Source organism: Neobacillus canaveralius, from assembly GCF_047237705.1.
GTDB classification, from domain to species: Bacteria; Bacillota; Bacilli; order Bacillales; family Cytobacillaceae; genus Neobacillus; species Neobacillus niacini_K.
In genome coordinates this window covers 2,018,503-2,133,845 of the sequence record NZ_JBDFLL010000001.1, presented here as the reverse complement: position 1 = coordinate 2,133,845, position 115,343 = coordinate 2,018,503, and the positions used below count along the sequence as shown (strand labels likewise).

Annotated in this window: 124 protein-coding genes and 3 pseudogenes (2 of these 127 only partly in view); 19 read left to right on the top strand and 108 right to left on the bottom strand. The window is 37.9% G+C overall.

What is annotated here, in order from left to right:
• On the bottom strand, nt 1-250 hold the 5' portion of the coding sequence (locus ABC255_RS10930; protein ID WP_412993432.1) for a DUF4870 domain-containing protein. Its footprint begins 74 nt before the window's first position; the window shows 250 of its 324 coding nt (coding positions 1-250); the start codon lies at nt 248-250; its stop codon lies off the left edge, out of view.
• A 173-nt stretch (nt 251-423) separates the two neighbouring features.
• Here ABC255_RS10930 and ABC255_RS10925 point away from each other — a divergent pair, with 173 nt between their 5' ends.
• Both ABC255_RS10925 and ABC255_RS10920 read left to right on the top strand, forming a co-directional pair.
• A complete protein-coding gene (locus ABC255_RS10925; RefSeq protein ID WP_335532469.1) occupies nt 424-1,545 on the top strand; it encodes an amidohydrolase in 1,122 nt (373 codons plus the stop codon).
• Nucleotides 1,546-1,858: 313 nt separating this feature from the next.
• The gene (locus tag ABC255_RS10920; protein WP_412993430.1) at nt 1,859-2,422 is read left to right on the top strand and encodes a GNAT family N-acetyltransferase; all 564 of its coding nucleotides are present in this window, start codon (nt 1,859-1,861) and stop codon (nt 2,420-2,422) included.
• A gap of 49 nt (nt 2,423-2,471) precedes the next feature.
• On the opposite strand, the gene ABC255_RS10915 is transcribed toward ABC255_RS10920, so the two are convergent.
• Nucleotides 2,472-2,630 carry a hypothetical protein gene (locus ABC255_RS10915; RefSeq protein ID WP_412993428.1) on the bottom strand — a complete coding sequence of 53 codons (159 nt, stop codon included), beginning with the start codon at nt 2,628-2,630 and terminating at the stop codon, nt 2,472-2,474.
• A gap of 121 nt (nt 2,631-2,751) precedes the next feature.
• On the bottom strand, nt 2,752-3,534 hold the full coding sequence (locus ABC255_RS10910; protein ID WP_412993427.1) for an SDR family oxidoreductase: 783 nt from the start codon (nt 3,532-3,534) through the stop codon (nt 2,752-2,754).
• A gap of 153 nt (nt 3,535-3,687) precedes the next feature.
• Here ABC255_RS10910 and ABC255_RS10905 point away from each other — a divergent pair, with 153 nt between their 5' ends.
• Complete coding sequence (locus ABC255_RS10905; RefSeq protein WP_412993425.1) at nt 3,688-4,152, top strand: Hsp20/alpha crystallin family protein; 465 nt, start codon at nt 3,688-3,690, stop codon at nt 4,150-4,152.
• A gap of 97 nt (nt 4,153-4,249) precedes the next feature.
• On the opposite strand, the gene ABC255_RS10900 is transcribed toward ABC255_RS10905, so the two are convergent.
• Nucleotides 4,250-4,699: a FixH family protein gene (locus ABC255_RS10900; protein ID WP_412993423.1), complete on the bottom strand. Its 450-nt coding sequence runs from the start codon at nt 4,697-4,699 to the stop codon at nt 4,250-4,252.
• Between the two features lie 104 nt (nt 4,700-4,803).
• Here ABC255_RS10900 and ABC255_RS10895 point away from each other — a divergent pair, with 104 nt between their 5' ends.
• A complete protein-coding gene (locus ABC255_RS10895; protein ID WP_335532457.1) occupies nt 4,804-5,046 on the top strand; it encodes a DNA alkylation repair protein in 243 nt (80 codons plus the stop codon).
• Between the two features lie 47 nt (nt 5,047-5,093).
• Here ABC255_RS10895 and ABC255_RS10890 read toward each other — a convergent pair whose 3' ends face one another.
• Both ABC255_RS10890 and ABC255_RS10885 read right to left on the bottom strand, forming a co-directional pair.
• Entirely contained in the window at nt 5,094-5,915 is an 822-nt protein-coding gene (locus ABC255_RS10890) for a hypothetical protein (RefSeq protein WP_412993421.1), read from the bottom strand.
• Between the two features lie 64 nt (nt 5,916-5,979).
• Nucleotides 5,980-6,921, bottom strand: a complete 942-nt coding sequence (locus ABC255_RS10885) for a CobW family GTP-binding protein (protein WP_412993419.1) — start codon at nt 6,919-6,921, stop codon at nt 5,980-5,982.
• 116 nt (nt 6,922-7,037) lie between these two features.
• Here ABC255_RS10885 and ABC255_RS10880 point away from each other — a divergent pair, with 116 nt between their 5' ends.
• A complete protein-coding gene (locus tag ABC255_RS10880; protein ID WP_412993417.1) occupies nt 7,038-7,748 on the top strand; it encodes an AlbA family DNA-binding domain-containing protein in 711 nt (236 codons plus the stop codon).
• A gap of 58 nt (nt 7,749-7,806) precedes the next feature.
• Here ABC255_RS10880 and ABC255_RS10875 read toward each other — a convergent pair whose 3' ends face one another.
• From ABC255_RS10875 to deoD, 3 genes are all read right to left on the bottom strand, one after another.
• A complete protein-coding gene (locus ABC255_RS10875; RefSeq protein ID WP_412993416.1) occupies nt 7,807-9,318 on the bottom strand; it encodes a lmo1851 family serine protease in 1,512 nt (503 codons plus the stop codon).
• Between the two features lie 146 nt (nt 9,319-9,464).
• Complete coding sequence (locus ABC255_RS10870) at nt 9,465-10,262, bottom strand: M15 family metallopeptidase (RefSeq protein WP_412993414.1); 798 nt, start codon at nt 10,260-10,262, stop codon at nt 9,465-9,467.
• A 105-nt stretch (nt 10,263-10,367) separates the two neighbouring features.
• Nucleotides 10,368-11,072, bottom strand: a complete 705-nt coding sequence (deoD, locus tag ABC255_RS10865) for a purine-nucleoside phosphorylase (RefSeq protein ID WP_412993412.1) — start codon at nt 11,070-11,072, stop codon at nt 10,368-10,370.
• Between the two features lie 157 nt (nt 11,073-11,229).
• On the opposite strand from deoD, the gene ABC255_RS10860 reads away from it, so the two are divergent.
• Complete coding sequence (locus ABC255_RS10860) at nt 11,230-11,367, top strand: hypothetical protein (protein WP_412993410.1); 138 nt, start codon at nt 11,230-11,232, stop codon at nt 11,365-11,367.
• Nucleotides 11,368-11,408: 41 nt separating this feature from the next.
• Here ABC255_RS10860 and ABC255_RS10855 read toward each other — a convergent pair whose 3' ends face one another.
• From ABC255_RS10855 to ABC255_RS10840, 4 genes are all read right to left on the bottom strand, one after another.
• Entirely contained in the window at nt 11,409-11,717 is a 309-nt protein-coding gene (locus tag ABC255_RS10855; RefSeq protein WP_412998534.1) for a hypothetical protein, read from the bottom strand.
• 99 nt (nt 11,718-11,816) lie between these two features.
• On the bottom strand, nt 11,817-12,587 hold the full coding sequence (locus ABC255_RS10850) for a sporulation protein (RefSeq protein WP_412993408.1): 771 nt from the start codon (nt 12,585-12,587) through the stop codon (nt 11,817-11,819).
• A 13-nt stretch (nt 12,588-12,600) separates the two neighbouring features.
• A complete protein-coding gene (locus tag ABC255_RS10845) occupies nt 12,601-13,392 on the bottom strand; it encodes a serine/threonine protein kinase (RefSeq protein ID WP_412993406.1) in 792 nt (263 codons plus the stop codon).
• 353 nt (nt 13,393-13,745) lie between these two features.
• On the bottom strand, nt 13,746-13,919 hold the full coding sequence (locus ABC255_RS10840; protein WP_024029256.1) for a YozD family protein: 174 nt from the start codon (nt 13,917-13,919) through the stop codon (nt 13,746-13,748).
• A 180-nt stretch (nt 13,920-14,099) separates the two neighbouring features.
• Here ABC255_RS10840 and ABC255_RS10835 point away from each other — a divergent pair, with 180 nt between their 5' ends.
• The gene (locus tag ABC255_RS10835; RefSeq protein WP_335531784.1) at nt 14,100-14,267 is read left to right on the top strand and encodes a hypothetical protein; all 168 of its coding nucleotides are present in this window, start codon (nt 14,100-14,102) and stop codon (nt 14,265-14,267) included.
• Between the two features lie 3 nt (nt 14,268-14,270).
• Here ABC255_RS10835 and ABC255_RS10830 read toward each other — a convergent pair.
• From ABC255_RS10830 to ABC255_RS10795, 8 genes and pseudogenes are all read right to left on the bottom strand, one after another.
• Nucleotides 14,271-14,900, bottom strand: a pseudogene (locus ABC255_RS10830) (hypothetical protein); the annotation flags it as partial.
• Nucleotides 14,901-14,994: 94 nt separating this feature from the next.
• Nucleotides 14,995-15,204: a hypothetical protein gene (locus ABC255_RS10825; protein ID WP_412993403.1), complete on the bottom strand. Its 210-nt coding sequence runs from the start codon at nt 15,202-15,204 to the stop codon at nt 14,995-14,997.
• Between the two features lie 82 nt (nt 15,205-15,286).
• Nucleotides 15,287-15,463 carry a hypothetical protein gene (locus ABC255_RS10820; RefSeq protein ID WP_412993401.1) on the bottom strand — a complete coding sequence of 59 codons (177 nt, stop codon included), beginning with the start codon at nt 15,461-15,463 and terminating at the stop codon, nt 15,287-15,289.
• Nucleotides 15,464-15,526: 63 nt separating this feature from the next.
• On the bottom strand, nt 15,527-16,045 hold the full coding sequence (locus ABC255_RS10815) for a hypothetical protein (protein ID WP_412993400.1): 519 nt from the start codon (nt 16,043-16,045) through the stop codon (nt 15,527-15,529).
• Between the two features lie 68 nt (nt 16,046-16,113).
• Nucleotides 16,114-16,539 (bottom strand): helix-turn-helix domain-containing protein, encoded by a 426-nt coding sequence (locus ABC255_RS10810; RefSeq protein WP_412993398.1) that lies wholly within the window; start codon nt 16,537-16,539, stop codon nt 16,114-16,116.
• 281 nt (nt 16,540-16,820) lie between these two features.
• Complete coding sequence (locus ABC255_RS10805; RefSeq protein WP_412993396.1) at nt 16,821-18,299, bottom strand: DNA primase family protein; 1,479 nt, start codon at nt 18,297-18,299, stop codon at nt 16,821-16,823.
• Nucleotides 18,233-18,901 carry a CHC2 zinc finger domain-containing protein gene (locus tag ABC255_RS10800; protein ID WP_412993394.1) on the bottom strand — a complete coding sequence of 223 codons (669 nt, stop codon included), beginning with the start codon at nt 18,899-18,901 and terminating at the stop codon, nt 18,233-18,235. Before ABC255_RS10800 ends, ABC255_RS10805 begins: the two co-directional genes overlap by 67 nt.
• A 94-nt stretch (nt 18,902-18,995) precedes the next feature.
• Entirely contained in the window at nt 18,996-19,235 is a 240-nt protein-coding gene (locus ABC255_RS10795) for a helix-turn-helix domain-containing protein (protein ID WP_412993392.1), read from the bottom strand.
• 110 nt (nt 19,236-19,345) lie between these two features.
• Here ABC255_RS10795 and ABC255_RS10790 point away from each other — a divergent pair, with 110 nt between their 5' ends.
• Nucleotides 19,346-20,515, top strand: a complete 1,170-nt coding sequence (locus ABC255_RS10790; RefSeq protein WP_412993390.1) for a hypothetical protein — start codon at nt 19,346-19,348, stop codon at nt 20,513-20,515.
• Nucleotides 20,516-22,280: 1,765 nt separating this feature from the next.
• On the opposite strand, the gene ABC255_RS10785 is transcribed toward ABC255_RS10790, so the two are convergent.
• From ABC255_RS10785 to ABC255_RS10690, 20 genes are all read right to left on the bottom strand, one after another.
• Entirely contained in the window at nt 22,281-23,258 is a 978-nt protein-coding gene (locus tag ABC255_RS10785; protein ID WP_412993388.1) for an FAD-dependent monooxygenase, read from the bottom strand.
• 1,018 nt (nt 23,259-24,276) lie between these two features.
• Entirely contained in the window at nt 24,277-24,594 is a 318-nt protein-coding gene (locus ABC255_RS10780; RefSeq protein ID WP_412993386.1) for a putative quinol monooxygenase, read from the bottom strand.
• 86 nt (nt 24,595-24,680) lie between these two features.
• Nucleotides 24,681-25,469: an SDR family NAD(P)-dependent oxidoreductase gene (locus tag ABC255_RS10775; RefSeq protein WP_412993385.1), complete on the bottom strand. Its 789-nt coding sequence runs from the start codon at nt 25,467-25,469 to the stop codon at nt 24,681-24,683.
• A gap of 74 nt (nt 25,470-25,543) precedes the next feature.
• Complete coding sequence (locus tag ABC255_RS10770) at nt 25,544-26,527, bottom strand: aldo/keto reductase (protein WP_335555489.1); 984 nt, start codon at nt 26,525-26,527, stop codon at nt 25,544-25,546.
• A 143-nt stretch (nt 26,528-26,670) separates the two neighbouring features.
• On the bottom strand, nt 26,671-27,522 hold the full coding sequence (locus tag ABC255_RS10765; protein ID WP_335555487.1) for an aldo/keto reductase: 852 nt from the start codon (nt 27,520-27,522) through the stop codon (nt 26,671-26,673).
• 229 nt (nt 27,523-27,751) lie between these two features.
• Nucleotides 27,752-28,492 carry an SDR family oxidoreductase gene (locus ABC255_RS10760; RefSeq protein ID WP_335555484.1) on the bottom strand — a complete coding sequence of 247 codons (741 nt, stop codon included), beginning with the start codon at nt 28,490-28,492 and terminating at the stop codon, nt 27,752-27,754.
• A 38-nt stretch (nt 28,493-28,530) separates the two neighbouring features.
• Nucleotides 28,531-28,866: a carboxymuconolactone decarboxylase family protein gene (locus tag ABC255_RS10755; RefSeq protein ID WP_335555481.1), complete on the bottom strand. Its 336-nt coding sequence runs from the start codon at nt 28,864-28,866 to the stop codon at nt 28,531-28,533.
• 90 nt (nt 28,867-28,956) lie between these two features.
• Nucleotides 28,957-29,937: an aldo/keto reductase gene (locus tag ABC255_RS10750; protein ID WP_412993382.1), complete on the bottom strand. Its 981-nt coding sequence runs from the start codon at nt 29,935-29,937 to the stop codon at nt 28,957-28,959.
• 80 nt (nt 29,938-30,017) lie between these two features.
• Nucleotides 30,018-30,725, bottom strand: a complete 708-nt coding sequence (locus ABC255_RS10745; RefSeq protein WP_412993380.1) for an SDR family oxidoreductase — start codon at nt 30,723-30,725, stop codon at nt 30,018-30,020.
• A gap of 43 nt (nt 30,726-30,768) precedes the next feature.
• Complete coding sequence (locus ABC255_RS10740) at nt 30,769-31,938, bottom strand: MFS transporter (protein ID WP_335555475.1); 1,170 nt, start codon at nt 31,936-31,938, stop codon at nt 30,769-30,771.
• 20 nt (nt 31,939-31,958) lie between these two features.
• Complete coding sequence (locus ABC255_RS10735) at nt 31,959-32,123, bottom strand: hypothetical protein (RefSeq protein WP_335555473.1); 165 nt, start codon at nt 32,121-32,123, stop codon at nt 31,959-31,961.
• 244 nt (nt 32,124-32,367) lie between these two features.
• Complete coding sequence (locus tag ABC255_RS10730) at nt 32,368-32,532, bottom strand: hypothetical protein (protein ID WP_412993378.1); 165 nt, start codon at nt 32,530-32,532, stop codon at nt 32,368-32,370.
• A gap of 171 nt (nt 32,533-32,703) precedes the next feature.
• Nucleotides 32,704-32,868, bottom strand: coding sequence for a hypothetical protein (locus tag ABC255_RS10725; RefSeq protein WP_412993376.1), 165 nt, complete (start codon nt 32,866-32,868; stop codon nt 32,704-32,706).
• A gap of 170 nt (nt 32,869-33,038) precedes the next feature.
• The gene (locus tag ABC255_RS10720; RefSeq protein WP_412993374.1) at nt 33,039-33,683 is read right to left on the bottom strand and encodes a TetR/AcrR family transcriptional regulator; all 645 of its coding nucleotides are present in this window, start codon (nt 33,681-33,683) and stop codon (nt 33,039-33,041) included.
• Nucleotides 33,684-33,754: 71 nt separating this feature from the next.
• Nucleotides 33,755-33,910, bottom strand: coding sequence for a hypothetical protein (locus tag ABC255_RS10715; protein WP_412993372.1), 156 nt, complete (start codon nt 33,908-33,910; stop codon nt 33,755-33,757).
• A 141-nt stretch (nt 33,911-34,051) separates the two neighbouring features.
• Nucleotides 34,052-34,195, bottom strand: coding sequence for a hypothetical protein (locus tag ABC255_RS10710; RefSeq protein WP_335555467.1), 144 nt, complete (start codon nt 34,193-34,195; stop codon nt 34,052-34,054).
• Between the two features lie 314 nt (nt 34,196-34,509).
• A complete protein-coding gene (locus tag ABC255_RS10705; protein ID WP_412993369.1) occupies nt 34,510-35,967 on the bottom strand; it encodes a glycoside hydrolase family 1 protein in 1,458 nt (485 codons plus the stop codon).
• 122 nt (nt 35,968-36,089) lie between these two features.
• Complete coding sequence (locus tag ABC255_RS10700; RefSeq protein WP_412993367.1) at nt 36,090-37,931, bottom strand: beta-glucoside-specific PTS transporter subunit IIABC; 1,842 nt, start codon at nt 37,929-37,931, stop codon at nt 36,090-36,092.
• A 135-nt stretch (nt 37,932-38,066) separates the two neighbouring features.
• Complete coding sequence (gene licT, locus ABC255_RS10695) at nt 38,067-38,906, bottom strand: BglG family transcription antiterminator LicT (protein ID WP_412993365.1); 840 nt, start codon at nt 38,904-38,906, stop codon at nt 38,067-38,069.
• Nucleotides 38,907-39,290: 384 nt separating this feature from the next.
• Nucleotides 39,291-39,875, bottom strand: a complete 585-nt coding sequence (locus ABC255_RS10690; protein WP_412993364.1) for a TetR/AcrR family transcriptional regulator — start codon at nt 39,873-39,875, stop codon at nt 39,291-39,293.
• 81 nt (nt 39,876-39,956) lie between these two features.
• On the opposite strand from ABC255_RS10690, the gene ABC255_RS10685 reads away from it, so the two are divergent.
• Nucleotides 39,957-41,225, top strand: coding sequence for an MFS transporter (locus ABC255_RS10685; protein ID WP_412998533.1), 1,269 nt, complete (start codon nt 39,957-39,959; stop codon nt 41,223-41,225).
• Nucleotides 41,226-41,591: 366 nt separating this feature from the next.
• On the opposite strand, the pseudogene ABC255_RS10680 reads toward ABC255_RS10685, so the two are convergent.
• The 7 genes and pseudogenes from ABC255_RS10680 to ABC255_RS10645 all read right to left on the bottom strand — a co-directional run bounded on the left by ABC255_RS10680 (nt 41,592) and on the right by ABC255_RS10645 (nt 47,468).
• Nucleotides 41,592-42,466: pseudogene (locus ABC255_RS10680) on the bottom strand (aldo/keto reductase family protein).
• Between the two features lie 338 nt (nt 42,467-42,804).
• Nucleotides 42,805-43,767: an aldo/keto reductase gene (locus tag ABC255_RS10670; protein ID WP_412993360.1), complete on the bottom strand. Its 963-nt coding sequence runs from the start codon at nt 43,765-43,767 to the stop codon at nt 42,805-42,807.
• A gap of 167 nt (nt 43,768-43,934) precedes the next feature.
• Nucleotides 43,935-44,561 (bottom strand): NAD(P)-dependent oxidoreductase, encoded by a 627-nt coding sequence (locus ABC255_RS10665; RefSeq protein WP_412993358.1) that lies wholly within the window; start codon nt 44,559-44,561, stop codon nt 43,935-43,937.
• Nucleotides 44,562-44,627: 66 nt separating this feature from the next.
• The gene (locus tag ABC255_RS10660) at nt 44,628-44,951 is read right to left on the bottom strand and encodes a Dabb family protein (protein ID WP_412993356.1); all 324 of its coding nucleotides are present in this window, start codon (nt 44,949-44,951) and stop codon (nt 44,628-44,630) included.
• Between the two features lie 97 nt (nt 44,952-45,048).
• Entirely contained in the window at nt 45,049-45,336 is a 288-nt protein-coding gene (locus ABC255_RS10655) for an aldo/keto reductase (RefSeq protein WP_412993355.1), read from the bottom strand.
• 35 nt (nt 45,337-45,371) lie between these two features.
• Nucleotides 45,372-45,908, bottom strand: coding sequence for an aldo/keto reductase (locus ABC255_RS10650; protein WP_412993353.1), 537 nt, complete (start codon nt 45,906-45,908; stop codon nt 45,372-45,374).
• A 360-nt stretch (nt 45,909-46,268) separates the two neighbouring features.
• On the bottom strand, nt 46,269-47,468 hold the full coding sequence (locus ABC255_RS10645) for an MFS transporter (protein WP_412993351.1): 1,200 nt from the start codon (nt 47,466-47,468) through the stop codon (nt 46,269-46,271).
• A gap of 514 nt (nt 47,469-47,982) precedes the next feature.
• Here ABC255_RS10645 and ABC255_RS10640 point away from each other — a divergent pair.
• Together ABC255_RS10640 and ABC255_RS10635 are read left to right on the top strand one after the other, a co-directional pair.
• Nucleotides 47,983-48,438 (top strand): MerR family transcriptional regulator, encoded by a 456-nt coding sequence (locus tag ABC255_RS10640; RefSeq protein WP_412993349.1) that lies wholly within the window; start codon nt 47,983-47,985, stop codon nt 48,436-48,438.
• Between the two features lie 393 nt (nt 48,439-48,831).
• Nucleotides 48,832-49,374: pseudogene (locus ABC255_RS10635) on the top strand (IS110 family transposase); the annotation flags it as partial.
• A 480-nt stretch (nt 49,375-49,854) separates the two neighbouring features.
• Here the strand turns inward: ABC255_RS10635 and ABC255_RS10630 are convergent.
• From ABC255_RS10630 to ABC255_RS10580, 11 genes are all read right to left on the bottom strand, one after another.
• A complete protein-coding gene (locus ABC255_RS10630) occupies nt 49,855-51,729 on the bottom strand; it encodes a GmrSD restriction endonuclease domain-containing protein (protein WP_412993347.1) in 1,875 nt (624 codons plus the stop codon).
• Nucleotides 51,730-52,222: 493 nt separating this feature from the next.
• Complete coding sequence (locus tag ABC255_RS10625; protein WP_412993345.1) at nt 52,223-53,701, bottom strand: recombinase family protein; 1,479 nt, start codon at nt 53,699-53,701, stop codon at nt 52,223-52,225.
• A 23-nt stretch (nt 53,702-53,724) separates the two neighbouring features.
• Nucleotides 53,725-53,850, bottom strand: coding sequence for a hypothetical protein (locus tag ABC255_RS10620; RefSeq protein WP_412993344.1), 126 nt, complete (start codon nt 53,848-53,850; stop codon nt 53,725-53,727).
• Nucleotides 53,851-54,013: 163 nt separating this feature from the next.
• Nucleotides 54,014-55,297, bottom strand: a complete 1,284-nt coding sequence (locus ABC255_RS10615; RefSeq protein WP_335531781.1) for a TRAP transporter large permease — start codon at nt 55,295-55,297, stop codon at nt 54,014-54,016.
• 13 nt (nt 55,298-55,310) lie between these two features.
• The gene (locus tag ABC255_RS10610) at nt 55,311-55,880 is read right to left on the bottom strand and encodes a TRAP transporter small permease (RefSeq protein ID WP_412993342.1); all 570 of its coding nucleotides are present in this window, start codon (nt 55,878-55,880) and stop codon (nt 55,311-55,313) included.
• A gap of 33 nt (nt 55,881-55,913) precedes the next feature.
• Nucleotides 55,914-56,927 (bottom strand): TRAP transporter substrate-binding protein, encoded by a 1,014-nt coding sequence (locus ABC255_RS10605; protein WP_412993340.1) that lies wholly within the window; start codon nt 56,925-56,927, stop codon nt 55,914-55,916.
• A gap of 140 nt (nt 56,928-57,067) precedes the next feature.
• Complete coding sequence (locus tag ABC255_RS10600) at nt 57,068-57,904, bottom strand: SDR family oxidoreductase (RefSeq protein WP_412993338.1); 837 nt, start codon at nt 57,902-57,904, stop codon at nt 57,068-57,070.
• Nucleotides 57,904-58,980 (bottom strand): mannonate dehydratase, encoded by a 1,077-nt coding sequence (gene uxuA, locus ABC255_RS10595; RefSeq protein WP_412993336.1) that lies wholly within the window; start codon nt 58,978-58,980, stop codon nt 57,904-57,906. Before uxuA ends, ABC255_RS10600 begins: the two co-directional genes overlap by 1 nt.
• A 42-nt stretch (nt 58,981-59,022) precedes the next feature.
• Entirely contained in the window at nt 59,023-60,042 is a 1,020-nt protein-coding gene (locus tag ABC255_RS10590) for a zinc-binding alcohol dehydrogenase family protein (protein ID WP_412993334.1), read from the bottom strand.
• A 149-nt stretch (nt 60,043-60,191) separates the two neighbouring features.
• On the bottom strand, nt 60,192-60,851 hold the full coding sequence (locus ABC255_RS10585) for a GntR family transcriptional regulator (protein WP_412998531.1): 660 nt from the start codon (nt 60,849-60,851) through the stop codon (nt 60,192-60,194).
• A gap of 229 nt (nt 60,852-61,080) precedes the next feature.
• The gene (locus ABC255_RS10580; RefSeq protein ID WP_412998530.1) at nt 61,081-61,299 is read right to left on the bottom strand and encodes a YozE family protein; all 219 of its coding nucleotides are present in this window, start codon (nt 61,297-61,299) and stop codon (nt 61,081-61,083) included.
• 175 nt (nt 61,300-61,474) lie between these two features.
• Between ABC255_RS10580 and ABC255_RS10575 the strand changes: the two genes are divergently transcribed.
• Nucleotides 61,475-62,578 (top strand): AI-2E family transporter, encoded by a 1,104-nt coding sequence (locus ABC255_RS10575; RefSeq protein WP_412993333.1) that lies wholly within the window; start codon nt 61,475-61,477, stop codon nt 62,576-62,578.
• Between the two features lie 36 nt (nt 62,579-62,614).
• On the opposite strand, the gene ABC255_RS10570 is transcribed toward ABC255_RS10575, so the two are convergent.
• From ABC255_RS10570 to ABC255_RS10530, 9 genes are all read right to left on the bottom strand, one after another.
• On the bottom strand, nt 62,615-62,896 hold the full coding sequence (locus tag ABC255_RS10570) for a YokU family protein (RefSeq protein ID WP_412993331.1): 282 nt from the start codon (nt 62,894-62,896) through the stop codon (nt 62,615-62,617).
• Nucleotides 62,897-62,906: 10 nt separating this feature from the next.
• Nucleotides 62,907-64,340: a lysine 2,3-aminomutase gene (gene kamA / locus ABC255_RS10565; protein WP_412993329.1), complete on the bottom strand. Its 1,434-nt coding sequence runs from the start codon at nt 64,338-64,340 to the stop codon at nt 62,907-62,909.
• Between the two features lie 132 nt (nt 64,341-64,472).
• Nucleotides 64,473-65,858 (bottom strand): sigma-54 interaction domain-containing protein, encoded by a 1,386-nt coding sequence (locus ABC255_RS10560; RefSeq protein WP_412993327.1) that lies wholly within the window; start codon nt 65,856-65,858, stop codon nt 64,473-64,475.
• A gap of 50 nt (nt 65,859-65,908) precedes the next feature.
• Nucleotides 65,909-66,763, bottom strand: a complete 855-nt coding sequence (gene ablB / locus ABC255_RS10555; protein ID WP_412993325.1) for a putative beta-lysine N-acetyltransferase — start codon at nt 66,761-66,763, stop codon at nt 65,909-65,911.
• Nucleotides 66,764-66,825: 62 nt separating this feature from the next.
• A complete protein-coding gene (locus ABC255_RS10550; RefSeq protein ID WP_412993323.1) occupies nt 66,826-68,247 on the bottom strand; it encodes an aldehyde dehydrogenase family protein in 1,422 nt (473 codons plus the stop codon).
• 73 nt (nt 68,248-68,320) lie between these two features.
• The gene (locus ABC255_RS10545) at nt 68,321-69,589 is read right to left on the bottom strand and encodes a peptidase (protein WP_412993321.1); all 1,269 of its coding nucleotides are present in this window, start codon (nt 69,587-69,589) and stop codon (nt 68,321-68,323) included.
• A 34-nt stretch (nt 69,590-69,623) separates the two neighbouring features.
• Complete coding sequence (locus tag ABC255_RS10540; RefSeq protein ID WP_412993319.1) at nt 69,624-70,289, bottom strand: 3-oxoacid CoA-transferase subunit B; 666 nt, start codon at nt 70,287-70,289, stop codon at nt 69,624-69,626.
• On the bottom strand, nt 70,274-70,966 hold the full coding sequence (locus ABC255_RS10535) for a CoA transferase subunit A (protein WP_412993317.1): 693 nt from the start codon (nt 70,964-70,966) through the stop codon (nt 70,274-70,276). The genes ABC255_RS10540 and ABC255_RS10535 overlap by 16 nt, the downstream gene beginning before the upstream one ends.
• A complete protein-coding gene (locus ABC255_RS10530; RefSeq protein WP_412993315.1) occupies nt 70,967-72,313 on the bottom strand; it encodes an aspartate aminotransferase family protein in 1,347 nt (448 codons plus the stop codon). It lies immediately after the preceding gene.
• Nucleotides 72,314-72,495: 182 nt separating this feature from the next.
• Here ABC255_RS10530 and ABC255_RS10525 point away from each other — a divergent pair, with 182 nt between their 5' ends.
• On the top strand, nt 72,496-73,860 hold the full coding sequence (locus ABC255_RS10525; RefSeq protein WP_412993313.1) for a TrkH family potassium uptake protein: 1,365 nt from the start codon (nt 72,496-72,498) through the stop codon (nt 73,858-73,860).
• Between the two features lie 24 nt (nt 73,861-73,884).
• Here ABC255_RS10525 and ABC255_RS10520 read toward each other — a convergent pair whose 3' ends face one another.
• From ABC255_RS10520 to ABC255_RS10510, 3 genes are all read right to left on the bottom strand, one after another.
• On the bottom strand, nt 73,885-74,859 hold the full coding sequence (locus ABC255_RS10520) for a S66 family peptidase (protein WP_412993311.1): 975 nt from the start codon (nt 74,857-74,859) through the stop codon (nt 73,885-73,887).
• 69 nt (nt 74,860-74,928) lie between these two features.
• Nucleotides 74,929-76,395, bottom strand: coding sequence for an NAD(P)/FAD-dependent oxidoreductase (locus tag ABC255_RS10515; RefSeq protein ID WP_412993309.1), 1,467 nt, complete (start codon nt 76,393-76,395; stop codon nt 74,929-74,931).
• A gap of 179 nt (nt 76,396-76,574) precedes the next feature.
• A complete protein-coding gene (locus ABC255_RS10510; RefSeq protein ID WP_335462748.1) occupies nt 76,575-76,724 on the bottom strand; it encodes a YjcZ family sporulation protein in 150 nt (49 codons plus the stop codon).
• Nucleotides 76,725-76,843: 119 nt separating this feature from the next.
• Between ABC255_RS10510 and ABC255_RS10505 the strand changes: the two genes are divergently transcribed.
• Nucleotides 76,844-77,434, top strand: a complete 591-nt coding sequence (locus ABC255_RS10505) for a DUF502 domain-containing protein (RefSeq protein ID WP_412998529.1) — start codon at nt 76,844-76,846, stop codon at nt 77,432-77,434.
• A 24-nt stretch (nt 77,435-77,458) separates the two neighbouring features.
• Here the strand turns inward: ABC255_RS10505 and msrB are convergent, their stop codons facing one another.
• The 3 genes from msrB to rsgA all read right to left on the bottom strand — a co-directional run bounded on the left by msrB (nt 77,459) and on the right by rsgA (nt 79,623).
• Nucleotides 77,459-77,893 (bottom strand): peptide-methionine (R)-S-oxide reductase MsrB, encoded by a 435-nt coding sequence (msrB, locus tag ABC255_RS10500; protein WP_412993307.1) that lies wholly within the window; start codon nt 77,891-77,893, stop codon nt 77,459-77,461.
• The gene (gene msrA, locus ABC255_RS10495) at nt 77,883-78,374 is read right to left on the bottom strand and encodes a peptide-methionine (S)-S-oxide reductase MsrA (RefSeq protein WP_412998528.1); all 492 of its coding nucleotides are present in this window, start codon (nt 78,372-78,374) and stop codon (nt 77,883-77,885) included. The genes msrB and msrA overlap by 11 nt, the downstream gene beginning before the upstream one ends.
• Before the next feature lie 178 nt (nt 78,375-78,552).
• Nucleotides 78,553-79,623 (bottom strand): ribosome small subunit-dependent GTPase A, encoded by a 1,071-nt coding sequence (gene rsgA / locus ABC255_RS10490; RefSeq protein ID WP_412993305.1) that lies wholly within the window; start codon nt 79,621-79,623, stop codon nt 78,553-78,555.
• A gap of 307 nt (nt 79,624-79,930) precedes the next feature.
• Between rsgA and ABC255_RS10485 the strand changes: the two genes are divergently transcribed.
• Nucleotides 79,931-80,677: a DUF4397 domain-containing protein gene (locus ABC255_RS10485; RefSeq protein ID WP_412993303.1), complete on the top strand. Its 747-nt coding sequence runs from the start codon at nt 79,931-79,933 to the stop codon at nt 80,675-80,677.
• Between the two features lie 38 nt (nt 80,678-80,715).
• Here ABC255_RS10485 and ABC255_RS10480 read toward each other — a convergent pair whose 3' ends face one another.
• The 6 genes from ABC255_RS10480 to ABC255_RS10455 form a co-directional block, all read right to left on the bottom strand.
• Nucleotides 80,716-81,294: a YpmS family protein gene (locus tag ABC255_RS10480; RefSeq protein ID WP_412993301.1), complete on the bottom strand. Its 579-nt coding sequence runs from the start codon at nt 81,292-81,294 to the stop codon at nt 80,716-80,718.
• Between the two features lie 6 nt (nt 81,295-81,300).
• Complete coding sequence (locus ABC255_RS10475) at nt 81,301-82,125, bottom strand: SGNH/GDSL hydrolase family protein (RefSeq protein ID WP_412993299.1); 825 nt, start codon at nt 82,123-82,125, stop codon at nt 81,301-81,303.
• A gap of 107 nt (nt 82,126-82,232) precedes the next feature.
• Nucleotides 82,233-82,808, bottom strand: a complete 576-nt coding sequence (locus tag ABC255_RS10470) for an SCO family protein (RefSeq protein WP_412993297.1) — start codon at nt 82,806-82,808, stop codon at nt 82,233-82,235.
• Between the two features lie 75 nt (nt 82,809-82,883).
• On the bottom strand, nt 82,884-84,044 hold the full coding sequence (locus tag ABC255_RS10465; RefSeq protein WP_412993296.1) for a Ger(x)C family spore germination protein: 1,161 nt from the start codon (nt 84,042-84,044) through the stop codon (nt 82,884-82,886).
• The gene (locus ABC255_RS10460; RefSeq protein WP_412993295.1) at nt 84,028-85,149 is read right to left on the bottom strand and encodes a GerAB/ArcD/ProY family transporter; all 1,122 of its coding nucleotides are present in this window, start codon (nt 85,147-85,149) and stop codon (nt 84,028-84,030) included. Before ABC255_RS10460 ends, ABC255_RS10465 begins: the two co-directional genes overlap by 17 nt.
• 12 nt (nt 85,150-85,161) lie before the next feature.
• Complete coding sequence (locus ABC255_RS10455) at nt 85,162-86,679, bottom strand: spore germination protein (RefSeq protein WP_412993293.1); 1,518 nt, start codon at nt 86,677-86,679, stop codon at nt 85,162-85,164.
• A gap of 218 nt (nt 86,680-86,897) precedes the next feature.
• Between ABC255_RS10455 and ABC255_RS10450 the strand changes: the two genes are divergently transcribed.
• Nucleotides 86,898-87,782, top strand: coding sequence for an MBL fold metallo-hydrolase (locus tag ABC255_RS10450; protein WP_412993292.1), 885 nt, complete (start codon nt 86,898-86,900; stop codon nt 87,780-87,782).
• A gap of 27 nt (nt 87,783-87,809) precedes the next feature.
• Here ABC255_RS10450 and ABC255_RS10445 read toward each other — a convergent pair whose 3' ends face one another.
• The 3 genes from ABC255_RS10445 to ABC255_RS10435 form a co-directional block, all read right to left on the bottom strand.
• A complete protein-coding gene (locus ABC255_RS10445) occupies nt 87,810-88,652 on the bottom strand; it encodes a DegV family protein (RefSeq protein WP_412993290.1) in 843 nt (280 codons plus the stop codon).
• 91 nt (nt 88,653-88,743) lie between these two features.
• A complete protein-coding gene (tatC, locus tag ABC255_RS10440) occupies nt 88,744-89,487 on the bottom strand; it encodes a twin-arginine translocase subunit TatC (RefSeq protein ID WP_412993289.1) in 744 nt (247 codons plus the stop codon).
• A gap of 123 nt (nt 89,488-89,610) precedes the next feature.
• Nucleotides 89,611-89,805, bottom strand: a complete 195-nt coding sequence (locus ABC255_RS10435) for a twin-arginine translocase TatA/TatE family subunit (protein WP_045524138.1) — start codon at nt 89,803-89,805, stop codon at nt 89,611-89,613.
• 307 nt (nt 89,806-90,112) lie between these two features.
• Here ABC255_RS10435 and ABC255_RS10430 point away from each other — a divergent pair, with 307 nt between their 5' ends.
• Nucleotides 90,113-90,352, top strand: coding sequence for a hypothetical protein (locus ABC255_RS10430; RefSeq protein ID WP_335531710.1), 240 nt, complete (start codon nt 90,113-90,115; stop codon nt 90,350-90,352).
• A 34-nt stretch (nt 90,353-90,386) separates the two neighbouring features.
• On the opposite strand, the gene ABC255_RS10425 is transcribed toward ABC255_RS10430, so the two are convergent.
• From ABC255_RS10425 to ABC255_RS10315, 23 genes are all read right to left on the bottom strand, one after another.
• Nucleotides 90,387-91,115: a lysophospholipid acyltransferase family protein gene (locus tag ABC255_RS10425; protein ID WP_412993287.1), complete on the bottom strand. Its 729-nt coding sequence runs from the start codon at nt 91,113-91,115 to the stop codon at nt 90,387-90,389.
• Nucleotides 91,116-91,402: 287 nt separating this feature from the next.
• The gene (locus ABC255_RS10420) at nt 91,403-91,903 is read right to left on the bottom strand and encodes a dihydrofolate reductase (protein WP_412993286.1); all 501 of its coding nucleotides are present in this window, start codon (nt 91,901-91,903) and stop codon (nt 91,403-91,405) included.
• A complete protein-coding gene (locus ABC255_RS10415) occupies nt 91,900-92,694 on the bottom strand; it encodes a thymidylate synthase (RefSeq protein ID WP_412993284.1) in 795 nt (264 codons plus the stop codon). The genes ABC255_RS10420 and ABC255_RS10415 overlap by 4 nt, the downstream gene beginning before the upstream one ends.
• A 75-nt stretch (nt 92,695-92,769) precedes the next feature.
• Nucleotides 92,770-93,474: an anthrax toxin lethal factor-related metalloendopeptidase gene (locus ABC255_RS10410; protein ID WP_412993282.1), complete on the bottom strand. Its 705-nt coding sequence runs from the start codon at nt 93,472-93,474 to the stop codon at nt 92,770-92,772.
• A 174-nt stretch (nt 93,475-93,648) separates the two neighbouring features.
• Nucleotides 93,649-94,227 carry a TerD family protein gene (locus tag ABC255_RS10405; protein ID WP_412993281.1) on the bottom strand — a complete coding sequence of 193 codons (579 nt, stop codon included), beginning with the start codon at nt 94,225-94,227 and terminating at the stop codon, nt 93,649-93,651.
• A 60-nt stretch (nt 94,228-94,287) separates the two neighbouring features.
• A complete protein-coding gene (locus ABC255_RS10400) occupies nt 94,288-94,914 on the bottom strand; it encodes a TerD family protein (protein ID WP_412993279.1) in 627 nt (208 codons plus the stop codon).
• A 37-nt stretch (nt 94,915-94,951) separates the two neighbouring features.
• Nucleotides 94,952-96,049: a toxic anion resistance protein gene (locus tag ABC255_RS10395; protein ID WP_412993277.1), complete on the bottom strand. Its 1,098-nt coding sequence runs from the start codon at nt 96,047-96,049 to the stop codon at nt 94,952-94,954.
• Nucleotides 96,050-96,052: 3 nt separating this feature from the next.
• Nucleotides 96,053-97,690: a YceG family protein gene (locus ABC255_RS10390; RefSeq protein ID WP_412993275.1), complete on the bottom strand. Its 1,638-nt coding sequence runs from the start codon at nt 97,688-97,690 to the stop codon at nt 96,053-96,055.
• A gap of 474 nt (nt 97,691-98,164) precedes the next feature.
• Nucleotides 98,165-98,965 (bottom strand): HAD family hydrolase, encoded by an 801-nt coding sequence (locus tag ABC255_RS10385; protein ID WP_412993274.1) that lies wholly within the window; start codon nt 98,963-98,965, stop codon nt 98,165-98,167.
• The gene (locus tag ABC255_RS10380) at nt 98,962-100,083 is read right to left on the bottom strand and encodes a cysteine protease StiP family protein (protein WP_412993272.1); all 1,122 of its coding nucleotides are present in this window, start codon (nt 100,081-100,083) and stop codon (nt 98,962-98,964) included. Before ABC255_RS10380 ends, ABC255_RS10385 begins: the two co-directional genes overlap by 4 nt.
• Nucleotides 100,084-100,096: 13 nt before the next feature.
• Nucleotides 100,097-101,434 carry a phosphoribosyltransferase family protein gene (locus ABC255_RS10375; protein WP_412993270.1) on the bottom strand — a complete coding sequence of 446 codons (1,338 nt, stop codon included), beginning with the start codon at nt 101,432-101,434 and terminating at the stop codon, nt 100,097-100,099.
• Nucleotides 101,376-102,572: an HpcH/HpaI aldolase/citrate lyase family protein gene (locus ABC255_RS10370; RefSeq protein ID WP_412993269.1), complete on the bottom strand. Its 1,197-nt coding sequence runs from the start codon at nt 102,570-102,572 to the stop codon at nt 101,376-101,378. Before ABC255_RS10370 ends, ABC255_RS10375 begins: the two co-directional genes overlap by 59 nt.
• Nucleotides 102,573-102,649: 77 nt before the next feature.
• Nucleotides 102,650-103,417 (bottom strand): TerC family protein, encoded by a 768-nt coding sequence (locus ABC255_RS10365; RefSeq protein ID WP_335531685.1) that lies wholly within the window; start codon nt 103,415-103,417, stop codon nt 102,650-102,652.
• A gap of 72 nt (nt 103,418-103,489) precedes the next feature.
• A complete protein-coding gene (locus ABC255_RS10360; RefSeq protein ID WP_412993267.1) occupies nt 103,490-104,071 on the bottom strand; it encodes a TerD family protein in 582 nt (193 codons plus the stop codon).
• A gap of 99 nt (nt 104,072-104,170) precedes the next feature.
• The gene (locus tag ABC255_RS10355; protein ID WP_412993265.1) at nt 104,171-104,764 is read right to left on the bottom strand and encodes a YpjP family protein; all 594 of its coding nucleotides are present in this window, start codon (nt 104,762-104,764) and stop codon (nt 104,171-104,173) included.
• 207 nt (nt 104,765-104,971) lie between these two features.
• Nucleotides 104,972-105,406, bottom strand: coding sequence for a BrxA/BrxB family bacilliredoxin (locus ABC255_RS10350; RefSeq protein WP_412993263.1), 435 nt, complete (start codon nt 105,404-105,406; stop codon nt 104,972-104,974).
• Nucleotides 105,407-105,469: 63 nt separating this feature from the next.
• Nucleotides 105,470-106,606 carry a conserved virulence factor C family protein gene (locus ABC255_RS10345; RefSeq protein ID WP_412993261.1) on the bottom strand — a complete coding sequence of 379 codons (1,137 nt, stop codon included), beginning with the start codon at nt 106,604-106,606 and terminating at the stop codon, nt 105,470-105,472.
• A 174-nt stretch (nt 106,607-106,780) separates the two neighbouring features.
• Nucleotides 106,781-108,664, bottom strand: a complete 1,884-nt coding sequence (locus ABC255_RS10340; RefSeq protein ID WP_412998527.1) for an ABC-F family ATP-binding cassette domain-containing protein — start codon at nt 108,662-108,664, stop codon at nt 106,781-106,783.
• Nucleotides 108,664-109,311 carry an HD domain-containing protein gene (locus ABC255_RS10335; protein WP_412993259.1) on the bottom strand — a complete coding sequence of 216 codons (648 nt, stop codon included), beginning with the start codon at nt 109,309-109,311 and terminating at the stop codon, nt 108,664-108,666. Before ABC255_RS10335 ends, ABC255_RS10340 begins: the two co-directional genes overlap by 1 nt.
• 71 nt (nt 109,312-109,382) lie before the next feature.
• Complete coding sequence (locus tag ABC255_RS10330) at nt 109,383-109,523, bottom strand: hypothetical protein (protein ID WP_179596239.1); 141 nt, start codon at nt 109,521-109,523, stop codon at nt 109,383-109,385.
• Nucleotides 109,524-109,583: 60 nt separating this feature from the next.
• Nucleotides 109,584-110,432 (bottom strand): DegV family protein, encoded by an 849-nt coding sequence (locus ABC255_RS10325; RefSeq protein ID WP_412993257.1) that lies wholly within the window; start codon nt 110,430-110,432, stop codon nt 109,584-109,586.
• A gap of 132 nt (nt 110,433-110,564) precedes the next feature.
• On the bottom strand, nt 110,565-111,071 hold the full coding sequence (locus ABC255_RS10320) for a hypothetical protein (RefSeq protein WP_412993256.1): 507 nt from the start codon (nt 111,069-111,071) through the stop codon (nt 110,565-110,567).
• A 45-nt stretch (nt 111,072-111,116) separates the two neighbouring features.
• Nucleotides 111,117-112,799, bottom strand: a complete 1,683-nt coding sequence (locus ABC255_RS10315; protein WP_412993255.1) for a formate--tetrahydrofolate ligase — start codon at nt 112,797-112,799, stop codon at nt 111,117-111,119.
• A 193-nt stretch (nt 112,800-112,992) separates the two neighbouring features.
• Here ABC255_RS10315 and metA point away from each other — a divergent pair, with 193 nt between their 5' ends.
• Nucleotides 112,993-113,901: a homoserine O-acetyltransferase MetA gene (gene metA / locus ABC255_RS10310; RefSeq protein ID WP_412993253.1), complete on the top strand. Its 909-nt coding sequence runs from the start codon at nt 112,993-112,995 to the stop codon at nt 113,899-113,901.
• 133 nt (nt 113,902-114,034) lie between these two features.
• Nucleotides 114,035-114,247, top strand: a complete 213-nt coding sequence (locus tag ABC255_RS10305) for a DUF3892 domain-containing protein (RefSeq protein WP_412993252.1) — start codon at nt 114,035-114,037, stop codon at nt 114,245-114,247.
• 36 nt (nt 114,248-114,283) lie between these two features.
• Here the strand turns inward: ABC255_RS10305 and mntR are convergent, their stop codons facing one another.
• A complete protein-coding gene (gene mntR / locus ABC255_RS10300) occupies nt 114,284-114,706 on the bottom strand; it encodes a transcriptional regulator MntR (protein ID WP_412993250.1) in 423 nt (140 codons plus the stop codon).
• Nucleotides 114,707-114,775: 69 nt separating this feature from the next.
• Nucleotides 114,776-115,343 carry the final stretch of a DNA topoisomerase III gene (locus ABC255_RS10295; protein WP_412993249.1) on the bottom strand. 1,613 nt of this gene lie beyond the right edge of the window, so only the last 568 of its 2,181 coding nucleotides appear in the window; its start codon lies off the right edge, out of view — the gene reads right to left on this strand; it ends in the stop codon at nt 114,776-114,778.

The window sequence follows — 115,343 nt, the reverse complement described above, 5'->3', positions numbered from 1 at the left end:
TGAATACTAGGGCCATTAATCCTAATATCCATAATAAGAAAATGCCTACAATAAGGAAAATTAATATTCCGCTTATGACGGAATAAACTGTGTATGAAATGAAAAAGTTAAAATATTCTCTTCCATGATAATTGATAAATGATGACTCATCCTTCTTTAATAACCAAATAACGAGAGGACCTATAATCGGAAAAAATAGACTAACAACATAAAGAATTGCCGCAAGCATTCTTTCTTCGCTTTTTATCATTTTATGATTCCCCCAACGGAAATTTTTTCTATCTTTCCCTAATACTTACGCTGCCATAACTAAAAGGTTTCATAATTTTTTTAAAAATCATTTATTTTCCACTATCAACTCCATCCTCCAGTTGATAAAATAGTAAAAATAATATTACCAGCGTGTAGAAAGGTTTAATGTTCATGAAAATTCTTTTAAAAAATGCAACAGTTTATCCCATTACATCTGAACCACTAAAAAACAGTGATGTTCTAATTGATAATGGAAAAATCATTAAGGTAGGAAAAAATCTTCAAACAGATTCGACTGTTAAAATCATTGAATGTGACGAACTCTATCTTTTACCAGGCTTTATTGATGTTCATACCCATTTAGGTCTATATGATGAGGGAACTGGCTGGGCAGGTAATGACGCAAACGAAACAGCCGAAGCAATGACTCCTCACATAAGAGCCATTGACGGCGTCTATCCATTAGATCCTGCCTTTTCCGATGCAATTAAGAGTGGAATCACCACCGCACATGTCATGCCCGGAAGTGCAAATGTTATTGGAGGCACCACATCTGTTATCAAAACAACCGGGAAAAATGTAAATAAAATGATTGTCCAGGAAATTGCAGGTCTAAAGCTTGCATTAGGAGAAAATCCAAAAAGAATCCATAGTCAGGGGAATAATGACTCAATAACAAGAATGGGAATTATGGGAATGCTGCGGGAAGCCTTCTATAAAGCAATCCATACAGATAACCCAGAAAATCTTAGAGTTGCACCACTGGTCATGGCTTTAAAGAGGGAAATCCCAGTTAGAATTCACGCGCATCGTGCAGATGATATTATTACAGCATTGCGTCTCGCTGAGGAATTCAACTTAGATTTACGAATTGAGCACTGTACCGAAGGCCATTTAATTGCCAGTGAGTTTTCTGGAATGAATTTAAAAGTATCTGTTGGTCCAACCTTAACTAGGAGATCCAAAATTGAACTTAAAAACAAGACTTGGAAAACCTATCAAGAGCTTACAAATAACGGTGTCGAAGTATCGATTACAACCGATCACCCCTATACACCTATTCAGTATTTGAATATATGTGCGGGGATTGCGGTTCGAGAAGGTCTATCGGAGCAAAAAGCATTAGAAGGGATCACCATTTTACCTGCGAGAAACCTAAGGTTAGACCATCAATTAGGAAGCATTGAGGGAGGAAAAGATGCAGACTTAGTTCTATGGAGTCACCATCCTTTTCATTATTTGGCAAAACCAAAATGGACGATGATTGGTGGTGAAATTATTTTCTCGGAATAGTAGAAATATGTTGAAATTTGCCAATAAATAATCACGAAAAAACAACAAAAAACCTATTTATTTTTTTTATTTTTTCTAGTATGATACTCTAAGTGAAACCGAAAAAGGCCTAAAAATCTGGGGGGTAAATCACATTATTTTATCGCAACAAAAAAAATGAAATAGGGAAGGCAAATGGTGCGCCACCAGTAATACCTGGTTCTAGTGGGTTCGATTCCCACCCCGAAATTTTTTAGTTTATCTGAATAAAAAATTTCGTGGGTGGGCCGCTTCTTTAGACATGGGATCGGATTGCCCAATGGAGGGAAATTCAATGCTTAAGAAACGAGATCTTCAAGACAGCCATGTATTATTTGAACTTATGTCGCATCCAGATGTCTTCCCTTTTGTGCGTCAAAAATGTTCTTCTTATGAAGAATTTATCTTTATGACGAAACAAACAATAGAAGCAGAAGAGCGCAGTGAATTAATTTCGCGGACCATCCTTGATGAATGGGGTGCCCCTATCGGAACCATTAATCTTTTTGATATCGAAGATAATGCAGGATTTTTAGGTACATGGCTTGGAAAGCCTTTTCACGGTAAAGGTTATAACGCCCCTGCAAAGGATGCCTTTTTTCAAGAGGTTTTTTATACGTTAGGTATCGAAACGATTTTTATGAGGATTCGTAAAGTAAATATTAGGTCTATTAAGGCTGCAGAAAAACTCCCTTACGTTGTTAAGGCAAATGAAACAAGAAAATCACTTTACGACCAGTTGAATGCTGATGGTGATGTGTATGATTTATATGAAATACCTAAAGATCAATACTCCTTCTACCTCATGCGGAATAATGGTCCTGTACAAGAAGAACCATCACATTTGTTAGAAGCATAAAAGCAACCGGCTTTGGCCGATTGCTTTTTTCGTTATAAAAAGAATAAAATTAATCCGTTATGTTTGGTTCCGTTCCGGAATTAACCTCACTAATACCCATATGGAGCAAAAATTCATCTAGTTCCTCGTTCGTAAGTGTTTCAAAACGACCATCATGAAAAAATACTTGAGTTTGATTTGGATTAATACGATTCATGTTAAAACTCATTTTATTTTGCTCCTTTCATAGATGTGTTACATCTATTATCCACAAAAGGAACATAAATCATTCCAAAAAATAGAATAGTTCAAAAAATTATAATAGGCAATAGCAGTTGAATCTCCATTGATTATTCTGGAAGATGGTTTTGAGTATAAGCTTTTCCGAGGACATCCATTCCTCCAGTGACAGGTATGATACACCCAGTTATAAAGTCAGACTTATCATCAACGAGAAAGGCAATGACTCGCGAGATATCCTCACCTGTTCCTTGTCTACCTACTGGCACGCTTTCACTAATGATTGCTTCCTCAATTCCTTTCTCCTTCCAGTGAGAAAGGATATCCCCAGGACAAACCATATTAGCTGTAATACCATTTGCTGCTTCTTCAATTGCGATCGTTTTTGTCAGTGATGCCAACCCTGTTTTTGCGGCAGCGAAAGCAGAACGGTAAACCCAGCCAGGAGAGGTTTCCACTCTTTCGAATCCCATCGTTATGATTCTCCCCCACTGCTGCTCTCTCATAATTGGAATAATTGCTTTTGATAAATAAAAAACAGCATTTAAGTTTCCATTAACTATATAATCCCATTCCTCGAACGAGTATTCCGTCATTTTTTTCCTTTCACGTACATAGGGACCTGCGTTATGAATGACAACATCGATAGAGGTAAATTCTGAAATAACTGTTTCAACAATCTGGGTACAATCTAACTGATTTGCCACATCTCCTTGAATACAAATAATTTCATTTCCGAATTTCTCTTCAAGCTCTTTTGATAAAAGAATTGCTTCTTGATTACTGTTTCGATAGTTAATAGCAAGCTGATAACCTTCTTCTGCAAGCCAAAAGGCAGTTTTTTTTCCTAAACCAGTAGCTCCTCCAGTAATTAAAGCGGTTTTTTTCTTCACGAGCCATTACCTCACAATAATGTTTTCTTAACTATATGTTTGGAAGGCTGGATTATATCTTCAAATTTCTAGTTATTTATAACGCCAGCTCTCCTCATTGCATAGTATAAGGTATCAATGCCTAATGAGATTTTGCTGAAAGGTGGGGAGTTTATGTTCCCGTTTAATTTATTTCCTTTTAATAAAGATATGAAAAATAAGCTTCAGCATATGAAACCTGATGAAATCGACAAATTCATTAAAGGCATTTTGGGAAATGTCATGCCTGATCAATCCGGAGGAACCATGAATTCACAATACAACGCCAATCAATATCGAACCCAACCCTCTCAGCAGGCGAATACATTGAACTCTACAGCCTTTGAAACACATGATTCTGTTTTTGTTAGAATACCAATTAAGGATGATTCACTCCTTAAGGATTTAAGGATTTATCATACTGCAAACCATTTGATGGTGGAAAATATACCCGAGCGAGATCATAAACATTCCATCACGCTTCCAGCTATGGTAAAAAAGAAAGGATCTTCCGCTAAATATAAAGATGGAATACTCGAAATAAAATTAATAAAGTCATACGACATTCAATATTCTCAAATCGATGTGACAGAAATATAGAAAGGAAAAGACAGCATACCAATCCTCAGCTGTCTTTTCCCTTATTAATCTCAGCTGCAGCGCCTAGCCCCTCGGGGTCAAGGCGCTGCAGCTTTTCTTAATGCCCTTCCATGTTCATATCATTCTTAGATTCATTTGGATCTTCTGGTTCACTTGGTGTTCCAACAACAAATACTTTTTTAGGCATGTTATGCATGTCTCTTGCGGTAACATGAGATATAATGTAATACGTTCCTTCTTGCTGAAATGATTTTTCTAGACGATAAATTCCATCCTCCGTATGTTCCACTTTAATTTTCTCGTGTTTTTCATCTTTGGCACGCCAAATTTCAAAGGTCACCTCATCGGCGTCTTCAACATTTTCATCTCCTTGGGTTACCTTTGCTTCAAAAATCATCTGTTCGTTAATATTTCCCTTTTCTGGGTTAACCGTCAAATCCACCTCTACAAACTCAGGTAATTCATCTGCCTTTTGGTCTTTATTATTGCATGCACTGATACCTAGTACAGAAACAATGCTAAGAATTAGAAATAAGTACTTTCTCATCTTTAACCCTCCTTTTACCTCCACATATCCTCAATTGCATTGTTACATACTTTCGGACATTATTGCAAAAAATAAATAAAATTATACTGCGGAAGGAGATAACCATGTCTACACCTTATAAATGCCCTAATTGTAAAACCAATCGAAGCCGTTTCAATATCATCCAACAAGTTTCCCAGTCTGTAAAACTAGACCCACTATCCGGTGAGGTCGTCAGAGAATATAGCCAAAATGAATTAGAACCGTTCCATCTGCCTTATAACGGACCAGATTATCGAATTCAATGTGCCTCCTGCGGCCTAATTGAGGACGAGAGGACGTTCATTAAATTTGGTCAGCAAGCTTAACATGAAAAAACACCTTTTCTTATTCGGTGAAAAGGTGTTTTTTCATGTTATTTTAAATGATTTTCTTTTAAGAACGAGTCAGAATCTATCTTCCAGGCTTCCATCGTTGAAAACCGCATTAAATGGATTTCACCACCATAGTGCTGCCTTCCTCTATTTTGAATAAACCAGTCAATTTCTATTGGTACATCCATGCTTATTTCCTGTCTTAAATCTTCGGCAGGTAATATCGGCATCCTAGTTATTCTAACGTTCTCAATTTTACCTAAAACAGGCTTCCAATTGATTTTTTGTGCGCTAATTATCTTGGAAATAAACACATCCTGCTGTTTTAAACCAGCGATATATGCTTGAACTGTTTCATAAGGCGATGCCTGACTTAAGTACTCCTCCAGCTTTCCTGAAGCCTTAAAAATCATCAACATATGCGAGAGGTCCATCGCATTGGTTCTATGGGTGGTACTTCCGTAAAAGTGGATACAAAAATGACCAGGAAAGTTATTTTTTAAAGCCCCGGCGCCATGAGGCATACCGTGCATGGATCCTGCAATCCATTGGTCCTTACTAATCACGATGATGGCCCGCCGTTTCCAGCTCCATTTTCCACCGTAGATTTTTTTCATGGCCTTGGTATCCTTCGGAGTCAATGGCTGTACATCGGCATGATGACTTCCAGCACGTCTTTGAACTTCAAACTTCTTACCGGTTTCAATATCCAGGACAGTAAACTTAGAATACTTTGGCAAAACTTTATTGACTTCTTCCCATGGCAGCATTTCAATTTTGTAACTAACATTTGTGGCGGCATAAATCCCTTGCCCATATAGGAGGAAAAGAATAACTATAATCGTAATCGTTTTCTTCTTCATCTAATCCCCCTTTTCAATGTTAAATAACTACATTAAAAGAATTACCTGAAGAAGAAATGTTCATTCATTTTTCTATTTGGATTTTGAAGTCATTTTCTAGTTTTTTAAGTTTCTCTTCTATCTCAGACCAATGAATATTTTCACCAATCAACACTAGATTTAAGGGTAAGTTCATATCTTCTTTAATGTAAAAAGGCATTCCATATGAGTATTGAAAGAGATATGGTTTTGATGAAGGGTCAAATTTCACATATCCTTTGATTCGATAAATCATCTCTGGTAAATCCTTCAGAAATTCCTCGAATTCTATATGACTTATTGGCCCTTGAAATTGATAAACAAAGGTTGTTAAATTAAGTGCTTTTTTAGAAAATGATGGACTTGTTTTTTTATCAAATGATAAAGTTAGTTTTCTCAATTCATCGATTGCAACCTGTGAAAAATTGGTGAATAAACAACGGGCCACCGGATTGATTCCTTGGATTTCAAAAATAATTTGGGACTGCTCTGATTCTGATAGTTCATCCATTTTATTAATGAGAATGAAATCTGCGTGTCTAACCTGCTCGACAAGTAATTGGTGAATCTGCGGGCTCAATACTTTTCTATCGCTCCATCTTAATCCATCTACAGTGGTTACAATTCCCTTTATCGTAAATTGATCCGCAAATAATGGTGAAAGAATTGCATCTAGAACTTCAACAGGATGTGCTGCGCCAGTGGTTTCAATATAAATTACTTCTGGTCGGTTATTTACTAGTAATCCTTGCAGCTGGGCTTCAAGCTTGTCCTGAATCGAGCAGCAAATACAGCCTCCTAACAGTTCCGTTAAAGCCACATCCTCGTCACGAGCGGCTTCAGAATCAATTGAAACCTTACCTAGCTCATTCATCATTACCGCCGTTTTTCTGCCTCTTGACCGTTCATTTTCGAGTAATCGCTTTAAAAGTGTTGTTTTTCCGCTTCCTAAAAACCCTGATAATATATAAATTTCTGTTTTATTCATCCCGTTTCCCTCTTTTTCTTCAGATATTATTTTTATTATAGCTGAAATTGGGCTATCAACCAGATAGAAGTGGCTTATAATATTAGTAAAAAGAATATTCAGAAAGGACTTTCCTCATGATTTATGAGTATGTCTATCCAAAAAATCTCATTCACTTTATAAAAAATCCTTCACATGAATCGTTAAAAGACCTTCTCCTACACAATACAGGCGAAACAGATTTTCTAGATTTTAAAACAAAATGGACTGAGTTTTCTAAGATGGCTAAACATGTTCTTGCCATCGCAAATTCAGGCGGAGGCTGTATTATTGTCGGTGTAAGTCAAAATGATGAGGGCGCTATTTCTTTAACTGGACTTAACGAAGATGATTTTTTAGATAAAGCGGATATTGACAATAAACTAGCCAATTTATTGCCAAAATACTTAAAATATCGGACGGAAGATTTTTATTATGGTCATGACCAACTGAATCTGAGTAATAAACGGTTTCAAGTGCTTATTATTGAATATGATCCAAAATATGTACCATATACTTCTGTTGTTCAACGGAACGAGCTCCGTTATGGTGCGATTTATGTACGACAAGGTACTAAGACACTTGAAGCAACGAATGACAAGCTTGTTGAAATCATCTTACGTAAGGTACAATCAGGAGGTTCTGGCGTGAATGAATATACCCTAAAAGAGCACCTTAACCAATTAAAAGAATTATTTGAAGAGTTTTCATCCCTACAAGATAATGAATATAGACATTTTATTGCCGAATTGATAGATCGAAAAAAAGAAAGAATTAGGGACCTATTAGATATACTACCTGAAACTTAGATAAGGTCGTATTTTTTTTACACAAAAAAGCCTGAACCAGACGGTCCAGACCTCTTCATTATTTCATTTCCTCTTTTAGCACTTCAATTGCCTTTTGAAGCTGAGTATCGTTTGTTTCAATCAATTCTCTGAGTTTTTCCATTAATTTCATAGTGGAATCCCCTTTTAATACTCCATCAGCAGGCAAATTATTAGCGGTTTGGAAACTGCTTACAGCTGCTTGGGTTTTTTCATCAAAGAATCCATCTTCTCGACCTGCATCAAAGCCGATTGCTTTTAACATTTTCTGTGCTGATTCAACCTCAGTTGAAGAGCTAGATAGCTTCAGCTCTTTATCTGGGTTTATGATTGGTAATGATGCATACTCTGGAAGCGAAACTTCAAAATCAGGTTTTATTCCCTTTTTATGAATCCAGTTCCCATTTGGGGTCAGCCATTTAGCCGTTGTAAATTTTATATTTGATTTATCAGGGAAATCCTTGGCGGTTTGAACAGTTCCTTTACCAAAGGAGGTTTCACCTACAAGCTTTACTCCAGCAGATTCACTTACCGCTCCAGCAAGAATTTCTGACGCGCTAGCACTACCTTTATCAATTAATACAACTAATGGGAAGTCAGAGTTTCCATCATTTTGTGAAGGATATTCCTCCGTCTTTCCATTACGATCTTCTACTTTTAAGATCAACTTCCCTTTTGGAACAAACATACTCGATATACTAATGGCTTCTTCTAATAATCCACCTGGGTTTTGGCGTAGATCCAGTACTAAGCCTTTCATACCTTCTTTCTGAAGTTCATTTAACTTTGCCGCAAGGTCTTTTGACGTATTGGTAGAGAAACTAGTAACTTGAACCTTAGCAATACCATCGCCAACCATTTCACCATAAACGGTTTCAATCGGAATATCATCACGAATAATCGAAACCTTTACAGGGGCATCTGTTCCTGGCCGTTGGATGGTCAACTCAACTTTGGTACCTTTTTTACCACGAATGATTGTTACTGCTTCAGTCGAAGTCATTCCCTGCAGGCTTTTGCCATCCACTGACGTGATGATATCATTCGGTTTCAATCCAGCTTTTTCTGCAGGTGATCCTTTAATTGGTGAAACGATGGTAATATGGCCATCTTTCTCTTGGATCTCAGCACCAATTCCTTGGAAAGATGAATTGATAGAGCTATGAAAGTTTTCTGCTTCCTCCACGCTCATATAGTCTGTATAAGGATCGTCAAGAGCCTTTACCATACCATCAATAGCCCCATTGATTAGTTTTTTCTGGTCGAGTTCCTCAAAATATCCGCTCTTTAATGTATCGTAGGCCGCGTAAAGTTTATCAAATTCTGACCTTTCTGTCCCTACTGTAATAACTTTTTCTTCTCCGAATGATAGAGCGAATGTTGTTATTCCAGTTGATAGTAATACAAGGAAAAATAGTATTAATATAAAATGAAATTTCTTTATGTTCACATATCCCGTTTTTTTATCTGTTACATGTTCTTGTTCGTTATGTTCTTGTTCGTTATGTTCTTGTTCAACATTTTGTTCATCCAAAGCCTTCACCACTTTCATTGTCGAAAAAATATTATGTAAAACTAGTCCTTAGTGATTAGAATAACATCTTTTATTAAAAATTAACAAAGAAAAGTTACCATTATAAATAGCTCTTTTAAAAAAAACCGGCACATCCTGCCAAAAGGGGTGCCGTGCTTTATTCTTTACATTTTTTTCACTTCATTAAAATACTCCTCTAATGTCCAATTATGCTCGTACATAATCGTTGCAGCCTTCACTCCAACATAGCGAAAATGCCAGGGCTCGTACATATAATTGGTAATATCGATTTTCTCTTTAGGATACCTCAGAATAAAACCAAAGTGATGGGCGTTATCCTTCAGCCATTTTCCTTCTGTTGTATTAGCGAAGGCTTCATTCAAATAGAATTTATTGGATTTGCTCGAAATATCCATAGCCAGTCCCGATTGATGCTCACTCGCCCCTGGTATTGCTACAGCTTGTTCAGCTTTTTCTATCCCCACTCTATTTATTTCCGCATTAAACAATTGTTCTTGCCGGTTATAAGAGCGGTAACCGGAAACGGCATAAAGCTCAATCCCGCTTTTCAGAGCAGTAGAGAACATATTTTCTAAAGCTGTTGCAGCTTCTTCTCTCATTAAGCTTTTTTCTGTATCCACTTCTCCAAATGAAAACTCAACATCTGGTCTAACAAGATCCTCGGGAATATAATCATTCGGAAGGTAAAACTCTTTATTAACCAATGCCATTACATTAGTAGAATTTTGGATGACGTTTTTTCCATCAACCTCTTTAATTTCATTGAAAAAAATTGATTCTAAACTAAGTGGGTCATTTATCTGTGTTTCATCTTTTTGCTGATTGCTATTACTAGAATCATTTGCCGTGAACGGGAGCTTATTTAATAGTGAATTGATTTGACTGCAACTACTTAATAGTACGGTCACAGAACCAATCAATAATACATTTTTCCATACCATTACTCTCACCTATCTATCTTTCTTCATCCTTTATGCACTATATCTATTTTTACCAAAAAGGTCAATAAGAAAACCCCTTTCACAAAGCGAAAGAGGTCAATAGTCTTATTCTTTTGTTGCTGCTTCTAATGCAACTTCAATCATATCGTTAAATGTTAATTGTCTCTCCTGGGCAGATGTTTCTTCACCTGTTAAAATATGGTCACTTACGGTTAAAACCGATAATGCTTTGCGGTTAAATTTAGCAGCTAACGTATATAAAGCTGTTGTTTCCATCTCAATAGCAAGGATCTGATACTTAGCCCATTTTTCAAGCTCAGCATTGTCATTATAGAAAGAGTCAGCTGTAAAAATGTTCCCTACTTTCAGATTCAGCCCTTTTTCCACTCCTGCATCATAGGCCTTTCTGAGCAGATCAAAGTTTGCACATGGAGCAAAATCGACCCCTCCAAAGGTCAAACGATTCATGTTGGAATCAGTCGAACTTGTCATCGCTAAAATAACATCGCGAACTTTTACATCCTTTTGGATGGCACCACAAGTGCCTACACGGATTAAATTTTGAACATTATAGCTGTTCATTAATTCATTCACATAAATGGAGATTGACGGAACTCCCATTCCAGTTCCTTGAACTGAAATTCTTTTTCCCTTATATGTACCAGTAAAACCAAACATATTTCTAACTTCGTTATAGCATTTTGCATCTTCTAAGAAGGTTTCTGCAATATATTTAGCCCTAAGTGGGTCTCCAGGCAGTAATACCGTTTCTGCAATTTCGTTTTCCTTCGCACCAATATGTACACTCATAATAAAAATCCTCCTATCATTTCAGTGAAGTCCATACCTCACACTTGTCAATATATCATAATCAATTTCGAATGAAAAAGCTTTAACCGAAATGGTCATGATTTTTTTTATTTGTGGGAAGCTATTTTTAGATTATCCAAAGGAGGTACATTACATTATGGGAAAAAAGCATAGAGCACAAACAAATCGGCCAAAGAAAAATAATCACATTCCAGCAGAAGCCATTGAAGCAGAGCATAATGCCCATGCAAAAGAACATGATGCATCAGGCGGTCGGAAAAGTGATGGTAAATAAAATTAAAGAAAAAACCTAAGGATTTGCTCCTTAGGTTTTATTTATCTAATTTGGATTCGATTAATTGGCTGCCAGCCGCCAGGCTTTAACTGGTAGTAGTGCTGTCCGCGACGACCTTCATCAATTAATATGATGTCTCCAGTGGAAAGAAATCTTCCATCATAATTCAATGGAATTCGATCAGTAACATTAAAAAGGCTAAATGTTTTCTCCAAACAGTTTTCATGGTTACCTGCATGAATAAAGATACGATAAATCGGTTTGTACCCTTTGTATTCTCTATACTTTGGAGTTTGAAAGATTGTCACATCATATTGAATATTAGCTCTTCTGGTTATCGCCTTGATCATCTTATCCCCTCCAATCATTAAAATAATTGTCATTACTTTAATAATTAGAGATGAACCTAGGAGAATCCTTCCTAGATATTTATCTTTTTTTGTCGACTATTAGGAAAACCTTTGTATTACGCTTTGGATTTGCTGTTGAAGATTTGGAATATCTGCTGATGTAACGGTTAATCTTACATTGCTCTCATCCAAACCTGCCGCTTCTGCAAATAGTCCTCCCAATCCACGAGCACGACGATCAACCTGTAAAAGCAATTCAAGTGCACCATTTCCAGATGGTCGCAATACTACCTCAAGCTCATCTAATCTTCCACGGAAAGGTCCAGAGGTCGGAACATATTCAAATTCTTGCACGAATGGCAGGCGACCGCGTACTTTGTATGAAGCTTCTTCACAATCCGCCTCACGCAAACGGAATCCAAGACCATCAACTGCATTAAAGATTGCATTCATTAATTGATTCGGTACAACCTGAATATAGTCTTTATCACCAGGATCCACTGCATTTTTAATATCTAAACCTGTTGTAACCCAGATTTTAGACCTTCCAATTGATAGTGGAGTGTCTAATGGAAGCTGGAAGGAAAAAGGTATTTCCTTTCTTTCGTTTTTTCCAATTGTAAATGGACTGGTAATTCGAAAACGATCAATAGTAGCTGTGACATTATACTTTTTATCATCTGACTCTTTCAAATAGGTAGTATTTATCGATAAGTATATATCATCTATCTGCTGTTCTACCTTTCCCCCTCTGATTTCTACCACACCGTTAACTGTCTCCCCAGGCGAGTACGTATCCCTCTCCAACTTTGTGTCAACCGCAGCTGAACCTATTCCTACACTAGCAAATACCTTGTCAAAAAAAGACATTCTCATTTCCTCCTTATTTCCCAATTAATATTTTCATATCTGACTTTATCTGTACGCAGTTTTCATAGCAATCTTCTATTTGTAAAAGCCTGCTTATAATGTGCTTTGCCTGATCTGAGATTTCCAATTCTTCTTCCCAGCTGCTTTCTTTTTGGTCTTTTGGGAACGAGTAGTTGGAATAAAGTAAAAACAATAAGAAATGACCGAGACCATAAAAATCAGCTTGGGGATTTACCTCTTTCCGTAAATTTCCCTTTGTTATGTTTTCTTTGTCATGATCACATTTTCGCGTAAGTCCTACATCAATAAGAACAATCCTCGAATCACTAGCAATCACATTTGGAATACGAATATCTCTGTGAATCAGTTGTTGTTCATGTAAATAGGAAATGAGCTCTAGTAATTCATAGGCGATCACAAAAGCTGCTATTTCAGTATATTTTTGTCCATCTTGAAAAATTAATTGTTCGAAGTTTTTCCCTTCCATATACTCCATGGTATAAAATGGAATACTATTATATATTCCATCCTCATAATATTGTGGAAACCCTGGATGTTTTAACGATTTGAGTATGTTTTTTTCAAGCTCAAAGCCTTTTTTTCCAGACTTCTTAATTCTTTTATGGATACGTAATGCTTTTAAAACTTTCTGTTGTTGTGATACTTGATCAAATACTAAGTAACTATTTCCATAGCTACCAACACCTAGATGGTTGATAATCCGATAGCGCTCGGCAATGATTTCATTTTGCTGAAATCGCCTTTCGAGCATGTTTGCAGTAACTAAAGAAATCCTTTTAAACATATAAATGGTTAACTGCTAAAGAAGCTAGAAAAGCTACCACTTTTATGTTTCTTTTTATAGTGTTGATGTCCGTAGTGCTTATGTTTGTTGTGTTTAATTTTTTTCCAAGCATTACTTGAATGTGAATATTTTTGATGATGAGATTTACTTCCTAGAATCGACTTTAAGATCTTTTTTAGCATCATCATTCCTCCTCGAGCCTTGTGGTATGTAATACGGGAAAGAAATAGGAAAGTTTCATCCATTAAAGAAAATAGTTAAAAAATTTTCGCAAACAAAAAGCGAGCAGAATCAAATGCTCGTCTTTCGTTACTTCTTATTATAAAGATGAATAAAGTATCGTGATATTTTACCTATTCATCTTCTACTTCTTCGTCGATAATACTTTTCTCGATGAGATACTCGAAGGTGATATCAGCGATTTCTTCCAATTCTTCTTCCGAAGGAACGTATCCTCTTTTCACCAGCTCATGAAAGAAAAATTCAGCAATCTCTTCCGTATCAATAAATACTTCAATTTCTCTCATAGCATCGCCCCCTTTTTACAGAATGTATGTTGAAACCTGCTCATTCATGCTATTTACTTCTAGAAGAATCGGTAAATATTCTGCCGCTTAAACATAGAGAGCAAAATAAAAGAATAAATATGTCTTTTTTTCTTAGGACAAGCATAGGATGAATAAAAAGAATTATTATGAGGTGATAGTATGTCAAATCTACAAGCAAAATTTGAAGCTATTGTGGAAGACGTAAATCAGGAGGATGGATTGATCATCACTGCCTTTGAGAAGATTTTAGAGTGTCTATTTTTTCTAATAAAATGGGGTGGGATTCCTTTGGTCATTTACTTATTAGTGTCCATATCCAGCTGGTAGAGGCTAGACATGGCTTTTGCCATCGTCATTTACGACACTTTTTAATTTTCTAAGAATAACACGCATAACTTGATAATATTCCTGGTCGTTGAACATGGTATATAGAATTTTGTAATCATTAAAAATATCTAATAAATTATCTATTAGCTGCTTTTTTTCCTTCTTTCGTTCGATTTCTTCAAGTTCTGCTTTTCTGACGATGTTTTTTTGTGTCTTTGAAATAGCAACTTGCTGCTTCTCTTCATTATTTACCAAGTAAAGAAGCCCTAATTTTTGAATAAACGTGTCCGCACTCTCAGCGTCTGCAACGAGTGTCATTTCCTCTTCACCCGCTTCCAGCCATTCCCCATCACTAATCCTAGATAGTTCGTAAATAACATCTTCCCATGCATCTTCTTTGTAGCGCCAAATTTCTGTTCGAAACCCGACAATCTTAAACAAATCGGAGCCATATCCAGCGACCTGAACTAAATCACCGAAAAAGAATTTGTATTCGATATCAATTTGTTCCTGTTCCACCAAAGTTCCCTCATATTCTGAAAGAAGCTGCAGTCCTGATTCAACAAAAAGACCATCACTTTTATTCACTTCGTATACATAATTTCCGTCAATCAACTTGACATCTGTAAATTTTCTAAATTTATTGGATGGTCAAACCATTGTCAATAATGGGTTTAGACACCATTATAAATAAAAGAAAAACTCGTATACCTTTTGGGCACACGAGTTACTTTGCTTTATCATTATTATTTTTATTTTGAACATTTTGCTTCTTAATTTTGTTAGTCAGTTCAATCAATCCCCTAGCTGCTTTCTCCGCGTTAAATGTTCCTCTTTCTCCACATTTAAGTTTCACGACGAAATCACCTCGTTGCATAATATGCAGGTCGTGTTTGTTTGGAATCTTGTCTGTATCCAATTTTTTCTGGTCTTCCATACTAATTTTTTCTTAATTAAATCTATTCGGAACTTAAAGCAGCACCTTTGAGAAAGTTCCTTCATTTAATTTCTGGATTTTTCTAAAGTCTTGGTTTCACACTTTGTCCCCGTTCGAATTGGTTTACTTCCCGTTCTCGCTGTGTTCGGTTTCGCAAAAAATACTTCCCACGTTTTAAAGCCGTTTTAAAGATATCGGTATCCCTTTGTAATAGTGTGTAAATTTCCTGTGATGTAAGAATGACTGTACATTTTTCCAACTGGATAATATATTTCAATGCCCTTCACCCTTTCAAATTGGTATACTTTAGGTACACCTGTTTTCAAGTGAGATTTGCTTGCATTGCCATTTTTTCATAGAGCTCGGCATATTGGTCAACCCGCTTGAAAATATCTTGTTCATCAACCTTTCCAGAAACTTCCCCACTATGATTAATTTCGGAAATGTCCGTGCTTTCACCACGGCTCAACCGTTCTACCTTCACGGCGATTTCCAGTAGCTTTGCTATTTCATAGGGTGATAAATTTTCAGGTTTAATATGTTCCACGGCCTCTTTCACTTTGAAAAGCAAATGACGGGATACTTCCGCATGGTCTTTAATCATTTGTTTTCGCAGCTGCTCATTCTCTAAAATCGCTTTTCTGTCCATTTCTTCATCAAATGTTCGGGCACGCTCAACCCAATTATGATGGGATGACCAACGCTTAATCAAAGAATGGTTTTTTCCCAGCTTCTTCCCAACATCTTTAAGGTTTCTAGTAAGCCCTAAATTTCTATAAACAACAAAGCCCTCAAAGGCTTGTTTGCTTTCACCTTCCAGCCGCTCATATGATGATTTCATGGTGGCTGCAACCCTCCTTTTCGGTTAAATAGCGGTTAACTTTTAGTAAAGGATTCCGCATGTTTCCATTACGCTCTCCATTCGGTATAACTGTTGTCCAGTAACTCCGTTAAGGAATCATCCAATGATGATTTTTCTCTTAAAATGGTTTCAGTTTCCTCATGCTTTAAACTGGCGATTGTCTTCATTTTCAAATCAAATAATTTTTCGGTCGGAACTTCGGATAAATCCCGCTTTGCTAATTCCTCATTCAACCGGAGCAATTCTTCCCCGAACAACTCGATTCTTTTGGCTTTTGAAACAAAATACTTTTCTTGCAGTAGCTCTAATTCCAATGCCTTTCGGTTACTAATATCCATCTGCATTTCTTTGCCCCATTTGATAAGAGTAGGCTTGCTAACCCCGATTTCTTTTGAGATCTCATCATAGGAAACACCTTTTGCCCTTAACTCAACAAATTGCTCTTTTTGGTCAATCTTGGTAACTTTCGCCATTAATTTCACTCCTAAGGTAGTTGTCTCAGCCATGTAATTAAAACGTCATTGGGCTGTAGTAAGCTGTGTAGTAAACCCTAACACTTGATATAAATGGATGTAGTAAGCGTAGTAAGCGAAAATACAAAAATAGGTTTGGATTTACTATAAAAAACCAATGTTTAATCGTTTTATAATGTTGTATAAAACTTTTATAAAAGAGCTTACTACGTCTACTACACCCTAGATAAATAAGGCTTTTAGGTTACTAGATAGGGTTTACTACATACCTACTATAAAAATCATTTTGAGCGAATACCCACATAGACTTTTTTCGGTTGGATCTTACCGTTAAACTCAACCCTTTTTGACTTAAAAGCGAATCGCTCTTTCATTTCGATACCAAAATTATTTTTGTTAAGACAACCAAATCCACTTTCGGAACACCATGATTTATAGTTTTGATACATGCGGTCTGGAACTTCCCAATAATTTCCATTAGCAGAATCAACCTCATAATTTTCACTGATAAATTGACCGATAATGTCCTGTTCTTCCTCATACCGCTTTACGGCATCCAGAACCTCGGCTGGTCGGTTCAATCCCTGTCTTTGCCATTCCAGACAACCTTCCAATGCCCAAACCAATATACCTTCCATTTCGGATTCTAATTTCTCGTCCAAATTTTTATCCCTCTCATGTTCTTCAAAATAACGGTTGAACTCTATTAAATGAATCCTTTCCCAAATAGCTTTTCTTCGCTCATAAATACTAGGTTTATTGTTTGTCAGCATCCAAATTTTAAATTTAGGAATATAGGTAAATGGTTGTTCATATTTTCGCTCGGCTTCAATCGGATCACGCCCTGTTATTTGTTTAATCAGTTGGACTGCCAATTCCTCACCCCGTTCCACTTCGGATGTAGAAAGGAATCTCACTCCTGAAAATTCTGCTAATGTATGTCTTGCGGTGTTTCCTTTTTTCATAAAAGTTGATGGGTCGGTATGCCCTGCATATTCCCCCATCAATTTATGAATGGCTTTTTCTAAAGTGGATTTTCCATTTCTCCCCTTCGGCCCGTATAGCATGAATAAGCATTCTTCTTTGTTGCTACCTGTAAGGCTATAACCTACCGCCCTTTGAACATAAGAAATGATTTCTTGATTCCCGATGAAAATATCATTTAAAAACCTTAACCATGTCGGACATTTCGCAGTTGGATTAAAAGGAATATCAACGTACTGTGTAATCAAATCTTCCCTCTTATGAGCAGATAGAATGGCATCAGTAACCCCATACATTTCAAGCATTTTCAAATCAATCGTGCCGTTAGCCACATTCAACAAATATTCATTCTGGTCTAGCATGGATTCGTTTATAGTTATGTCAGAGGAAACTGAATCTGCTAAATTGAGCATAGCTTGGATCCTGGAAGCGGATTGGGAACGAACAATATGTTTTGAAAATAATTCCCTTTCATCTGCATTCTGAATATGCTCGATTTCATTTTGAAACCCCTTGACAACTTCTATTGCTTTTCTTTTTAAATGGTTTGTGTTGTCGACATCCCAATACTTTCCGTTCCAATAAAGCCATTTTTTTCGCTCGATATGATATCGAAAATTTCTCCCGTGTTCATACATCAAACGCTCGGCATTACCTAAATCGGTATAACTAAAGGACTGTTCCTGTTTTTGTCTTGAGTTAAATTCTTCTAATAGCTTATCAGTTCCACGTTCTCGAAGCCTTTCAGCTTTTGTTTTCGCAGCAAACCTTTCCACTTATTAACAACTCCAATAGCAGATCCGAAAAAGTCAATCTGCCGGTCAAAGTTAAGTTCATCCAAAAGCCCAGCTAATAGCCCGTCCAGTAAATACTCATGGTAGGCACTTTCGTGATAATAGAGAATTAAGATCGGATCTAGCACTACCCGGTCTATATCTTTGTAATTTTTAGCTTTGACTTTCATATAATCTCGTAAGGTACAAAGATAATAAAACAGCCGTTTATATTCCTGTTCAAACCGTTTTTCTAGCGTTTTGTCTTCTTGCCGTTTACTGACCACTATTTTTTGTTGTTTAGTCAGCTTTTTTCCTGACAACCCGATACGCTGGGCTAGCTCTGAAACAGCTTTTCCATTTTTAATGCCATTTAATTGTGCATATAGGCTTATTTGGTCACCACTTATTCCACAGCCAAAACACTTAAAAATATTTTTATGTGGGTTTACGCTAAAAGAAGGCGTTTTTTCACTATGAAATGGACATAAACCTATAAAATTCCGCCCTCTTTTCCTCAACTGAAGTGACGATTCCTCAACGATTGTTAAAATATCAACCTTTGATTTTATTTCGCCGATAGTATAATCTAATGTAAGGTTCATTTTTTACACCTACGTCTCAAAAAGGTTGTAAAATGGTTAAAGCCTTTTCTTTTTTAAACCCTTTATACAAAGGGTTTTTTTATTTTTCTAATGTTTACCGCTTTAACGGAATCTTTGGTATATTTATATTAATTTTTTTGGGCCAACCATCAACATTAAACAAAACACCTTCTTCCACACCAAAAAAATGCGACAGCTGTTCCCTCAGCTTTGGCCAGCTTTTTCTATACTCATTTTCTAATTGAGCGATTGCAGACGGGTTAATATTAAGTTCCCTGCTTAACTGAACCTGCGAAAGCCCTTTTTCCTTACGAAGATACTCTATCAGGGTCATCTTGCCACCACCTTCCATAAAATCCTTTTTACTACATTTTCATGGTAATATAATTTATATATGAAAAAATCGTGCGACAAATCGTGCGACATCTGAAGGAGGGTGCGAATGTGAAACCAATCCAACTATGGCTTCCTGTTTTAAATGTAAGTTGGGATACTCCATCATTTAAGAGAGATGTTGAAAGAGCCCAGAGGAAATGGCTTGGAGAAGATAGAATTTGGCTGCTTCCCGAAATAGATGAAATTGTGCGGTGGGAATTACGTGAGGAAACAACGACAATCTTCGAATGTGCAATCCCTAGTGAAACATTTAATATGATTACCGTTGTTAATGTGTCAAAGGATGGGGCTATGTACCCTCAAGTGGGTGACGCGATACCATCTAGTTGGAATGGGAAGCTTCCTAAGAATTTGTTTGCAATGTGGATAAACTCAGGTGATCCCACTTTTATAAGCTCAACAAAGAATTGGATTAAGATGACGATGCCGTATATTAAAAAAAATAAACTGTCTTATGTAGAAAGAAGGGTGGATCTCTCCCCCGGGCCCGGTATTCCATGTTACTTATTGAATGAAGAAGAACGACAAATTGAATTAACATGGCCCCCCAAAGGAAGTAGATTTGTAGAAAGTATTAGTCCTGAAACAGAAAGCAAGGAATTTTTCGGGGAATTTAAATGGGAGAACGAACCAACTGGTGATAAAGGAAATATTGTGGTGAATAATGATGGAGTGAAGGCTTTTCATACGGAAATACTCTGGAAAAAACCATTTAATGAGATGTTTCCCTTAGGGGGAGGATGTGTTGATTTATTAAATCATTGGACATATCTAAATAGCTGTATTAAATCCATTGATGAAAATAGGAGTAATATCACTACACAAGTATGCCGTTTCTCTTCGGAAGGTTGGACAAATCTTGAATGGCAAATGGTTTGGCCAGCATATGTAACGGGTAATATGCGGAAATTACTTTTTGATATCGAAGGAACATTTAACATTGAGGTTAATGACATAAAAGAGCTACTCCAACACGAAAGATATTTTCATATCTTTCATGAAAAAATACCTGTAACCCGGATTTTTGGTTGGGAAGGTTACTTTTGGTGGGAATTAAACAACATTGTAAATGTTGAAAATAAATCTATTAATACATGTAATTTATGTGGAAATATAATCCACGGTAAAAAAGGCAAGTCATTTTGCAACAAAGAAGATAACCTTGATTGTTACAGGAAACGGAAAAGATTTGATAAAAGAAAAGAAAGAAAAAAATAAAAGGGGTTCATTCCCCTTTATAAATATAATTATAGTTTGTGAAGGGAAAACTAAGTTGAAATCTTCCTTCCGTGATACTCAAGCAGTTTTGAAGTTAGTGGGAAGGTATCATTTTTGATTCCATTTAGTTTGATATAATGCCATAAAGTCTTGATTTAATGCACTTTTTCTCAAGCCATATATCATTTAATTTTATCTAATTAAATATAAAAACATCTAATCTGTGACCAAGTTGTGACCAGAAGTGTGATCATAAATGGGATTAAAAAAGTAATTGAGGAGGTTTGAAACAAACCTCCTCTCCTTTATTTATATCACCCAAAGTGAAAATGAACATAAACATTGTGAACCAGTGACCCCAACCATGTCAATGATGGATATACTTGATGATTATAACAGTTTTATTAAGAAATCCTTGTTATAATAAGGATTTTTATAAGTCTTAATATGATTGAGATTTTGTTTTAGGAAACAGTTTGCTAAATTTGTCCCCAAAGTGTCCCCCCGATAGCAATAAGAAAAAACTATTAAAACCTTCTAAATACGATAAAAGTCACTGCGGTTTATACACACCTTATCCGCATCTTTCGTTTTTGACAAAGGGAAAGGGAACCTATTTGAGACCAGAAATTATTACATAAATGCTAACATTTTGCTAAGCAAACAAGTAAAAACAGTACAATTCCGTTAAAGATGTTACACTTTCAGATAATTTATCACTTTGTTTTTTGCAATTAAAAATGCTATTAATATCAGTATCTTTTTTAAATGTAAAAAGAGTCAAAATACACAGGTAGTGCATAAAAACGCATATTTTAGGCTTTTTAATTTTATTCCTTATTGTATTGTGTTAAAGTCCCCGTTAGCCATCCATGAATCGCTAAAAAACAGCTTTTCACCACATAGAATGAAAGTAGGGTAATTGTCGTCATAATGATATTGCGACATGAGTTTTATTTTAGGCCTAGCTTTTTTAAAAATTATAATCGCTAGGTCTACTTTAATAAAGTCGTTTTTAGATTTTGACTGTTTCGTAATTCCATGGTAGTTCAACAAAAAGACCGCCATAATGCGGTCATACACCCTTTAACTTCAATTCCAAAAAATGCACTAGTTTTATATTATGATTCGGTGCTCCTTCCTCAACAATCTCACAGTAACCGGATGCTTATTAAACAAGCATAGTATAATATCTTTTCCTTGAAAAATACAAAAGACTACTCTGGGCATGAGTCGTCTTTTTTCTCTACAAAGTAGAAATTTTAAGCTTTGCATGATGTTTATAAGCAATCTTCTTAATCATTCGTGTAAGTACGTCGTCGCTGAGATCTGCTAATTCATCAGATAAGATTAATGAATTATTGGTTGCATAATCCGCCCATTCATACTTTGTAGAATAAGCGGTCCTACCAACAAAACGCGGAAAACATACGCTAAGCAAATACCAATCTAAAAAAAGTCAATTCCTGTACGCTAAGGGAAAAACGGCTTCTTTTTATCTTATTTGTTTTATTCTAAAAGTCGATTCATTTTCGTACAGAATTGCTTGTTTAACTAACCGATAGTTAAAGTACAATTTTTCATAAACTTTTTTGTAGAATAAGAAAAAAGGCGACCTTCTCCTTGAAGAATCGCATCCTTTAGTTTAAGTAAAATACTTCACGATCTACTTCTATTACTAAACATATACCTATTATTCATTAGGTATTTTCTCTTGTTTCCTTTTTAACAAAGTCCCACTCTACCTCTATTCTAATTTCCGCATTTATCGTCCAAAAGAGCGACTGAAAGATTGTCCAGATTGCACAATCTGACGTGCATTTTTTAAACGGAGAGACTCATATTCCAAAAGAGCCTCAGCTGCTGCGGATCCTTTAATTCCCTTTGCAACGCAGTCGGCCAAGGTAGCAGCATCTTGTAATGAAGCATTAAATCCCGATGCAGTTAGTGGTGTGGGTACATGTGCAGCATCTCCAACGATTGCTATACGTCCTTTCACAAGATTATCAGGAACGTATTCGGCAATCGGTGTTCCTATAAGGTTACGTGTTTGAATGCTATGAAGAGTCGCGTCTAACCATGGTTGAGGCCATCTAACAGAAGCTTGTTCAGCTAGCTCAATCAGTGTCTGTTCTGGAATGTCAGGAGCATTAAGCGAATGTCGCACAACGTTTCCTTCCACACATCCAAGACTACGTAACAAATCATTTCGAGTGTTATCGTACCAAGCCCATCCTAGTCGTCTATGTCCTAGAGCACGAGAACCGTCTGTTCCAGCAACAATAGAACCGAGTAAAAAGTCACCACTCCCATCTAGCATAGTAGTCATCGGGGCATTACGGCTTGGTCGATGTTCTTCAGGGATATCATTCTCATCTACAATAGCTACCCATATCATGTATCCCGCAAAAGTTGCGTCCGGTTTATACGGTGAAACATGATGTCGCACCGTGCTGCGGTGACCATCAGCACCAATCAAAATATCTCCACGGAATGTCTCTCCCTTACCCGTCACAACCCAAGCAGAGTCGTCGTCCTGATTAACAGTTTGAACGCGAGTATCATAACGTAAGTCGATTCTAGGATCAGCTTCGGCTTCTGCGCGCAATCGAGACTGTACAGATGACCAAGCCTCAACAGACCTAATACCACCAGAAGCAAGTTTTCTTAAGACTTTCGCTGTTATAGTTCGATCAATATCTCCACTGTCAACTTGAAGAACAGCGCCACTACGTGATTTCACTCCAGCTCTCTCTAAAATTGTAACCTTCAGCCCAGCTCGCGCAAGAGCAATCCCTGCCATTAGTCCAGAAAGCGACGCACCGACAACTACAGCAGATTCGTTTGCTTCTTGAATGAATTCGGTAAAAGTGTCATTGATTGATTCACTCAGGAAATTATCCTTTCCTACATTTTTTTCAGTCATTGTATTTTCTCCTTATCCTATAACTAACTTGCCCCGATAGTTGAAGAAGTCCCTCCTGTTTCAAATTATTGATTGACGTCGATAACTCTAGTAAAAAAGAAATATCTGATATTAACCAATTACATCTCTCCCGACATCGATAAAATAAATGGCTGTTGACTTGACCACTAATTAGTGTCCGGTCAACTTTTCCATCTCTTTGGGATATCGATCGCCAATCAGTTTAATCTGTGAGGTTGCGACCTCTATCATCATCTTCAGGTGCCAGCTCTATGTCAGCTGCTCCCAGATTTTGTTCTAGTCGATTTATTTTTCACGTACCTGGGCTTGGAACAATCCACGGCTTTTGAGCTAGTAGCCAGGCAAAGCCAATTTGGGCAAGAGTTACATTTTTTGTTCTGCAACCTTTTTAAGTAAATTAACTAGAGCTTGATTTTCTTAAAGATGCTTTAACTAAGAATAGTTGAATAAGAACTCAATAATTTTAAAAAACAGCCCGATAGAAGCTGAAGGCACTGTAAAAATGCCCTATTGAAAAAAGGTATAATCCCTCATAATTGCAAGGGATTATACCTTTTTGCTTTTAGTCTCCATTTCAAACAGTTACACAATTAATTTATACTCTATATAGCGCACTGATCCAAGTGCAAGTGATGGCCATTATCGACAAGTCTCCCACGGTGATTCCACCGATGACAGCGCCCGTGGCAAAGCCGAGCTACACGAAGTAACTGTACAGACTAAGCATAATACCAAGTTGCAGGAATCAGTGAACCTAAAAAGAATGGACCAATTCCTATTTTTCATTTCTCCTCGTGGATAGTCAATATTGCAATTATGACGGATCGCTCACGCGGTGACTCAGCGTGATCTTCGGAGGAGACAGAAGTAATGGACTCATACGTTCCATAACTCTTTCCACATTCGGATGCTGAGCGTGCTCCGCAACAGCTTTTTCATTAACCCAACCATCGAGGATGTAAAAAGTGTTGGGCTCTTCAATCTTTTGGTATAAGTCGTAGTAAAGGCACCCTTCCTCAAGACGTGCAGGTCCTACAAGTTCCAGGAGAAGTTCTTTTACCTTTGCACGGTTCGGCGTTTCACAACTTACTTCGCAAATGATGTGTTGTTCGTCTGATTTTAAGCTTTGCATTGGTCATCCCTCCTTTTTAGTTGGCAGAGCCCGAATGTCATCTGGCTTTACCTTCAACGAGCAAACGAATGTTGATCGACCACCGATCAATTTTTCCCCGCATACACTCGTGTCTGCCCGCCATCGACCACCAGATCGATTCCCGTAATGAAGCTGCTCGCATCAGAGGCTAGAAAGACTACGGCGTCACCGATATCTTCCGGCGTTCCGACACGCCCTACAGGAATCTCACTCGTGACTCGCTGCGCGTAATCGGACACCTGTTCTTCGGTCATTTTTTGCTCGGTGCGGTATCCCTCCGTCGGCACAACGCCCGGGCTAACCGAATTCACTCTAATGCCCCGATGCTTGAGGTCTGTGGTCCAGCTGCGTGCAAGCGAACGGACGGCTGCCTTGGTCGCCGCATAAACCGCAAAACCTGGAAGACCCATGTCGGCGGTAATCGAAGCGTTCAGAATAACTGAAGCACCATCCTTGAGAATCGGAAGCATTGTCTGAACGGTAAAGATTACGCCCTTGATATTGACACCCAACAAGTGGTCGATTTCCCCCTCGGTGAGATCTTCGAATGCGATGGGTTTGCCTCCGCCAGCATTTGCGAAAATGATATCGAGGCCTCCGTGCTCTTTCTGGATAGTCTCGGCGAGACGCTCCAAATCGTCCTTCTTGGTAACATCAACTGCAATCCCACGCACCGATGTTCCGAGCCGCGCTGCCGCCTGTTCAATCTGTTCTTGTCGCCGAGAGACAATATATACGAATGCTCCAGCCTCGGATAAGCGCTTAGCAGCGCCGAAGCCAATCCCAGCGCTGCCCCCTGTTACGAGTGCCACGCGTCCTTCCAATGTTTTTGATTGCAGTTTTTCAATATTCATATCTTCCATTGAGTCATACCCACTTTCCCATAATTACATGTATTAAATATTATCTAAATGTCGTTTCACCACAATTAACTATGTCCAACGATTGCGTGCGGAACATAGGGCTCTTCCAAGTACGCCACATCTTCCGGCGTTAGCGAAACGGAAAGAGAAGCTACTGCATCTTCGAGATGAGAGATTTTTGTAGCACCGACAATAGGAGCTGTTACCGGTTCTTTCTGCAGTAGCCAGGCAAGTGCAATATGCGAGCGTGGAACATCATGCTTTTCTGCAAGCTCGACAACACGTTCTACGATTAATCGATCGGCATCTGCTGTTGCATCATACTTCGTTTTTTGGACATTATCCGTTTCTGAACGAAGCGTTGTTTCCGACCAATCACGTGTCAATCTTCCCGATGCGAGCGGGCTGTAAGGTGTGACGGCGATCTTTTCTTCCTTGCAGAGCGGCAGCATCTCCCTTTCTTCCTCACGGTACATGAGGTTTAGGTGGTTCTGCATGGATACAAACTTTGTCCAACCGTTTTTCTCAGCAATATGATTTGCCTTTAGAAATTGCCACGCATACATTGCAGAAGCACCAATGTATCTTGCCTTGCCGGCCTTCACAACATCATGCAATGCTTCCATCGTTTCTTCGATTGGAGTATTGTAATCCCACCGATGGGTAATATAGAGGTCCACATAATCTGTATCAAGGCGTTTAAGGCTTTTATCAATTTCGCTCATGATTGTCTTCCGAGAAAGTCCAATACTATTTGGACCGTCGTGCATTGGAAAATGAACTTTTGTTGCAAGGACGATTTCATCACGATTTGCAAAATCCCTTAAAGCACGTCCCACAAATTCCTCACTCATTCCGTCTGAATACACATTTGCTGTATCAAAGAAATTGATCCCTAATTCTAGTGCCTTTTTTATTATCGGACGGCTCTTCTCCTCATCAATTACCCATTTTTGGGGCCAGCGCTCTGATGGTACACCAAAGCCCATCGTACCCAGGCAAACCCGTGATACATCCAAACCGGTATTTCCAAGTTTTGCATATTCCATTTGTTTCATCCCTCTTTCTTATAGATATAAAACAGCTCTTAAACCTTTAATAAAAAAACATGTATAGATATGAAATTGTCAGCTTACTTTAAAATTTACGCTCACTCGTAATATTGTTCTCGGTACTTCATTGTATAAGAGCTTTAAATATCATATTTACGATTACCGATCATTCTCACATTTTCAGGATTGTTATGATCAAAGATAAGGTGCTTTTTCGTATCTAACGTAGCAATTGTCTCCATATCCTCTTGGCTTAATTCAAAGTCAAAGATATTGAAGTTTTCAATGATTCTTTCTTTACGAACAGACTTTGGAATTACAACGACTTCTCTTTGTGTTAACCAACGTAAAATTACCTGAGAAACAGATTTATTATACTTTTCAGCCAGTGATACTAAAACTTCATTCTGGAAAACATTATGTTTTCCTTGAGCAAAAGGACCCCAGGACTCGATCTGAACATTATTTTCTTTCATAAATTTAGCACTTTCTACTTGTTGGGTGAAAGGATGTGTTTCAATCTGGTTCACGGCAGGAATTACTTCATTATGATCCATCAAATCTACCAGACGGTCCATATGGAAGTTGCTAACTCCGATAGCTCTGATTTTTCCCTCACGATACAATTCTTCCATAGCACGCCAAGAACCGTATATATCACCAAAAGGCTGATGAATTAAATATAAATCCAAATAATCCACTTGTAATTTTTCTAGTGATTTTGCAAATGCCTTTTTTGTATTCTCATAACCAGCATCCTGAATCCAGAGTTTTGTCGTAATAAAGATTTCCTCTCTTGGCACACCACTTCGTTTGATTGCTTTGCCAACTGCTTCTTCATTTAGATATGCAGCAGCCGTATCAATCAGACGATAGCCTGCCATAAGGGCATCATAAACGCTTTGTTCACATTCATTTGCATCTTCCATCAGATACACACCAAAGCCTAGAATAGGCATCTCAACACCATTGTTCAAAATTACTTTCTGCATATATAATCCTCCTATTTTATAAATATATGAGTCAAGTTACTGATGTTTATCCCATTTATGTCCTCTGTTAGGACTTACAATTTCAGTAACCTGATCTATCATAACCCTATCACATTCGAGTAACACGAAGTCAATAGTTCACTATAACCAAGGTCTCTTCGTTTAACTCTGTCTTTTTAAAAGGTAAATAGTCTCGCTTCCACTCATTTTAAAAAAGTCAGGTTTCTTATTAGAGCTCTTGCTGTGTAGGGCGAATAATCATCTCATTAATCCCTACATCAGATGGTTGCTCAATGGCAAAGGCAATGGCACGAGCAATACTTTTTGGGTCTATCGCAATTTTGTAGAAGTCATCTATTGCAGATTTTAGTTCTGAACCTGAAATTGTTTCTGGTAAATCAGTAGCAACTACTCCTGGCGAGATAATAGTTGTACGAATATTGTTACCAAGTTCTTCTTTCCGGAGGCCTTCAGAAATTGCACGTACAGCAAATTTTGTACCACTATAAACCGCACTTGCGGACATTACTTCGTGTCCTGCTACTGAAGAAATATTAATAATATGTCCTTCTTTTCTTTCTCTCATAGAAGGAAGAACAGCACCAATACCATAAAGTACACCTTTGATGTTCACATCAATCATCGTATCCCATTCATGGATTTTCTTCTCATGAAGAGGTGATAGGGGCATTAACCCTGCATTGTTGACCATTACATCAATTTTCCCAAACTCTTTAATAGCATATTCAGATAGCTCTTCCATTTGATCATGCGAAGTCACATCGGTCACTTTATAAATAGCTTCTCCGCCATTTTCTTGAATCTCTTCTTGTAGTTTCTTTAATCGATCTTCACGACGAGCTGCTAGCACCAACTTCGCACCTTTAGAAGCAAGTTCTTTTGCTGTATTTTCTCCGATTCCACTAGAAGCACCCGTAATAATGACAACTTTATCTTGTATACTAGACAACTAAATAACATCCTTTCTTAATAAACAACTTTAAGATTTTATTTTTGCTTTTCTTTCGAAAACAATTCTTTAGCAACCATAATGGCTGACATTGCTTTTGGCCAGCTAGCATAAAAAGCAAGATGGGTAATGACTTCGATAAGTTCTTCTTCTGAAAGACCGTTTTCCTTTGCTTTGTTTAAATGAAATCCTAGTTGTTGTGTATTTCCACCTGTTATTAATGAAGATACGGTAATTAAACTGCGTTCACGAGGAGAAAGCTCCTTACGCTCCCATACATCTGCAAATAATACATCATCATTTAATTGAACAAGTTTAGGAGCAAAATCTCCGATCATTTTTTGTGCAGGAGTAAGTTCTTTTGAATTTTGCATTTTATATCCATCCCTTCATTTTTTCACTCTTATTTTATATAGAAGAAACTTGTCAAAAAAGTAGCTTTCGCTCAATCGAAGAAACCACCATTAATTAAAACCAAGCACTGAATGCGGCACATACGGCTCTTCCAAGAACGCGATTTCATCAGGTGTTAATGAAATTGAAAGAGCAGTTACCGCATCTTCAAGATTAGACATTTTCGTAGCCCCTATTATAGGAGAAGTAACAGGCTCCTTTTGCAGCAACCAAGCAAGCGCGATTTGAGCGCGGGGAATACCGCGTTTTGCCGCCAATTCTGCTACTCGTTCTACCACTTTTCGGTCTGAATCGGATGTTATAGGGAAAAACTTCTGTCCTATTTCATCGTTTTCAGAACGATGTGTCGTTTCCTCCCAATCGCGCGTTAATCTTCCTTTGGCAAGCGGACTCCACGGAATTACCCCGATTTTTTCTTCCTTACAAAGTGGGAGCATTTCCCTCTCTTCCTCACGGTATAAGAGGTTTAAATGATTCTGCATCGATACAAACTTTGTCCATCTATTTTTCTCCGCAACATGGTTCGCCTTCAAAAATTGCCATGCGTGCATGGAAGAAGCACCAATGTATCTTACCTTCCCAGACTTTACCACATCATGTAATGCTTCCATCGTCTCTTCAATGGGAGTATGATAATCCCATCGATGGATTTGGTACAGATCCACATAATCCGTTCCGAGACGTCTAAGACTCTTATCAATTTCACTCATAATGGCCTTTCGGGAAAGCCCAGCACTATTTGGACCTTCATGCATAGGGAAATAAAGCTTCGTAGCGATGACTATTTCATCCCGATTTGCATAATCCTTTAGAGCCTGACCAACGATTTCCTCGCTTGTTCCGTCTGAATACCAGTTCGCTGTGTCAAAAAAATTAACACCTAACTCAAGGGCCTTTTTAATAATAGGACGACTACGTTCCTCGTTAAGTACCCATTTATGAGCCCACCGTTCTGCTACGCCAAAGCTCATACACCCAAGACAAAGTCGAGATACATCCAAGCCCGTATTTCCAAGTTTCACATATTCCAATTGATTAGTCCTCACTTTCGAATAGAAGTAAAACTACCATTGCCTATAATTTAAAAGGATGTTATTAATAGTGAAGTATCTCACCAATGGATTGGCTTTCCATCTCTGAATAACCCTCCATGAGGCCCTTCAGGTCCAATAGTCGCTAACCAAAGGATAGACTCAGCTGCTTGCTTTGGAGTTCTTGGAGCAGATGGTCCACCCATATCTGAACTTACCCATCCCGGACAGACTGCGTTTATTTTGATATCTCCTTTGATTTCCGCAGCTACCAATTGCGTCAATCCATTCAAGGCAAGTTTAGACAACTTATAGGCTCCTGCTCCTTGAACGGACATGTCTCTCATTGCCCCAAGTTCTGAAGATACATTAATAATTCTCCCATAGCGTTGCTTTTCCATGAGTGGCATAAAGGAATGGATGACATAATAAGCACCGAAGAAATTAGTTCTCATTGTTTTCTCCAGAATGGAAGGGTCCATAGTCAATAACTTTTCATTCTCATCAAAATACAAGCCAGCATTATTAAACAATACGTCTAATCTTCCATACTTCTCATTTACTGTAATCGCAGCTTGACGAATGCTTTCTTGATCGTCTACATCCATCATCACAAACGAAACATCCAGATCTAACCCCTTAAGTTTTTGGGCAGCTTCATGACCCCTCTTTGGATCGCGGCTTGCCAAAATGACCTTAAAACCTTTCAAAGCCAATTGTTTGACCAGCTCATATCCAATCCCTCGATTCCCGCCTGTGACAAAAGCAACTTGTTTATCCTGTGACATCTAACTCCGCCTTTTCTCTCCTCATAATAATCTTTACTAATCCTTATTGAGAAAGTTGTCTTTTGGAACTATACATGGTATTTCTCAGTAAAATAAATACTATACTTAATATCAAGAATAGGGCCCCTGCTAACAATACGCTTTGGATACCCATGCCCGATAGAAACATTCCGCCTACGGCCGAACCAATGGTTATTCCTAAGCTACCAAATGCTAGAAACAAGCCATTTGCAAATTCAGGAGCTTCTGGAACTGCAGACGCAATCCAAAATTGACTGATATTATTTCCAATAGCAAATAAGATTCCCCATAGCAAAATAATGATAAACATAGGTGCAGTTAACTTCCCCATTAGGAATACTAAGATGTAAATGGCTCCTAATGCGAATGGATAAGACACTACAGATTTGATGGCATTTTTAGTAAGTAACGTCCCTCCTACGAGGTTTCCAATTAAACTAGCCACTCCAAATATAACTAACATTAAACTGATCGTTTCCCCTGGTATTTTAGTAATGGTTTTAAGATACTCAGCAAGGTAAGTGTAAACCCCGAATATTGCTGCATTAATAAATATGACAGCAAAAATGGATAACCATAAAATTGGTTTTTTTAATACGCTTAATTGTGTTCCGTAAGAAAGTCTTTCCTTAACCGGCATAGAAGGTACAAATAGTAATGTAGCAATGAATGCAATAGCATTAACGATAGCAAAGAATACCAACGCATTTTCAACTGAAGTTGCATTAGCAATAAAGGTAGTGATTGGTACACCTATTACCATACCTGCTGATACTCCCAAAATCACTTTAGAAACAGCTTTTGGAGCTTGTTCCTGGGAAACTGAGCTAGCTGCTGCTGTTAAAGCTATTGAGATATAAACTGGATGTAAAAAGGCTGGAATCACACGAGCAATTAATGCAATTGTAAAGTTTGGTGCAAATATGGAGACAATGTTACCCAGAACGAAAACGCCAAGTACAAGTAACAAGACCTTCTTTCGATTTATACCAGAGAATAATAAAGGCAAAATTGGTCCAGATACAGCAACAGCAAGTGCGAAGAAACTCACTAGTAACCCTGCTGTAGATACACTGACATGAAAGTGTTCAGCAAGTAAAGGTAATATTCCAACGACTCCCATTTCTGTATTTAAGATGCCGAAAACTCCTAAAGTTAATATAAAAATAAACAAATTATTGCGGTTAGACATTATACCCTCTCCTATTTTCATTAATTATAAATCTTAACTTTTTGGTAATGCATTTCTATTAATAGCATGAACAGATACGTCAGCTGCAGCTGTTTCATGAACGGAAGATCTGGATTTGTACCATTGTGGATACTTATAACATCACCACCTTTCAATAGATATTTTAATCTCTTCTTTATGTTCACTCTTTACACCTTAAAGGAAAGACTGAAAGGAATTAGATACTTAGAACTTAAATATTAATCGAATGTTCGTTCATTTTAATCTCAAAAAAATATTAACTTTCACCCGTTATATATTAAACGAACATTCGATTATAGTCAATATATATTTTTATCAGAGAGAGCATGTTTTTTATACAATGGAGTTAACTAATACAGATTTAACCATTTGCTCCCTCTGAATGAAAAGTTTCAATGGAATCGATTTTCAAGCTTTTATAGCATCCCAACTCATATGAATAATCTCATCCATTTTTTTCTGATTCAATTCAAAATTTCCATTAAAATGTTCTTTAACCAATTCAATGACCGGTCTAAAAGTAAAGATAACCAGCAGATTCGTATCATAAACATTAATCGAACGTTCGCTCATTTTAATATCAAAAAAATATTAACTTTCACCTGTTATATGTTAAACGAACATTCGATTATAGTCAATATATATTTTTATCAGAGAGAGCATGTTTTTTATACAATGGAGTTAACTAATCCAGATTTAACCATTTGCTCCCTCTGAATGAAAAGTTTCAATGGAATCGACTTTTCAAGCTTTTATAGCATCCCAACTCATATGAATAATCTCATCCATTTTTTCCTGATTCAATTCAAAGTTTCCATTAAAATGTTCTTTGGCCAATTCAATGACCGGTCTAAAAGTAAAGATAACCAGCAGATTCGTATCATAAACATTAATCGAACGTTCGTTCATTTTAATATCAAAAAAATATTAACTTTCACCTGTTATATGTTAAACGAACATTCGATTATAGTCAATATATATTTTTATCAGAGAGAGCATGTTTTTTATACAATGGAGTTAACTAATCCAGATTTAACCATTTGCTCCCTCTGAATGAAAAGTTTCAATGGAATCGATTTTCAAGCTTTTATAGCATCCCAACTCATATGAATAATCTCATCCATTTTTTCCTGATTCAATTCAAAATTTCCATTAAAATGTTCTTTGGCCAATTCAATGACCGGTCTAAAAGTAAAGATAACCAGCAGATTCGTATCAACTTGTTTAAAAACATGTTGCTGTTTCCCTTTTTCAAATAAACTCTTATAGAGCGGTTCAAACAATTCTAAACTCTCTTCAAGAGAGATTTTGTGAAGTAGGGGTGAATTTTGAAACTGCTCAATAAACAAAAAGTAATCTTTATTGGTTAAGATAAAATGAATAAATTTCCTTAAAGAAGTTTCAAATGCTATTTGTAATGGAGTTGAATCATCGAAATTGGTGAATATTTCTAGACTCATCTTCTTTTTGACATTCAAAAATAATTTATTAAGCAAATCCTCCTTATTTTCAAAATAAACGTAAATAGTCGAAGCAGATACATTGGCTTTTTTAGCGATCTTCGACATAGAAACTCCGGCCAGACCCTGTTCATTTATTAAATCTATTGTTGCATTAAAGATGCATTCGTTTTTATTTTCGTCTTTATGTCTCATACGCCATATATTAAATGAACATTCGATTAAAGTCAAGCGGTTCTGACGGACAACTATATTGACAATCAATAACTATTCCTATTAAACTAACTTTCTTCACAATCTCTTCTCTATATTAACATAAATATCCACTTCTCTGTTTAAACCACAAACGACCGTTTTTGGTTATAAACAGAGAACTTCTTTAAAGCCTCAAAAACTAGCTGCAGCATCTTTCGCCGCATCGTCTCTTCGTATTGCTGTAATTCGGTAATGTCACGGACGGTAGAAACCGCTCCAATCAATTCACCGTCCAAGTAAATAGGTGCCCGATTAATAATGGCCGTACGCTTTCCCAGTTTGCACAGTTGATCCAGCTGTACACTTTGCTCTGAAAGACCTTTAATAAACCTGGCTGGACCGGGTTTACCTCTGTCAAAATTTGCCGATAGCCTGCTTCATGGGAACCCCAAGCCAGTCAGCCGCCGCCTGATTATAAGTATCATCCCTGCGGTTACACCCAAAATGATTTTAGAAACAGCCTTTGGGACCTCTGCCTTGCTAACGGATGAAGCAGCTACCAAATTATTCTGTTTCGGCATAAATTTATCCCCCTTCTTTATTACTTTTGACAAGTCACCCTACTTCTCACATAAAAAGTCTACATATTTTTGAAACATATATGGTTGTAACTTTGAAGTAAAGTTTGTTTTATACCTGTATTGCTCTAAAATCGCTGCGGTTTAATTCTAATTCTTCACTCCCATGATTAAAAACTCCCTTCCAGATTTAATGAAGGGAGTTTTTCCAAACTTATTATATAAACCTGATTTGGTTTAGTATTGCACGAATAGATTAGTATCATTATGTTAAGGTATCGAACATCAATAAGAATCTAAAATGTTTAAATACGTTTCTAAGATAAATCTTCCCCATTAGTCTCAATCACTTTTTTGTACCAATCGAAGCTATCCTTTTTATGGCGAGAATTGTCACCCGTTCCATCGTCATGGCGATCAACATAAATAAAACCATAACGTTTATACATTTCGCCCGTACCAATACTTACTAAATCGATCGGACCCCATGCCGTATACCCAATAACTGGTATCCCATCTGCCACTGCTTCTTTCACTGCAGTTATATGTTGTCTCAAGTAATCGATGCGGTAAGGATCGTGAATGGAACCATCTTCTTCCATCTTATCGATCCCACCAAATCCATTCTCAACAATCATCAACGGCGTATGTGGATAGCGATCATGCAGGTTTTTAAGCACATATTTTATTCCTTCAGGGTCAATTTGCCAACCCCAGTCTGAAATTTCCAGGTAAGGATTTTTCGCTCCACCAACGATATTTCCACCGACTATTCCAACTGTAGGATCAGTGGTAATACAATTAGACATATAATATGAGAATGTATACAAATCAACGGTTCCTTCTTTAAGGATTTGCTTATCTTCTTCTGTAATAAATGAATCATCAATACTATTTTTCTTAAAAAAGTCCAAAACAAAGGTTGGGTACTCACCACGAACCATCACATCACCACAGTAATAATTAAACATTTGATCTTTCGTTTGTGTCGCCAGTACATCTTTAGGATTTGGCGTTAACGGATACCACGGAACATTACACAACATACAGCCAACTTGTAAGCCCATATCTAGCTCGTGTGCTGCTTTAACAGCTAAAGCAGAAGCGATAAATTGATTGTGAGTACCTTCGTAACGATTCGGTAGAACAGGCAATTCACTAATAGATATAGGTTTTTTCAAACTCCAAACAGAATCATCCACCATTCCAAGATGACTTAACGCTGTACCTTCTAGTGGTGCACCATTGATTTCATTAAATGTTAGCCAATATTTCACTCGATCGCCAAATCGCTCAAAACAAACTTTAGCGTAGTTAACAAATAAATCGATGGTATTCCGACTTGCAAATCCATTATACTTTTTGACAATTTCCCATGGAATTTCGTAATGGCAAAGGGTCACCAACGGTTGGATACCATATTTCAAGCATTCGTTAAATACATCATCATAAAATTGTAGTCCTTTTTCATTCGGTTCAGCATCGTCACCATTTGGAAAAATACGCGACCATGCAATGGATAGACGTAGCGTTTTAAAGCCCATTTCACCAAAAAGTGCAATGTCTTCTTTATAACGATGATAAAAATCAATCGCTTCATGAGTTGGATAATAGGCTCCTTCTACTTTCTCAGTAAAAAACATTCGCTCTTTATTTACACTTCCGCCTGTTATCATATCGGCAGTTGAGAGACCCTTTCCATCTTCCAAGTAAGCTCCTTCTACTTGACTCGCTGAAATAGCGCCACCCCATAGGAAATCTTTCATAAATGACATTATATATTCACCTACATTAATTATTTTTTTCTGCTTTAACTTTGTATAAAACTACAGTCATAAAAAAGTTTCTAATGGGAAGAGGACTTAAATCTCTCCCCAGATTTCTTAAAAAAAGATCCTTAAACCACTAATGTTAATAAACTTTCTTCTGCCTGAACCTCTTCTTTTTTCATATCAATAATATCGATATAACGGTCTGTATTTGTAATAATAATTGGAGTAATCACCGGATACCCAGCTTCTTTAATTTTTTCAATATCAAAATTAACTAATAGGTCACCTTGGCTCACCCGATCTCCCTGTTTAACAACTGGTGAATAATATTTTCCTTCTAATTGAACAGTATTGATTCCGATATGGATTAATATTTCTGCTCCCTCATCTGATGTGATACCAATTGCATGCCCTGTCGGGAAAACTATTGTGACAATACCGTTCACAGGTGACACAGCTTTTCCAACAGTCGGTTCAATAGCAACCCCTTTTCCCATAGCTGCTGATGAAAACACTGGATCATCGACATCGGCTAACGGTTTAATTACCCCAGTTAATGGGCTAACAATCGCTTCTTTTTTTATCATTGTCTTTCCTGCTTCTACCTTGTTTTCTTCAATGATTTTTTCCACTTCTATTTTCTTTTTATCTTCATATCCGAAAACTAATGTAAGCAGTAGTGCTAAAATCATAGAACCAACTATAGCAATTATATAAGGTACCATTGGTGAATTTACTGCAATAGCAAACAATGAAGGCAACACTAACGCTGTTTGTTTTACACCAAAGAATCCAATAATCGCTCCACCAATTGCTCCACTAATAATCAAATATGGTATAGTACGTTTATATCGGACTATAAATCCGTAAATAATGGGCTCTGTTACCCCACCTACTAATGCTGGAAATACTGTAGATCCTGCAACTGTCTTAACTTTTGCGTCTTTTGATCTTATCGTAATACCAATTGCTATACCTATTTGGGCAAAAATAGCTGCTGCAACCATAGCTAAGAGTGGATCTGCACCATTCGCAAGGTTTGCTGCAACAATAGGTGTTAACCCAACGTGGATACCAAGCATAACTAAGAAAGCCCAAGAACCTCCCATTACAGCTCCAGCTAACATACCACTTTTTCCAGTTAAGAAACTAATAAGTCCACTTATTCCTTCACCGACATAAACTCCAAATGGACCAAATGCCATTGCGGTTAAAGGGACCATAATCATTAATGACAACATTGGAACTAAGAACATTTGTATATCTTTGTGAACAATTTTCTTTAAGAATTTTTCTAGAATCGAATATAAAATTATAGCTATAAAAATCGGAAAAACAGTAGATGAATAATTCATTGGGACTATTGGTATGCCTAAGAATTCTGATGTTTTCCCTGCTATTAATCCCGTAAAATTAGGTTCTAATAATGCTGCTCCAATTGAAGCTCCTACATATGGATTGGCACCCAATTTGATTGAAAGGGTAACAGCAAGTATAACTGGTAAGAAATAAAATAATGCATTCCCTGCCGCAGCCAATATATGATAAGTTCCACTATCTGGAGACAAAATATGATATGTCGTTAGAATTGCCAATAATCCTTTAAGCACACCTGATCCTGCCATTGCTCCTATTAATGGAGTAAAACTTCCAGAAATAATATCAAATATTTTTGAAGCAATTGATATTTTTTCATCATTTGCCGAATTAGTATCTACCGAAAATTTACCTATTTGGTTTATTTCCTTATAAACATAAGGAACTTCATTTCCAATAACAACTTGAAGTTGTCCTCCACTCTCAACCACAGTTAATACACCATCAAGTTTTTGAATTTCAGCTTTATTTGCACTTGCACGATTTTTTAACTTGAATCTTAATCTAGTAGCACAATGAGTAAGACCTACTACATTTTGTTCCCCTCCAACTAGATCAAGAATTTCTTTTGCTAAGCTTTGGTAACTCATTTTCTTCACTCCTTTAGTGAAAGGTATTTGTAATTTTGAAGTTGATTAACTGAAAAGGTAATAAAAAAACCTAAATCAAACAGTCAGTCATGAATGTTTGATTTAGGTTTTGCCCATCAGGTTACAACCCTATAATCATCGGTTATTATTTTTTACTACTCTTTCAATATGAATCGTTAAATAAATCATCTCTTCATCTGTTAATTCATAGGTGTAAGAGCTTTCAATAAACTTTTTTATTTTCAGTGAACACTTATGGGATTCTGGATATTTTTCCTGTATGACATAATATAAGCCATCATCTGTTGTACTGTTATAATGATTTCCCTTGACTAACCGTTGTGCAAAAAACTTTAAATGAGTAATAAACCTATAAAAAGGTAAAGAATTTTCATTAAACTCAATCTTAAAATGATATCTAACCATCGTTAATATTTCTTGCATAACTTTAGTCATATTCTTTACAACAGGCATTTCTTCATTTAATTCAGCATTAACGATATGAAGCGCTAAGAACCCAGCTTCATCCTCAGGTAAAATGACACCAAATTGTTCACAAATCATATTTAATGCTTCCAAACCAATCTCATATTCATCTTTGTATAGTTGCCTAGTCTCCCATAGCAATCCGTTTTTAATAGGCAAATTATTTTTATAACGTTCAATTGCAAAATGAATATGATCAGTTAAATGAATATAAATACTATCGTTTAACTTTTTACCGAGTTTCATTTTTGCATATGCAATGATTTTTTCGGATATTTCCATATACTCGATCGGCATATCAGCAATTAAGGTCTTGAACTTTTTCATTATATCTTCGTTTTCTAAAGTGAAAATTTTATCTATTTGCTGTTTATTAATATCATCACCAACATGTTTATTAAAAGCAATTCCACGTCCTATAATGATTATTTCTTGTTTGTTTTTTGTTGAAATCACTGCATTGTTGTTTAATATTTTATCGATTTTCACTTTATCACCTCCGATAATAGAAAAAGGCAAAACCCTACCTCTTTCAAAGGTAACGGTTTTGCCTGATTTAACAGTAACAACCCGTTCTGTATGCTCTAACCTTGTATAAAACTACTATAAAAAAAAAAACAGATGATTCAATAGTCAAATCAAAGCGTTCTGTGTATTAATACACATTACTAATAGAATTGTGTATTTTATAAAAAAAGTGAACCCTCCCTGGGGATTCATGCCCAACTTATCGGAAGTATCAGACAGGACCTATACAGTAGATATTTTGCAAAGAAAAAGCGATGCTTCTATAAGCATCGCCCCGTTTACCTTAAATACAAATCTCCACAAACAATAACTTATTGTATAGTAGAGACCTAGTGAAAGCACCATTTAGATATTCTCTTTACCTACTTCTCTAAATTGAGGTAGTCTTTCCATGGAATCTAGCAGGGTCATCATTTGTTCTTCCATAACAAGAGGTGGATAAGGCATTTCATTCTTGAACCACCATTCCACTGCCCCTACGCAAGCCGTTCCAAAAAATTGAAGAATAACATCTGCGCTTAGACCACGATTTTTTCCTTCTGTTATATTATATGCATTCTTGAGATCTTCGACTACAAGCTCTAGGAACCGACTTCGGAAGAAAGGGGATCCTTTACTAGCTAACATCGCTGAAAAGAATGAATAATGTTGTTTAAAATATTCAAACCAGCCCGGACTTCCATTTAAAATATCCATATCTGATGTTGTTTCGCAGATTTCCCGAAGTTTTTTAATATGTTCTTCAATAAGCTTATCAAGCAGATCAAACTTATCCATGTAATGAAGATAGATGGTTCTTCGATTCACATTAGCCCTGTCAGCAATATCCTGTATTGTAATGTCATCAATATTTTTTTCAACCATCAGTTCGATAAAAGCTTTTTTTATTGCTTCTTGAGATCTCAGTATTCTTCTATCAATCGTAGACATTGTAAGAGTCCCCATCCTTTTAAAAAATTTATTCACAATTTTAATCAATCTGTGCACTAAAACACGAATCGTGTGAAATTGATGATTGTTAATATTCTGTTCCTGTTTATAATTATACACAGATGTGGTTTAAAACATCAATATGAATTAAAAACAAGGAGGAATAAATTCAACACCATGAAAAATACCTGGAAAATTTACATGCTAGCCTTTATTAGCTTTATAGTTGGCACATCGGAGTTCGTCATTGCAGGGATTCTAGATAAAGTCGCTGCCTCTGCTAATATATCCGTATCAGCCGCAGGACAATTGATCACCGTTTTCTCCATTGCTTATGCGTTTGGACCTCCAATTATCATGATGGCGCTGGCTAAATGGGATCGACGTAAGTTATTAATACTTGCTCTCTCTATACTTGTGCTCGGCAGCTTTATGACAGTTACCCTATCTGGTTTTATTTTTCTAATAGCATCTCGCGTTGTACTTGCTTTAGGAACGGGCGTTTTTGTCATAACTGCCATTACCGTAGCGCCAAAACTAGCACCGGAGGGACGTCAGGCAGGAGCGGTTGCCACCATTGCAACAGGTTTCAGTGCCGCCCTTGTCATAGGTGTCCCAATTGGTCGTGTTTTGTCCACAGCTTACGATTGGAAAACTATCTTCTGGGGCATCGGAATCATATGTCTGCTGGCAATCTTCGCCGTTGCACGGACAATTCCGGTCACAGAAGGCGATGCGCCAGTCCCTCTGGGCAAGCAGCTAACCTTGTTGAAGAAGCCAAACATCTTGATGTCCCTTGGTATGACCCTATTCGTATTTATCAGCTATTCGGTGGTCCAAACATTCATGACCCCATTTTTGTCCTCCATTATGAAGATGGGTGATGGGGAAATAAGCGCTGCTCTCTTTGGGTTAGGTATCGCGAGCTTGATCGGCTCGAAACTTGGTGGTTTCCTGGCTGATCGAATCGGAACCGCTCGTACGCTTTTCGGCAGCAATGTCTTCCAAGTTCTCGCCCTCATACTGCTGTCCATCATCTCTGGATCGTTAATAGGTTCTATCACATTGCTCATAATTTGGATGATTGCTGCATGGTCGTTCGGGTCGGTACAGAATTTTAACGTTGTCTCTCTTGCTCCGGAAGCGTCCGGTATTATGGCTAGTCTAAACAGCTCTTTTACCCAGCTTGGCATTGCCGCGGGTGCTGGTATCGGGGGGATTGCCGCGGGGAGCTCATCGATGCTAGCGATTACTTGGGTTGGGGCTGCCTCAGTTACAATTGCTGTGCTTATCGCAGCCATCTTATTTAGTCCTGCTCGTATGTTCGAAAAAAATATTATGACAAAGTGATGGGATAATCTCATCCTCAGTTGTTTATTTTCGGTATTACTTTTTACCGAATTGCCTATTTTGCATATCTACCTATAATATACGTGGATCAATTTGAAACTTATTTTGTTTTCTTCAGCAGAAAGTTTTGTCCTGGACAAAAAAACACTCCCCCTAGCGTATACAGATATTTGCTTTTTTATCTGTCTACCCTAGGGGGAGCATATCAGCAAATGCAAGGCAGCTTTTTTTGTGCCAATTACTATAGTTAAAATGTTGACAGTCTATTTTCTAATTGATCCTGTTTAGTTTTCTCAAGAGTTGTTTGAGGGTCAACTTTGGCGATTGCTAGAATCTTCAAATCTTTTCTCTTTTTTGTGATAAAATTTATTTGAGGGGTGGAGCTTCCATTGGATTAACACCACTGGATGCCCAAGCTATTGCTTGATTCTGATCTAACCGATTCAAACGCTCCATGTCCTTATCAGGAATTTCAAAATCAAAAAATTTTAAATTTCCTCGGATTCTCTCCGGTTTACTGCTTCTCGTTAATACACCATAGCCGTGCTGCAATCCCCACCTCAATAGCAATCTGGCTTCTGACACATTAAGTTTTGTAGCAATTTCATTAATGACAAATTGGGATTCTTCTTTTATTTCGGCAAGAACTTCTCCTCCTCCCTGTCCTTCTTCAACTCGCCAAGTTGAAAGCGGGGCAAGCGAGCTATATGCAATCGGTACTATTGAATTCTCCTTCATGTACCTGGTCAAATCTACCTGGGCACAAATTGGATGAAATTCAACTTGGTTTGCCTCAGGTTTAGCCAGGTCTGCATCCAATATCTCTTTAATTGTCTCTATGTTATAGTTTGACACTCCAATATGCTTGGCAAGCCCTAATTTTTTTAGCTCTACAAAAGCGTTCCACTGTTCTAGTCTAAGTTCCGATAGTGGAGCATGTATAGGTAAAGATCAACATAGTCAAGCTGAAGCTGTTTAAGCTGATTTTTCAGAGTTTCAATGGTCTGTTTATAGTTTTTATCGGGTGTCCCCAACTGTTTAGATCCTGGAAAAAGTTTAGTAGTTACGAAAATATCATCCCTTGAAACACCAGCTGCTTTTATCCCTTTACCAGTGCCCTCTTCATTATTGTAAGCCTCAGATGAATCAATATGTCTAAATCCAGATTTAAGTGCCTCTTTTACACAGTATTCGGCTTGGTCAATTGATAATTGGAAGGTGCCAAATCCCACGAGAGGCATGTCTATTCCATTCCGTGACGATTTTGATAGTTCCATTATTGGTAACCTCCTTATTTATAAACAAAAAAAATCCCCCGTTAGACGGCGATTAATTAAAATTTTTAAAAATAATTTTTAATAAAGCCAATTTTGTAACCTCTCTTTTTTCTAGTAAAAATCGACTTAAAGACAAACATCATCCATTTATTAATACCTCCAACAAACAACCTGAGCCCAATCTATAAAGGACTCGGTTGTATTATTGGCTTTTTTTATTTTGGACTACTTGACAGGAGTACACTAAAACTATTATTCATTTTTCAATATAATGCTAATAAGAGAGTGCACTCATTTTTATGTTAATGCATTGGCTTTTCCCAATCGCCTCTGACCTCAACGCCGGTTTCTTTTGCTGCCTTTTCAAGTTCAAGGATTTCCTGTGCTGTCAAATTGACCTCGGCAGCTTTTATAGCATCCTCAATATGGGTCTGTTTTGTAACACCAATAATCGGTACCGTCCCTTTTGCAATTGACCAAGCCGTTGCAATTTGTGCAGTTGATGCATCGTGTTTACTGCCGATTTCTCTCATTATTTGGATTAAGCTTTCGATCTTGGTAAGCACGTCTGGATTAAATGCCTCGCCTCTTCTGGTGCCACTTGGCATAGGATTTTTCGTATTGTATTTGTCAGTTAATGCACCTTGTTTCAATACCATATAAGAAAAGAACACCATATTATTTTCATTACAGTAGTCAATAATTCCGGCTTCTTCCGATGAACGGTAAAGCAAGCTGTAATGGTTTTGGACAGCTGAAATTTTCAGCCCTTCTTTCGCCAAGATGCTGGCTGCCAACTTAATTTCTTCCAGATTATTATTCGAGACACCTACATGTTTTACTTTTCCACTTTTCATTAAAGGGATAAGTTTAGGTGTCCATCTTTGCACATCTGCTGGGTTGTGTATCCAATAAATATCAGCAAGATCTACGCCTAGCCTGTTCAGGCTTCCGTCCAAAAGTTCCTCAACAGCGTTGTCATTATCGTTCGCTATTTGTGGGGTGAATTTTGTTGAAATCAGCACATCCTCCCTGCCTTTAATGAAGCTTCCCAAAATGTTCTCTGAAGCGTTCATCCCATATACAGCCGCTGTATCCCATAAATTGAATCCTGCAACCATAGCAGCATCAAATACTGGCTTTAAGTCCTCCGCTGTAAGATAATTCCCGAAAACAGCATCCCCGCCTGCTTCGCCGGTGCCCCATGACCATGTGCCAAGTGCAATTGGAGGAATCTTCTCTTTTTGCAATTTAACTAATTTCATTGCGTTTCACCGCTTTCAACATTTATAATCAAAATTTCGCTTATAGCATGAGTTTCAGGTGTGCTGATTGCATAAGCTACAGCATCCTGTTATGAATTTGTTCTGTATTACAGAAGAAAAGTCGATGATCCTTATTGGAAGACCGACTTTTTCTTTAATTTTTTGATTTATGCTCCAATAACACTAACACGCCGACGTACATAGTCATTTTCAATAATGTCTACAAAGGCTTTTGCATAATCTGAATAGCTGATATAGCTTTTACCTTCATCGTTGGTAAAAAACTCTTCTCCGCCAATGATGTAATTTCCAGTTTCTGGACCATCAAAATCAAGTTCGTATGCGGGTGAAACATACGTCCATCTAATATTTGAGAATGAACGTAATCTTTCAAGATTAGCACGTAATGCTTTTCCCAAAGGTTTTATTTCTTCGGGAAAATCCGGTTTATCCATAAGTTGTAGGGAGTGCTCCTTATTAATATATAAGGTTCCTGCTCCACCAACCATCAATAGTTTGGTATCTGTTCCCTCTAACAGATGAGCCAAGTGGGAAATACCGTCTGTATGGATAAAAAAGGTATCTTCTGTCCACGCACTAACTGCATTAGCAACTGCATCAAAACCTGCTAAATCTTCTTTGTTCAAATCCATTAAATCTTTTTCAATTACATTCTCGAAATTGTCATTGTGTTTTTTTCGAACAATCGCTGTCACATCATGACCTCTCTTAATTGCTTCTTGTGCAATTAAATTTCCTGCTTTACCATGTGCCCCAATAACTGCAATTTTCATTTTCTCATCATTCCTTTTAATATATTTTGAAATAAAATCTCACCATAACAAAAATAGAACATTCCTTTAATATTCAATTTGTGAAATTACAAACCCTGATATATCAAACACGTCGTCTGCGGTTTCACCAATATGCACATGATAAGGATGACTTAAAAAGGCATCAAAGTCAGCTTTATCCTTTACATCAATAACCATAGATACTGCATTAGCTATTCCAAGCCAACCAGTATTTTTCCCTACGGTCAATTGTATATTGTCTGGCACTTGATTTTTGATTTCCTTCATTTTAGTAATTTTCTCATTTACCTTTTCTTCTGAAATTCCCTCTTTTATAGGGGCGATGAAAATGTGTCGAATCATTAAATTCCTTCTTTCTTTACTAATCAATCTTTCATTTTCCTACAGCCTCTCTCAACAATTTACTTCGAGTTTAGCTTAAGCTCCGAAACTACCATCAACACATATCAGTTGCAAAACTAGCTTCCTATTTATCAGTGGAAATAAATCCATAGTTACCAAAGAAATTATACATATGCTCTGGATTATCATGCTCCATGAAGAAGTTTACACCTTCATCCATATCCTCCATTGTCTTCATTTCTTCTTCTGAAAGAACAAAATCAAAGATATCAATATTTTCTTTCATATGTTCTGGAGTGGATGATTTCACTAAAGTGACAATTCCGCTTTGAACTAAGAAGCGTAACGCCACTTGACTAGCACTCTTATTATATTTTTTGCCTACTTCTAAAAGATACGGATTAGAGAACATATTCTTTTCTCCTCTTGCCAGTGGAGACCACGATTCTAATAGAGCATCGTATTTTTCAAGATATCGGCGATTAAATTTTTGCTGTTGAAAAGATGTGTTTCTAATTGATTCATTACAGGTTTTACTTCACTAAAGGTAACAAGGTCAATAAAGCGATCTGCGGCAAAATTACTTAAACCAATCGCACGAACTTTCCCTTCTTTATAGGCTTCTTCCATCGCTCTCCATGTTCCGTAATAATCACCATAAGGTTGATGAATAAGTAATAAATCAACATAATCAGTTTGTAATTTACGTAAAGATTCATGAATGGAAGCTTTAGCTTTCTCATATCCTGCTTCTGATACCCAAACTTTAGTAGTTAGGAACAACGCTTCACGTAGGATGCCACATTTTGAAATGGCATTTCCTACGCCTTCCTCATTGTAATAAGCTTGCGCTGTGTCAATGGAACGATAACCAGTAGCAATAACCTCTAGTACAAGGTTTTCACATTCTTCCGGACTAACTAGATAAGTACCATATCCCAAAATCGGCATTTCTACACCATTACTTAATGTTACATATTCCATTTTCCATCACTCCTTTTATAAAGATATTTTCTTCGTAATAAACGCCCTTTCTATAAATGACTTATCATAGGGATTTAATTTCAGCCTATGACGATTATAAACATATAACCTTCGTGTAACACGAAGTCAACAGTTTTAAAGTAACTTTTTAATACCTCTAATCTTCCTTTTATTACTGCAATAGCTCTTGAAGGATGGTTTCGTTATTGTCATCCATCGCCACAAACGAAACGTCTATATTTGAATCGTTATGTTTTTTCCTATTCTCCTTGGACCGTTTTTGGATTCCTATAATATCCGCTTCCGCTCCCTCAAGCCAGTATCTTTCCTTTCGTCGATCACTCTCGTGCCGACCTGCGATTAGGTTACGTCCGGCAGGCGGGTACGGCGAGTTAAGCCCCAGACGATGAGCCCGGTAAGGTTAATGACCAGGGAAGCGATCATAATTGCGTTCCAGCCGCCGAACGACCAGAGGGGACCTGCGATAACCGATCCGAACGCACCTCCAAGGAAGTTGCTCACGACGATGGACGTGTTAAGTCGGCTGCGTGCAGATCCAGGGAGAGCGAAGAGCCGGGTCTGCCCCAAAACAAGGTTGGTCTGCGTGGCGATGTCCAATACGATGACAACGACGATCAACCCGATGATTGAACTTCTCGCTGCCCAGCCCGCAACCAGTGACAGTGCGAGCAGCACAAGGGCGCCTCCTGCTGCGGGCACGGACCAGCCACGGTCGTGCAGTGCTCCTGCACGCCGTGCGGCGAGTGCACCTGCCAAGCCCGCAAGTCCCAGGAGCCCGATCTGCCCAGCCGAATAGGAGAACGGCGGTGCCGTCAGCAGGTAGGTCAATGATGTCCAGAACAGTGAGAACACGGCGAAGTTCGCTGCAGAGATGAACAGCGTCGGGGGCACAGCCCGATGACTCGCCACCGTAGTGAACACCGATGCTAGAAGACGCGGGTAGGCGATAGGTTCGCGTGGTTCAAGGCGCGGGATAATCTTGTACAGTATGGCGGCAAGAATGAGTGTGGCGACGGACGCAATCCCATAAATCGCCCTCCAGCCGAGAAGGTCAGAGACTAAGCCACTAATGGTGCGCGAGAGCAGGATGCCAATTAGGGCGCCCGATGCGACCGTGCCGACCACTCTTCCGCGTCGCTCAGGCTCAGCGAGCTCACTAGCCAGCGGAGTCAGAAGTTGCGCAGCGACGGTGGTCAATCCTACGCCGCCGAGTGCCGCGAGGAGCACAGAGAACGTCGGTGCAAAGGCTGAGCCGATGAGCATTACGGCTGACAGACTCAGGATTAGTGGAATGAGCCGACGTCGGTTGAGAACATCGCCCAGCGGCACGAGGAGAAAGATCCCTAGCGCATATCCGAACTGGGTGACGGTCACCAGCATCGCTGCGCTCGATGACGAGACGCCGAGGGACGTGGCGATGATCGCGAAAAGTGGCTGGGACAAATAGAGATTGCCGACAGCCAGCCCTGCGGCGATCGCGAAGATGAGTGTTTTAGCCGGGGTCATCCGGCGGTCGGACTTGGTAGATATTTGTGACATGATAGAACCTCCTTCTAATATAACTGCTGAATTCTTACAATGAAGTTGTGAGAGCTTCGTCTAATACTATGGCAACTGTTTCTTTCACTTTCTTTTATATTTCTTTCAGCGCTGCTTCCCATATTAATGGTTCTTACTTTATATGACTTATCGTTGGTCTTAAAAATACCAGCCCTAAACCAATTATAAGCATACGATCTTCGAGTAACACGAAGTCAATAGTTTTGAATTTTTTTATAACACCCCCTTTTTATTCACTATTTTAATGTCCTATGGAATCTCCCCTTGACTTACATAATTTATTATGGGATTTAATTTCAGTCCCTTGAACAATTGTAAATATACAACTTTCGAGTAACACGAAGTCAATATTGGTGAATTAAGTTTTCCATGTTTTTGAATCAGGGGTTTACAATCTTAGGAACTTAAAGTATTATCACTTTTTCACCTTCGAGTTACACGAGGTCAATGATTTTATTTAAAATAATTCAAACTGAAGAATGAGGAGGGCTACATGTATACTGTAAAAGAAGTTGCCAAACTACTTGACCTAACTGAACACACCGTTCGCTTTTATACTGATAAGGGATTAGTTCCAAGTTTACAGCGTGATAAAAATAATAATCGTATTTTTAATGACGACTCTATAAACTGGCTAAGAGGCTCGAAATATTTAAAAAAATGTGGTATGTCAGTGGAAGACATCAAAAAATATGTAGACTTGTGTTTGGAAGGCGGTTCTACCACTCAGGAACGTTATGAAATGATATTTAAGCAAAAAGAAATTGTTCTAGCTCAATTAGAAGAAATAAAATTAATGGCAGAATATATTACTAATAAAGAAAAACACTACCGTGACATTATAAATCAAGTGATTCCGGATGATACCAATCCTGCCCATTGGCAAAATAATAAAAATGGCAATCCATCCTGCTCATCGGTAGAAGATAAAATGAAGATTGCTCATTAATTTTTGCTAATTGTAATGGTTCACTATTATGCTGTTATGAAATTGTTCTTTCTCACAGAAGAAATGTCGATGATCCTTATGGAAAATCGGCTTTTTTTAACTTTGTGAAGGAATATACTTAAACTAACCTGCCCTTTCGTATTATAAGGTTAACCAGAATGCTAAATATTTCTGGTTGACCTTATTTATTTTGGTCTTATTATATTAGTAGCCAGGGTAGAACGTAACTGCCCGTGGGGCTTTGACCCCGTCAGCTAAACGGTTCGCCCCCTACTTGTAGAAACATGATTGAGGCTGGTTGGGACTTAGATCTCGTATAACAAGCGAAGCTGTGAAACTGCATGGAGGATTAGGGGTTACTGGCAAATTAATAGTTTAGGAGGAGATTTTAGAATGAATCCAGTCATTGGTCTGGATGTTTCAAAAGGGGAAAGTCAAGTTCAGGCATTTTTAGATAAAGGCAAACCATACCGTAAGAGTTTTAAAGTTTCTCATACTATAGAAGGTCTTGATTTACTTGTAGAGTTTCTGGAGGTGGTTAAGAGAGAAACTGGTAAGAAACCACCTATTGTTCTAGAAGCGACAGGACATTATCATTCCTCTGTTGTTCAATACTTGGAGGACCGAGGGTATTTATTGATAATCATTAATCCATTGATTTCTTATAAGGCTAAAAGTTCAAGTCTTCGGAAAGTAAAGACAGATGCGATAGATGCTTTCCATCTCTGCGAGCTGTTTTATAAGGAGGATATAGAGCCGTATAAGAAGCGTGGTGTGCAGCTATTAAACCTTCGGAATCTTACAAGACAGCACGAAAATATTACTGGTGTATTGATTCAAACAAAGCTACAATTCCAAGCGATTCTGGACCAGGTCTTCCCTGAATACAGAGGTGTTTTTGGTGACTTATATTCGGTAGTATCACTATTAACTCTTGTATTCGCCTTTAATGCTGGAAGGAGGACCAATCCCATTTCAGAGCAAGACTTGTGTCGCTTTCTCGACATGTGAAAAGGTCAGTGATTTAATAAATTTCTATAGGAAAAAATTACCGTCAGCAGTAAGTAAGATAAAGGGAGCAAGATTCATCTCCTTTTTATTCAATGTCAACTCGTATATATAACCAAAATACAATGAAGATACACGATATTATTCAAGATGGAGTTGAATGTCCTTTTACTGAATTCTCTGAAGTTTTATTCAGCAAATACAGCATAAATCTTCCTATAAAAACGCTTTGGCATATTGAAGTAAGCTAAATCCATACTCAATTAAAAAAAGAAAAATAAGCCAATAATAAACAAGTTTTGTTTAAAAACCTGAATATTTTTGGCTTATAAAAACTTATTTGGTTTCAATTGCTCTTTGTTGTTTAGTAGCTTGATTAAACAAAGAAAATGCATAAAAAACTTTTAACTAGCAACAGCAATTGTGTGTCTTCATAGCTGTAACTTCTCCATCAATAAAACCTTGACATTTTATACAGCGAGGTACATCTAATATAAATTCCTCATAATTTCTTCTAATATTTTGTTCCTTCTTGGATAAATACTTTCTCTTCCCGAAATCCAAATAAGAAAATTCATTTTGTAAATCATTGAAATCATTTGATGCACATGCTAAAAGAAGAGTTTGATAATATTTAGCTATTTCTTCATACGCCCTTTTAGCTTGACGTTTCTTTCTCGCGATTACCTGAATGTGTCCTTCATTTTCAACTAAATATTCCTCAAAAATTTTTCTGTTTTTTATAAAAACATGGTTTAATTGTTCGTCTTCATTCAGTAACAATGCGAATCTTATAAATCCATAGAAAGAATTGGTCTTATGCTTTTTAGTCGCCCCATAAAAATAAATTTTTTGAGAAATATTAAGATAATCTTGAAGGAATCGTAAAATCGTCGTTACTTTTTCGGTTAAATTTGATACATCAAGTTTTTCTCCATTATCAATTATTTTAACCACATTATATATTTTAGATATTACAAAATCTTCATTTATCGAACCTGCTAAAGGATAATTATTTAGTTCATAAGATAAAAATGGTTTGAAGAAACGATTGAAAATTTCATTTGTTTTTTCATTTTGACTATTTGAGACCTGACCTAAACCATGTCCTAGAATTGCCCTACTTAATTTAGAAGTTGGTAATTGGTCATTCTCAATCAGCTCTTTTTCATCTTCAGTAATCACTACTCCTTGTTCATTTATTCTAATAAATGATTCTTTTACTTTTCCATAATCCCCCGTAACCCATTGAACAGCAATAGATCGCTTAGCAATTATTTGTTTTGCTGCTTTATATTTTTCATCTTTAGAACGTTTAATTTCTTCATAACTACCGATTCTATTATTGATATATTCCTCAATTGCAGTATGATTACTATCGTTAAGTTCATTTTCTTTTCCGTAGTCTGAGTTTACCCAAGCTATTAATGAACTGATCCGATGGGCACCATCTATAACATATATGGAACCATCTAAGTCTTCCCATAAAATAATAGCAGGAATTAAACCATCATCTAAAAATGTTAAAATTAACTTTTCTAGCCTTTCTACGGTCCATTGATTTGTATCCCGTTGAAAAATTGGCTTTCTCAGTTGCTCATAAAAAAATTGCCCTTTTTCCAATTCTGTTAAGTTAAAGCTACTTCTTCTATCTGACTGAGAAATAACACCATTATTGTTGTTTTCAACATTACTTCTTGGTATTAGATGTTCTAGGTTACACTTAATATTTGTTTTAAACATTTTTTTCCTCACTTCAAAGTACAGTAATTTTTTAAATTGATTTTCTGTGATTTTTTTTTCTAGATACAATATTTGTGCATCTTGAACAATTATAATATTATAAATATACAGATTTACTAATTTATCAATAAAATCTATAAATAAATTTAAAGCAGTTCTTTTATTTCCATCTTCAAAAGCATGGATATTATGGTGAGATATAAAGAGACTGATAATAAATTCAAGTTCAGAATCAAAATATACTTTTTTAGCAAAAGATGCTTCATAAGAATTTCTTTCGGCAAAAACGCCTGGTTGAAAATCAGAGTGTTTTAAATTAATAATCTGAGCATGCAATACATACTCATCTATATGCTCTTGGGTAATTTCAAGTGCCCTAGGATTATACTTATATTCTATATCACTTTCAAAAATAATTTTAGAGATTTCTTTAGCGTTATTAACTTTGTATTCGCCACCATCATAATCTCTTAGATTTTTATATGCCTGTTTTTCTAATGGTGATATTGCCCGATTTGTAATAATAATATCCTTAACCAATTCACACCTATCCTATCAAAAGTTTATTTAGTATGTACTATAATATTGATTTAAACAAATAAAAATCAAAATATTCTTTTTAACTAATTTTATCAAAATTCTAACATTTTTCCGACCCTAAAAATATAAATAGATTAGGTAAAATTAAAAACCTTAAATTGGTCTTTTACTTGAAACATTTTCATCCTTTTCAAGTTCATCAAGAGTAAAATAAATTATTTGTCCATTTTTGAAATGCATTACTGGACCTGTATTAGTGGGTTACCTTTAATATCATATATTTTCTTGTGAGCATAATATTTATGCAAGAAATCCACCCAATGGAATTTTATCAAACATACGTTTGTTCTAGAATAGTAAATTAAGAAGTTTAAAACAAAAAAATGCCTAGGAATCTAAACCCTAGACATATTATTTTTCAATGTAATAAATTTAGCTAAATAGTTATTTTATAGCAATGTAAATCTTAGCAGCCAATTAAAGTCGATTGATTTCAATCTAGCCACTCTATATCAATTGTGGGGTGTGGAGCTTCTTTTTTTGTATTATGATTTGCAGTTGTATTAGTTGAGAACCAAATTTTCTTAATAAAGGTTTTAAGGAAAGTATTACAATCTTCAGGATTCATATTATCAATATTTTCTAGAGTTTCAATATTATATGTTAACCGTAATTGTTCTTCACCTGTATTATTCAAATTTTCTAATTTTATGTTTACTAATTCAATTTGTTGTTTAACGTGTTTAATTTGCTCTTCATTCTCTTCATTCAATTCAAGAAATTCACTCTTACTTATTTCCCCATCCATTCTCATTATTGTTAGATTTTTTTGTCTTTTTTCAAATTTCTCCATTTGTTTTAATAATGAGACCTTCTGGTCAGTTAATTTATTTGCTTCATCAGTAGTATCGAGGGATTTTAATTTTTTTAAAGCTCTTTCAAAATCTTCCTTCTTTTCTTTTACCGTTTGTATCACACTTTCTTCGACAGGAGTATACTTATACCCTTTATCTTTACAAGCGTTATTGCTTATTTTATAAGAACAAGATTTTATAAAATCAGTTCCAGATCCATCCGATTGTATATATCTTTTTCTCTCACAGCAGTTACAATAAATAAGATTTTGCAGTCTTCTTGTTGCTTTCTTTTTGTTAAAGAAATTACCTGTTGTATTTTCTTCTAAGATTTTTTGAACTTCTAACCATTGTTGCTTTGATACGATTGGTTCGTGAGCATTCTCAACAAATACTTGGTCAACCACTCTGCCATTAACACGTCTACAAGCTTGGACTACTCCGTAATAAACAACATTTCTTCTTATTTGAGAGATATGTGCAGTCGTTAAGACCTTTCCACTTCTACTCCTCCAACCGAACATATCTAATTGTTTGGCTATTTCGTTTGCACTAATTCTTTCCAGCGTCTTTTGGAATATGTACTGAATTATTTTTGCTTCATCCTTAACAATAACTAGTTTTTGATTATCGCCCTTTTCATACCCCAATGGTGCCTTATTACTCATTGTCCATCTTCCTTGCTCAGCCGCCGCCAATCGACCTCGTCCCAAACGCTTTTTGATTTGCTTATACTCAAAATTTGCCATCATTGCCTGGAAAGAAAATAACATTTCATTACTTTCTTGATTTAGATCAATCGCACCCTGTGGTGTTAGTATTTTGATGTCATGAGCAATTAAGAGTGATTTAATTTGTTCAGCATAGGCATTGTCACGAGAAATCCGGTCTATATCCATTACCAAAAGAAAATCGTATTCTTCTAATTTACTTAACAATAAATTCAACTGAGGTCTTTGTGTGTTGACACCACTCGAAATTTCTTGATACACGTCATATGTCAACTTATGTTGCTTTGCAAGTTTGATAAGAGCATTTCGATGATTTGTTAATATTTCCTCAATATCTAATTGTTCCTCGTTCCTTGATAAGCGTAAATAAATAGCAGCCAACGCCATTTCTTAACCCCCAATGTGTCATATTAATAATCATAACACATAACCAATAAAAACAGAAAGGTAACATCCGTTACTTTGCCAACTGTACCATACATCGTTATCACGACCGTATCACCGACCTTATACTTCGGTATATTCCTTCTTTTCATATCCTCCATCCTCTCAATGATGAGTCGTGAATTTTGATTACAATAGTATATGCACCATTTGAGGTATCGCTCACAATGGAGAAAAAGAAAAATCGCCTCTTTTTGCAGAGACGATTTTAACCAATGTGTTAACTTCCTTTTAGGGGTCTGACCCCATTATGGCTTATTCCCCAGAGAAAAACTCCATTGGGACAGTTACTAATTCTGGAATAAAAATTAATAAGAATAAGATAACGATTTCGACAATCAGGAACGGGGTGATGGCCCTAATCAAACGTTCCATACTTATTTTACCTGCACCAACCGCAACATTTAGAACGGTTCCAACTGGCGGGGTTAAAAGTCCAATAACATTGTTCAATACAAACAATAGACCAAAATAGACTGGGTCGATTCCTGCTGCTTCGACAACAGGCATTAACACTGGTGTTAGAATCAAGATGGTTGGATTAACGTCCATGGCCATACCGACCAAAATAATAATGATATTAATCACGATTAAAAGAAGCAACGGACGATCAATTAACGGTGCTAAAAACTCAGAAATGTCTTGTGGTACATTCCCTACTGCCATCAACCATGCAGATACCATCGCACCCGCAGCCAACAACATAATGACACTTGATGTTTTCGCAGAACTAATTAAGCTCTCCATGACATCTTTTGGCTTTAGATCACGATAGATAAACATCCCGATGATTAAAGCGTATACAACAGCAACCACACCGGCCTCTGTCGGAGTAAAAAATCCACCTCTAAGACCAATTAATATACCAACAGGCATTAAAATTGCCCAAACCGCATCCAAACAAGCCTTCGCCATTTCTTTAAAACTAGCACGCGGCAGCGTTTTTACCTTGTCCTTACGTGCTACCCAAGCCCAAACAAGACTAAGAGCAATGGCAATATAAATCGAAGGAGCAATACCTGCAATAAATAGATCGGTAACAGATACTCCTGCTGTTACACCAAAGACAATCATCGGAACAGATGGAGGCATAATTGGAGACACAATGTTACCGCTTGCAATCAATGCCGTCGAACGGCCTCTGTCATACCCAGCCTGGGTCATCATTGGGATTAAGATGGCTCCTAATGCCGCAGTCGATGCAACAGCCGATCCTACTAAACTGGCAAATAATAAAATGGCTAAAATTGAAACATATCCTAACCCGCCGCGAATATGACCAACCAATGCAGTCGCTGCACGGACGATTCTTAGAGTTAGTCCGCCTCGGTTCATTAAATCTCCGGCTAAAATAAAGAATGGAATCGCCATTAAGGAAAAGCTATCGGCTCCGACAAACAAATTTTGTGAAATAATCTGCGTATCAAAATCCCCTAGGAAAAACATCATAAAGACACCACTTAAAAGCAGTGCAAAGGCAATCGGCATTCCTAAAGCCATTGCACCAATCAAACTTACTAAAAACACTCCCATTGTCATTGCCTATTCCCCCTTAGCTGCTCAATTTTCCAGCGGTATTGGTTTTATTGTCACTGTTAACCTGTTCAACAATATCGTCCTCTTCCGATTCATGCATAGTGACAAGTTCATCAATCTTATTTGGATCCTTTATCACCTTAACGATGTTCGCAATACAATTAACTCCAATACACACAGCAGTCACAATCATAATGCCGTAAAGAACAGATATAGGAATTCCCGTTGCAGCCGCTCTTGCTTCCACACTCTGAACGACCATCTTATAAGTTCCTTGAACAAGCATACCCATAACAACGAGAATTAACGTTTGATTTAGGAAATAGACAGCAATCTTTCCTTTATGCGGCAAGCGGCGGACAACAACATCCATTCCTAAATGTGAATTGGATCGCATCGCTCCAATGGCACCGATAAAGGTAATAAACACAAACAAATAACGAGCAAGTTCTTCTGACCACACAAGCCCTGAATTAAATCCAGCACGTAGAACGACATTTAGAAATACGAAGCCCACCATTAATGCCATCATGATACCCAATAAATAATCTACATTTTTGAAAAGCTTATCCAAAAAATTGGACATAATCCTTCCCCCCTTGTTCGAAAACCAATTCTCCTACTCAACAGCCTGAATTCGTTTAATCAAATCTTTCGCCCAATCATATTTTTCATAGAGCACTTCATAAACTGGCTCCATGGCCTTCACCAATTTCTCTCTGTCTTCTTCCGTTGGAACCACATAGGTTAAGCCTGATTCCTCCAGGAACTTTCTATCTGCTTCAAGACTGTCTTGATATAAATCCCAGCTTTTATCAGACGTTACATCAGCAACCTCTTGGAAGATTTCTTTTTCTTCCTCCGTTAACGTTTCCCAAAACTCATTGGACATCAACAATTCAATCGAGGATACCATATGATTCGACTCATAAATATAATCTTGAACGTTATACCATCCTTCTTGTCTAACCGTTGAAATTGGGTTATCCTGACCATCGACCACATTTTGCTCTAATGCTGTAAACACTTCCCCCAAATCCATAATTTGAGCGTTAGCTCCGAGAGACTGTGCAACCTGAACATGAATCGGGTTATTTGGCATTCTCAATTTAAGTCCTTTAAAATCTTCTACAGAGTTAATCGGTTTGCTAGAACTAAAAACACGTGCACCATTTGGATGCCATGATAAAAATTGAAGAGGCTCCTGTGATTCTAAATTCTCTGCAATATACTTTCCGACTTCTCCTTGATATACTTTCCTCGCATGCTCCACATCTCTAAAAATAAATGGAAAGTCAGGAGTCGACATCATTGGAACTTCACTCCACATAACAGTACCAACCGCTGTAGCTTCAACGATTCCGCTGCGAGTAAAATCATATAATTGCTTTTCTCCACCTATTTGACCAGAATGATAGATTTCCACATTAAATTTTCCATTTGTCTTTTTTTCAATTTCTGGTTCAAATACCTCTAACAGTGCAACATTTACCGGGTGTGTAGGTGCAAACGGTGTCCCCACTTTCACTAAAGTACTTTTGCCTGCCACAGCATTCGAACTGCAGCCTGAGAGCGCAGCCATTCCTGTCAAAAATGCAACCCCTAATAAACCCTTTACGAATTTCTTTTTCATCCCTTATTCCCCCCATCGCCTAACTCTGTTTAAAGCGCTGTCATATCCATTCAAATAAAAACAGATTTTTAAAATCTTTCTGTCTTCTTCATTGGGAGCAGAATATAGGGGATGCCCCCTATACTCCTAAATTCATAAACCTATACCCCTGAATAGGCCATAAATCCGCCATCTACAGGAACGGTAATTCCTGTTACAAACCCTGAACATGACTCATCAACAAGCCAGATCAATGTTCCAAGTAGATCTTCAGGTTTTCCAAATCGTTTCATCGGTGTATTCGTAATAATTTTGTTTGATCGTGATGTTAGAGTTCCATCTTCATTCAATAATAGATTACGATTTTGCTTCGTTAAGAAAAATCCTGGTGAAATACTATTCACGCGTAATCCCGTTTCAGCAAAGTGGACAGCCATCCACATCGTGAAATTGTTGATGGCACTTTTGGCTGCACTATAAGCAGGTACCTTTGTCATTGGTGAATACGAACTCATGGATGAGATATTAATAATCGATGGAGCATCTTGTTCCAATAGTGCTTCCCCAAACACTTGGCTTGCTAGAAATGTCCCGGTAAAATTGCTCGCAAAAACCTGTGAAAAACCTGCTTCATCAAGATCAAAAAAGGTTTTGCCTTCTACTTTTTCTTCATGGGTTTCATTTGCAGTAATGGCATCAGGATGGTTTCCACCAGCACCATTTATTAAAATATCAATCTTGCCAAACTGTTCAATAACTTCATCTCTTGCCTTTTCTAATGAGGTACGATCAAGGACATTCGCTGCTAACGCAATGGCAATTCCACCATTTGAGCGGATTTCTTCCGCGACTGCTTCCCCTTTTTCAGCCGTACGATTTAAGATGGCGACTTTTACTCCGTGCCTTGAAAGTTCTCGGCACATTTCTGAACATAAAACACCACTTCCACCAGTGACAACTGCCACTCTTCCATTTAACTGTTCATGTATAGGTAACATTACACGTTCTCCTTTCTCATTTTAAAATAGGCATCCCATAGACCGTTCAAATACATAATTCCAAGTGCCCGATCATACAATCCATATCCGGGACGGCAATCTTCCTCCCAGATGTGCCTGCCATGGTCAGGTCTTACATACCCTTCATAACTTTCCTCAGCAAGGACTTTGACCACCCCTGCAAGGTCAACAGATCCATCTGCAGTAAAATGAGACGTTTCAATGAAATCACCATTATCAAATATTTTCACATTGCGAAGGTGAGAAAATGGACAATACTCAGCGAATTTCTTAGCAAGAGACACCATATCATTTTTCGGATTTGACCCTAAGGAACCTGTGCAAAAGGTAATTCCGTTTGCAGGTGAATTAGAAATGGAAACTAATCTTTCCAAACTCTGTTCACCAGTCATAATCCTCGGAAGCCCAAATAAGCTCCAAGGCGGATCGTCCGGGTGGATCGCCATTTTGATGTCACACTCTTCACAGACAGGGAGAATTTCTAATAAGAAATAACGCAGGTTGTCCCAGAGTTTTTCCTCATCAATCTCTTTATACGCCTCAAACAATTCCTGAGTTGCTGCTAATTTTTCAGGTTCCCACCCAGCTAACGTCATTTTCGAAGAAGCACTTGCAAAGGTTTCGATTAACTCGTTCGGTCCAAGAGAATCAAGCTTTGCTTTCTCATAGAATAAAGCTGTTGAACCATCTGGAAGCGGGTGAAATAAATCTGTACGGATCCAGTCAAAAACAGGCATAAAATTATAACAAATCACTTTTACGTTAAACTCACTTAAATTACGAATGGTTTGTTTGTAATTTTCAATATAATACTCTCGCTCTTGATTACCAAGCTTGATCGATTCATGGATGTTCACACTCTCAACTACATCGGCATGAAAACCATATGATTGGATATACTCGACTTCTTCACGAATTTCATCAATATTCCAAACTTCCCCAACCTGTTTTTTATGTAACGCCCAAACAATCCCCTTCACATTTGGAATTTGTTTTATTTGTTCAAGTGACACGGTATCATTATCCCTGCCATACCAACGAAATGTCATATTCATAAAAAGGACACCTTCTTTTTTAAATTAACTCTTTTGAAGTATCTACTCAAATACAATAAGCGCTTTTCTTACACTGTCTGGATTTTTCTCTACAAAAGTAAGAGCTTCTTTTACATCACTGGAAGAAAATTTATGAGTGATTAATCCATTTTCGTTTAGTTTGTTTTCATTTAATAACGAAACGACTTTTTTAAATTGATAGGTTTGAAGTCGGGAGCCCACAATCGTTAATTCCTTCTTTGTGATTGGCAATTGTGGAATTTGCGATGGGCGTTCATCAAAGCCAAGAACAACAACGGTACCTGCAACAGATGCGACATTCAAACTCAACTCAAATGTAGCCGGTAAACATACGGCATCAATGACAACGTTTACACCTTCTTCTTTTGTAAACTCCATTATTTTCTCTTCAATGGATTCGCTTCCGGCATTAATCACAAAATCAGCGCCATTTTCTTTCGCAAAAGCAAGTCGTTCTTCTTTTAAATCAGACATAATGACTGTTGCTCCTGCGAGCTTCGCCATTTTCAAGACACAAATGCCAATCGGTCCGGAACCCTGAATGAAAACAGTATCCCCTTCTTCAACATTACCGCGCCATACAGCTTGAGCACCAATGGTATAAGGCTCGGCCAACACAATTTCATCCCAGTCAAGTGATGGATCAACAGCATGAAGCTGATTTTCAGGAAGAACAATAAACTCACGCATTCCTCCATCCTCATGAACTCCAAAAACAGAAAGTTCGTTACATACATTCGGGCGTCCTTTCCGACATGCATAACACTTACCACAATATCGGATTGGCTCTACGACAACGTGATCTCCAGGTTTTAGATTGGTTACATCTTCACCAATGGACACAACTTCTCCAGCCACCTCATGACCAACCACTCTCGGATAGGTGGCAAGTGGGTTAGTTCCATGGTAAATATGCATGTCAGATCCACAGATTCCTACTCGTTTTATTTTTACAAGTACTTCATTTGGACTGCTAATGCCTGGTTTTTCAACTTCTTCTAAAACAATTTCCATTGGTTTTGGAATACGAACAGCTTTCATACACAAACACTCCTATTCAAATAAGCTTTTGCAGGAACAAAGTAAATCTGCTGCACAAAGGCAGCGAATATAATTATTTAAATCCTCTAGAACCCCATACTCTTGACGAAAAATATAAATTTGTAACTTGCATGAATTTTATAATCTTGTTACTTAAAATAAGTAGGGTACTCGTTTCTAATTTTTTCTTTATCCAAAATAATCATGGTTAAGTGTTTTTTCATCATATTAACAGCAGCTTCCTCCATGTTATTTTTAATGAATTTCACAAGGAGTAAATGCTGTTGATAAATGTTGTCCCAATCTAAATTGGTGGCTAAGCGTAACATCCGTAATCGTTTAAAATGAGTGTTCATACCTTGAATCGAATTCCAAATATTGTTTTTATTGCAGCCTTCGAAGATGGTCCGATGAAATTCTTCATCTAGTTCAAAAAGCTTTTCATAATCTTTTTCCTTTATCGCCTTTTCTTGTCTCATTAAATTCATTTCTAACGAAAATATCTGTTCCTCCGGAAAGGATTGACAAGCTAACTGAATAACTGCAACCTCTAAATGCTCTCTCATGAATCGTGCTTCTTCCACTAGATTTAAATCAATTAGCGAAACACACGTCCCCTTTTGAGGATAAATATCTAATAATCCATCTTGTGAAAGCTGAATGAAGGCTTCTCTAACTGGTGTCCGGCTAACATTAAATTTCTCCGAGATTTCTTTTTCAGAAATTTTATCACCTGGTACAAGTCGGAATTTTAATATTTCTTCCATTAGAAGAGAATAAATCTGTTCCCTAGTTGTACCCGCTTTCATTTTTGTATCTATAATTTTCAAATCATCTCTCCCCTTACTACCATACTACCATACTAGCATGTCACTGATTCTAACATATCCATTTTCATTTGAGAAGCCATTTTTTAAAAAAATTCAAACTATTCCTTTTTTTACCCTTTTAATAAAGTAGGAACCTCGCGCACAACGGAGTAAAAGAAAAATCGCCTCTTTTTGCAGAGACGATTTTTAAGCATTTACAAAAATTTAATTAGCTTTCTGATAGCACATAAAGCTCCCAGGCTTCATCAAATACAGTCATTGACTCTAGATAATGGCCATTAAATTCAAGGTAAGAACTGAGCTCATGGTAGTCTTCTGATATTTTTGGGAAGCTATGGTCTAAAAAAGCCTCATTTGCAAAAACACTGATGGCATCCTTCGGTTCCGGGTGCCGGTATTTCATTAAAAAGTGATAAAAGGATTTAATCATACACTGCGCCTTTCTATTCTTCGTTAGGTAAGATATTGTTAAAAATACTATAACTGACGTATGAATCTACGTCCAGAGTCTTAATTGAAAACCGGTCTAAAGAATGATTGGTATAAATTACATAAACTTGATATAATTTTACCAAATATATTTAGAAACAGAGGTACAAACATTGGCAAAGAAAAAATTTCAATACTGGTTAATTCAAGTCTTGTTAATTTTAACCATCATTTGGGTTTCAACTAAGATATCTTTCTTATTTGAACCAATCGGAATCTTTTTTTCAACCATCTTCTTCCCCATCCTAATCACAGGCTTTCTTTACTTTTTGCTTAATCCAGTTGTTAATTTTCTGCAGCGTCATAAAGTGCCTAGACTATTAGCCATCATTATCATTTATGTTGTCTTTATACTCATTTGTGTACTTGCCATTGGAAATTTAATTCCTGCGATTACAAAACAATTTACGGCTCTTGCGAACGAACTTCCAGTGTATGCTGATAAAACCATGCAGTTTTTTGACAATGTCATGAAATCAACTGAATTTAAATGGATCATGGACGAGCAAAAGGATCTTCTTGAAACTGTTCAGGAAAGACTCATCGAATTTGCAAATACCCTTCCTAACACGATTACAGGAAGCTTAACGAATATACTTGGTGTGATAACCAATATAGCTATCATTCTCGTCACGGTTCCTTTTTTATTATTCTACATGTTTAAAGATGGACACAAGTTTCCCACAGCAATCTCAAAATTCCTTCCCAACCCATACAGGGAGGAAGGCTTATCCATCCTTAAAGAGACAGGCGATACTCTCTCTGCTTATATCCAAGGCCAAGTTACTGTAGCATTGGCTGTCGGCACGCTGGCGTTTATCGGTTACCTGATTATTGATTTACCCTTTGCACTTGTCATGGCCTTAATCGTAGCATTTACCAACATTATTCCTTATATCGGTCCAATTCTTGGAGGTGCACCGGCCGTCATTGTTGCTTTATTTGATTCACCTACGAAAGCATTGTTAGTCATCGTAGTTATTCTCATTGCTCAACAAGTGGAAGGGAATGTATTATCCCCGCTCATTCTCGGAAAAAGCTTGGACACCCACCCAGCAACCATCATCATTATATTACTAGCTGCTGGAAACCTTGCTGGGGTCCTAGGGATGGTTCTTGCTATCCCGTTTTATGCAGTCATGAAAACCATTGTCTTAAACCTTGTTAAGTTTTTAAGAGCGAGAAAAAACGCAGCCAAACCTATACAAACTGAATAATGAAAGAACCCCTATCGGCTGATAGGGGTCTTGTTTTTAGGAAGAGAAATCAAAATAATTTCTCTTCAAAAGCCTCGGAAGGGACATTAACTCTTTATAGCTGATGCTATTTCCAATTTTCTTCGTATCAATCAGGAATAATTGATCTTCAATTTCCTTTGTAATTTCATCTGTTTGATAGACCATATTACAATCATCGCAAACCACTGCGGGGGTTTCTATTATTTGAATGGCTCTTGTGCCGTCAGGAAGCTCCCAATAAACGATATTCTCACCATTTTTAGCAGCACTCCCGCACCATTCACAGACTAATCCCATATTCATCCCTCTATTCATTCGATGCAGAGTTCTCATCAGAATCATTTTTTTTTGCAGGCGTTGGTTTGTTTTGAAGTGCCTGAAATTTCTTTTCCTTCAACTCATCACGCTTGCCTCGTTTATCTTTCAATGTAGTATGAGTAGGATTTTGATTGTATTCTTTTCGACGATTTAATCTTTGTAAGCCCTCTGGAACAAGGTTGAAATGTTGGTCATTCATAATTCCTGCAATCCCAACATTTGAGCGTTTCTCCTCCATGTCTGGATAAATCTCTTTAAAATAACCCTCTGCTGTTCCAGGCTTATAATTTTCTGGTTCTGGATAAGAGGTAATGACTCCTTCAAAGTTCCTGAGGACAACCTTTTCTGCACTTTGTGAAATTAAATAATTTGGCTGAAGTGAAATCTTCCCGCCACCGCCAGGACCATCCAATACAAAGGTTGGTACTGCGTAGCCACTTGTATGACCACGCAAGCCTTCAATAATTTCAAGACCTTTTGACACGGGGGCACGGAAATGCCCAATTCCCTCGGAAAGATCGCATTGATAAATATAATATGGACGAACACGAATTTTAACAAGGTCGTGCATAAGCTTTTTCATAATTGGAACACTGTCGTTAATTCCGGCGAGGATGACCGATTGGTTCCCGACTGGAACACCAGCATTAGCGAGCATTTCACATGCCTTTTTTGACTCTTCTGTTATTTCAATCGATGTATTAAAATGAGTATTCAACCAAATTGGATGATATTTTTTTAAGATGTTACAGAGGTTTTCAGTAATTCTTTGCGGAAATACCACAGGCGCTCTCGTTCCAATTCGAATAATTTCTACGTGATCAATTTCACGGAGGTTTTTCAAGATATATTCAAGGATATTATCATTAATGAGAAGCCCATCACCGCCAGATATTAATACATCTCGTACTTGCGGCGTTTGACGGATATAGTTAATTGCTGCATCCAGCTGTTTCTTTGGAACGCCCATACCAATTTGTCCAGAGAAGCGCCTCCTCGTACAATAACGGCAATACATCGAGCATTGATTGGTGACAAGGAATAAGACACGGTCTGGGTACCGATGCGTTAAACCGGGAACTGGTGAATCTTCATCCTCATACAAAGGGTCTTCAAGATCGTATTTCGTTTTATGGATTTCTTTAGAAATCGGAACAGACTGCATCCGAATTGGGCAGCGTGGGTCATCAGGGTTCATTAGTGAAGCATAATACGGTGTTATATTAAGTGGAATCGTCTTTGTTGAGATTCTAACTCCCTCTTCTTCGTCTGGAGTTAAATTGATTACCTTTTTTAAATCGTCTAGTGTGCGAATGGTATTGGTCAGCTGCCACAGCCAATCATTCCATTGCTCCTCATTTACATCTTTCCATAGCTCTATATCTTTCCAATGCCTATCCGGCTTATATAAAGTTTGTTTCATGTGTATTTCCTCCTTACCCTGCTTTACTAAGATATTATGCAAGAATTATGCCAATGCACTTAGTCCGGGTAAGGTCACGGTATTATAGATTTTTAAGTGATGATTACAAAAAAAATGCCGATTCTTCGGCAGTTATTCTCGTAACTTTTTGATTTTATATTGTAAGGTTTGTCTTGGAATCTCTAACAGCCTGGCTGCTTGTTTGATATTTCCAGCTGACTGGTCGAGTGCAGTTTTAATCAGTTGTTTTTCAAGCTCTTCGACATTTTTTCTTAGAGATAATTTGTTCTCACTATTTTCATTCCCTGCTGCAAGCTGTTTCATCATAATTGGCAGGTCTTTAATTCGAAGGATTTCGTCATCGCAAACATTCATCATATATTCAATCGTATGCTTCAGCTCCCTTACATTCCCTGGCCAAGGATGATTCATAAAGACACCTTCCACTTTCCACTCGACTCCACTAATCCTTTTCTGCAATGTCTTATTAAAAAACTCAATAAAATATTGGGTCAATAACTTGATATCCTCTTTCCGTTCTCTAAGAGGCAGGAGTGAAAAAGTAAACACATTTAAGCGGTAATAAAGGTCAGAGCGAAGCTTTTGACTTTGAAGCGCCATATTTGGATGGACATTCATCGCTGCAATGACACGGACATCAACACAGATGTTTTGTGAGCTCCCAACCCTTCGTACCATCCCATCCTCTAAAACCCGCAATAACTTTGCCTGTAGCTCAATCGGCATGGTATGAAGCTCATCGAGAAACAGTGTTCCTCCATCGGCAAGCTCAAATAGCCCTTTTCGCTCAACAGCACCAGTGTAGCTGCCTTTTGCGGTACCAAAAAGAATACTTTCAAGCAGTGTTTCTGGGATGGCTGCACAGTTTTGCGCAATAAAAGGACTATTATTTCGATGGGAGGCATGATGAATTCCTTGTACAAATAACTCCTTGCCCGTGCCACTCTCGCCATATACTAAAATCGGAGAATCTGATTTTGCCAATCGATCTGCTTCATCCTTCGTGCTTAAAAAAGCTGGGTTTACACTCTTTAAATCATCTAACGTGTATTTAACGTTCTTTGATGTATTTTTCTTAGAAGTTTTATTCACATTCCTTTGTAAATCCAATAGGCTTTCTGCTAATTGCTTCATTCGCGAATAATCTTTCGCAATCTCAACTGCGCCTATAATCTCTTTATCTACAAGTATAGGAAGTGTCGTATTAATCGTATCAATTTGTTTTCCGTGCATATTAACATAAACCTGTGTTTGATTATAGATAGGTTTACCAGTTTTAATCACTCGGAGCAATGTGCTAGAATTCCCTGTTAAGGAAGGAAAGGCATCTAATAAATGTTTCCCCTGTACTTCCTTCACATCCATGCCATCATGCCGTGCTGCAACTTCATTATAAAAAATGGTTTTGCCCTCAGTATTGACCACATGAATTCCCTCATCAATCGTTTTCAGAATGGCTGAAAGTACTTCCTCCGTAAGTGCCATCAGTTGAACCATTAATTCACCTCCCATAAGGTGCCGAAAATTCAGCACCAATAGCCGAAATATTAGCAGTTCGCCAGATTCTTTACCCACATATTCATATTCTCAAGCTTGTCATAAATATAGCAGTTATTCATTAGTCGGCCACGATACTTGTATCCAAGTTGGAATAACACTGCATTCATTCCAAAAGACAAACTCCTCGCAATCGAATACGCACAAAATATTCCCTGCCTTCTCAGTTCTGCCTCTAACTCACGGAGGATAATTTTCATTAACCCATATTTTCTGTGTTCCTTTAAGGTTGCACAATCCGTTAATTCCGCATTTTTATAAAAAGAATTAACTTCGGCAGAAGCAGCACTGACAATTTTCCCCTGGTGAAAGAAAACATAATAAATAGTCCCTTCCTTCATGGTCTTTTTCACATATTCCGGGTCGTGTAATGGTGTAGGGTAAATTTGAAATACTTCACGGTACAAACCCGAAAGCTCCTCAGCACATGTTTCATCTGCTTTCTTTAATTCATACTCTTTTGGCGGAAAGGGTTTGTCTATGGCACTGTCTAATTGATAAATGCTCTCAACCATTCCGTCCTCTGTAATCCAATGGTCATTTTTCTTTCGTTCTACTGTATAAAACTTCGAAAAAAAATGGGCATTCGATCCAAGATAATAACCATCAACTACAGCTTCCGGCTGTAAGCCTTTTTCAAATAGGGATAAAGTGTCTTCTGACCGCGCTTTCATTATTAATTTTTCCACTTGGTGCTTGCGTGCTAACTCCTCTGCTCTTTCCAGCACTAGTTGAGTATTCCCGCGATAATCGTCAATACGAATTCTTTTATTAAAAGGATCGAGATAAACTTCCAGATAGAATTTATCTTCCTTAATATGAAGTGTGGAAGCACTTTGATTCATCTTGCTGACTCCTTCCCTATATTGAAAAAAATGCCTGACTGGAAGTCAGCCAGACATTTTCACTACTCTATTTTAAAGCTGATCAGCTTTAGTTCAGTCATTTCTTCTACTGCATATTTAATTCCTTCCCGGCCCATTCCGCTCATTTTAACTCCGCCATACGGCATTTGGTCTACACGGAAGGTAGGGATTTCATTTATCATGACACCGCCAACCTCAAGTTTTTTGGCTGCTTGAAGTGCTTTATGAATATCATTCGTAAAAATTCCTGCTTGAAGCCCATATTTTGAATCATTTACCAGGTTGATCGCTTCATTAAAGTCATTGAAAGTATTGATATGCACGACTGGTGCAAAGACCTCTTCACAACTTACTTTTTCGGTAGATGGAACATTTATGAGAACGGTTGGCTGGAAAATTCCTTCTTCCGCTCTTCCGCCCAACCTCAATTCAGCACCATTCTTTACAGCTTCTTCAACCCAACTTTGTGTCCGCTGCACATCAAAACGAGTAATCATCGCTGAAATGTCTGTATCTTCCTCTAATGGATTTCCAGTTTTTAACTTTTGCGTTTCACTAACGAACTGCTCCACAAAAGTCTCGAATATGTTTTCATGAACAAATATCCTTTGAATGGAAATACAAACCTGCCCTTGATAGGCAAAAGCTCCATTAACAATCCTAGGGATGACTTGATCTAAACCTACTCCTTCATCGACAATTAATGCCGAATTTGATCCTAATTCCAGTGTTACCCGCTTTAATCCAGAATTTTCACGAATATAGGTTCCCACTTCAGGACTTCCCGTAAAGGTAATCATTTTTATACGGTCATCTTTCATTAAGTTATCACCGATGCTGCGACCGCTACCGGTAATGACATTCAGTGCACCAGCGGGTAAACCTGCACGGTGAAAGTATTCTGCTATCTTATAAGCAGATAATGGCGTTTGACTTGCGGGCTTTAAAACAACACTATTACCTGCTGCAATGGCTGGACCGACTTTATGTGCAACTAGATTCATTGGAAAATTGAACGGAGTGATTGCTGCTATGACACCTAATGGTTCCCGGACTGTGAAAGCTAACCTCCCCTGCCCTCCAGGCGCAGCGTCCATCGGCACGGTTTCACCGTGAATTTTCCTCGCTTCATGTGCTGCAAAGGTATAGGTCATAATCGTTCGGTCTACTTCCGATCTAGCACCTTTTAGCGGTTTTGCCGCCTCCAACGCTATTATTCTTGCACATTCTTCTCGGTCATCCTTAAGAAATTGTACTACTCTTTCAAGTATCTCTGCCCGTTCAAAGGCAGGTAATTCTGCCATTTTTCCTTGAGCTTTACAAGCGGCAGCTATTGCCGCGTCCACATCTTCTTGACTGGCAATACCTATCTGTGCAAGGCTCTCCAAGTTAAATGGATTTTTCAACTCCAAATAGGAAGATGCACTTCGATATTCGCCGCCTATCCATAAATCTATCTTCATTCCAATCCCTCCAAATGAAAAGATTCATTATTTACTATTGTACCAAATTTTACTAGGTCGAAGGGATTTCCTATTATTCACTGACTTCACACCACTTCAAAAGTGTTAGAGCAATAATCTTACATGTTGCAAACATATCCTCTAAAAGAATGTGCTCATTGGCGTCATGTGCCGTAGCAGTAATTCCCGGACCAAAAACAACCACAGGTGTATTTCCCACATTTGAGAGAATACCACCATCAGTTCCCCAGGGGCTTGCTTCAATGACTGGCTCCTCTCCTTTAATTTTTACAAAACTCTCAGATAGTGTCTTCATTAATGGATGATCCACTTCAAGGTTACCAGGAAGCCATCTTCCTCCAAACCATTCAATCTCAAGTGGATTTTCTTGGAACCATTCATCTTGTTCATTGATTTCATCCAAAACAGCTGCCATTTCCGCTTGAGCAGCCGAAATAGTTTCTTCAGGGGATACACCCATTCTTCCTTCAATTACAGCCAAGTCAGGAACAGATGATGGCCATTCACCACTATTTATTTTCCCTATATTTATCGGGATTGGGATTGGAATGCTGTTAAATAGCGGATCAGTGATTTTTATATTCCGATTTCTCTCAAATTGTTGCAGTTTTTGTATCACCAATACTGCTTTTTCAATAGCACTAACACCTTCGTATCTTGTTCCGCCATGTGCTGCCCTGCCTTTTACCGTAATTCTAAACCACATCGAACCCTGCTGCTTCGGAAATATTTTCAATCCAGTTGGTTCCGGGATAATCGCCCCGTCTGCTCGGTAGCCTCTTAGAACAGCAGCAAGCGTACCAGCACCACCGCTTTCTTCTTCTATGACACTTTGAAATATAACATCTCCTTTAAGTTTAATTCCCAAAGCAATAATAGCCTCGATTGCCATAATGAGCGCAGCAGTTCCACCCTTCATATCTGTGCTGCCGCGACCATAGAGTTTACCACACTCAATATGACCACTAAATGGATCGTGTTCCCAGTTCTTCTCATCGCCGACCGGTACCACATCGATATGTCCATTTAGGATGATTGACTTTCCGCCTCCCGTTCCTTTTAAAACAGCAACGACGTTCGGGTTTCCTTCAAAGCTCTGACGGTCACAGCAGAAAGCCTCATGCTCCTTTAACTCCTCCCTGTCAATTTCCCAAATATCGAGACTCAACCCTAACTGCCGGCATTTTTCAATGATGACAGCCTGTGCACTACTTTCATTTCCTCTTATACTATTCTCTTGAACTAGTATTTGTAAAAACCGAGTTCCTCTGGCACGATTGTCCTTTAACCATTGCTTGATTAATTCTTCATGATTACTCAATACTTTCACTCCTTCTTCAGAAGAATGGGTGAGATTAATAGGATATTTTCCGAATCGTATCACTTACCGTAAAATCACATTCCGTCTTATTGGCGACTATTTGCAAATCGTATGGTGCGAACAAATCTGTTAACAGTAATCCTTGAGAAGTCACCTTGAATACTGCCAATTCTGTTATGATAATATCCACACAAGTAGCAGAGGTTAGCGGTAAGGTGCAAGACTTGACTATTTTCGGATTCCCTGCCTTATCACAATGATTCATTAATACAATTACTTTTCTTGCTTTTTGTGCCAGTTCCATTGCACCGCCCATTCCAGGGACTTTTTTCCCAGGAACGATCCAGTTTGCCAAGTCCCCCCGCGCGCTAACTTGAAGGGAACCCAATATGGTGATATCCACCCGCCCTCTGCGAATCATGCCGAAGGCCACAGCGCTGTCACAATAAGAACCTCCTTGGTTCAAGGTAACAGGAAAGCCGCCGGCATTACATAAATTCTCATCTTCACTCCCTTTTTCGGGGCTTGGTCCCATTCCTGTAATCCCATTTTCAGCATGAAACATGACCATCATGTTCTTGGGTAAATGATTGGGAACCAAGGAGGGAATTCCAATTCCGAGGTTTACCACCATTCCATCACGTATTTCTTCTGCTGCTCTTCTTGCAATGGTATTGCGAAAATTCACTCCCAAGCCCATTTCCAGTTCACTCCCTTCGAAGGAATAATATGGTCGACGAACACACCAGGAGTAATAATCTCATCAGGGTCAAGACTTCCGAGTGGAACGATTTCCTCTACCTCTGCAATGGTGATATCTCCTGCCATAGCCACAAGGGGATTCGTATTTCGAGCACTTTTGTCATAAATTAAATTTCCATAGGGGTCTGCTTTTTTGGCATAAACGATTGATACTTCTGCGGTTAAAGCTGTTTCAATTAAGTAGTCCTTCCCGCCCAGGAGAAAATGGGGCTTATCTTTTGATACGAGTTCATTGCTCATTCCAATATCACTTAGAATCGCTGGAAGACCAACTCCTCCAGCACGAATCCTTTCTGCTAATATCCCTTGCGGCGAAAATTCAACCTCAAGCCTTCCTTCATGCATGAGTTTACCGGCAATTGGATTGGAACCAATATGTGAGGCAATTACCTTTACTGCCCTTTCCTGACTCACCAATTTTCCGATGCCGATATGAGGAAATCCAGTATCATTTCCGATTAATGTGATATCCCGTATCCCTTTTTCGAGGATACCTTCAATGAGCGTCGGCGGGGATCCGACACCGCCGAATCCCCCAAACATTAAGGTCATTCCGTTATAGAAAAGTTCCAGAACTTTTTCTAAGGTTGTAATTTTCCCAAATGGATTCTCCATCTACACACCACCCGACTTCATTTGCTTTGAAAAATCTTCAAAGGCTTCTGCTAACAGGGAAACCAATTCTTCTATTTCACTTTTTGTAATGGTTAATGGAGGCGAAACAATAATTGAGTCACCGTTAACCCCATCAATACCGGAGCCTGCTGGATAAACGAGCAGTCCCTTTTCTTTTGCAAGAGCAATCATGGTTTGGGTTATTTGTGCATTTCGAGGAAAAGGAGTTTTATTGGCAGCATCCTCGACAAATTCAATTCCAAGCAATAACCCTTTCCCCCTAATATCACCGATAAAGGAATATTGATTTTTTAATGGGAGCAGAAGATTCATTAGATATTCTCCCTTGGATTCTACCCTACTAACAATCTTGTTTTTTTCTAAATATTCTAGTACGGCGAGAGAAACTGCGCAGGATTGTGGATTTGCACTTAAGGTATGTCCGCTCATCACTACTTTTGTACCCGCCAAAATGGGCTCAATGACCTTTTCACTTGCAAGTGCCGCCGCTATTGGAGCATAGCCTGCACCCATCCCTTTTCCTAGTGCCACAATATCAGGAATAACACCATATTGCTCCATTGCAAGCATTGATCCCGTGCGTCCAAAACCGGTCATAACCTCATCGGCAATAAAAAGGATATCATTATCATCACAGATTTTTTTGATTACTTTAAAATAATCCTTAGGAGCTGCAATAGCACCGCCCGCTGCTCCGATTACTGGTTCTGCGATAAAGGCCGCAATATGCTCGGCACCAATCCGTTTGATTACTTGTTCTAGCTCCTGTGCACAAAGAAATCCGCAGGAAGGTGCACGAAGGTTATAGGGACAGCGATAGCAGTAAGGGGGATTTATTACCGGAAAATCCTCGAGCAGCGGAACAAATCGCGCTCTTCTTCCTGTATGTCCAGACAAAGAAAGTGCACCTAAAGTGATTCCATGATAGCTGACCCACCTTGATAACACCTTCGTTTTTGTTTGTATTCCTTTTTCCTGCCAATATTGTATTGCCATTTTCATTGCAGTTTCGACCGCTTCAGAACCGCTATTAACAAAGAAGCACCAATTTAGGTCTCCTGGAGTAAGTGCTGAAATTTTTTCAGCCAGCTTTTCAGCTGCTTCACTCGTAAATTGAGAGCGATAAACGAACGATATTTTTTTTGCCTGTTCCTGCATTGCTTCGATGATTTCTGATACTCCGTGGCCAATATTCGCGGTGACAGCGCCTGAGGCACCATCAAGATATTTCTTTCCATCCCGATCATACAAATAAACCCCTTTGCCGTAATCAATCATCGGCAGGGTATCATCGAGTGCTGGTTTTATGAGATACGTACGTTCCAACCTGACACCACTTCCCCTTTTAGTTCATTGTATGAGCGAGTTTTTTAATACTTTCATCTTATTTAGATTTAAAAGGGGTGAACCAGCTCGTTTGCGGTTACTTTGTCTTATAGAAAACTATCTTTTACTTTTTGGGGTAGTTCATATAAAATTACACTTAGATTTACATAAGGATGGATTAAATGAATATACCGAAAAAGCCTTTTTCCAAAAAGAAAGAATTATCAACGATTCAATTAATTGTTATTTTTTACTTATCTGCTTTAATCATTTCTACGTTACTTTTGAAAATACCCTTGGCACATCGTGAAAATGCATCCATTAGTTTTATTGATGCCCTATTTACATCGGCTAGTGCTGTAAGTGTAACAGGTCTAAGTGTCATCTCCTTAAAAGATACATTTAATCATTTTGGTATTTTTCTCTTATGTATCATCCTCCAAATAGGTGGATTAGGTGTTATGTCACTTAGTACCTTCCTATGGATTATGATTGGTAAAAAAGTAGGATTAAAGGAACGCCAACTGATCATGGTGGACCAAAATCAATCTAATTTATCTGGTTTAGTACAGCTGGCTAAACGGGTTTTTATTACCATCATTTCGGTTGAAATTATTGGAGGAATTATTTTAGGATTACGATTCTTAAACTACTATGAAAGCCCCATATCTGCTTTTAAACATGGATTTTTCGGATCGATTAGTGCCACTACAAATGCAGGATTTGATATTACAGGAAGTTCATTAATACCTTTTAATAATGACTACTTTGCACAAACAGTTATTATTTTTTTGATGATTATCGGAGCAATTGGATTCCCCGTTATTGTTGAGGTTTATGAATTCTTCCTAAGTTTAAAAAGTAAAAAAAGATATCATTTTACCCTGTTTACAAAATTAACTACTTCTACTTTTGTCATTCTAACAATTGTAGGAGGTCTGATCATTTATTTACTGGATAGTTATCATTTTTTTGCTGATAAATCCTGGCATGAAACTTTTTTTTATTCACTATTTAATTCAGTGACCACCAAAAGCGCAGGTTTAGCTACTATGGATATAAATGAATTTACCGTCAGCAATCAGCTCTTTATGTCCGTTTTAATGTTCATTGGCGGCTCACCCAGCAGCGCCAGCGGTGGAATTCGGACCACGACGTTTGCAATTGTTTTACTAGCGATTTTCTTTTATGCGAGGGGAAAAGGTTCAATTAAAGTATTTAGAAGAGAACTGCATACGGAGGATGTTATTAAATCATTTATTGTAATTTCAACTGCGGCAGCCCTTTGTTTGCTCTCGATTTTAATTCTATCAATTACGGAAAAAGGAACCTTGATTCAAGTAGTGTTTGAAGTAACTTCTGCGTTTGGAACCAATGGATTATCAATGGGTTTAACCCCGATATTAACTACATTTGGGAAAATCCTCATTATCCTTTTGATGTTTATCGGAAGATTGGGGATTGTAACGTGCCTGCTGATTTTAAGAGGCAAAGATAATAGCCAGGAGAAAATTCATTATCCAAAAGAAAAAGTGACGATTGGTTAAAGGGGGATTTGGGTCCCCCTTTTGTTATGTGTTTATGGTAATTGTTGTAGTTGTTCCTGAACCACTTATCGCTGCGTTTACTCCCATTGGGATCGTCGCAATAGGCTGAACATGTCCGAAATTGACATTTGCGATTACAGGGATATTTTTTAGTTCTTTTTTTGTTGCGATGACCCTCTTTATTGCAGCTTCTGTAACGTTTGAATCCTTCTGAAACCTACCAATGAGAATTCCTCTTATACTGGCTGCATCAGGCAGCTGAAGCAGTGATTGAAGCACGCGGTCAAAAGAATGAACATGTGCTTCATTATCCTCCTCGATAAAAAGAATACAATCTTTTAGTGACGGCATGTATACCGTCCCCTGCAATAGGTGCAGCGTACTTAAATTTCCACCGATCAGTTTTCCTTCTGCTGCGCCTTCATGGATGACTAAATAGTTTTCCTGTTCGATGAAAGTGCGTTCCTCCTGATCCAGATACCACTTATCATCACTCCAGGCAGGTGAAGGATACACCTCATAGGGTGCGTCATTCGTTACAGCTTCTAAGAAAGATTGAAGCGTGTAATCAATGCCATATTTCACACCAAACGTTGAAAAAAATGGTCCCGAATACGTGATTAACCCCGTTTTTTGATAAATGGCCGCATTTAATGCTGTTATGTCGCTGTAGCCGCATAACACTTTAGGATTTGATTGGATTAAATCGTAATCTATGTAGTTTAATAACTGATTCGCATGATAGCCACCGAGCGCGGTTAAAATCCCTTTAACATTTGGATCCCGAAAGGCGTCATGTAAATCTTCAATCCTTTGTTCGATGGAAGTCGTGAAGAATTCATCGTGTTCTTCCACATGTTTCCCAAAAGTGACGGTAAAGCCAAGCTGGTATAACCGCTGTGTCGCAAGTTCCACTTGCTTCCCCTTAATGACCGCCATGCTCGTAGATGGCGCAATCACCCTAATTTCATCCCCAGGAGATAATCTATTTGGCAGCATGATATTAAGTTTCCTCCTTTTTTTAAATAGTTTACTACAAAAATGTAAAAACCCGCTAATTTAGCGGGTTTAGTTCAAAACGACTTCCTTATTACGTTCGGTTGTAGCTTTTTGGATGATATCTCTTGCAATCCAGACGCCGCATGCACTTGCCTGTGCTAGACCGCGGGTAATTCCTGCGCCATCTCCTCCAACATACAATCCGCTGATTTCTGATTCAAACCGGTCATTAAGTTTCGGTCTTGCAGAGTAGAATTTCGCTTCTACACCGTAGAACAATGTATGTTCTGAAGCAATCCCAGGTGTTACTTGATTCAACGCCTCGGTCATCTCTATTAAACTCTTGAGTGTATTATAAGGAAGTACTAGACCAAGGTCACCTGGAACCGCTTCTTTAAGTGTCGGCTCAATGAATCCCTCTTTAATTCTTCTTTCCGTTGAACGACGGCCTTTTAAGATATCTCCATACTTTTGCACGATTAAGCCGCCATTGGAAAGAGCGTTGGCAAGTCGTGAAACTTCGTGCGCATATTCGTTTGGCTTATCAAAAGGCTCGGAGAATGTATGAGATACAAGCAAGGCAAAGTTGGTATTTGGACTTCCAAGCTTCGGATCCTTATAGGCATGGCCATTTGCAAGCATGATACCTGAGTGATTTTCAACGACTACATGTCCGGAAGGATTGCTGCAAAACGTCCGTACTCGTGTTCCAACGGATGTATTGAAAACAAATTTCCCTTCGTATAAATTGTCATTGATCTCCTTCATAACGATGTCAGAAGTCTCTACACGAACGCCGATATCTACTTGATTGCTTGTCATTTTCAGGCGACGTGACTTTAGAATCTCAGTCAGCCATTTTGAACCATCACGACCAGGAGTAATAACGACCTTATCTGCATAAATGTCCTTATCACCTTTCAGCTTGATTCCTTTTACAACATACCCATCAGGAGTCCTTTCAGTGATTAAATCCTGGACTTCTGTTTTATATGACATTTCAATTTTATCATTTAAGTATTCATAGATACTTTTCATAATTTTTAAGTTTTGCTCTGTTCCTAGGTGGCGAACTTGAGCACGTAACAATTTTAATCCAGCTGCAAAGGCGCGTCGTTCGATATCCTTCACTTTATCTGTAAGTGGATCGGTAATACTTTCTGTTGCACCGTGACTTAAATTAATTTCATCCACATATTTAATTAAATCGACCACTTGAGAATCAGGTAGATAATCGGTCATCCATCCACCAAATTCACTGGTGATATTAAACTTTCCATCCGAATATGCACCTGCACCGCCGAAGCCGCTAGTAATAGAACATGCCGGTAAACATCCTGCATACTCTTTCTTGCCCGCAGCTGGAGGACATTTCTCAATTTTATTTTCTAGAATTGGACAATTTCTAAGGTAAATATTATGCCCCTTATCCACCAACAGCACCTTTGCGTTCGGCATTTTAAGTGTAAGTTCATAGCAGGTAAAAATCCCCGCTGGGCCTGCACCCACTACTATCACATCATATCTATTTTCCATTGTCCAAAACCTCCAAGACGTATGTATTTACTTAACCCTTGGTAAATATATCAGAGATTAATCTCCCCGTCAACATTAAAAACGAACTATAAATAAAAACAAATCACTATTGTTCGTGTTTGGCTTGTTTTTAGAAAATAACAAAAAAACTCAGGCTTTTCACCTGAGTCTTTTAGTGGTTAACACCAGCTAGCGCCGATGATGATTAATAGGATAAACAACACCACGATTAATACGAAAGTGCCATATCCATAACCACATCCACCTACTTGTGGTGCTGCATAACCAAATCCACAACAATCTTGACCACCAAATCCATGTCCATACATACCTATTCACTCCTTAAGGTTTTTATCTGTTAACACTCTTACTTTATGTAATAGGTACTTGACCTGTCTGTGCATTCGCCTATATTATGAGAATCAATGATGAAATTGTAGGTGATAAAATGAAAACTCTCTTGAAGAGCTTTGTTAACGGTATTTTGACGATTGTGCCCATTATTCTTGTAATCTTTGTTATTTACAAAACGTTTCTGTTCCTAGACGGATTGTTGGGAAACACATTAAGACCTTATCTACAGGATGATTACATTCCTGGTATTGGTTTACTATCCACGATTGTATTAATCACGCTGCTAGGCTGGTTATCTACAAAATTTATTACTGGCAGCATTATCAGACTAATCGATAGGTGGCTGGAAAAAATTCCCGTTGTCAAAACGATTTACTCTGTCATCAAAGATACAGTTCAATCGTTTCTTGGAGAGAAAAAATCTTTTTCAAAGGTGGCGCTTGTCGTTATTCCAGGAACTGAGATGAGGAGTATGGGGTTTATTACTTCCGAACAGTTAGAGGATTTCTATAGCCCGCTTAAGGATCATGTGGCTGTTTACGTTCCGCAAACATTTCAAGTGGCTGGATTTACCTTTTTAATCCCAAAAGAGCAGGTTGAAATCATTGACGTTAAGCCCGAAGACGCCATGAAATTTATCCTTTCAGGTGGAATGACCTCCACTTCAAAAGCAAAAGGAAATTAAGAAAAGCCGCGAATTTGCGGCTTTTTAATCTTCGTCGAACAGTTTCTTATAAGCTCCGTATCCTTCTTCCTCTAGCTTATCTTTCGGAATAAAGCGTAAGGCTGCTGAATTAATGCAATACCGAAGACCATTTGGTCCAGGACCATCATCGAAAACATGGCCTAAATGTGAATCAGCGGTTTTACTTCTTACTTCTGTCCGAACCATAAAATGGCTATAATCTTCCTTTTCAATTACTTCTTCCTCTACAATCGGCTTTGTAAAACTCGGCCAGCCGCAGCCTGCGTCGTATTTATCAAGAGAGCTAAATAATGGCTTTCCGGAAACGATATCTGCGTAAATACCTTCCCTTGTTTCATTCCAATACTCGTTACGGAATGGAGGCTCTGTTCCGTTATTTTGAGTAACTTCATATTGTACCGGCGATAATTCTTTTTTCAATTGTTCCTTATTGTTCATTCTTCTCCCCCCAATGTGCTTTGATAAATCCTGCTCTCCCAGAGCCTACATGATATCCTTCATAATGCGCTTTATTTTTCTTATAGTAATGCTGATGATATGCCTCTGCTGGATAGAAGGTTTTCGCTGGAAGAATAGGCGTTACGATCGGTTTAGTAAAGCGACCGCTCTCCTGCAATGCCTTCTTAGATTGTTCAGCCAGCTCTTTCTGTTTCTCATCATGATAAAAAATAGCTGTTTGATAAGACTGACCACGGTCGTAAAATTGACCACCTGGATCGGTTGGATCTATTTGCTGCCAAAATAGTTCAAGCAGTTTTTCATATGGAAATATTTCTGGATTAAAGGTAATCTGAACGGCCTCATAATGACCTGTTGACTCCGAACAAACCTGTTCATAAGTAGGATTTTCAAGATGACCGCCGGTATATCCAGATATGACACTAATAATGCCCGGCTGCTCATCAAATGGCTTCACCATACACCAAAAACAGCCGCCGGCAAAGGTTGCCAGTTGTTTCGTTTCCTCCACAATTTCCACCCCTTTGGAATTTATTTGCTATGACTATGAGTATACCGAATCTTTAAGAAGAAATACAATTTGCTGACCAAAACTGTACAAAAAGCCGAACCACGTCCTCGGGTTCGGCTGCAGTTCCCTATTTGATTTTCTTTTTTTGTCTCGATTGTTTGGTAATGTTTTTCCACTTTTTCTGTTCTTCGGTTTGTGCTCGTTTGTCGGCTTTTCTTTCGATATAGGCTAGTTCTTTTTGGAGCTTATTGTAGCTGGTTAAACGTCCTTCAGCCAATGTACCTTCTTCAATCGCCTCCACAACAGCACAGCCCGGCTCATCCTTATGCTTACAATCCCTGAATTTGCACATTTCACCCAATTCATCAATATCAGAAAACGTTTCTGTTAAACCATCTGCACTTTCCCAAAGCTGTAATTCTCGCATTCCTGGGGTGTCAATCAACACACTGCCATTTGGTAGCTGAATCAGTTCACGGTGAGTGGTCGTGTGGCGCCCTTTGTCATCCCCTTCACGAATCTCCTTGACCACTTGCTTCTCGTCTCCCAGCAGCAAATTAGTCAAGGTAGATTTCCCTACCCCCGATGAACCCAATAATGCAATCGTTTTACCTGGCTGTAAGTATGGCGCAAGCTTTTCAATTCCGCTTTTTGCCTCTGCACTAATCGCGATAACTGGTACACCGCCAAATGCGATGGCTTCGACTTCCGCAAGCTTTTCCTCAATATTGTTACATAAATCCGCCTTGCTTAAGACAATAACAGGATTGGCACCACTTTCCCATGTCAGCAGCAGATAACGTTCAATTCTTCTTAAGTTTAAATCGTCATTTAATGAGTTTACAAGAAAAACAGTATCGATGTTTGCTGCAACTATTTGCTCTTCGGCCGTTCTCCCTGCCGATTTACGAGAAAATTTACTAAAGCGTGGCATTACTGAATAGATAGTTCCTTTTCTTTCATCCACACGCGGCTTGAGCATGACCCAATCTCCTACAGCAGGATAGTCCTCACGACTTAAGGCTTCAAAATTAAACTTACCAGAAACCTCACACAGTAAATCGCCATGCTCCGTCCATACACGATACATATGCTTATGTTCCAAGGACACCCGGCCAATAATCATCTCTTCACTTTGTTTTAATGTTTGAAAGTCATTATTTATTTTTTCAGTCAATCCAATTGTATTTAAATTCATCCATATTCCTCCAAAAATTGTAAAATAAAAAACCATAGGCAACACAGCCCATGGTTTATATTCACAAAGGAATAATGGGTATAGAATTCCCCTAAAAGGTGAATCCGCGGGCTGTGCAAATGATATTGAAATTCACGGCAATTAACAGATTTTCATTTAACATTACACTTCACCCGCCTTCCGGCTTATTTGTATTAAGTATATGACAACTTTATCCATTTGTAAACAAAAAATCCAAATATACACACCCACCTAAACATGCTTGAATAAATTAATTTGTAAAGAACGAAAGAAAGGAGCAACTGGTATGTCTGGACATAGAGATCATTCTGATTATCTTCAAAGAGCTGCAATGTACGATCTGCTGGCTCATAATTTTAAATACTCTAACCCAAACCTGCACATGCACTACTATCTGAAACATTTAAAATATATGAATAAAGCGATGATCATGCGTAACATTCAACAAAATCAAACCGAAGCAAGGGTCCGGTTCCTTCACACCTCACCTGATTCCCCCGCCGTTGATATATATATTAATGGGCAAATACAAGTGAAACGCCTCCCATTCAGAGTGGCAAGCAACTATCTAGCATTAAAGCCTGGTAAATATCATATCGATATTTATCCAACAGGAAATTCGGTCGACAGTGTTCTCAACAAGAGCATTACCGTTGAGCCTGGCAAATCCTATACACTAGCAGTCATCGACTCAGTGAAAAAAATGCGCCTGCTACCATACCTGACTCAACCGGAAGTGCCGCCAAACGAATCTAAAATACGTTTCCTGCACTTATCATCCGATACCGGCACCCTGGATATTGCCGTTAAAGACCGAGATGTAGTCTTTCCAAACGTTTCCTACAAACAGGTTACAGACTATTTAGGAATCATGCCGATGACGGTTGATTTAGAGGTGAGAGAGGCTGGAACGAAGAATGTGGTCCTCCCGGTGCCAAAAGCGCAGTTTCGTCCAAATGAAACCTATACTATAGTATTGATGGGTCTTACAAAAGGAGAACCATCCTTTCAAGCAATGATTTTGAAAGATTAAGTAAAGAAATAAGGTGGTTCACACTTATGTGAGCCACCTTATTCAACGGGTACCAGTATGGTAAAAGTAATATCATCTTTTATTAAATCAAATGTTTTTACCTTTATTCTGACATCACTTTTTAACGCTAATTGCTGCATGTTCACATGAACAATTTTTTCATTAGGATGAATTTCTACACCATTTGGCAGCTTATAATTTTCTTTGATGAATCTCAATACATAGGCAACCGGTAAATGCAGGCTCCCAACTGAGATTGACTTTTGCTTCAGGACCAAATCTCCATTATCTAATGCCTCTGGTTCGAAGGTAAGCTTTAAATCTACCTCTTGACTAAAAAATTGTAAGGTTCCATACAATTCAACTTCATCTTGAAGCTGTACACTATATTCTATTGGTGAATCGGCCGCTTCCTTTTTAATATATTGGTTTATTAATACATTGAGATCTGCCTTATTCGATTTTACCTCGAAAGTAACATTCTTATTATCGGGTACAGTTTGTTGAAGCTTTCCCTTTTCATTCGCCGGTACCATGATTAAAGATAAAAGAATAATAACAATAATGACAATAAACCCTAATAAAAGAAAGAATCCCGTTTTCCATTTGTTTTTCATAGAAAGCTAATTCTCCTTTTTACTGACCATATACGCCTTTTTTACAAGATCAGGTAATGTTCGTTCTTCTAACGTTTCGTTCAATCGCTCTGCAATCAATTCATAACCCTTATCGTTTGGATGGAAGTTGTCGGTATGCAATAAACTTTCTGGCGGGTTAATAAATAAATCTTCAATCCCAACAAAATAGGCATTTGAATAATTCGAAACAACCCTTTGGCTTGCCTCGTTCCAATCTGAGACAATTTTGTCGAGCTCTTGTATATCAGAAAACCATTGTGAAAAAGGATTGTATACTCCAACCAAAACAATATAGGCTTCCGGATTTACCCGAATAATCGAATTCATAATTTCGATTAAATTGTTAATATATACTTCTCGTTCCTTATTAAAAACGGACAATTGTAGATTTGATATATTATCTCTGACTACCTTCATAATGTCATTGCCGCCTATCGTCAAAATTACCAAATCAGCAGTAGAAATAGTTTCTTTCATCTCTTCTGTCTGCAGTCTTTTTAGTAATTGTGGGGTACGATTACCTTTTACACCGAAGTTATAGAAATCAACTTCCTTAATTCCCTTTTCTTCCTCGAGCAAAGTTCTTAAGTAAGGCAGGTATCCTCCAGTATTTGTACTATCTCCTACACCTTCTGTTAAAGAGTCACCAGCGGAGATAATTCTGATTTCCTTTGGGACAAAATCGCCAGGAATCTCTTCATAAACAACAGCCGAAGCCGTCCGTTCTTTATGCAATTCCAACCGATCGGATTGACTGCAAGAACTTAAGAAATATGTCGAAAGAATGAGAAGGGTGAAAACTTTTTTCATTCGATTCACCACCTCTTACTAATGATATTATAACAGAACAAAAATAATACAAAACAAGCTAGTACTATATCCTATTCACTGCCAAAAAAATAGACCTGGAAAAAGGTCTATTGTAACGATTTTATATCACTAATTATCTCATCATATGGTACTTCTTTGAACCCATCGTAAATCTTCTTAACCTTTTCATCTGGTCCCACCAGGAAAAAGTAAGTCTGGTGAATAACCTGGTCACCTTCTTGTGGCTTTTTTACTAAGGTTTTGAAGGTTTCCCTTGCATATGTCTCAATAAATTCCTGTGAATAGCCTGTCAAGAAAGTCCAATTATCATCCTTCTGCCCAAAGTTCTTCGCATATTCTGTTAATTTTTCGGGTGTATCAACAGTTGGATCTACACTAAATGATACAAACTCAACATTTTTCAACTCTTCCTCATCAACCATTTTTTGCAGTTTGGTCATATTAGCCGTCATTGGCGGACAAACATCTGCGCAATTGGTGAAAATAAAGTCTGCAACCCATATTTTTCCGTCCAAATTCTTCTTTTCAAATGGTTTATTGTCTTGTGTGACAGCAGTAAAATCATTTACTGGATAATCCAGCGGATTCTCAATCCCCTTCTGCCCACAAGCTGATAGAAGTGCCACAATTACTACTAGTAGAAACGATAACCGAACCTTCATATTAATCCCCCGCAACCTTTTTCTATTCGTGATTAGTTTAACAAAGATTCACTAAAGAAGAAAGACAACGGCTTGCTAATCCATTGTTCCTGTTCTCGAAATCGTATTATTTACTTGAACATCAAATTTAACACTCTTATATATTTCTTTCCATTCCTTTTGAGAAATAGGCTTGCCTCTGACATGAGCCATATACTCGTTTCCTATTCCAACTGGGTCGACCTGATTTTTTTGGAAGAATAGCAGGAGTTTTTTAATTTGACTTTCCATTTCTTTATTTACTTTCTTCTCTATGAACTTCATGTTAGCAGGTTCGCTTAATTCTAAATAATTTGTGGTTTCCAGCAATCTAGAATCCATTTCTACCTCAACTTTAAAACCAAGATTCTTTTTGTCCACTAATTTAATACTTGTATTACTGCGCAAAGTATCTAGACTAATAAATAATTTGTTATATATTTCTCCAAAATTCCTACCACCCTGCGTGTTGATTATATTCTTAAATTCGTCGCGGTCAAATTCCAATTCCTTAGATCCTGTTCGATATTCATCTGTTAAGAGTTTCAAATAAAAGAGCTTATCATTACTTAATTTTGCTGCCATTTTATCATCATTGAATAGAGCAACCCCCGAAATGGCTACCTTGTCTTTCTTCACATTGATTATTGGCAGCACCGGATCCTGTCCGTAATCAAAAAATTTGTGATTAAATTCATGAAGTGTCGGCGAGATTAGAAGTTCCCTTTCCACATTTTGTCGAATTAAATTATATAAATAGGTTCCTATATTCACCTTTATTTTCTTCTCGTCCATACTAATAATGGAAAAAGCATCTTTCTCAGCAATCGTTAAATAAACCATATTCCCAACCGTCGGATCACGATTGAGAGCATTTACAAGCTGAATAATTCCTTTTTCAGCCAACTCCTTACTGTAAATGACACACCGAAGCTGACCCATTTCAAGTCGTTGGTCGGTTGCAAGATTTTCCTCTGCTCTTAAAGTTTGGAGGGTATTAGCATCAGCAGAAATCAAGTTGGTCATAACTTTGGCCATTGGATCAAACTTTGTTACAGAAATTGTCCCCTTGATTTTATTTTCTTTCTTTAAATCAAATCCTATTGCCGTAATGAGACCTAATCTTTCCAATTGCTTCGTTTCGACTCCACAGCTTGTTAGTAAAAAGAAAGAAGTTATTCCAATCACCAGTTTCAGCCATTTACGACGTTTCTGCATGCTTACTCTCCCTCCTTTTATACCATTTTTTTATGAAGACAATAATAGAAAGAAGTACTGGATAGCAAAAAGCAAAGTAAAAACCAAGCTTTGCCACTAAATCCGTCGCAGTATTCATTTGGTACCTTGACTTTATAAAAAAGGAACCTCCAAAGGCAGCAATGGCAATAATCCAAACACCCCATTTTTGTTTTTTCCCTAAGATTCTAGAAAAGCCCTTTGAAGCTGCCCAAAGATAGAAGCACATATTCGGCAAAATAATCAGCATCCAAAAGGAAACAGCGATAAATTCAAACCTTTCCAAGTTAGGTAATCTAACAATCTTAAACATCGATAAAACCGGCCAGATCGTTTTTTCCAAACTATTAGAAGCGAAGAATACAATAGAAATAAGCGTCGCACAAGTAAACATAATCGTTGTAATCATATTCCCAATTTGAACAAAGAACATAGCCTTTTGCTTTTCTTTCACAAATGGATAGACAAACAGAATGATTTCAAAACCCAGCATGGAAAGGGTTGTACTGTGAGCTCCCATTAATAGTTGTTTTGCATTTGAATTCATAATTGGAAACAAATGGGTAAAATCACCGAATTGCAATGGTACAAATAAAACAGCAGCCAACCATATAGTCCCGACAACAGAAAAAAATGCAACTCCAACGACAACCCTTATTCCACCATAAACTGCATAAATAACTAACAAAACTAGAACGAGGGTGAGTTGCCAAGTTGGCAAGGTTGGGAATATCCACACTTGAACAATTTCAACATAGTTCATTAAAATGATAAAAAAAGTAGATGTCATGTAAATCATGTACATAAAATTCAAAGAATGCCCTGCCCATTTTCCAAATACATCAACATGAATACCATACAAATCTGCACTGTCATACTGCTTAAGCATTTGGACCATAAATATTAAAACAACTGAAGTAATAGTCCCTGCTAGGAAAACAGAAATCCAAGCATCATGCTTTGCTTGTAAATAAACAACTCTTGGAAGCCCGGCCAATCCTACTCCTACCTGTACGGAGTGTATGATAAAAACAAGCATAAATGCATTGACTAATAATCCTTCTTTTGGATGTAAATTCACTTTCATTTTTGTTCGCTCCTATTCATCTACATCCTTTTTTTGTTTCGCCTTCCTTTTAGAGAAGCGCTCCTGGTCTTTTGTTCGATTCGTTAAGGGGCGGAATGAAAGATATTGCGGCGGCAGCTTGAAAAAGCTGTAGCCAATATCCTTTAATCTAATAGGGTAAACGGGTGTAAGATAAGGTCCTCCAATAGTCTCTAATTTAAGTAAGTGGATAATGAAATAGCAAAAGCATAGCATGATTCCAATACCTCCCCATAATCCTGCCATCAATATGATTGGGAACCGAATGATTCGAATCGCAGTGCCCATTAAATAACTTGGTGTCGTAAACGAACCAAGAGCGCTTAATGCAATGATTATGATCAAGATATTGCTAGTAAATCCTGCCTCAACTGCTGCTTGCCCAATTACGATACCTCCTACAATACCCATTGTTTGACCCACTTTTGTCGGCAGCCGGGCGCCTGCCTCCCGTAATAATTCAATTACAAATTCGAGTAAAAGTGCTTCCATGACGGGTGGAAAGGGAACTCTCGCCCTTGATTCCCCCAAAGACAGAAGCAATGGGGAAGGGATGACTTCATAGTGATAGGTTAAAACGGCCACATAAGCAGGCGTTAGTAATACGGAGAAAAAAGTAGCCACTAGCCGCAGCATCCGTAAAAACAGCCCCATGTTCCAGCGCATATAAACATCTTCTGTTGATTCGAAAAAGGCGAAAAAGGATGTAGGACCGTAGAGACAGTCAGGACTCCTGTCCAATAATACTGCCACTTTCCCCCTATATAATGCTATCGATACACGATCAGGGAGCTCTGTTGTCATCAACTGAGGAAAAACGGACCAGCTGTCGCTCTCAATATACTGACCAAGGACAGTTGTTCCAGGGACATAATCCAGGTTCAGATCCTGGACCCTCTGTCTGAATGTTTGGATCGTTTCTTCATCAGCAATACCCTTAATGTAGATTAGCTTTGCTTTTGTTTTTGATCGTTTACCGACAGCTAGGTCTTCTGCACATAAATCTTCATCCTTGATGTTGTTCCTTAAAATATTCATGTTAGCCTGTAGTGATTCAGTAAAAGCTATTTTTGGACCATAAACAAGTGATTCCGTTTCAGCTTTTTCGAGACCTCTTTCAAGAGTCTTTTTAACATCAGCCAGGATCCCATATGGCTGTCCTTCTGCGTAAATATACACTTTTCCTTCGTTTATTCCCGTAACTACTTCACTTAATTGATTAACGGCAGTGATAGAAATCATAGGTAAGACTTTTGCAATAGATTCACAAGTCCATTCCATGTCATTATTGTTTAGAATGGATTTAATTACAATATCATCAAGCCTGGTTGAATCAATTAATGTGTTCATCAGGCAGAATATAAGTTTGTCCCCGTCCCTTTTCATTGTCCTAAAGACAAGGTCAGAACCAACATTCAATTCAGTTTTAAGCTGCTCTTTTAATTCTTCTAATTCTAAACTATGAGCTTTCGGTGTTTCATCCGCTTTTTTTCCTGACAACCATTTAAACATAGGCAACACCTTTTTAATTCAATTTTTTTTAGCATTACCAAAAAAGCTATTTTTACCCAAAAAATAAGGATTGTACTTGGCAACATCCTGCTTATTATTCATCCCATAAAGGATAAAAAGAAGGTTTAAGGAATGGGGAATATATGGTATTATGAATGAGTATTCATTCAAAAAACAGAAAATTTTGAAAAAAAGAATGTAAAGTAGAGGTGTTACGGATGAGACAAATTGGTCCCATTATGATCATTGAAGGAGCTAATAAAAGTAAGGTTCCCTTTTCAAGAAGTTTGTATATTAATAGTAAAGATAAGGTGCTCATTGATACGGGAGCGGATCCGGCGGAACTACGTGCACTTGATGATCAATATGGGGTTGAATTGGTTGTTAATACCCATTACCATCCTGATCATACTCTGCATAACCATTTGTTACAAGATGCAGAAAAATGGATAAATCCACTTGAATTTGAAACCATTCAATCAATCGAAGGAATTGCAAGAGGGAACGGCGTCTTCCAGGAATGGGGTCCCGAGGGTGTTGAAGCATTAAGGAAGCAGCTGCCAATGGAATGGGTGCAAAACCTCGGGGAGATTTCTGGTACCTATCAATATGATGAATACAACTTTAGCGGTGTAAAGGTAAACTTTCTACATACACCTGGTCACACAATAGGATATACCTGTCCCTACTTTCCTGAATTAGGTGTAGTTTACGTCGGTGATTTTGATATGACAGCGTTTGGACCTTGGTACTTTGGAACAGATGGGGATATTGACGCATTTATTTCCTCCAGTTCACGTCTGCTAGAACTGGACGCCGAAACCTATATCACAGGTCATCAGAAAGGTGTCTTTACCAAACAGGAATTCACTGAAGCGATGGGGAAATTTTTATCCATTATTGAAAAACGTGACAAAGTCATTGAAAAGTATGTTCGTCAGGGGATGAACTTCGAAGAACTCACCAATATTGGAATCTTCTATCCGAAACAAATGCTTGAAGTCATGATACTAAAAACATGGGAGCGAAGTGGTATTCGTAAGCATTTGCAGAGACTTGGGTATAGTGTACAAGGATACGAGATTCAGTTGGTAAACGAATAAGGATGGAGCTACTGCCCCATCCTCATTTTATTCATAGTAATACATTAAGGCAATGGTACCTGGTCCTGTATGCGTACTAATTGTTGGACCTGTATAATCAACAGAAATACTGTTGTAGCCATTTAATTCAATGATAGAGTCTTTTAATTTTGTGGCCAACTCATGTGCCTCTGCATGAACAATGCCCACACGTTTGACAGTTTTACCTTTTACATCCTCTGAAAATTGCTTGGCGAGCCATTTAACCACTTGTGAATGACTTCGGACCTTTGCAACTGGGTTGTATTCGGCACCTTCTAAAGAAGCAATCGGCTTGATATTAAGTAAGGAGCCAATGAATGCCTTTCCCTTCCCTATCCGTCCGCCTTTCACCATATTCTCCAATGTATCAATCATTATATAAAGCTTCGAATGATCACGGACATGATCAAGTCGGATAAGTATTTCCTCAACACTCTTACCCTGCTTCGCCATTTCAGCCGCTTCTTGAACCTGGAACTGGAGTGCCATTGAAATAAACTTTGAGTCCACAACGGTTACCTTCGTATTCGTCATTTGCGCAGCACTTTCAGCAGAACGAACGGTTCCGCTCATTTTACCTGTCATATGTATGGAAATTACTTCATAGCCCTCTTCACCAAGTCTGTCGTACACTTCAAGGAAAGTTCCAGCTGATGGCTGGGAGCTTTTCGGTAATTCTTCTAGACCTTTCATCGTTTCCAGAAATTCAGCAGGCTGAATTTCTACACGGTCTAAATAGGTTTCTCCATTTATTGTTACGGACAGTGGAACTACTACAACACCTAATTGGTCTGCCTGCTCTATTGTCATATCCATCGTTGAATCAGTGACAATCTTAATCTTGCTCATTTACTCACATCCCTAGAAGGTTGTTTTTTTTAAAATACTGAGTAGAAAAGACCTTCAAAGAAATCAATCCTTGAAGGTCATGTATCCCTGCTTATGCATTAGCAAACTCTTCTTCTTCTTCTTGCATTTTCTTCATTCTCTTCTTGTAAACAAATTTCGATAAGTTTATTGAAATTTCATATAGCAGCAGTAATGGTAAAGTCACTACAAAGTCCGACATGAAATCTGGAGGAGTGATGACGATTGCAATTAAGATTAACACGAAGTATGCATATTTACGGATTTTCGATAAGACAAATGGATTAATAATTCCTAATGATGTTAAGAACATAACGACCGCTGGAAGCTCGAACAACACTCCAAAAGGTAAGGTCATATTCATAATAAAGCGGAAGTATCGATCAGCTGTGAAATTGGTTACAAACATGTCTGCTCCCATAGTTACTAAAAACTCAAGCACCATTGGGAAAATGACAAAGTAACCAAAAGCAAGTCCAACAATAAATAAGATAAATAAGGCTGGAATATAGGAAAGGGTAATTTTTCTCTCAATTGGTTTGAGTGCTGGCTTCACAAACAGCCAGAGTTGACTTGCTAGTACAGGGATCGTACCTGCAATAGCAATAACAGTTGCAATCATGAAGTAAATCCAAATGATATCACTTGGTCCTAGTACCATTAATTTTACATCAAGGTCTCGAACAAACCATTTGTAAATATCAGTAACATAAATGAATCCAACAATAAAAAAAACAACAAATGCGACTGCGGAAATGATAATCCGTTTACGCAATTCATCTAAATGATCAACTAATTGTAATTCTTTATCTTCCATGTAATTCCCCTGCCAATTTCAATGGTTGAAAATGAAATCTTCTTATAGTAAATGTTATTTACACCATTTATATAGTTTAAAAATAATTTGAAGAAAAAAAGGTGCAAGAAAGAATCTTACACCTTATTTAGTCAATTTTTGTTTTTCCTCATCGATATCCTTCATCACATCATCGGTTAATTCACGAGTTGATTTCTTGAATTCCTTCAATGTCTGTCCAAAGGCGCGACCAATTTCAGGCAGCTTCTTTGGGCCAAAAATAATGAGGGCTAAAGTTAAAATAAGGATTAATCCTGGTATTCCGATATTTGAGAACATTATTTACATCCCCTTTAGTTAATTATCTTTCTACTACGATTATAGTATTGATATACCGTTTTGAGTAAAATATACGCAATAATTCATATTAAATTCACATTATCTAAGAAAAATTACCTAATGTCGTTATTAGCATTTATTTCTCTACTATTTACTCTTAACAATTTACCAAGAACTACCCCTGAAGTCAATGTATATTCCTATTATAAATAGTAGAAATATTTTGACAATTAGTCATTTAACATTTATAATTTCATCAAGAGAAACATATACTATTGGAAACTTATATGGAATGGATGTGATGAAGATGGAATTTTCACTCAGTAGTTTTGATGGAGCCCTGCCAGTTGAGGTAACCATCGATGAAGATAACGGCAGGTATATGATTCGCAAAAGCGATAGCAGCGGGGAATACTTTAATAGTCCTAATGAATTAATCGAATGGGTGAAGGCACATTTCCATGAGGAAGACTTCTGCCATCCAGATGAATTTAGAGGAATGCTTGATAAATTAGCTGATTATGAATTAAATGGTTCCTATTTTTAAAAAGAAAGAAGCATCAATGCCGATGCTTCTTTCTTTATGAAGCGATGTTACTTTCTTCACGGCTATCAATAATGATTCGCCGAACTTCTTCGGCTAATTCTTTATAGTCTTTATGGTAATGAATTTTAGGATTGATAGGGTCACCTATGGTTACTTTAATTTGAGCAGGTTTTATTAATCGTCCATTTTTCTCAAAAACATCCGCAGTACCTTTAATCGCAATCGGTACAATTGGTACCCCTGCGTCCTGCGCTAGACGAATTCCCCCTACTTTAAAGGGGAGGACAGGTCCTCCCATGCTTCTCCTTCCCTCAGGAAAGATAACAAGTGAATGACCTTCTTTGAGTAATTTAACACCTTCCTGCATGCTGTTAAGTGCTTGCTCACGGTTCTTACGATCAATGAGTATACAGTTAATGGCGTCGAGCCATGAAGACAGGATTGGCACTTTTTTTACCTCAATTTTTGAAACAAAGCCGAATGGTTTATCGATTGTCCCGAGAAGAACGGGAATATCAAAATCACTTTCATGATTCGCAATGAAAACAACCGGTCCTTCTGGTATTAAATCCAAACCCTCAACACTTACCTCAGAGCCAGTCAGTTTCATAAACGTCTTCGAAAATCGTTTTGGGTATTCATGGGCTATTTTATCACGTTCGTTGATTGGTAGATGACTTACTTTCTTTATTCTTGCCAGCTGTGGAATGCTGTAAAATAAAAATCCACTTATATACAAAAAGCATGTAATCAGCCTAAACATTGTTGCCTCCTTTTTGCGTTCTAAAATATTATAAAGCAGCAGAGGAAAAATTGTTTAGGTTAAATGATATTTTTTTTAAAATAAGGCTGTGTTAAACTAGGCTGTTGATTTGCGCTACAGGCGCTACGCTTTCCGCGGGCTCGCCCGTGAGCCTCCTCGGTCGTTCCGACCTGTGGGGTCTCACTCAGCTCGTTCTTCCCGCAGGAGTCGAGCGCCTTTCGCTCCAATCAACAGGTTCTAAAATCAACAGTTTCCTTTAACACAGCGTATAGAAAAAAGACAGCGCATTAATGACTGTCTTTCACAATACGATCATAAATTCTATATTCGTACTTATAAGGGTTTTTCTCATCTTTTATTCCTTTTTCACAGGAGATGAGCTCCCATTCGCGTTCATTGAACTCTGGGAAGTAGGTATCTCCCTCAAACTCTTCGTATATATGTGTTATGTACAAGCGGTCTGCATATGGAAATGTTTCTTTGAAAATTTCAGCACCGCCAATTACGAAGATTTCATCATCCTGATTATGGCAATATTCCACAAAATTCTCCATCGAGTAGAAGATCGTTACATTGTTGCTCTTATAATCTAGCTGCCGGGTAATCACAATGTTTTCTCTTCCTGGCAGGACCCGACCGATGGATTCATGCGTTTTCCTTCCCATTGCAATCGGATGCCCCATTGTCGTGCGTTTGAAGAATTTTAAATCCTCTGGCAAATGCCAAGGCAATTCATTATCCTTGCCAATAACTCTGTTCTCATCCATGGCTACTATAAAAGAAATCATACAGAGACTGCTCCTTTAATGTGTGGATGTGGGTCATAACCTTCTAAAGTGAAATCTTCAAAGGCAAATAAGAAAATATCCTTTACATTTGGGTTTAAATTCAATTTCGGCAATGAACGAAGATCTCGCTCCATTTGCATTTTCACTTGCTCGATATGATTTTGATAGATATGAACATCGCCGAATGAGTGAATAAATTCACCTGGTTCCAAGTCACAAACCTGAGCAATCATCATCGTCAGTAATGCGTAAGAGGCAATATTGAACGGCACACCAAGAAATACATCTGCTGAACGTTGATACAACTGACAAGATAATTTCCCGTCAACAACGTAAAATTGGAATAAGCAATGGCATGGTGCTAACGCCATTTTATCGATTTCTGCGACATTCCAAGCATTTACAATCAGTCTCCGTGAATTAGGATTAGTCTTAATTTGATCAATCAACTCACTGATTTGGTCTACAGTCGTTCCATCAGCACCCGTCCATGAACGCCATTGGTGTCCATAAACTGGTCCTAATTCGCCGTTTTCATCTGCCCATTCATTCCAAATCCGCACACCATTTTCCTGCAAATAACGGACATTGGTATCTCCATTTAAAAACCAAAGCAATTCATAAATGATTGATTTTAAATGAAGTTTTTTAGTAGTTAATAAAGGAAATCCTTCTTGTAAATTAAATCTCATTTGATAGCCAAAGGTACTGATTGTCCCTGTTCCGGTACGGTCTCCCTTTTCATGGCCATTTTTCAAAACATGCTCGCATAGCTCTAAATATTGCTTCAAACCTGACACTCCCTTGTCTCACATTCATGTTTTTCATTTTACCATAAACCTGATAATTTTATCATAAAAAGAACATTAGTGCAGACTTTGAAAGAAGTCATACGTCTCTGGAGCTAGTTCTTTTAATTGTAATTTTGTTTCGTCACTTAGATAGTACATAGCAAAAGTTTCAGCAAAATATTCCTCGGAATGCAGGATGAAATAAGAGTTCCCAGGAAACAATATTCCTCTCTCCTCTTCCCAAATCAATTGAAATTCTTTATTTTGACTAACATTTTGAAAAACTAGTTTATCAATCGAATGCGCCATTTCGTGCAGCTCTAAATTCACAGAGCCATGCCCTTTCCCTTTTTCACTGCTCCCTATTTTCACCAAAACCACCTGCGAACCGCCAATTCCAGGTACTTCATCCCAGGTTGTTTGTGATTTGTAACCACGTGGGATTTGCCCAGTTAAGTAGCGAGCTGTTTGGTTATCTGTTAATTTTCCAGTAAACAGTTTAAGGGTAATGTCTTGATCGTTGATTTTATCTAAGAGCGCCTCAGGCAAACTTGCCATTCTAGTGATAATACCTGCAGCCGCTTTTTCATCAAAAATGCTTTTTGGTAATAAAATCATTTCGTTTAATTGCTCGAGATTGGATTCGTTATTAATTAATTGATAGAGTTCAGAGTTTCTTGGGTATTCACCAAGTGTAATGCTGTCAAATGAGGCTTGAGAGGTGGTAATGATTGATAAAAATAATCCAGCAATAATGGAGGAAACAACCCATTTACGCATATTATCATCCTCCTAGTAAATTAGACCTTTACTAGAATTATAACATGATAGAATGAGCTGAATAATTGGTAATTAATTGGTGAAAATCGGGGCATCGCCGAGTTATTGGAATTACCGCGGATATCTAAAAAACCAAAGAAAAGCTGCTCATAAATGGCAGCTTTCCGAAAACACTTATACTTGAAGTCCATAATTACGGCAAAGTGCCGCTAATCCGCCTGAAAATCCACTTCCGATGGCGTTGAATTTCCATTCACCATTGTGACGATAAAGCTCACATATAACGACGGCAGTTTCTACGGAAAAGTCCTCACCAAGATCAAAACGGAGAATTTCACGATTTGTTTCTTCATCAAACAACCGGGCGAAGGCATTGGAAACCTGTCCAAAGTTTTGATTTCGTGAGTCTGCATCATGTATCGTTACAGCAATCGCAATTCGATGAACGTGTGCAGGAACCTTGCTGAAATCAATTCTTATTTGCTCGTCGTCCCCATCACCCTCACCAGTGCGATTATCGCCTGTATGCTCCACTCCGCCTGACGCATGCACTAAATTATTATAGAAGATAAAATCCAAATCCTGCGTTACTCGTCCATTTTCGTCTGTTAGAAACGCGGAAGCATCGAGGTCAAAGTCGTTGCCGCCGTGATAACGGTTCGTGTCCCACCCCAGACCAATAATGGCTCTTGTTAATCCAGGATTTGTTTTCGTAAGATCAATTCTTTGTCCTTTAGATAAATTGATGCCCACCTAGATCACCTCTTTAGAACTAAATTTTAGAAGGAACAAGCATAGCTTGTTCCTGTAGTCTTAACTGTATGAACGCACTACTTCACTTAGGCTAGCAGCATTTGTACCAGTACCAACAGCAGCAAACTTCCACTCTGTGTTATGCCGATAGATTTCGCCAACTACTAATGATGTTTTGCCGCTGTAATCATCTGATAAATTATAACGAATCATTTCTTGATTATTAGATGGATTTACTACACGAATAAATGCATTTCGGATCATGCCGAAGTGCTGTTTTCTTTTTACACAATCATAAATATTAACAACAAATACAAGCTTTTGAACGCTTGCTGGGACACGGCTTAGTTCTACCATTACTTGTTCATCGTCACCGTCTCCATCACCAGTTAAGTTGTCTCCAGAGTGCTGCACACTGCCGTCTTTGCTTTTCAAATTACCAAAATAGATAACGTCATTGTTGTTTTGAATTTTATCGTTGGCACCTAGCAAAATTACAGAAGCATCACAGTCCACATTGGCACCGCCGCCTGCTCCCCCACCGCCAAACAATCCACCGAAGAGACCGCCGCCTCCGCTTTTACCGCTTTGAACTGGGTCCCAGCCCAATCCTACCATGATTTTAGATAGTCCTGGATTCCCTTTTGTTAAATCTACTCTTTGACCTTTTTGTAAGCTAATAGCCATAACTTTCACCTCATAAATTTTTATAGTTAACAATCATTTAGTATTGTTGTTTCAACTTTTTAAAGTTATCCTGCAGCTGTTCCAGACGCTTTGTACCTTCGACACGCAGGCGCTTGTTTTCTTCTTCGATTGCTCTAGTTTCCTGCATACCCTTAATGATAATGTTCCAGGATTCTTCGATGGTTTCGATTTTAATGCTTGGACCGCCTGCGAGTCTTGCAATATCTGTGCTTTGCTTAGATATGTTTTGTGCATTTTTTAGAAGCATTTCATTGGTACGACGGTCTAGTTCACTCATTGAATCAGCAACAAGCTTCTGTCTTTTTGCAGCAACTGCCTGAATCAGTCCATTCTTAAAGATTGGAATCGTTGTTACAAAAGCAGAATTAATTTTTCCAATCAGCTTTGTATTTCCTCTTTGCAGCAAGCGGATTTGTGGAGCTGTCTGCAAAGATACCATCTTTGCCATTTCAAGGTCATATATTCGCTGCTCTAGTGCCTCAATCGCATTTTTCAAGGTATCCAATTGCATGGAAGCAATTTGGTCACCTGCGGCAACACGAGCTTCTAGCGGTGGCAATTGATTATTTTTAAGTTCTTCTACCTTCATTTCGCCGGCAACAACATATTTTTCAAGTGTCATATAGTATTGATAATTTTGCTCATACATTTGCTCCAGCATTTTGGTGGAATCAACCATTTCATGCTGATACTTGGATATTTCCACGTATACCTTATCAATTTCAGAGCCCATGGATTGGTATTTTCCAAAGACCTTTTCAATCATCTTTTCGCCCTTTTTAAAGAGCTTTCCGAAAAATCCGGTGGAAGTTTTTTGAAAGTCTTTTGGATCGAACTTATCCATTATCTTGGTAAGCTGCTTTAGAAGCTCGCCAGAATCTTCGACTTTTGTAGTCCGCATATTACCTAAAATTTGATCTGAGAAACGAGAGATTTGCACAGCTGGCTCTTTCCCAAACTCTAAGATCTTTATCTGGTCTCGTTCATCAATGGACCTTGCCAGATTTTGAACTTCTGTTTCCTTCCTGAGGGCAAGCTTAATGTCAGAAATCTTAGCTTCACTTAGTGGTTCCTCAGTCACTAAGATAGCAGTTTGATTTTGTGGTAGATTCACTATTTAATCTCCCCTTAAGTTTTTTATAATTCCTTGAAAGAACTTTTTCTTCAGTTTGAAAGGTTCTTTATATTCCAAATCAAAAACAACATCCTCAAGCCAGTGTGTATCATATAAACTATCATGAAGAAAATTTTCAATATCATTATGGCCCGGCGGATTATATACAATAATATCAATACCAAATTGGTTTAAAAGCAGGATAAGCGCTGCGTCTGACCTTGATAGCATACCGCGGGATTCATTGTTATATATGATTAACTTCGGTACATGCTGTGAATAATCAAATTTCTCCATTAGCTGGATGATTTCTTTTGGTGCAAACATCGCTTGACTAAATAAATAGATGCTTACCTCCTCCACGCTTTCCCCTGATAACGACTTTAAACCCGGCTTTTCACAAATTCGTCGAATCGCATTAGCAATCCCCTTTTGTAACCCTGTTGGTAAGAATGAATACGGCCAATAGTGAGCCTGCATCATCATTTCCTGATTTAACAATCCATCTCTGTCTAGTGCATTTCGGTAGTGAAAACGAAAATCGTTAGAGCTTGACCATGTAAACGGTAATTGGCGAATCAACAAGCTGTGTTCGAATTCTGTAAGATTCTGAATTCGATCCCAATACTCTTTCCGGTTTTTACTCACTCCCTGAATTTTAGCAAACAGGGAAGGAATTTTGACTTGTTCGTTCTCTACCTCAAAGCCCGGTCGAACCATTGCGATTTCTTTTCCGAGTATAAATAATTCATCATAGGTTGTTTTTAAGGTAATCGAAGATGGGGTATACTCCCTTAATTGCCATGGTTTATATAAACCTGAGCCTTCCTGATTGAGAATCGTCTCAATTTCTTTTGAGGCACGATAGGCAACAGTGGTTTGGCGATTTCTTCTTTCTTTTGGAAATAGTTCGGCTTGATGTTTATTTGGGTAATGATGTGTAAAAAATTCCTCATCATGGAATCCAGATAAAACATCTTTTCCTTCCGGATGAAAAATGACTACATCGCAGCCAAGCTTCACTAAATAATAGACAAAATAAGGCTGACTTCTTTTCATATCGCCGTACCATAAGAATTTGGGCATTTCCTTTTGCAGGTCCACCGTATCTAATAAAGGATTTAAATGGTTCATCGACCATTTTATTACGTCGACTAAAACCCTTCTTAGTTCGTGATTTTTCAACCCGTCCTTTTCACGCTGGTTAAAAAGTTCAAGAGTGCTTATCATCGCTTCCCTTATTTTTCGATGAATGGCTGGGATATTTGATTTATATAGCAGCCGCTCGCCATCAAGAAAAGCTGTGAATCGATTGATTGAAAGCTTCTGTTCTTGACTGATATTCAGTACCTTTTGAATCGATTGAAAATGCTGATTATCAATATTTTTATTTAGTGATTCCTCATTTAATAAATGTAAGCGTGTTTCAGAGGAAGTAACATAATCAAAAAGCTGATTGTAGTACTCATCACTGTCAATCGGAATTCCAAGGAATTTCGCCAGTACTTGCCCAATCTGTATATTTCCCTGGTCTATTGAAAAATCTGGCCGTTCTGACAGGGGCATTTTCAGCATATCAAGCCAATTTTCAAATGAAAGGGATACAGGTCGGACATTCATTTGGTTGTATGGTAAATTCATTCATAATCCCTTCCCTCAAAAAAGCGAAAGATTTTTTGTACGTTACAGTTAAATTATGTAAGGGTATTCTTTACCATCATATCACAGTTAAATAATTGGTTCATTGTTTATACGAAAGTAAGCGTAAAATGTTTCATTACAAGGAAAAAAAGCTATGAAATTTCCTCATTTTTCACCTTCTTCCTTGTCCTTACATATGATTGAGTACTCAAGACTATAAGTAGGTGACTTCATGAGGTTTATATACAAGCGGCCAAGAATGGAAGATGTTAGCGAGGAACTAAGTATCATTATGGATTTAATGGTCTCGAAAACCTTCGTTATGATCGATTTGTTCTGGTTATGCTTACTTTTTACGCTGTTTCTGTCTCCCGTTCTTGCCAGTGTTAGTATGTCCGTATTATTTTTTTGTGGTACTTTTGCTTTATTCAGTTCTATCTATTTTTTTTTCTTTTATCCCTATATTAAAAATGATTAGATTTTGAGTGTTAAAGCCATTAGGAAATGCTGGAGTATTTCTTCACCAGCGGCAACGCCGAGCTGGTTTGTCAGTGTGAAATCAGCTGGTCCCTTCACTTTAAGGAGCTCTCCATGACTTGGGACGATCGGGTAGCGGCAATTCTTTAGAAAATCCCAATCTAAAACAGAATCACCTGCGCCCGCCATTGCTTCCATTCCTTCTCGGTTACAAATATATTCAAGTGCCTTCCCTTTGCTAATGGCAGTCGGAATAAAGTAGAGTTTTCTGCCCTGAAGGCTCATTTCCCATCCATAATTGGCTGTAAGCCCGCGAATTTCTGTGAGTTCTGATGGGGTTGGAAGACAGTTTAATATAAAGTAAAAAAATAGGTTTTCAGCCTGCTTTCTTTCCCCATCCAATGAAATTCCAGCCCTTTTTAAGGCTGAGAGTAACTCTTTCTCAGGCGCACATCCATTTTTCAATTGAATAATTAGATGTTCAGACCACTCCTTTAAAGGTTCCCCATTATATAAAATATGTGCTCCATTTGTCGTAATCGCGTAAGACAATGGTATTTCTTTTTCAAAAATCACAAATCGCTTAAATTGTTCTGTTGTTCTCGTTGTAACCGGTATAAACAAACTGTTCTGGTTAACTTCTCTCAACATTGTAAAAGCAGCTTCCGTCATATACCCAGCCCAATTTCCCTTTATCATTTCGACAGGCTTCAACACAAGACCCTCTGGTATTCCGAATTCTTCGATGGCTCGATTGGAATACATCAATGTGCGGTCAAGATCTGATGCAGTTATCATTTACTAGTCCCCTTAACCGATTTAATTAACCCCATACACAAATAATTCATTTCCGGATATGTCACTATCTCTACTCCTTTTTCTTCAGCGAGCATAAGGATATGTCTCACATAAGGGCTAGAAGCATCGCGCATGAGGATTTTCCATGGGACTCTCCGAAGAAGCACTCGTGTGGTTTCGCCGACTCCTGGTTTGATATAATTCGTGCTTTCTATTTCAAATTGAGCTTGGATGGTTCTAACATCCTGCAAACCAGTAAATTCTACATTTATTTCCTCATGTTCTCTTTGTGAGGCGGTTTCCTCTGCTTCTTGACAGATGGCAGAAAATTCGCCAGCAATCAATTCAACATACTCATTCGAAACATCACTTGGGAGAAGTTCCTGGTAAAACTTTGCTCCGTGAAAGTCGTTTTTACCAATATACGTATCATTTAATACTGTACGGCTAACAAGTCCTGAGACGGTCGAATTTAAACAAGCACTTGGAATGAGAAAGTCTTCTCTCGTTCCAAAAAGTGTCGTACAATGGCCAGGATCGGCAATGACCGCAAGTTGATCATCAAGCTGGATAAAATATTTGCTTTCAAATTCTTGGCATGCCTTTGTCAATTCAAGCGATATGGCCCCTTTTCCTGTCCATCCATCTACGAATTGAATGTTTCCCTCAGGGTGTTTTTTGAGGATATAGTGCAGTGCATTTTCGTCAATACCTCTATCACGGATAATGGAGATACTATAATGAGGTAAAGATATCCCGTAGCGGAAATTAATATATCTTTTAACCAAAATTCCAACCGGCGTTCCTGCTCTGGCAAGAGATACGAGAATAGCTTGATTACCCTTATGGCGATAGATTTGCTCAGCTACAATACCGACACATAGTGCCACTTTTGATTTATAATCTTTGGCGGTACTCCAAAACAAATCCACATATTCCATTGGTGGTTGGTATTCTATTGGCAAAGATTCACTATAATGCTGACCAGATTGAACTCTCATTTCACGATTCACGGTTGAGTCCTCAAGCTGAATATTACTCAAATCCTTTAATAGAAAAAGAACATCATCCTGAGAGTAGCTTCCCATTTTACCAGGCTGATTGGTTATCATCGACATTCTTCCACCCCTATTAATCTGAGAAAAAGACGATTTTAATCGACTTTAACTGTAAATTTTCCAATTGTTTTACTAATGGCTGAAGATTTTCAGCAGATACTTCTCTCTCAAAGAAAACAAATAATTCATCATATTCGCCTGGAGAAATATTGTAAACGAAATGAGCCACATCCCAATCCTCAGGATTAGGAAAACCGATACCATGTCTTGCCCCATACCCTTGGATGTTTTGAATATAGATTGGACTTCTAGTAGTAGATTGATAGAAGACATCTCGACCCATTTCTGAAGCCAATTTCATAGGGATATACATGAACTCCCCGGTCCCTAAACATAGTGTTTTTGAACCCGTTCTGTGTTGTCTTAACACAGAGGCGGCGTTATTTATTTTCTGATGAAGAACAAGATTGTTTTTACTATCTAGTCCAAAGCGGCCTGTTTCCTTGATATAGGAAATCTTATTCTTAGTGCCGGCACATTCTTTTTCAAAATACGCGGATAATGATACTTTTTCCAATGATGTTTTCATTTCTTTGTATGAATCAGGCTGCTGTTCTAGTTGTTGAAGCTTACCCATTTCATTAATTTTTACCATACCGCTCATTAAACTAACGACATTGATATTTATTCCTAGTGTTCTTTCCAGCTGTATAAATTGTTGTTTATTATGTTCCGACCGCCAATCCAAAATAGACACAATGGTGTAGTCTTTCCTAGGATACTGGGAATGGATTGATTGGATAATATTGATAGCCGTTTTTCCAGTCGTCATTTCATCATCTACTAAAATAATTTCACGCTTATTATCAATCATGTCTATCGGAATATAGCAGCGATGAGAAGTTGCATGAGAGTGCTCCTCTTCAAAGGTAATACACGGTGTTAGATAATCTATCACTTCTCTTGTTGTATGGAAATACTCTGCTTCTTCAAAGCAATCAAAAAATGCGTGTCCGAGTGATGTTGCCGTCTCTGCAAATCCTATCACAACAGGTTTAACAGACTTTGGGATAAAAGGAACGCTTTGAAAATCTGTCTCTTTTTTTTCAAAAGACCTGACTAGCCCCTCTGTTGCTTGACAATTTAATTCCCTTATACTCTCTGCATATCTAGCTGCAAGTAACGCAGCGGTTAAAAGACCTTTTCGCGGTTGTATAGGTAAATGTTTTCCAAGAAGCTTACTAACAAACAAAAACGACCGTTTTTTATTAATTCTTGCGGCCATTGTAAACAATTCTTCAAGATTTAACTGATATGGATTTGCAGTTACTTCAATTTCAACAGTAATTTTGTCAAGAATTGTATACGTAAACGTCTTTTTTAATAAGGTCGATATTTGTGTATCCTTCATGTAGCACCCCGTAAAGCTGAGATTTTAAGATGGTCTTTTTTGCCCAAAACAAATGAGGCTTTATTTCATTCATCTTATTGGAAAAGTCGCTTTTCTTGACTCCATTTTCGCCGTTTTCTGCTTCAATGATGGAACAGGCGTCAATATATTCCTCGTAAGTTACCACGTTTAGTGCCTGGACGGCTTTAATATGTGTGGGATGAATAATGGTTTTTCCCGTTAGCCCGTTACCAATGTCCATTAACACTTCTCTAATTAAACCATCCATATTTTGATCAATTAATTCAGCCCGCCATCTTAAGCCCTCATCACCATAACGTTCACGAAAAGGAGTCTGTCTAAGCTGTGGTTTTAACATCCTTGGTTTGGAAGAGAAATACTCCCAGACAGGTCCCGATATGACATAAGGACTTGCTGAACGCTGGAAAACATTAATAATATCTGCAATGCAATCTTGCAAAACAGCAATCTCGTAAACAGTGGTATCAACACTTCTGCGAATTCCATACAATCCGCAAAAATCAGTTGCCCCAATTCGAACATTTAATATATTTTCCTTATAGCGATCAAGCAGATGTTTTATCTCCATTAATTCTGTCATTCTTGTTTCTTTATGTATTATTTTATCACTTTCAAGAATAGGCATGGCGTAAAAAGGATTATGCCTTGTGTGGATATTCACAACCTCTGCTAATAATTCCTCACCTGATTCTGCATTGAATTTCGGTAAAACCACTCCCGTTAACAATTCAGTGGCGTTTCCCAGTTGTTCCTTGATTCTTTTAAGCTGGTCGATATTTCGAATCCGGATAAACATAAGCGGTAAATCGTCTATTGTTAAATATTTTTTATTGATTTCACCATACAATTTTAGAAGTTCCTCAACAAGCTGCTCTTCCGCTTTTTCAACCTCGATATCACCTACGGCATCCTCTAGGTCGATTACAAGAGAAGTTAATCCTTCATGCTTTTTTGAAAGGAGATCTTGATGAATATTAGGACGGGTTGCCGGTATGTATAGAGTAGCACCAAGACCATAAGATAAAAGCTGCCGTTCACTATACTTGTTAAAGTCCTTTGGCTTTTGAAAGAATAATGAATCAAGCTCATTTTCATAAAAATAAGTAAAATACTTCATTCTCAATGACTCCTTTAAATAAAAAAGAATGGGGACTGACTTTCGTCTGCTCCCCATTTTATGTCGTACCTCAAAAATTATGATTCTTTGCCAACTTCTTTCTTTTTGTTCATGAAATGAACAACAAAAGTCGCTCCAAATACAAGTAGTAAAATAACGAAGAATGTAATATGACTTACATGAACACCGAAAACACCGGCAAACATTTTTGCAGATATTAATAGAATCAAAATATAAGCAGATGTCTCAAGCTCTGGAATACGGTCAATTAATGCCAAAAATACACCTGCAACACCACGCATCATAAGGACCCCAAGCATACCGCCAAGCAACAGTACCCAAACTTCATTACTAATTCCGAAAGCAGCTAGAACACTGTCAACTGAAAAAGCAATATCCATTAATTCTACTGCAGCAACTGTTCCCCAGAAGGTTCCAAATAGTCGAATGAGCAAGCCCTTTTGGTTAATCCCATGCTCTTCTTCTGACTCTACTGCCTGATTGGCTTTCCGCTTATCAATAAAATATTTAATTGCTAACCAAGCAAGATAAGCAGCTCCTAAAACTTTAACCAATGTAAATTTAATTAAATAAACCCCTATTCCAATTGCGATAAAACGGAATATATAAGCACCAAGTAAACCATAGAAAAGGGCTCTTTTACGCTGTTCTGGCGGTAGGTGTTTTACCATTACTGCTAGAACAAGAGCATTATCGGCTGACAGTAACCCTTCGAGAATTACTAGGGTACCTATTAATCCCCAGTTAACCGGATCTGAAAGAACCTCCACCCAATGTTGCCAGTCAAAAAATAATGAATATGTTTCAATAATTCCTTCCCACATTAAAAAAATTCCTCCCGGATGTATATGTTTTTGTACAAAGACCCAGCTTAACGCCGGGTCTTATTCTAGATGTTATCCTACTTGTAATCCGAAGTCTGTAGCAAGAGCTGCTAAGCCGCCTTGATAGCCGCTACCAATTGCGCTAAACTTCCATTCGCCGTTGTGACGATATAGTTCGCCAACAACAACCGCTGTTTCGATAGAGAAATCTTCTCCTAAATCATAACGAATCAATTCTTCACCAGTTGATTCATTGAAAATACGAGCATATGCATTAGAAACTTGACCAAAGTTTTGGTTTCTACCAGCTGCATCATGGATGGTAATCGTGAATGTAACACGTTGGATGTTAGCAGGAATTGTGGTTAAATTGATGTTTACTTGCTCATCATCACCATCACCTGCACCAGTACGGTTATCTCCATTATGTACAACAGCACCATTTGCACCTTGTGGATTGTTGTAGAAAACAAAGTCTGTTTCGTTTGTAACCTTGCCATTTTCACCTAATAAGAAAACGGATGAATCGAGGTCGAAATCATTTCCGCCATCATATTTATTCGTATCCCATCCTAAACCAACTACTACATTTGTTAACCCCGGATTGGTTTTTGTTAAATCAACTTTTTGACCTTTTGATAAACTAATTGCCATTTTTACATTCCTCCATTTTAGGTAATAGTCTATATACGAGATTCTCTAGGAAAGGTTTCAAAAATAATAATAAAATTTTTGCTATTGTTTCGCAAATCTTTAACTCATCCATTTGGGAGGGGTATTTTTATCCCAATAGATAGACCCTAGCTCATGATGGCTTTGAAACCCGTCATGATAGGTATGGTAATGAAAATTAAACCAGTAACCAGCTTGAGGTGGATTATCTCTTCTCACATGAAAACGCAGAATATCCATATTAGTTTCATTATTTTTGATATTAAAGATTTTTTCAGATTGTCCCTTGCCCGGAGTCTCCGTAATAGCCAAATTTAATAAATCCTCAGTTGGGAATTGCGCAGCTGTTTCCTGCAAAGCTTTTTCGATATTTGGCATAATGATTTCCCGAAACTCATTTTCAATTACAGGTTTAATCCTTGTACCAAATTTTTGATAGGATTGCAGCTCTGCTTTTTTGACTAGTTCTTCGAGAAATTTTTCCTTATCTACTACTTCTTCAGTCTCAAAATAGCTGTTTTCCTGCGAATAGCCTCTTAACAGCGCAGCTTCAATCGTATCTCTCTCTGTAGGTTTCTCAGCATTTACGTTATTTATTAGTTGAGTCGGAGTAATAAGGCCAAATGTTAAAACTGAAACGAGTACCACAAACGATTTACGAATCCATTTATTCATCTATTATTCCCCTTTGACTGGAAGAATTAAGTCAATTTTTCCGATATTTTTTGACTCTTACCAATTATTATACTTCTTTTGCCTGCAAAATGGAAAAATCATTTCTTACAGAATGATAGAATCATTTGCTAATTCGTTCGTCCAGCTATGGTAACAAACATGACACTAAAAAAACCTAATAAAAAAAGGACGTCGAATGACATCCTTTTAGCAATTGGCATCAAATGCAGCTTTTAAATTATCCATAATGGATTCCATTGGCATTCCTTCAATATCATGTCGTGGAATAAAGTGAACCACTTTATTTCCCTTTAATAGTGCCATTGATGGTGATGAAGGCTCAATTCCCTCAAAATACTCACGCATTTTTTCTGTTGCCTCTTTATCCTGTCCAGCAAATACAGTTACAAGCTGATCAGGCTTTTTCTCACTTGTTAAAACCGCCTGTGTTGCAGCAGGACGAGCAAGTCCAGCAGCACATCCGCAAACTGAATTTACAACAACAAGCGTTGTTCCACTTGCGTTTTCCATATAGTTTTCAACTTCTTCAGTTGTTGTAAGTTCTTGAAATCCAGTTCTTGTTAACTCCTCACGCATTGGTAAAACCATTTGTCTCATGTATTCTTCGTATGCCATTGACATTATTAAAACCTCACTTTCTATATTTGCAGTGTACTATATCTAATTTACTAAGTGCAATTCCAATTAACTTTCTGTTTTGCGCGCCTCAGTCATTTGCTTCCATACAGAACCTTTAGCAGCCTCGCCGCCTTCAATTCTTTCGATCGCCATCTTGATTTGCATGCTTACCTCAAATTCAGGATCATTTTCGGCACCCTTTAATGCTGGCAATGCCGTTTCATCACCCACTTCATACAAAAACATCGCAGCACGCCAACGAACTAATTTGCTAGAGTCTTGAAGTGCTTTCGCCATCTCTTCACCTGCTTCTGGAAATCCTAGGTCAGATAAGCAATCACCTGCAGTCCTGCGAACAGTCACTGTCTTGTCCTTTAAGGCCGTATATAAATAAGGCAGAACCACTGAATCCTTAATCATTCCTAAATAAACGGTAGCGAGTCTGCGGATAGATGGCTTTTCATCTGTTAATGCTTTATCTAATACAGGTAAATCTTCAAGCTCAGGATCATCCATTTGCTCAAGCAGCTGATAACGGATTTGCCAATCGGGATTGTCTAATGATTCCAATGTCACCTTTTTACGTTCTCGTATTGGCTTTGGTTTAGCAGCGGATTCCTTTATTTGTGCTCTGGATACCAGTTCCTCGAGTCGTTCAACAGGATAAGCAGCGATTAATTCCTCGACGACTTCCTGACCGATTTGTTCGAAATCCCCATAGCGAACACCAAGAGAATCCCACCTGCGGAGCAGGATATAATTTTCGTCTGGTAGCTGTGCTCGTTCTCTTGCTTTTAAAAAGTACTCAGGCATCCCAAATCTTTTTTCAGTGTTGCCATCTGTCAGCTTAACCTGAAGGGGAATATCCTTAAACATTTGAACTTCAACCTTGATTTCCCCAAAGTGTTCGTCTAGTTGGCTTGGAGTTTCCGTTGGTTGCTCCGCTGTTTCCCCAAACGACTTACGGACTTGCGGCAGCAAATCCTTCCAGTCGTATTTCGCATTTCTTTCAACAGCAAGGAAATCTGCTACATGGTAGACACCTTTAATTCCCTCAATTTGAAGGATATCTTGGATAACCGACGGTGCATTTGCAGCTGTTTCTTTTTTATAATTATGGCTTTTCCCCATTGGCAGTTCTTGATCTAAGATAATTTTCATTGTATTTGGGCTTGGCGTTGGTTCAATACCCTTTATTTTCATGAAGTTCACCTAATTCTTTAGTTTCTCTTTACAAGTTTAACATAATGGTGATATTTCATTCTAGAAATTGGCCTTGTGGTAGGGAACGCTACTATATTTGTTTAACACCGATATATCCCAATCAACGCTGATATAAATTTTCCCCCAAAAAAAGTACGTCTAAAACGAACTTTTTTACTCACTTTCAGCTAATTCAGCTAAATATTCCCATCTTTCGATTAAATACTCAAGCTTTTCGTTTAATTCTGCTTCTAATTTCATTAATTCTTGCGCTTTTGTGAAGTCACTGCCCGTGTTCCCCATTTCATTGGCAATTTCTTCAAGGCGAGCTTCAGTTTTTTCAATCACTTCGTCAATTTCTTCCCACTCTTTTTTCTCCTTGAAGGTCATCCTTTTCTTTTTTTCCTTTTCAGGAGTTTTAGTAGTAGTGGCTACCGGCTTTTTCACTTCTACAGCAGCAGATTCCTTTTCTAGATGTTCACTGTAATTTCCATAAAAAGAATCAATTTGACCTTCACCGCGCAAAACAAGAAGCTGATCTACCACTTTATCAAGAAAATACCGGTCATGGGATACTGTGATTACAACACCTGGGAAATCTTCAAGATAATCTTCTAAAACCGTCAATGTCTGGGTATCGAGATCATTTGTCGGCTCGTCCAGTAAAAGGACATTTGGTGCTGTCATTAATAATTTCAACAAGTATAAACGACGCTTTTCTCCACCGGATAATTTACGGATTGGCGTACCATGAGAAAACGGTGGAAACAGAAAACGTTCGAGCATGAGTGCGGCAGATAATGTTTTCCCATCTGAAGTCTCGACCACTTCAGCGGTTTCTTTTATGTACTCAATCATCCGCTTGTTTTCATCCATGTCCTCATTTTCCTGGGTATAATATGCGATTTTAACGGTTTGACCCATGATGAATTCACCTTCATCAAGTGGAAGCTTTTTAGCAAGTATATTTAAAAGGGTAGACTTCCCTGCCCCATTCCTGCCAATAATCCCAAGCCGGTCACCTGGTTTTACAAGTAAATTAAAGTGATTTAGGATTGTCTTTGACCCATACCGCATTGAAGCGTCCTTAAGTTCAAAAACCTGTTTACCAAGGCGACTGCCATTTAACGAGATATCCACCTTTTCGCCTGTAGGCTTCCCGCCAGATAGCTTATCTTCCAATTCATCAAAACGCTGAATCCGGGCTTTTTGTTTGGTTGTACGGGCTTTGGCGCCACGTCTCATCCACTCAAGCTCACGTCTAAAGAGATTCTGTCTTTTTTCGAATGTTGCTGCCTCATTTTCCTCACGGATCGCCTTTGCTTCTAAAAATGCAGCATAGTTTCCTTTATAGCTATAGAGATTTCCACCATCAAGCTCAAACATTCTGTTTGCAACACGATCTAAAAAGTAACGGTCATGCGTAACAAGAAGGATGGAGCCGCTATATCGGCTTAAATATTCCTCCAGCCATTTTACAGAGTCAAAGTCTAGGTGGTTCGTAGGCTCGTCTAGAATGAGTAAATCCGGCTCAGCAATAAGAACTTGAGCTAATGCTACACGTTTCTTCTGTCCCCCGGAAAGCTCCCCGATTTTCTTGGTAAAATCCTCGATTCCAAGTTTCATTAAAATCGACTTTGCATTTGTACTTGCATCCCATGCATTTAAAGCGTCCATCTGCTTTTGTAATTGGAAAAGATCCTCCTGAACCTTTGTATCATTTGGAGAAGAATTCAAGAGCAGCAGTGTTTTTTCATATTCGCGCATTAACCTTAAAATAGGTGCTTCGCCGTGAAAGACTTGTTCAAGAACAGTTTTAGCAGAATCTAACTCGGGCTGTTGGTCCAAAAATGCAATGGAGTAATCTTTGCCAGTGATAATTTTCCCATCATCCGGCTGATCCAAACCGGCAATAATTTTTAACAGTGATGACTTTCCTGTCCCGTTAATGCCAATTAAGCCGACTCGCTCTTTTTCACCGATGGTAATGGAGATGTTGTTAAATAACTGTTTTTCCCCATACGTTTTCGTAACATTTTCTACTGTGAGCATTTTCATCAGTCTTGACCATCCCATTCCAGATAGAATTGTTCTAAGAAGTCCACCATCGTTTTATGGCGGCTTTCTGCCATTTCTTTGGCAGTATCCGTGTTCAATAATTCCTTCAACTTTAGTAATTTTTCATAGAAATGATGAATGCTTGTTGATTTCCCTTTGCGATATTCTTCTAGACTCATTTCCTCCCGCACACTTATGCTTGGATCGTAAATGGGTTGTCCTTTTTTACCGCCATAAGCAAATGTTCTTGCAATGCCAATCGCACCAATTGCATCTAACCGGTCTGCATCCTGAACAATTTTTGCTTCTATCGTTTTTAGCTCCGTTTTACTTCCACCTTTATATGAAATAGAATCAATAATTTCCACAATAGCGTTTTGTACCTCTTCAGACAACTCAATACTTTTTAAAAATGAATTCAGTTTGTTTTTCCCTGCTTCTGCGCTGTCATTAAGCTTTTCATCAGGGATATCGTGCAAAAGTGCTGCCATCTCAATAATAAATGAGTCACCGTTTTGTTCTTGTTTACAAATATGTAAAGCTGTCCGTCTAACGCGGTCAACATGGAACCAATCATGTCCTGTTGCGTCTTCACCTAATTGACTGCGGACAAACGTATTCGTTTGTTCTATAATTTGATTTTTCATGTAAAACACCTTCCTTCACCCAAGTATTTTAACATGAAAAGCAAACAAAAAATAACCCCGAGAATTCGGAGTTATTTTTTGTTCGCCTGACGACCGCTCTTTTTCTGGCTTTGTGACTTCGTGTTACCAATTGTATACTCGCCACCGAGTTCGACATCATTTTTTTGGTCCTGCTTCTCAATCTCTTCACGTGTCAAATTTTTATTTTTCACGGTAATTCCCCCCTTAACTAAAATGAACTGCCATTTTAGTATGCTCACATGGGGATAAAGTTATTTCAAACCATTATGCCAGCTGATTCCAAGCGTGTTTTCACCTGCGTGCACACCAATAACTGCACCCAACGGACAGGTAATAACCTTTAACTCAGGATACAATCTTTCTAATTCCACTTTCCATTCATTGGCATGTTCCTGGTGTAACCCGTATAAAATGTATACTTCTTTAAATTTATTTTTTTCATAAGAGGATTTAAAATAGTCTAAAATCCTGTCCTTGGCCTTCTTATCACTTCTCACTTTTTCTTTTGTGTTAAGAGCGCCTTCTTCAATTGAAATAATAGGCTTCACGTTTAGCATGCTTCCTAAGAAAAATTGTAAACCAGACATCCTGCCGCTGCGATGAAGCTGTTCCAGGCTTCCAATTAATACATACGTCTCGTTGGTGGACTTTAGGAATTCTAATTGATCCATGACAGATTCAAGGCTATTACCTGCCTCCATTAACTCCATCCCTTTTTTTAATAGTGCAGTCATAGGTGCAGTTAGAATTTGGGAATCAAAGGTCTTAACAGGAATATTAACCAGCTTTGCAGCCTGTTCACTAGAAGACACGGTACCACTAAGTTTTCCTGATATAAGAACTGCTACAACTTGTTCATAATCCTTGGAAAGTTTTTCGTATAATTCCTGGAAAACACCTACTGCAGGCTGTGAAGTTTTTGGTGGTGCCTTAAGCTCTTTTAATCTTGCATAAAGTTCTGCCGCTGTTAAATCAATCCCGTCCGCAAATTCCTCACCGTCTAATAAAATTGTTAATGGTATTGTATACAAATCAGGATGATTTTTTAGTTCTTCATCTAAAAATGCCGTACTGTCGGTAACCCATGCCGTTTTAACCAATGTTATCTCCCCTTAAAATTGGTATGAGGTCCTAATATCTAGTTAAAATAATCGTACATTGAAATCGTTTTCTTGTAAATATTTATATCGATAAAAAAACCAGCTAAAATAGATAGCTGGTTTTTAGAGGGTTTAACTAAGGTCTATAAGGTAGGATTGTAATTGTTCATTGGTCTTCATCATAAAATCGATCATTTCAACCAAATCATCCATTTGGTCCTCGTTGATCAGTCTATCGAATTCAATTGAAATACAATTATGAATTAGTGAGATGGAAGGTGTAATCGTTACAGATTGACTAATCTGTCTAGTTTCCCCCCAAATATCCATAAAAATTTCTCGTATTTTTTTTAATTGTGCTTCATCGGTAATTCCATAATGAAAAAATTGCAGTTTTATTGTGCATCCATCCTGTTTCTGTGACAAAGAGTTTGGCATTAACTCTGCAGCAAGATTTATAAAATCTGCTCTTATTTCTAATTTAGCTGTAACGCTACCTTGTTGAGTTGAAGATAATTGAAAGTGAACATCAAAACTCCGTGACATTTTTGCCATATTCACGATGTCGTTCCGGTCTGTAATAACAATTTCTCCAGCTAAATCTAAATCATATAACGCCCCTTCAATAACTACTTTCATATTATCGAAAGCGGTAGGATCGAACATTCAACTCACCTCAATCTGTTAGAACAGCCCTAATGCTTTGCCCGTTTCATCCACATCCATATTCAATGCTGCAGGTTTTTTCGGTAATCCCGGCATGGTCATAACCTCTCCGGTTAACGCTACAATGAAACCAGCACCAATTGAAGGTTTAAACTCTCTTACATTAACGGTAAAATCAGTTGGTCTTCCTAATTTCGTTGGATCATCGGATAAGGAATATTGTGATTTTGCCATACAAATCGCCAAATGAGACCAGCCTAATTTTTCAAACTCTAATAGCTGCTTTTTAGCTTTCGTTGAAAATTCTACGTCTTTTCCGCCATATACCTTTTGAACAATCGTTCTCACTTTGGTTTCAAGGGAATCTGATACATCGTATAAAGGCTTGAAGTTATTTTGTTCTTTTTCCATTACAGATAACAATGTTTCTGCAAGCTCTACTCCACCGGCTCCGCCTTTTTCCCAGACCTCTGTTAAAGCAACAGGTACACCCTCACGTTCGCACCATTCAAGTAATGTCTGAACTTCAAGTTCTGTATCTGTAATAAATTTATTGATAGCCACCACTACTGGTAAACCAAAGGCTTTAATTGTCTCAATATGTTTTTGGAGATTTGCAAAGCCCAACGTTAATGAAGTAACGTTTTCCTTAGCTAAGTCTGATTTTTCTACCCCCCCATGCATTTTTAATGCACGGATGGTTGCAACGATTACAACTGCCTCTGGTTTAATACCTGCATTTCTTGCTTTGATATGTAAAAATTTTTCAGCTCCTAAATCTGCACCAAATCCGCCTTCTGTAATGACAAAATCAGCCAACTTTGCCGCAGCACGGGTGGCAATCACACTATTACAGCCATGAGCAATATTCGCGAAAGGTCCGCCATGCACGAGTGCAGGAGTATGTTCGATTGTTTGCACGAGATTTGGCTTAACGGCATCCTTTAACAATAAAGTAAGCGCCCCTTCAACCCCAAGATCCCCTACTGTAACAGGTTCCTTTTTATCGTTATAGGCAATAACCATTCGTGCTAATCGCAATTTTAAATCCTTCAAATCTGAAGCTAAACATAGAACGGCCATAATTTCTGATGCCACCGTAATATCAAAGCCATCTTCACGAGGCACCCCTTGAAGTGGTCCGCCAAGACCGATAATAACTTTTCTTAGTGCACGATCATTTAAATCAACAGCGCGTTTCCAGACAATCCGCCGCTGATCAATTTTAAGCTCATTCCCTTGCTGTATGTGATTATCGAGTAATGCTGCAAGGGCATTATTTGCTGTAGTAATCGCGTGTAAATCCCCAGTAAAATGCAAGTTTATGTCTTCCATCGGCAATACCTGTGAATAACCTCCGCCGGTGGCACCGCCTTTTATTCCCATTGTAGGACCCAGTGATGGCTCGCGCATCGCAATCATGGCTTTCTTACCAATGCGTTTAAAGGCATCGCCAAGACCAACTGTTACCGTTGATTTTCCTTCACCAGCAGGCGTAGGATTTATGGAAGTAACAAGAATGATTTTACCACTTTCATTTGTTTCAATATTCCTAAGCGCTTCATACGAAATTTTTGCTTTGTATTTTCCATATAATTCGAGGTCATCTTCCTTTAAACCAATTGATTTAGCAATTTCAAAAATTGGCTTCATGGTTGATTCTTGTGCAATTTCAATGTCGGACTTAACTGATGTTTTCATTTGCAAAAATCATCCCTCGCATTCACATAAAATTATTAACCTCTTTTATTGTATCAAATGAACGATTTATTACGTGTAATATTCTTGACAAAACTTTATTCTTTTCTGAATTTAATATAATGTTTATAATGTTATTGACCAAATATTAAAAAAATACTAGACTTAACAGATTAGAAATAAGGGGGAGTGCACCATGCCTATTAACATTCCAAAGTTGCTGCCTGCACGAGAAATACTCGAAAATGAGAATATTTTTGTTATGGACGACGAACGGGCCGTCAGCCAGGATATCCGTCCATTAAAGCTTCTTATTCTCAATTTAATGCCCGAAAAAGAAAAGGCAGAAACGCAGCTATTAAGGCTATTGGGAAACAGCCCACTGCAGGTAAATGTAAAATTTTTAAAAACGAATTCCTATGAATCTACAAACACAAGCAAACAGCACCTAGAACAGTTTTATACTACTTTTTCAGAAGTCAAAAATCAAAAATATGATGGAATGATTATTACAGGTGCGCCTGTTGAACTGATGGAGTTTGAGCAAGTAAAATATTGGGAAGAACTTACAGAAATTATGGACTGGACAAAAACCAATGTCACCTCAACACTTCATATTTGTTGGGGAGCACAGGCTGCACTATTTTATCATTATGGGATTGATAAATTTGAATTGTCCCGAAAATGTTCGGGAATTTATGAGCATCAGATTTTTGAGCAAAATGATTTACTCCTGCGTGGTTTTGACGATCATTTTTATGCTCCCCATTCTCGATATACAGATGTATCGATTGGTGAAATCCATGAGAACCCTGAGCTTACCCTATTAGCCGCGTCTCGAGAAGCGGGGGCACTGCTTATTGCCTCCAGAGATCGAAAACATGTGATGATAACTGGACATTTGGAATATGAATCGGATTCCTTAGCACTGGAATACAATCGAGATATTAGCAGAGGGCAGCAAATTCATATTCCGGAAAACTATTTTCCTAATAATGATCCAACACAACCGCCAATTAATCGCTGGCGTTCCCACGGACACTTGTTCTTTTCAAACTGGCTCAACTATTACGTTTACCAAGAAACTCCTTTCAATTGGGAGTAAACAAAGAAGCATCGGTGTGGACCGATGCTTCTTTTTTACGTCTTTTTATGGTAATCGTTGTTAAATTAATCATCACTATTCGTTTATTTTTCGTAAATAATAGAAAGAATATCGAGCAAAGGGGGGAAATGTTATGGAAACAGTAGTAGGACTGCATCGGAACCATTTTGGTGACATTATCAGCTTTGTCACATCAGGAGGTCGAGTTATCTCCTATCAAAAAGCGTTGCTGGAAGCTACAAACGGCATCATCACAGGCGTTCAGGCGGCGGAGGATTACGATGGGAAACTAGTTCTAAGCCCTCTGCAAGACCAATCCTTTGACCATTATCCTAATTTATTCTAAAGAAAGCACCTGGGAATCCCCAGATGCTTTTTGTATTTATTCGGCTTCATTTTGTTTTTGAATTTCTTTTAAAGCATCAATTCTCGTTTCATCTTCTTGAAAAAACTGTACGAGGTCAACGATTCTTTCAATTGAATCCCAGCTTAAATGGTGCTCAATTCCTTCAACATCTTTATATATATTTTCATCTTTTACTCCGATGATTTTAAGAAATTGTTCCAATAAATCATGTCTAAATACGAGGCGCTTTCCAATCTTATTCCCTTTTGTTGTTAAGCTGAAGCCTCTGTACTTTTCATAAACAAGATATTCATCTTTGTCTAGCTTTTGAACCATTTTTGTTACTGAGGAGGGATGAACAGCTAATGCCTCTGCAATATCTGAAACTCTGGCGTATCCTTTTTCTTCAATTAACATATATATTTGCTCTATATAATCTTCCATACTCGGTGTTGGCATCCCGTACCTCCAAAAAAATTACTCTCTTAAAAGTGTACTATAGAAAAAAAATAGTGACAAGTTGAATTATCACTTTGTCACAGTTTTGGAACTCTGTTCTTCAAATAAAAACTTAACCCTCATCTCCTGTTCATCAAGAAAAAGCCTTGCATTAAAGGTTTTGTCCTTATTCGTAAAACCTACAATCAACTCCGTTTTCTCTCCAGATAAAAGAAGTTTTACATTCTTTTGGGTAATATTTTTCCCGAGGATTTTTTTTGAAATTGTGAAATTACATTGGTTTTTTTGATAGTTAGAACACCCGTAAAAGCTGCCTTTATCGACAATGGAGCCGTCACATTTTTTACATTTTCCCAGTTTTGTACCGCCTTTACCCTTTGTCATCTTTTTACTAGGGGTAAAATTTTCACGCATATCTTCTGAAAAGACCCAATTAGCAGAATGTCCTACTCCTGAAGAGATTAAGTGGGAGACCATTTTATTCGTTTGTTCCATGAAATTCTTTGGAGAAGCCGCCCCCTCTGAAATTTCTTTTAATTTCTGCTCCCATTTTGCCGTCATTTCCGGGGAAGCAAGAATTTCCTGTCCGATAGCTTCAATTAAAATTCTAGCCTTTGCTGTCGCATATACTAGGTTC

Bases quoted from the DNA above. Each gene is read 5' to 3' on its own strand.
- ABC255_RS10560 (WP_412993327.1), bottom strand. From the start codon at position 65,858: ATGGTTCAACTGATGGCACTTACGGAGGAAGTACTTTCAGCCATTCTG.
- ABC255_RS10620 (WP_412993344.1), bottom strand. From the start codon at position 53,850: ATGAAAAGAAGGAATATACCGAAGTATAAGGTCGGTGATACGGTCGTG.
- uxuA (WP_412993336.1), bottom strand. From the start codon at position 58,980: ATGAATATGACATTTCGTTGGTATGGCAGGGATAATGATACCGTGTCA.
- ABC255_RS10480 (WP_412993301.1), bottom strand. From the start codon at position 81,294: ATGAAAAACAAATGGAAAACGGGATTCTTTCTTTTATTAGGGTTTATT.
- ABC255_RS10445 (WP_412993290.1), bottom strand. From the start codon at position 88,652: ATGAGCAAGATTAAGATTGTCACTGATTCAACGATGGATATGACAATA.
- ABC255_RS10810 (WP_412993398.1), bottom strand. From the start codon at position 16,539: ATGGCGAAAGTTACCAAGATTGACCAAAAAGAGCAATTTGTTGAGTTA.
- ABC255_RS10385 (WP_412993274.1), bottom strand. From the start codon at position 98,965: ATGATAACTGCATCAGATCTTGACCGCACATTGATGTATTCCAATCGA.
- ABC255_RS10900 (WP_412993423.1), bottom strand. From the start codon at position 4,699: ATGAGAAAGTACTTATTTCTAATTCTTAGCATTGTTTCTGTACTAGGT.
- ABC255_RS10525 (WP_412993313.1), top strand. From the start codon at position 72,496: ATGAATATACCGAAAAAGCCTTTTTCCAAAAAGAAAGAATTATCAACG.
- ABC255_RS10550 (WP_412993323.1), bottom strand. From the start codon at position 68,247: ATGAAGATAGATTTATGGATAGGCGGCGAATATCGAAGTGCATCTTCC.
- ABC255_RS10590 (WP_412993334.1), bottom strand. From the start codon at position 60,042: ATGAAAGCTGTTCGTATTCCAAAACCAATGGAAATTGTTTTAGAAGAA.
- ABC255_RS10780 (WP_412993386.1), bottom strand. From the start codon at position 24,594: ATGCAAAGCTTAAAATCAGACGAACAACACATCATTTGCGAAGTAAGT.
- ABC255_RS10320 (WP_412993256.1), bottom strand. From the start codon at position 111,071: ATGAAAGTAGTTATTGAAGGGGCGTTATATGATTTAGATTTAGCTGGA.
- ABC255_RS10400 (WP_412993279.1), bottom strand. From the start codon at position 94,914: ATGGCTATTAGCTTACAAAAAGGTCAAAGAGTAGATTTAACAAAAGGG.
- ABC255_RS10925 (WP_335532469.1), top strand. From the start codon at position 424: ATGAAAATTCTTTTAAAAAATGCAACAGTTTATCCCATTACATCTGAA.
- ABC255_RS10485 (WP_412993303.1), top strand. From the start codon at position 79,931: ATGTCTGGACATAGAGATCATTCTGATTATCTTCAAAGAGCTGCAATG.
- metA (WP_412993253.1), top strand. From the start codon at position 112,993: ATGCCTATTAACATTCCAAAGTTGCTGCCTGCACGAGAAATACTCGAA.
- ABC255_RS10535 (WP_412993317.1), bottom strand. From the start codon at position 70,966: ATGGAGAATCCATTTGGGAAAATTACAACCTTAGAAAAAGTTCTGGAA.
- ABC255_RS10370 (WP_412993269.1), bottom strand. From the start codon at position 102,572: ATGAAGTATTTTACTTATTTTTATGAAAATGAGCTTGATTCATTATTC.
- ABC255_RS10510 (WP_335462748.1), bottom strand. From the start codon at position 76,724: ATGTATGGACATGGATTTGGTGGTCAAGATTGTTGTGGATTTGGTTAT.
- ABC255_RS10375 (WP_412993270.1), bottom strand. From the start codon at position 101,434: ATGAAGGATACACAAATATCGACCTTATTAAAAAAGACGTTTACGTAT.
- ABC255_RS10775 (WP_412993385.1), bottom strand. From the start codon at position 25,469: ATGAATATTGAAAAACTGCAATCAAAAACATTGGAAGGACGCGTGGCA.
- ABC255_RS10835 (WP_335531784.1), top strand. From the start codon at position 14,100: ATGTCAAATCTACAAGCAAAATTTGAAGCTATTGTGGAAGACGTAAAT.
- ABC255_RS10390 (WP_412993275.1), bottom strand. From the start codon at position 97,690: ATGAATTTACCATACAACCAAATGAATGTCCGACCTGTATCCCTTTCA.
- ABC255_RS10690 (WP_412993364.1), bottom strand. From the start codon at position 39,875: ATGTCTACGATTGATAGAAGAATACTGAGATCTCAAGAAGCAATAAAA.
- ABC255_RS10850 (WP_412993408.1), bottom strand. From the start codon at position 12,587: ATGTCTTTTTTTGACAAGGTATTTGCTAGTGTAGGAATAGGTTCAGCT.
- ABC255_RS10905 (WP_412993425.1), top strand. From the start codon at position 3,688: ATGTTCCCGTTTAATTTATTTCCTTTTAATAAAGATATGAAAAATAAG.
- ABC255_RS10890 (WP_412993421.1), bottom strand. From the start codon at position 5,915: ATGAAGAAGAAAACGATTACGATTATAGTTATTCTTTTCCTCCTATAT.
- ABC255_RS10645 (WP_412993351.1), bottom strand. From the start codon at position 47,468: ATGTCACAAATATCTACCAAGTCCGACCGCCGGATGACCCCGGCTAAA.
- ABC255_RS10795 (WP_412993392.1), bottom strand. From the start codon at position 19,235: ATGACCCTGATAGAGTATCTTCGTAAGGAAAAAGGGCTTTCGCAGGTT.
- ABC255_RS10615 (WP_335531781.1), bottom strand. From the start codon at position 55,297: ATGACAATGGGAGTGTTTTTAGTAAGTTTGATTGGTGCAATGGCTTTA.
- ABC255_RS10640 (WP_412993349.1), top strand. From the start codon at position 47,983: ATGTATACTGTAAAAGAAGTTGCCAAACTACTTGACCTAACTGAACAC.
- ABC255_RS10350 (WP_412993263.1), bottom strand. From the start codon at position 105,406: ATGTCAATGGCATACGAAGAATACATGAGACAAATGGTTTTACCAATG.
- ABC255_RS10520 (WP_412993311.1), bottom strand. From the start codon at position 74,859: ATGCTGCCAAATAGATTATCTCCTGGGGATGAAATTAGGGTGATTGCG.
- ABC255_RS10875 (WP_412993416.1), bottom strand. From the start codon at position 9,318: ATGAAAGTGGTGAAGGCTTTGGATGAACAAAATGTTGAACAAGAACAT.
- ABC255_RS10800 (WP_412993394.1), bottom strand. From the start codon at position 18,901: ATGAACCTTACATTAGATTATACTATCGGCGAAATAAAATCAAAGGTT.
- ABC255_RS10920 (WP_412993430.1), top strand. From the start codon at position 1,859: ATGCTTAAGAAACGAGATCTTCAAGACAGCCATGTATTATTTGAACTT.
- ABC255_RS10475 (WP_412993299.1), bottom strand. From the start codon at position 82,125: ATGAAAAAAGTTTTCACCCTTCTCATTCTTTCGACATATTTCTTAAGT.
- ABC255_RS10840 (WP_024029256.1), bottom strand. From the start codon at position 13,919: ATGAGAGAAATTGAAGTATTTATTGATACGGAAGAGATTGCTGAATTT.
- ABC255_RS10355 (WP_412993265.1), bottom strand. From the start codon at position 104,764: ATGAATAAATGGATTCGTAAATCGTTTGTGGTACTCGTTTCAGTTTTA.
- ABC255_RS10855 (WP_412998534.1), bottom strand. From the start codon at position 11,717: ATGATCAAGGCGATAACCAGAAGAGCTAATATTCAATATGATGTGACA.
- ABC255_RS10365 (WP_335531685.1), bottom strand. From the start codon at position 103,417: ATGTGGGAAGGAATTATTGAAACATATTCATTATTTTTTGACTGGCAA.
- ABC255_RS10410 (WP_412993282.1), bottom strand. From the start codon at position 93,474: ATGCGTAAATGGGTTGTTTCCTCCATTATTGCTGGATTATTTTTATCA.
- ABC255_RS10450 (WP_412993292.1), top strand. From the start codon at position 86,898: ATGAGACAAATTGGTCCCATTATGATCATTGAAGGAGCTAATAAAAGT.
- ablB (WP_412993325.1), bottom strand. From the start codon at position 66,763: ATGAATCAAAGTGCTTCCACACTTCATATTAAGGAAGATAAATTCTAT.
- msrB (WP_412993307.1), bottom strand. From the start codon at position 77,893: ATGAACAATAAGGAACAATTGAAAAAAGAATTATCGCCGGTACAATAT.
- ABC255_RS10335 (WP_412993259.1), bottom strand. From the start codon at position 109,311: ATGAAAAATCAAATTATAGAACAAACGAATACGTTTGTCCGCAGTCAA.
- ABC255_RS10915 (WP_412993428.1), bottom strand. From the start codon at position 2,630: ATGAGTTTTAACATGAATCGTATTAATCCAAATCAAACTCAAGTATTT.
- ABC255_RS10380 (WP_412993272.1), bottom strand. From the start codon at position 100,083: ATGTCGATGATAACCAATCAGCCTGGTAAAATGGGAAGCTACTCTCAG.
- ABC255_RS10315 (WP_412993255.1), bottom strand. From the start codon at position 112,799: ATGAAAACATCAGTTAAGTCCGACATTGAAATTGCACAAGAATCAACC.
- ABC255_RS10600 (WP_412993338.1), bottom strand. From the start codon at position 57,904: ATGTTACCTATACATGAACAGTTAAATGGAAGAGTGGCAGTTGTCACT.
- ABC255_RS10570 (WP_412993331.1), bottom strand. From the start codon at position 62,896: ATGGGATTAGTCTGTGAATGGTGCGGGAGTGCTGCTAAAAATGGTGAG.
- ABC255_RS10895 (WP_335532457.1), top strand. From the start codon at position 4,804: ATGTCTACACCTTATAAATGCCCTAATTGTAAAACCAATCGAAGCCGT.
- ABC255_RS10745 (WP_412993380.1), bottom strand. From the start codon at position 30,725: ATGTCACAGGATAAACAAGTTGCTTTTGTCACAGGCGGGAATCGAGGG.
- ABC255_RS10765 (WP_335555487.1), bottom strand. From the start codon at position 27,522: ATGCAGAAAGTAATTTTGAACAATGGTGTTGAGATGCCTATTCTAGGC.
- ABC255_RS10880 (WP_412993417.1), top strand. From the start codon at position 7,038: ATGATTTATGAGTATGTCTATCCAAAAAATCTCATTCACTTTATAAAA.
- ABC255_RS10425 (WP_412993287.1), bottom strand. From the start codon at position 91,115: ATGTTTAGGCTGATTACATGCTTTTTGTATATAAGTGGATTTTTATTT.
- ABC255_RS10430 (WP_335531710.1), top strand. From the start codon at position 90,113: ATGGAATTTTCACTCAGTAGTTTTGATGGAGCCCTGCCAGTTGAGGTA.
- ABC255_RS10305 (WP_412993252.1), top strand. From the start codon at position 114,035: ATGGAAACAGTAGTAGGACTGCATCGGAACCATTTTGGTGACATTATC.
- ABC255_RS10755 (WP_335555481.1), bottom strand. From the start codon at position 28,866: ATGCAAAATTCAAAAGAACTTACTCCTGCACAAAAAATGATCGGAGAT.
- mntR (WP_412993250.1), bottom strand. From the start codon at position 114,706: ATGCCAACACCGAGTATGGAAGATTATATAGAGCAAATATATATGTTA.
- ABC255_RS10585 (WP_412998531.1), bottom strand. From the start codon at position 60,851: ATGAAAGCGGGTACAACTAGGGAACAGATTTATTCTCTTCTAATGGAA.
- ABC255_RS10360 (WP_412993267.1), bottom strand. From the start codon at position 104,071: ATGGCAATTAGTTTATCAAAAGGTCAAAAAGTTGATTTAACAAAAACC.
- ABC255_RS10605 (WP_412993340.1), bottom strand. From the start codon at position 56,927: ATGAAAAAGAAATTCGTAAAGGGTTTATTAGGGGTTGCATTTTTGACA.
- ABC255_RS10655 (WP_412993355.1), bottom strand. From the start codon at position 45,336: ATGTTCTCTAATCCGTATCTTTTAGAAGTAGGCAAAAAATATAATAAG.
- ABC255_RS10710 (WP_335555467.1), bottom strand. From the start codon at position 34,195: ATGCCGAAACAGAATAATTTGGTAGCTGCTTCATCCGTTAGCAAGGCA.
- ABC255_RS10460 (WP_412993295.1), bottom strand. From the start codon at position 85,149: ATGAAAGTGAATTTACATCCAAAAGAAGGATTATTAGTCAATGCATTT.
- ABC255_RS10665 (WP_412993358.1), bottom strand. From the start codon at position 44,561: ATGAAAATTGCAGTTATTGGGGCACATGGTAAAGCAGGAAATTTAATT.
- ABC255_RS10625 (WP_412993345.1), bottom strand. From the start codon at position 53,701: ATGGCGTTGGCTGCTATTTATTTACGCTTATCAAGGAACGAGGAACAA.
- ABC255_RS10870 (WP_412993414.1), bottom strand. From the start codon at position 10,262: ATGGTATGGAAAAATGTATTATTGATTGGTTCTGTGACCGTACTATTA.
- ABC255_RS10860 (WP_412993410.1), top strand. From the start codon at position 11,230: ATGGGAAAAAAGCATAGAGCACAAACAAATCGGCCAAAGAAAAATAAT.
- ABC255_RS10885 (WP_412993419.1), bottom strand. From the start codon at position 6,921: ATGAATAAAACAGAAATTTATATATTATCAGGGTTTTTAGGAAGCGGA.
- deoD (WP_412993412.1), bottom strand. From the start codon at position 11,072: ATGAGTGTACATATTGGTGCGAAGGAAAACGAAATTGCAGAAACGGTA.
- ABC255_RS10700 (WP_412993367.1), bottom strand. From the start codon at position 37,931: ATGAGTTACCAAAGCTTAGCAAAAGAAATTCTTGATCTAGTTGGAGGG.
- ABC255_RS10650 (WP_412993353.1), bottom strand. From the start codon at position 45,908: ATGGAATATGTAACATTAAGTAATGGTGTAGAAATGCCGATTTTGGGA.
- ABC255_RS10825 (WP_412993403.1), bottom strand. From the start codon at position 15,204: ATGGAAGACCAGAAAAAATTGGATACAGACAAGATTCCAAACAAACAC.
- ABC255_RS10420 (WP_412993286.1), bottom strand. From the start codon at position 91,903: ATGATTTCTTTTATAGTAGCCATGGATGAGAACAGAGTTATTGGCAAG.
- ABC255_RS10340 (WP_412998527.1), bottom strand. From the start codon at position 108,664: ATGAAAATGCTCACAGTAGAAAATGTTACGAAAACGTATGGGGAAAAA.
- ABC255_RS10610 (WP_412993342.1), bottom strand. From the start codon at position 55,880: ATGTCCAATTTTTTGGATAAGCTTTTCAAAAATGTAGATTATTTATTG.
- ABC255_RS10540 (WP_412993319.1), bottom strand. From the start codon at position 70,289: ATGGGCTTGGGAGTGAATTTTCGCAATACCATTGCAAGAAGAGCAGCA.
- ABC255_RS10345 (WP_412993261.1), bottom strand. From the start codon at position 106,606: ATGAAAATAAAGGGTATTGAACCAACGCCAAGCCCAAATACAATGAAA.
- kamA (WP_412993329.1), bottom strand. From the start codon at position 64,340: ATGAAACAAACTTTATATAAGCCGGATAGGCATTGGAAAGATATAGAG.
- ABC255_RS10685 (WP_412998533.1), top strand. From the start codon at position 39,957: ATGATTGTTAATATTCTGTTCCTGTTTATAATTATACACAGATGTGGT.
- ABC255_RS10465 (WP_412993296.1), bottom strand. From the start codon at position 84,044: ATGCAGAAACGTCGTAAATGGCTGAAACTGGTGATTGGAATAACTTCT.
- ABC255_RS10670 (WP_412993360.1), bottom strand. From the start codon at position 43,767: ATGAAATTAGTTAAATTGCAAAAAGAGAAGATTCCTCCAATTGCACTT.
- ABC255_RS10455 (WP_412993293.1), bottom strand. From the start codon at position 86,679: ATGTTTAAATGGTTGTCAGGAAAAAAAGCGGATGAAACACCGAAAGCT.
- ABC255_RS10740 (WP_335555475.1), bottom strand. From the start codon at position 31,938: ATGTCTAACCGCAATAATTTGTTTATTTTTATATTAACTTTAGGAGTT.
- ABC255_RS10815 (WP_412993400.1), bottom strand. From the start codon at position 16,045: ATGAAATCATCATATGAGCGGCTGGAAGGTGAAAGCAAACAAGCCTTT.
- ABC255_RS10730 (WP_412993378.1), bottom strand. From the start codon at position 32,532: ATGAGCGAACGTTCGATTAATGTTTATGATACGAATCTGCTGGTTATC.
- ABC255_RS10470 (WP_412993297.1), bottom strand. From the start codon at position 82,808: ATGAAGGTTCGGTTATCGTTTCTACTAGTAGTAATTGTGGCACTTCTA.
- ABC255_RS10725 (WP_412993376.1), bottom strand. From the start codon at position 32,868: ATGAACGAACGTTCGATTAATGTTTATGATACGAATCTGCTGGTTATC.
- rsgA (WP_412993305.1), bottom strand. From the start codon at position 79,623: ATGAATTTAAATACAATTGGATTGACTGAAAAAATAAATAATGACTTT.
- ABC255_RS10705 (WP_412993369.1), bottom strand. From the start codon at position 35,967: ATGTCATTTATGAAAGATTTCCTATGGGGTGGCGCTATTTCAGCGAGT.
- ABC255_RS10515 (WP_412993309.1), bottom strand. From the start codon at position 76,395: ATGGAAAATAGATATGATGTGATAGTAGTGGGTGCAGGCCCAGCGGGG.
- ABC255_RS10770 (WP_335555489.1), bottom strand. From the start codon at position 26,527: ATGGAATATGCAAAACTTGGAAATACCGGTTTGGATGTATCACGGGTT.
- ABC255_RS10435 (WP_045524138.1), bottom strand. From the start codon at position 89,805: ATGTTCTCAAATATCGGAATACCAGGATTAATCCTTATTTTAACTTTA.
- ABC255_RS10845 (WP_412993406.1), bottom strand. From the start codon at position 13,392: ATGTTTAAAAGGATTTCTTTAGTTACTGCAAACATGCTCGAAAGGCGA.
- ABC255_RS10505 (WP_412998529.1), top strand. From the start codon at position 76,844: ATGAAAACTCTCTTGAAGAGCTTTGTTAACGGTATTTTGACGATTGTG.
- msrA (WP_412998528.1), bottom strand. From the start codon at position 78,374: ATGGTGAAGCCATTTGATGAGCAGCCGGGCATTATTAGTGTCATATCT.
- tatC (WP_412993289.1), bottom strand. From the start codon at position 89,487: ATGGAAGATAAAGAATTACAATTAGTTGATCATTTAGATGAATTGCGT.